Raw genomic sequence first — 115,343 nt, 5'->3', positions numbered from 1 at the left:
CCCTTTCTTCCCGGCGCACACGCTCAAGCCGTTGCACCCGCGCCACCTGCTGGACAGAGCGTTCGTATTGGCCGTGCTTGCGCTGCAAAACACGCAGGTGTTGTTGTTGCTCGCACAACAATTCATCGATTTGCCGGCACTGCCGGGCCACGCGGTCACGCTCCAGCTGCAACAGGTGTATCTGCCGCCGGATGACCGCCTGGCGTCGCAGCAACGCCAGCAATTGCTCATGATCCAAAACGCAATCCTGCGCGCGGTGGCTGGCCAGCAGACTGAGCAACGAAGCTTCCTGTTCAACGAAACCCGCCAGCTCCTGACGCAGTGGCCGCAATTGCTGTTGCGTGCGCAAAAGGGCCTGCTCACCGCGTCGCTGACGGGTATCACTGAACGCCAGCAACCGACGCCAGTCAGGCAATGAGTTCATTGAGACTCCGCAGGGTTTCTTCAGGCTGAGAACAGTCGTTCGTCGGCTGCCGCAGCCACTCGGTCAACGCATCACGCCGCTGCATGGCGTGGTCATTGCCGGCGTTTGCACCCGGGGTGTATTCCCCCAGGTCGAGGAATATCTGCAACTGCTCAAGACGCGCGAGGACTTCCCGGGTTGACGACGCCAGTTGCTGGACCTGCGCACTCGTCACCTGTGTCGCCACACGACTGACGCTGCGCAACACATCGATCGCCGGAAAATGGCCCTTGGCAGCCAGGTCGCGGCTGAGATAAATATGCCCGTCGAGAATCGACCGGATCTCCTCGGCCATCGGGTCCGGCTCATCGTCACTTTCCAGCAGCACCGTGTACCAGGCCGTAATGCTGCCTTTAGCCGTCACACCGGGGCGTTCGAGCAAGCGCGGCAAGGCATCGAACACCGACGCCGGGTAACCGCGGCGCGCCGGTGCTTCGCCGGCCGCCAACGCCAGGTCGCGACGCGCCCGGGCGTAACGTGTCAACGAGTCCAGCAACAGCACCACGCGCTGCCCCTGGTCACGGAAATACTCAGCGATAGCCGTGGCCTGCAGGGCCGAATTGCAACGATCCACCGACGAGAAATCGGAAGTGGCGAACACCACCACGCAACGCGAGCGCTTTTCCGATTGGCGCAGATGCTCGACAAACTCGGTCACTTCACGGCCACGCTCACCGATCAGGCCAATCACAAAAACGTCGGCCTCGGTGTGCTGGATCAGCATGTTGATCAACGAGGTCTTGCCCGACCCGGCCGCCGCAAAAATGCCGATGCGCTGGCCGATGCCACAGGTCAACAAACCATCAATCGCGCGAATGCCGGTCATCAATGGCGCTGCCACTGGCCGACGCTGGTGGTACGCCGGCGGGTCGGCGTCCACCGGATAGTCCTGCTCAAGAAAGGCCGGCGACGGCGCCAGGCGCTCGACGATATTGCCGTGTGGGTCAACCACACTGCCGAGCAGGGCATCGCTGCACGTCAGACGCAACACCGAGCCCGTCGGCACGATCAGCGACTCCCGGGAAAGCCCGCGGGCATCCCCCAGCAAACTGAGCAGCACCACGCCGGGCTTGAACCCGATGACTTGCGCCCTGGCCGCCAACTGCGGCGAACGCCAGTGCTGACGCACCTCGCACACCTCACCGATGACCACATCGACCAGTGCCGCCTCGAGCAATGGCCCACTCAGGCGCAACGGATGCGCGGCACGTCGCTCCAGCCGCATATTCATAGCCGTAGAATGCCGCACAGCGCTTCCATCGCGACCACGAAGGCGTCGAGGGCTTGTGCAAAATGGCTGGCATCGCACAGGGCTTGCTCATTGCACATCAGGCGCAATTCGAGCTGGCCTTGAACCTCGCACAGGTGCAACTGCCCACTGCGGGACCAGGGGTTGCCCTGCAACAAAAACTGCCAGAGATCGACGGCGCAATGGTCGAAGGCATGAGGCCTGGCTTCAGTGATCGACGCCCAGACCCACACCTCACCGTCCACGTCACCCACGTTGACATTGGGCACATCCCTCATGTGCAGTTCAATGGTGCTGTGGCTATCGAAATGCCCCAGTTGCCCGTCTGTGCAACCGCTGTGCAACAGCGCTTCGCGCAGTAACGGGGCAATGTCCATCTGTCTCATTTACCGGTTTCCTTAAAGCGTCTTGATGACATTGACCGAAATCGTCTCGGAGATTTCGCCGAACGACATCACGTCCAGTTCGCGGAATCGTCCCTCGATCAGTTTTTTGATGTAGCGCCGGACATCGACCGAACACAGCACCACCATGTCCTTGTGCGGGATGTGCACGCTGTCCAGGCCGACACTCAGCCGGTCCATCAACTCTTCCGATTCAGCCGGGTCCAGGTTGATGAAACTGCCGCCCGACGTCTGCCGGATACCCTTGCGCACAACGTCTTCGAACTCCGCCGACAACAGCAATACCCGCAGGTCATTACCGTGGGCGAACTTGTTGCTGATGTAGCGGGCCATCGCACCACGAACATGTTCGACCAGGGCCAACACGTCCTTTTCCCGCGACGCCCAATGGGCCAGCGACTCCAGGATCAATTTCATGTTGCGCACTGAAATCCGCTCGCCGATCAGCCGTTGCAGGACCTCGGCGATTTTCTGCACCGTGACGTGCCGGTACACTTCCTTCAGCAGATCGGGGTAGCGACTTTCCATCTCGTCGAGCAACTGCTTGGTTTCCTGCACCCCGAAGAATTCCTGGATGTTGCGCGCGAGCAACGTCACCAGGCAGCGATAGCACTCGTCATACGCCGGGCGCAGTTGATACCCCAACTGCTGCACCCGGTCCTTGTCGTCGGCATTGACCCAGACGCCCCCCAACCGGTTGCTGTCGGTGCCGCGCACCAGTGCAAACCCCAGGGGTTCCAGGTCTGGCGAATAGTTGAGCAGGCGCCAGTGGTCGAAATGGATATCGAACTGATCGGCACGCACTTCGTTGATCAAGACGGCGACCTGATGGGCCGGCAAGGCGTCGCTGGCGCGCAACTGCGGTTCGGGGATCCGCAACCCGTAATCGACAAAGAACTGACTGCGAAAGCGCGCCACCAGGCGGGCGTTGTTCAACTCGTTCAGCCGTGCCGTGGGCACCAGCAGCATCAGGGCAATTGTCTCTGTAGCGATGTTGTCGACGTCTTCCAGTAACCCCAGTTCGGTGGGCGCCTCGTCGGGTGCTGGCGACGCCGGCCGCGTTTCGCCGGGCTGACCAGCCACTCGGGAGGCCTTGCGATGCCGGGAAAAAACCACCAGCCCCAGTACAGCGGCAATCGGCAGAAAGGTCATCAACGGAAAACCCGGCAGAAAACCGACCCCCACCGCCAGCAATGCGGTCACGCCCAGTACGAATGGATTGCCCAGCATTTGGGCGAGCATGTTGCGCCCCAGGTTGCTGTCATCGCCGTTGACACGGGTGACGATGAAACCGGCGCCGATGGCAATCAGCAACGCCGGGATCTGTGCCACCAGACCATCGCCGATGGTCAGCAAGGTGTAGGTCGATAACGCGGTGGACATGTCCATGCCCATTTGCCCGACACCAATGGCCATGCCACCGATGAAGTTGACGAAGATGATGATGATGCCGGCGATGGCATCACCCTTGATGAACTTCATCGCACCGTCGAAAGAGCCATACAACTGGCTTTCTCGCTCCAGCACGCTGCGTTTTTCCTTGGCCTCTTCGGCGGTGATCGCGCCGGCCTTGAGGTCGCCGTCGATACTCATTTGCTTGCCCGGCATCCCGTCCAGGGAAAAGCGCGCCGCAACTTCGGCAACCCGCTCCGACCCCTTGGTGATGACGATGAATTGAACAATGGTGACGATGGAGAAAATCACGAAACCCACCACCAGGCTTTCACCGATCACGAACTCGCCGAAGGACGCAATGATGTCCCCGGCATCGGCCTGACTCAGGATCAGTCGACTGGTACTGATCGACAGCGCCAGGCGAAACAGCGTGGTCAACAACAGCAAGGCCGGGAACGTCGAATAACTGAGGATGCGTTCGATGTAGAACGAACCCATGAATATCAGCAGCGAAATGACGATGTTCAAGCCGATGAGAAAATCCACCAGCACCGTCGGCAAGGGAATGATCAGCATGGCGATGATCATCACCATCAGCGTCAGGATCAGCAGTTCCGGACGTGCGCTGACGTTGCGCAAAAATAGATTAAGCATGGCGTGCTCGCCTTTCGATGCATTCATGAGCGAAGGCGATGTCCGCCAGTTGACTGAACTGTTGCGCCAGGCGTTGCGGCGCTTCTTCATCGCAAAACAACTCGCAAGGCAGTTGCAGACTGACCCGACGCACCACCTGCAGCAGCGCCGAGCGCTCACGGTGCAGGCTCAGCAACACGCTTTCACCCAGCGCGCCGAGCAACAACTGATTGAGTTCATCGGGGTACGTCAACAACCCCAGGAGAAACACCAGCCAATCAGCCTCCTGAGCGTTGTGCCGGACGATCAGCTCATCGCTGAGCAAGCGCTCGATGAACAGGTTTTCCGCGGATCGCAGGCGCTTGAGCTCGGTTAATCGGGCCAGCAACTGGCCAAACTCGCGGCGTGAACAACTGGGGTCCTGGGCACTGATGTCGGTCAGCAACGCGGCCTCGATGAAGGCCAATACGTTCATGCGCTGTGACGCGCCGAACAGGGCAATCCAGTCCTGATAGCAGCTGACCGGGCCGTCGTCGGACTCGAGGAAATCACGGTAGGTTTCCCGCAGCAGTCCCGCCCGCACCGCGATCGCCGAGCCAAACAACCGCGCTTTCAAAGCGGTGTTGATCCCGGCTTTCAGGCGCTTGGGGGCGCTTTGCGCGACCACTGTTTCCAATAAGGTTTCGAGCCGTTGACGCGTACCGACATCGAGCTTTTTACGGCGCAGCAATTCTCGCAGCACCAGCGCCAGGTCACTGTCATCGGGAAACAGACTGCGAGCCATTTGCAGCAACCAGGTCACGGGCTTGTCTGCAAGGCGCGCCAGGCTCAGCACTTGCCGAGCCTTGGGGACGGTATCGTCTTCAAGCACCCTTTCGAAGTTTTCAGTCATGGCGTCAGACTTGAGTTCGAAATGCCGCCGCCCCCGAAACTGAGCCAGTGCCGCTGACATTTCATCGCTGATCTGAACAAAGCGCTGCACGGCGGCAGCCGTACCACTTTCATCCACATCAACGTCCGCACCGACCTGCGGTTGCGGGTGCTCGGCGGCCTTCTCTGCGTTCAGTCGCGCTTGTGCTGCGCGACCACCGGTAGAAATCGTCGGCAGGATCAATTGTTCACCGCGCGAAAGTAGGCACGTCGCACGCGCTCATGTTGCTCGGGCGTCATCAAGCGTGCTCCAGGCTCGACGGTATCGGGCAGCATGGCGCTGATAATTTCCTGGGGCTGGATCAAGAACACTCGCACCGTATTCGCCGAGCGCGATTGACGGTAGCTGAACAGTCGACCGATCCAGGGAATCGAACCCAGCACCGGCACCCGCCCGATCTGCTCGCTGTGGTCATCACGGGTAAAACCGCCGACCAACAGACTCTTGCCCTGAGGCACTCGCGCCACCGTGCTGATCCGTGTGCGGCCCACCGTCGGTAGCGCGTTCGGGCGCTCGCCACCAGGGCTTTCGACTTCGTTGCCGTCCTCGATATTGAGCGACATCTCGATCTCGTCCGCCTGGGCGAAGCGCGGCAACACATTCACCAGCGTGCCATAGGTCACGTGTTGTAGATCGACACTGCGCTCCCCGACCAAGGGCGCGTAAAACGTCCGGTTGTTGTCGAAGATCGCCGGCACATTTTCCTGGGTCAGTATCACCGGCCGCGCAACGACGTTCGCTCGACTGGTACGCTCCAACGCCATGATTCGTGCGACAAACGAGGCGCCATCCAGCGTGGTGGCAGAGCCACCATTGAGCGACGCTTGCGCCTGCCCACCGATTTTCACCGAGCCTTGCCACTCGATGCCCAGTTGATTGAGTTCGTCCTTGTGCAAATCAATGATCCACAACGACAACTCCACATGCCGTTTTGGCGTGTCCAGCGCACCCACCAGGTTTTCGATAAAACGCACCTGTTCCGGCAGACCCTTGACCAGCAGGCTGTTGGTGTCGGGATATGCCACCACCCGAATATTGCCGGCGGCCACTTCCCGCGCCAGTACTCTCGGGGCTGTCGGGTCCTGAGTTGAAGGCTCGGTGGCCAGACCTTCCAGGGGAAACGCCGGCATCATGCCCTGGGGCTTCTGTGCAGTGGTCTGCGTCACCCGGGGTTCGACTTCGCTCTTCTCGCCCCGCAGCAACTGCTCGATCACTGTCGCCATTCCGGGGATGGTCACTTTGTCATCGCGCAACTCGTAGTTGCGATCACCCACAAAGGTGTTCTGCACCTGAATCACGCCAATCTGCTGCTTGCCCAATAGCAAGTCCGAGCGCTGGTTATCCATCAATTGGGCCGCTTGCAGCACCAGGTCGACATAAATCGGCGGCCCGGCAATATGAAAGGTACGCAGGCCGTCGTTGCGCAATGGATAACGGCCGTCGTGCAGCCCGGACTGCTGCAGAAATGCCTTGAGTTTCGCCACGGAAAGCGTCTGTAGCGTGGCCATTGAGCTTTTGATTTCAGAGGCGTCATACAGATAAATCGCCTGGCCATCGCTGTACCAAATCAGGCCCATCTGGGCGCTGATCCGCTCAAAGGTCTTTTGCGCCGAGCTCAGGTCGAACTCACCGGAAATCCGTTTGGCCGCTGCGGCTTTGCTGACAATTACCGGCTTACCCAGTGGCCCCGACAGCTCGGTGAAAAACGTGCGCACACTCTGCTCGCGTGCCACATAAGCATCGACTTGCGCCTGCACGGAAAAAGCTGCAAAGGCCAACACGCTGCTCATCAGCATCGGTACACAACGCCGCGCAAAAAAATGAAAACTCATCGACTCACTTGCCTGAGAGGTAGGTGATATCCGCGAGCCTGCTGGGTGAGAAACCCATCAATTCACGAATTTCCTTGGAGAAATGCGAAGAAGAGGCGAAGCCGAACTCCAGCGCCACGTCCGTCAGCGAGCCGTCTTCCAGGCTCATGTTCAATAGCGCCTGCGCTGTCCGCCAGCCGCGCAACGCAGGCTTGGCCGCGCTGCCCAGCGCCTGATGACACAACCGCCGAAAGTGCGACACCGAGACGCCATAGCGCTGCGCCAATGCCGACAATTTTTCGCTGCGGGTGCCCTGCTCCACCAGAAATCGCACCAGTCCGTAACTCTCGCTGTGGCGCAGCTGGCTGGCGAAGGCGCGATAAGACACATCGCCGCCCAATGCCTGCTCGATGTACCAGCGCTCGAGCGCCTTGCCGGACTGGAGGGTTTCGTAAGCCACGGGCAACGTGGCCCAAGGCACGAGGCATGGCTTTTCGTCGTTCAGCGCCTCACTCATATCGAAGAAGACCTGCAATTTGATCAGCGGCGCTTCGCACATCGCCTGTGCCTGCACGCGACCACCGCTCACTTCAAGCACACCCTCCATCGCGATCAGCCCTTCCCACCCGCCAGGCAGCCAACGACACGACGCAGATTGCCCGGAGGTAAGACGCACGGGGTGCTCGGCAACACGCAGGTGCAGCACGCGCTCGTCGAGACGAACATCAGGAAATGTCATGGCGCAACGTGGTTCGGTCTGCACACCGGCCTCCTTATGCAACCTGGCGTTGGAATGGACGACAGGATGAAAGAGGCGGCGCATTGAATCCTGATGGAAAGCTGATGGGCCCCCGCGCTGGCATATGCCTTGCACCTGCTTTGTCATCAGCGCTCATGCCAACGACGGGATGAGTGGAAGGACAATGGCGTCGTCACCTGACCTTGCTCATGCAAGAACACCGGGACGACGCTTTTTTTTTGAAGGTGCAGAATCGATGAATGAACCATCCTCCGGCGCACTGGCCTGGGTCAACGGCAGCGACGCGCCGGAAAAGTCCGCGATCGATGTAGGCTTCATGGCGCTCAGCGACTGTGCCTCGGTGGTGGTCGCTGCCACTCAAGGCTTCGCCCAGCCCCATGGCCTGACGCTGAACCTCAAGCGTCAGTCGTCCTGGGCCAACCTGCGGGACAAACTGGTCAGCGGCGAGCTCGATGCCGCGCATAGCCTGTACGGCCTGATCTATGCCGTGCACCTGGGCATCGGCGGCGTGGCCCCGACCGACATGGCCGTGCTCATGGGGTTGAACCAGAACGGCCAGAGCATCAACCTTTCCCACGGATTACAAGCCTTGGGCGTGACCAGTCCTGAAGCGCTGGACCGGCATGTGCACCAAAGTCGACCAAAACTTACCTTCGCCCAGACATTTCCGACCGGCACCCACGCCATGTGGCTGTATTACTGGCTCGCCAGTCAGGGCATTCATCCGTTGCAGGACGTCGACAGCGTGGTGGTGCCGCCGCCGCAAATGGTCGCGCACCTGCAAGCCGGGCGCATTGACGGTTTCTGCGTCGGTGAACCCTGGTCCGCCAGCGCGGTGAAACAGAACCTCGGCTTCACGATGGCGACGACCCAGACGATCTGGCCCGACCATCCGGAAAAAGTCCTCGGCTGCACCCGTGCTTTCGTTGAGCAATACCCCAACACCGCCCGGGCGTTGGTGATGGCGATTCTGCAAGCCAGCCGCTTTATCGAAGACAGCACCGACAATCGCCGCAGTACCGCGCAGTTGTTGAGCGCACCGGAGTACCTCGATGCGCCGCTTGATTGCATCGAACCGCGCTTATTGGGCGACTATGCCGATGGTCTCGGTAATCGCTGGCAAGACCCGCACGCGTTACGTTTTCATGGCGACGGCGAGGTCAATCTGCCGTACTTGTCCGATGGCATGTGGTTTATGACCCAGTTCCGCCGCTGGGGCTTGTTGCGCGACGACCCCGACTATCTCGCCGTGGCCCGGCAGGTTCAGCAACTCGAGTTGTACCGTGAGGCCGCCACCGCCGTGGGTGTAGACGCGCTTGGCCAGGAAATGCGCAGCAGTCAGTTGATCGACGGCAAAGTCTGGGACGGATCGGACCCGGCCGGCTATGCGCACAGTTTCAAACTGCACGCCATGAGCGACAGCTCGCACCGATTCGCCAATCGCTGACAGGAGCCTGCCACTATGTTGCGTATCCTGCTGATCAACGACACCGCGAAGAAAGTCGGGCGCCTGAAAGCGGCGCTGACCGAAGCCGGGTTCGAGGTGATCGACGAATCCGGGCTGACCATCGACCTGCCTGCGCGCGTCGAAACGGTGCGTCCGGACGTGATCCTGATCGATACCGAGTCACCGAGCCGCGATGTCATGGAGCAAGTGGTGCTGGTGACGCGCGACCAGCCACGGCCGATCGTGATGTTTACCGACGAGCATGACCCCGGCGTGATGCGCCAGGCGATCAAGTCCGGAGTCAGTGCCTACATCGTCGAAGGCATTCACGCACAACGCTTGCAGCCGATTCTCGACGTGGCCATGGCGCGCTTCGAAAGCGACCAGGCCCTGCGCGCCCAACTGCATGCCCGCGACCAGCAACTGGCCGAGCGCAAGCGTATTGAGCTGGCCAAGGGGTTGTTGATGAAGATGAAGGACTGCAACGAAGAAGAGGCCTACACGCTGATGCGCAGACAGGCCATGAGCCGGCAGCAGAAGCTGATTCAGGTGGCGGAGCAGATCATTGCCATGAGTGAGTTGTTGGGTTGAACAGCAAAAGATCGCAGCCTGCGGCAGCTCCTACAGTTGGAATGCGTAGCCCTGTAGAAGCTGCCGCAGGCTGCGATCTTTTCGATGTGGCACAGATCTCGCTATGTAATCGCTACAGGTAACCAACGGCGGTTGCCCCACCTACGACAAAGACGTCGCTCACCTCATTTGCCCATGGCGAATCGGGTGGCGGCGTTTTTTTGTTTTGGCCCCACAGCCCGGGGCCGGTGGTGCGGCCGTTGCGGCGCCCCACCCGCTAGCTCATGACTCCTTCTCGAGACGACTAACAGCTGAGGTGCGCGATGAATTCAAGCTTCTGGAAATCCGGCCATACCCCGACATTGTTCGCGGCCTTCCTCTATTTCGACCTGAGCTTCATGGTCTGGTACCTGCTCGGCCCCCTGGCGGTGCAGATCGCCGCCGACCTGCACCTGACCACCCAACAACGCGGGCTGGTGGTGGCGACGCCGATTCTGGCCGGGGCCGTGCTGCGATTTATCATGGGCATGCTGGCGGATCGTCTGTCACCGAAAACCGCCGGGCTGATGGGCCAGGTGATCGTCATCTGCGCCTTGTTCGGCGCCTGGAAGCTCGGCATTCACAGCTACGAACAAGCCCTGCTGCTGGGCTTGTTCCTCGGCATGGCCGGCGCGTCGTTCGCCGTCGCCCTGCCCCTGGCCTCGCAATGGTATCCGCCGCAACACCAGGGCAAAGCCATGGGCATCGCCGGGGCCGGGAACTCGGGCACCGTGCTGGCAGCGCTGATCGCCCCGGTGCTGGCCGCCGCTTTTGGTTGGAGCAACGTGTTCGGCTTCGCCCTTATCCCGCTGATCCTGACCCTGATCGTGTTCGCCTGGCTGGCCAAAAACGCCCCGGAGCGGCCGAAAGCCAAGTCCGTGGCCGACTACTTCAAAGCCTTGGGCGACCGCGACAGTTGGTGGTTCATGTTCTTCTACAGCGTGACGTTTGGCGGCTTCATCGGCCTGGCCAGCGCACTGCCCGGTTACTTCAACGATCAATATGGCCTGAGCCCGGTAACCGCGGGTTACTACACCGCTGCCTGCGTTTTCGGCGGCAGCTTGATGCGTCCATTGGGCGGCGCGCTGGCCGACCGTTTCGGCGGTATCCGCACCTTGCTGGGGATGTATACCGTGGCGGCGATCTGCATCGCCGCGGTCGGTTTCAACCTGCCTAGTTCCTACGCGGCACTGGCACTTTTCGTCTGCACCATGCTCGGTTTGGGGGCCGGCAATGGCGCGGTTTTCCAACTGGTTCCGCAGCGTTTCCGCCGCGAGATCGGCGTGATGACCGGTTTGATCGGCATGGCCGGCGGCATCGGTGGTTTCGTCCTGGCCGCGGGCATGGGTGCGATCAAGCAGAGCACCGGCAGCTATCAACTGGCCTTGTGGTTGTTCGCCAGCCTTGGCGTCCTTGCGTGGTTCGGTCTGCACGGGGTGAAACGTCGCTGGAGAACCACCTGGGGCTCGGCGGCCGTGACCGCCGCACGGGTCTGACGTCTCGATGAGCTTACAACTGAGTTTCGCCGAAGCCAGCGCCACCGGCCCCCGAGAGGAGAATCAGGACGCCCTGCGCCTGGTCACCCCGGCCCCGGCGCTGGCGGCGAGCAAGGGTTATCTGTTCGCCATCGCCGACGGCGTCAGTCAATGCGCGGACGGCGGTCTCGCCGCGCGCTCGACCTTGCAAGCCCTGGCCCTGGACTATTACGCCACGCCGCAAACCTGGGGCGTGGCCCAGGCACTGGATCGCCTGTTGCTCGCGCAAAATCGCTGGTTGCAGGCCAATGGCGGTGGCCAGCCGCTACTCACCACCGTCAGCGCATTGGTCCTGCGCGGCAGGCGTTTCACCTTGGCCCATGTCGGTGATTGTCGGGTATATCGCTGGCATGCCGGGCAGTTGCAGCGGATCAGCGAGGACCACGTCTGGGACCAGCCGGGCATGCAACATGTGCTCAAGCGTGCGCTGGGGCTCGATCAACATCTGGTGCTGGATTTTCTCGATGGCGAATTACGCCTCGATGAGAGTTTCGTGCTGCTCAGCGATGGCATCTGGGCGGTGTTGGGCGATACCGCGATCGCGGCGATTCTGCGTGATCAACCGGATCTGCACCGCGCCGCGCACACACTGGTGAATGCCGCGCATCTGGCCGGCAGCCAGGATAACGCCAGTGCCTTGCTGGTGCGGGTCGATGCCTTGGGTGAAACCAGCATCGGCGATGCGTTGAGTCACTTGCAGCAATGGCCGCTACCACCAGCGCTGAAACCGGGTCAGGTGTTTGAGGGATGGCAGGTCGAAGGGATTCTCGCCCAGAGCCGGCAATCGCTGCTTTATCGGGTGCGCGACGCTCAGCAACAACCGTTTCTGCTGAAGACCTTACCTGGCGTCCTGCGCGACGATCACTTGGCCGGGCAAGCCTTGCTGTCGGAAGAATGGTTTCTCAAGCGCGTGACCGGGCGCCATTTCCCTGAAGTCCATGCCGCCAGCCAGCGTCAGCATTTGTACTACGTGATGCGCGAATATTCTGGGTCGACGCTGGCGGACCTGCACACAACTATGGGGCCGCTGCCTGTAGCGCAATGGCAGGATTTGGCCGAGCGCCTGCTTCGGGCGGTCGGCATGCTGCATCGGCGACAGATTTTCCATCGCGACATCAAACCGGAGAACCTGCTGCTGGGGGTCGACGGTGAGTTGCGCCTGCTGGATTTCGGACTCGCGTACTGCCCTGGCCTGTCCGAAGACCTGGCGTCTACCCTGCCCGGCACGCCCAGCTACATTGCCCCGGAAGCCTTTCGCGGCGAAGCGCCGACACCGCAACAGGATTTGTATGCGGTCGGTGTGACCTTGTATTTCCTGCTCACCGGGCATTATCCCTACGGCGAAATCGAAGCCTTTCAGCGGCCACGGTTTGGTGCGCCGGTCAGTGCCAGCCGCTACCGGCCCGACCTGCCGGAATGGCTCACGCAAAGTCTGGAGCGCGCGGTTGCGGTGGATCCGCTTAATCGCTTTGAAACAGCGGAAGAATGGTTGCTGCTGCTGGAACACGGCGAGCGCCGAAGTTTGAGCGTGCGGCCCAGGCCGTTGCTGGAGCGGGAACCACTGAGAGTTTGGCGGACGATGGCGTTGGTGTCGCTGGTGGTGAATCTAGTGCTGTTGTTTCTGATATTCCATGGCTGACATCGACCCGTGTAGCAGCTGGCGAAGCCTGCGTCCGGCTGCGCAGCAGTCGTTATTTAAATCGCTGCGTAGTCTCTGATACACCGCGCACGCAGGGTTTACGACTGCTTCGCAGCCGGACGCAGGCTTCGCCAGCTGCTACAGGGGTCGCGCCATTTTTGTGCGAGGCGCCTTGCATCGGTGCAGGAATATTCAATGCGATCTCGGTGTCTGCAACCAGAATCCAGCAAACCCACGCTCCTGAAGAGTTGGCACAACCACTGCATTACCTTTTTCACCACACATAAAGCCCGGCCTTCAACGACGAAGGACGAGCTTCCCGACAGAACGGGACAAGGACAAAGGCGTCCTCGCTAGGCAACTAGCGGGACGCCTTTTTTTGTTTGCGCAAAATTTGTCGAGCACGACCTGAACGCCCTGATGAGGCGGGTCCGAGCTCCCGGAGAACCTGATGAAAAAACTAAAACTGGTGATGATCGGCAACGGCATGGCCGGGGTTCGCACCCTGGAAGAACTGCTCAAGCTGAGCAACGAGCTGTACGACATCACGGTCTTCGGTGCCGAACCTCATACCAACTACAACCGCATCCTGCTGTCGCCCGTGCTGGCCGGTGAACAGACCTTCGAAGAGATCGTGCTCAACGATCTCGACTGGTACCTGGACAACAACATCAAGCTGTTGCTCAACCGAAAAGTGATGGAGATCGACCGAATCAAACGCCGGGTCATCGCCGAAGACGGCACCGAGGCCGAGTACGATCGGCTACTGATCGCCACCGGCTCGACCCCCTTCATTTTGCCGATCCCCGGCAACGCCTTGCAGGGCGTGATCGGCTACCGCGACATCGCCGACACCCAGGCCATGATCAACACCGCGAAAACCCACAAACATGCAGTGGTCATCGGCGGCGGACTGCTGGGCCTGGAAGCGGCCAACGGCCTGATGCTGCGCGGCATGCACGTCACCGTGGTGCACATCGGCGAATGGTTGCTGGAGCGGCAACTGGACAAAACCAGTGGCCAATTGTTGCAAACCGCCCTCGAAACCCGTGGCCTGCACTTTCGTCTTTGCGAACAGACCCAGGCGCTGCACGATGCCGGCAATGGTCGTGTCGGCTCGGTCGAGTTCAAGAATGGCGACATCATCCCCGCCGACCTGGTGGTGATGGCCGCCGGTATTCGGCCGAATACCGAACTCGCGGAAAAATCCGGCATACCCTGCAACCGCGGGATTCTGGTCAACGACACGATGCAAACCTACGACCCGCGGATTTATGCCATCGGCGAATGCGCCAGTCACCGTGGTATCGCCTACGGTCTGGTCGCGCCGCTGTTCGAGCAAGCCAAGGTCTGTGCCAATCACCTCGCCCAGCTTGGCTTCGCCACCTACAAAGGTTCGGTGACGTCGACCAAATTAAAAGTCACCGGCATCGATCTGTTCTCCGCCGGCGACTTCATGGGCGGTGAAGGCACCGAAACCATCACCCTTTCCGACCCCATCGGCGGGGTCTACAAAAAACTGGTAATCAAGGATGACGTGCTGGTCGGCGCCTGCCTGTACGGCGATACGGCAGACGGTGGCTGGTATTTCCGGCAGATTCGTGAGAATCACGCCATCGGCGAGATCCGCGACCACCTCATGTTTGGGGAAAACGCACTGGGCGATGTAGGACATCAAGGCCAGGACAAAGCCATGAGCATGGCCGATACCGCCGAGGTCTGCGGTTGCAACGGCGTCTGCAAAGGCACCATCGTCAGGGCGATTCAGGAACACGGGTTGTTCAGTGTCGACGAGGTGAAAAAACACACCAAGGCCGCCAGCTCCTGCGGCTCCTGCGCCGGGCTGGTGGAGCAGATCCTGATCAACACCGTCGGCGGCGCCGCAGACGTTAAACCGAAAAGCGAAAAAGCCATCTGCGGTTGCAGCGATCTCAACCACGGGCAAATTCGCCAGGCCATTCGCGAGCAACATTTACTGACCATCGCCGGCACCCTGAGCTACCTGAACTGGCGCACCCCGAACGGCTGCGCCACGTGCCGCCCGGCACTCAACTACTACCTGATTTCCACCTGGCCAGGCGAAGCGAAAGACGATCCGCAATCGCGCCTGATCAACGAACGTGCCCACGCCAACATTCAGAAAGACGGCACTTACTCTGTCGTCCCGCGAATGTGGGGCGGCGTGACCAATCCTTCGGAACTGCGGCGTATTGCCGACGTGGCCGACAAATACAACGTGCCGATGGTCAAGGTCACCGGCGGCCAACGCATCGACTTGCTGGGCATCAAGAAACAGGATCTGCCGGGGGTCTGGAAAGACCTGGACATGCCGTCCGGCCACGCCTACGGCAAATCCATTCGCACTGTAAAAACCTGCGTCGGCAGCGAGTTCTGTCGCTTCGGTACCCAGAATTCCACGCAACTGGGCATCGAACTGGAGCACGACCTGTTCAACATGTGGTCGCCGCACAAAGTGAAACTGGCGGTCTCCGGTTGCCCACGCAATTGTTCGGAAGCGGGGATCAAGGACGTAGGAATCATCGGCGTGGATTCCGGCTGGGAGATGTACATCGGCGGTAACGGCGGGATTAAAACCGAAGTCGCCGAGTTCTTCGTCAAGCTGAAAACCGCCGATGAAGTCCGCGAATACAACGGCGCGTTCCTGCAGCTTTATCGCGAAGAGGCTTTTTACCTCGAGCGTACCGTGCACTACCTGCAACGGGTCGGCATGGAACACATCAAGAAAGCCGTATTGGAAGACCCGGATCGGCGCAAGGCGCTCAATGATCGCTTGCAGTTTTCCCTGTCGTTCGAACAGGACCCATGGAAAGAACGCCTGGAGCAGCCGCTACTGAAGAAAGAATTCGATGTCATTCCCGTGAAAAACCTGGAGGTGCTGGCATGAACTGGCTGGATATCTGCGCACTGGAAGAAATCAACGCCCTCGGCTCGCGGATCATCGCCGGCCCGAAAGGCGACATCGCGATTTTTCGTACAAGCGACGATGAGGTGTTCGCCCTCGATGACCGCTGCCCGCACAAGGGTGGCCCTTTGTCCCAAGGCTTGATCTACGGCAAACGCGTGGCCTGCCCACTGCACAACTGGCAGATCGACCTGGCGTCCGGCGAAGCCCAGGCCCCGGACATCGGCTGCGCCCATCATCATCCGGCGCGGGTCGAGAACGGCCGAGTACTGCTGGCGTTACGGGACGCAGGTTGATGAACCGCCAGATCACCGCGTCCACCTGCTGCTATTGCGGGGTGGGCTGCGGCGTGCTGATCGAGCATGACGGCGAGCGCATCCTCGGCGTCAGCGGCGATCCAGCCCACCCGGCCAACTTCGGAAAACTGTGCAGCAAGGGATCAAGCCTGCACCTGACGGGTGACCTCGCCGCCCGGGCGCTGTACCCGGAGCTGCGCCTCGGCAAAGGCCTGGTCCGCAGCCGCACGGATTGGGACACCGCCCTGGATCATGCCGTCGGCGTATTCGCCAGCACCATCGCCGAACACGGCCCGGACAGCGTGGCGTTCTACATCTCCGGGCAATTGCTGACCGAGGATTACTACACCTTCAACAAACTGGCGCGAGCGCTGGTGGGCACCAACAATATCGACAGCAATTCGCGGCTGTGCATGTCGTCAGCGGTGGTCGGCTACAAGCGCAGCCTGGGCGCCGACGCTCCGCCCTGCAGCTACGAAGACCTGGAATTGAGCGATTGTGTGATGATCGTCGGCAGCAACATGGCCTACGCCCACCCCGTACTTTTTCGTCGTCTGGAAGAGGCCAAATCCCGTCGTCCGCAGATGAAAGTCATCGTCATCGACCCGCGTCGTACCGACACTTGCGATTTGGCTGACTTGCATCTGGCGATTTTACCGGGCACTGACGTCGCGTTGTTTCATGGGATCTTGCACCTGCTGCTGTGGGAAGAATGGGTCGACCGCGATTTCATCAAGGCACACACCGAAGGCCTGGCCGAGCTGAAAAAACTGGCGCGCGACTACACACCGTCAATCGTGTCCCAGCTCTGCGGGATCAGTGTCGAGCAACTGCAGCAGTGCGCCGAATGGGTTGGCACGTCACCCAGTTTCCTGTCGTTGTGGTGCATGGGGCTGAACCAGTCCACCGCCGGCAGCGCGAAAAACAGTGCGCTGATCAACCTGCACCTGGCCACCGGGCAAATTGGCCGACCCGGCGCAGGACCTTTCTCGCTGACGGGTCAGCCAAATGCCATGGGCGGACGGGAAACCGGTAGTTTGTCGAACCTGCTGCCAGGTCATCGCGAAGCTGCCAGTGCCGAACACCGCGCTGAAGTAGCGTCTTACTGGGGCGTCGAGCAACTCCCCCAGACTACCGGCCTCACCGCCATCGAGCTGTTCGAGCAAGTGCGCAGCGGCAAGGTCAAGGCTTTGTGGATCGCCTGCACCAACCCCGCGCAATCGCTGCCGGACCAGAACGCTGTGCGCGCCGCCCTCGAGGCTTGCCCCTTCGTGGTGTTGCAAGAGGCCTTCCGCACCACTGAAACCGCGGCGTTTGCCGACCTGCTGCTGCCTGCCGCGAGCTGGGGTGAAAAGGAAGGCACGGTGACCAACTCCGAACGGCGTATTTCCCACGTCCGCCGGGCAATCGTCGCACCCGGTGAAGCACGCCCTGACTGGGCGATCACAGTGGATTTCGCACAGCGTCTGGAAAAACGCCTGCGTCCTGGGCAGACCAGCCTGTTTTCCTTTGAAAACCCGGCACAGGTGTTCGATGAGTACAAGCTGCTGACGCGCGGGCGAGACCTGGATGTGTCCGGTATCAGTCATGAGCTGATCGATCGCCTCGGCCCACAGCAATGGCCCTTCCCCGAGGGCGCCCGTGAAGGAACCGCCCGGCTCTATCTGGACGGCGTTTTCCCGACGGCCAGCGGTCGAGCGCAATTCGTGGCCGAGCCCTATCGCGCGGCCAAGGAACAACGTGATGCACGTTTCCCGCTGACGCTGATCACGGGTCGCCTGCGCGACCAGTGGCATGGCATGAGCCGGACCGGTACTGCCGCGCAACTCTTCGGTCATGTCAGCGAAGCGGTGTTGAGCCTGCACCCGGACGAACTGCGCCGGCACCGGCTGCAAGCGGGCGACCTGGTCAACCTGAAAAGCCGCCGCGGCGCACTGATTGTCGTGGTAGGCAGCGATGACGGCGTGCGCCCGGGCCAGGCATTTCTGCCCATGCACTGGGGTGACCGTTTCCTCAAGGGCGGTGTGAATGCGATCACCCAACCGGCGTTCGACCCCTTGTCGAAACAACCGGAACTCAAACACAGCGGTGTGCGCATCGAGCCTGTTCAACTCCCATGGCACCTCTTTGCGCTGGTCGAGGGCAATGTTCAACAGCATTTTGAGACGCTACGACCGCTTTGCGAGGCGTTTTCCTACGTAAGCCTGAGCCTGGCAGGCCGTGAACGCCCCGCGCTGCTCATACGCGCTGCCAGCGCCACAGCTCCGCCGGCGCAACTGCTGCGTGATATCGATGAGTGTCTGGGGCTCAACGAAGGGCCGGTATTGGCGTACGACGATCCGCGGCGCTCTGTGGGTAAACGGGTGCGGATCGAGCACGGCCGGATCACTGCGATTCGCCTCGCTGGAGAGACCCTCGCCCAGCACTGGCTGCAAAACCTCTGGCTCGAAGGCCGCGCCGACGAACAACTGCGGCGCTGGCTGCTCGCACCACTGAGCGCGCCACCGGGCAACAGCGACACGCCGGTTGGCGGCAACAAAACGCTGTGCAACTGCAAGAACGTCAGCCAAAACGCTGTCTGCGCCGGCATCAGTCGTGGCCTGGACTTGCAGGGTTTGAAACAGGAATTGGGCTGCGGCACGCAATGCGGTTCCTGCGTCCCGGAAATCAAGCGCTTGCTGGCCGCCCACGCGCAGCCGGTCGCCATCATCTCGTGAGGAAAAACACTATGATCGCAAAAGTCTGGTTGGTGGGTGCGGGCCCTGGTGATCCCGAATTGCTGACGCTCAAGGCCGTACGGGCGCTGCGGGAGGCAGACGTGGTGCTGATTGACGATCTGGTGAATGACGCGGTGCTGGAGCATTGCCCGCAGGCGCGGATCATTGCGGTGGGCAAGCGCGGCGGCTGTCGTTCCACGCCTCAGGCATTCATTCACCGACTGATGTTGCGTTACGCCCGTCACGGTAAATGCGTGGTGCGGCTTAAGGGTGGCGACCCGTGCATTTTTGGACGAGGCGGTGAAGAGGCGCAATGGTTGCGTGAGCACGGGGTGGAGGTTGAGCTGGTGAATGGCATCACTGCCGGGCTCGCTGGCGCCACGCACTGCGGTATTCCGCTGACCTTGCGGGGAGTGGCACGCGGCGTGACGCTGGTGACCGCCCACACTCAGGATGACTGCAGCCTGAACTGGCAGGCCCTGGCCCAAGGTGGCACGACGCTGGTGGTTTATATGGGAGTGGCGAAGCTGAGTGAGATTCGCGAGCAACTGCTGGCGGGTGGGATGGCGGCGGATACGCCGGTGGCGATGATTGAAAACGCTTCCTTGCCACATCAGCGGGAATGCCGGAGCGATCTGACAGCGATGGAAGAAGATGCCTACGCCTTTGAGTTGAAAAGTCCGGCGATCCTGGTGATAGGCGCGGTAGCGGCCGACTCTCGCCATTGTAGGAGCGAGCTTGCTCGCGAGGGTGGTGAACGAAAACACGCCGCACCTGACAGCCCGCGGCGCTCTGGCGGTCTTCGCGAGCAAGCTCGCTCCTACACGTAACGCCTAAACCCAAATCGCAGACAAAGAAAAGCCCGGCCTAAGCCGGGCTTTTCTCAGAGCTGCGATCTAATTACTTAGATTGAGCTTCAACCTGCGCTTCTACGCGACGGTTAACAGCGCGACCAGCTTCAGTTTTGTTGTCAGCAACTGGGCGGGATTCGCCGTAGCCAACAGACTGAACGCGGGAAGGAGAAACACCGTACTGGTTGGTCAGAACTTGTTTAACGGCGCTAGCGCGACGCTCGGACAGTTTCTGGTTGTAAGCGTCAGGACCGACGGAGTCAGTGTGACCTTCAACAGTAGTGGTGGTGGATGGGTACTGCTTCATGAAGTCAGCGAGGTTTTTGATGTCGCCGTAGCTGTTAGGCTTGACTACCGACTTGTCGAAGTCGAACTTCACGTCCAGCTCAACACGAACAACTTCAGCAACTGCTGGGCAGCCATCAGCGTCAACAGTTACGTTGGCTGGGGTGTCCGGGCACTTGTCAACGTTGTCGCACACGCCATCGTTGTCGCTGTCGGAGCAGACTTCAGCTGGTGCTGGAACTGGAGCAGCAGCAGGCTTGGAGCCGCCACCGAAGTTCACACCGATACCGACGCTTGGAGCCCACTCGGTGTCGCCCTGGTCGATGTTGTATTGAGCTTCAACGCCAGCACGGGCGTAGAAGTTCTCGGTGAAGTACAGCTTGGCACCGCCGCCAACGTTGGCGAAGGTGGAACGGTTACGACCGCTCGAGCCGTTCTGACCGATGCTTTGATCGGAGAAACCAGCCGAGACGTATGGACGAACCATGTCACCTGGGTTGTTGAAGTGGTACAGGGCGTCCAGAGCGGTATCAGCGCCCTTGATGTTACGACCGTCGTCGGAACGAACGTTGTGCACTTCGTCGTAGCCCAGACGCAGTTCAACGTCGTCGGTCAGGAAGTAACCTACGGAACCGCCGAACAGGTTGCCGTTGTTCTTGAAGTTACGAGCGCTGTCGTACATCTCTTTTTTGGCGAAGCCTTCGATTTCAACTGCGCCTTGGCCTTGTGCCAGCGCGCCGAACGAAGTAGCGGCAATAAGAGAACCAATGGCCAAGCCCAAGGTGTTTTTCAGTTTCATCCGTTAAATCCCCATCTGGTGATTGTGAAGCAGTCCCGCAAACCGGGGGACAACTCGGCGGCAAGTCTATCAGAACTTGCCTACACGTAAGAGATATTTGCGCTGAACTAAGTTTCAGCAATGCCTGCAAATTTCTCACGTAATTTATCTAGAGCGCGTTTGTACCGCATTTTTGTTGCACTCAAGCCCATGTGCATGATGTCTGCGATCTCCTGAAATTCCAGCTCTGCGACAAATCGTAGCACCAGAATTTCACGGTCAATCGGGTTCACAAACACCAGCCAGCGATCGAGTCCACCCTTGTCCTCGGGTTTCGGCGTCTTTTCTTCAGACGCTTCCTCAAGGGGGTCAAGACTCAAAGCATCCATCAAGCGACGCTTTCGCCGTTCCTTCCGATACTGCGTGATGCACTCGTTGTACGTGATGCTATATAGCCATGTCTTGAACTTCGATTTACCTTCGAAGTTCTTCAGCCCATACAGCACCTTCAACATCACTTCCTGACAGACATCGTCTGCATCGCGATCGTTCCCAAGATATCGCGCACAGACGTTAAATAATGTTCGCTGGTAACGCCGCATCAGTTCTTCATAGGCGCGCGTTACGTGAAACAGCTCGGTATGCGAGCGCGCGACCAACTCCTCATCAGAGAGCTCGCGGGGGTCGTAGCGCGTGGAGAGCGATTGAGCTTTATTCAAAACAAGTCGGGCCGACAGTCAGGTCAATGTCCGCCGCAGCCCTACAGGGCATTTTGCGGCGGCATACATTAGCAGGGTTTGCCGGGTTAGCGGCTACTCACATGCTGTTCCAGCAGGATCCGATTGGAAAGTGAGACTAGCTCACCCTCGTCGGTCAGCAATGTGGTTTTAACCGTGCCGATCTCTTCGATCTGACCTTCGACCTCGCCAACACGTACTTGTTGCCCAACCTGGTACAGCTCACGCACATAGATCCCCGCAAGAATCTGACCGGCAATTTCCCGGCTTCCCAAACCCATGGCCAGCGCTACGGCCAGACCAACGGTTATCAAAACGATCACGATCACATGGTTGAGCAGGTCAGTCTTGACCTCCAACTGGCTGATCGCGACCGAAATGCTGATGATAATCACCAGGCCCTGGGCAATTCGCCCCAGGCCCGCCGCGTAATCCAGCCCTACGCCCTCTGCCGCGCCACGCACCAGCCCATTGGCCAGTTGGGCGAGCAAAACCCCTACCAGCAGCACCAGCGCGGCGCCGAATACTTTCGGCAAATACAGCGCAAGCATATCTAGCGTAGCTGAGACTCGCTCAAGTCCAAGAGATTCCGCGGCAGAAACCAGAAAAATCAGCAGAACGAACCAATAGACAATTTTTCCGATCAGGGTCGAGATCGGTACTTGAAGGCCGGCCCGGGACAGTAATTTTGTCAAACCGGTGCCGCCCATCAGGCGATCGAGGCCCAGCTTGGCGAGCAACTTGGACAGCAAAGTATCCAAAAGTTTCGCCACGACGAAACCCAGCAGCAGCACCACCAGTGCGCCGAACAGGTTCGGAATGAAGTTCGCAACCTTGGTCCATAACGCAGTCATTGCAGTGACGAGGCTCTGTGTCCAGAGATCAAGTTCCATATTCAATCAGCCTTATCAGCAGTGCGAACGGTAGGTTTACGGTGACGGGAAACCGGCGCGACATGGGCCGATCCGTTATTCAGGGCGATCATCAGCGCGGGCAGCCAGCGGCCCAGCAGGCTGAACAGATCACCGGCGCCAACCTGGCGGTTGGCGGTTTTCAGCACACGCCCAAGGCACGCATCGTCGTCCCGGGTGGACGGGGACGCCTTGAGCATGTCACGCAAAGACTGTTCAAACGGATCGTGCATACGCACCTCTCGTGATGTCTGTGAAAGACGCGGCCAATTTTGCCCGGGTCACATGACGCAAAGTCAAACCCAGCGCAAACGTCGGAATAACCACCACTGCCCGAGCGCCACCGAGACCATCATCAGGCACGCAATCAGGAAGCCATAAGGGCTGGCAGAGAATGGAATCCCCCCGACGTTTATCCCCAAAAGACCGGTCAGGAAACTCATCGGCAAAAAGATCCCGGTGATGATCCCGAAGCGGTACATCGTGCGGTTCATGCGCACGCTCAAACGCCTGTCTTCGGCCTCGAGGACCAACCCCACCCGCTCCCGAGTCAACTCAAGCTCCTCGAGATAGCGGGTCAGGCTGTTGTTCAATTCATTCCAGTAATCGCCATCATCCTCGACAAACCACGGCAGTTTTGTCCGCGTCAGCTGACCAAAAATTTCCCGTTGCGGAGCAAGAAAGCGCTTCAACGCAGCAGCCCGGCGACGGATCTGCAGAATGGCCCCGTGCTCGGGCGTATACCGTTCGTCGGCATCCAGCTTTTCTTCTTCCTCATCGACCACTTCCGAGAGGCAACTAACCAAATCCTGCACCTTGTTGGTGAGGTACTGCGCCATATAGAGGACAAGTTCGGAGGCGGTTTTCGGTCCTTTCCCGTCCGTGAGCTGCACCAGCAATTCATCGGTGGCGCGCAAGGGACGCAAACGCAAGGAAATAACCCGCTGCGCCGACGCGAAGATCCGCACCGACACCATGTCTTCCGGTTCAGCACCTGGATTGAGATTTACCCCACGCAAAAATAGCAGCAGTTCGCTGTCAGTCAGCTGTAAAAGACGCGGACGAGTGTTCTCTTCAAGCAGGAGGTCACAGCTGAATTCACTCAAGCCGCTGGATTTACGTAACCAGGTCTGGGTTTGGGGATGACTGCGATCCCAGTGCAGCCACAGGCTTTCATGCGCCTGCAGCTGCAAGTCATCAAGTTCAGTCCGGGCTATCGAACGCGCACCGCCTTTACCGTCCAGCACAAGGGCATGCACCAGCCCCCACTGCGCGTTTTCTTCCTCGAACATCCTCACCCCTTTGTTGGTCGCAGCGCTTTATTCAGGCATTTTCAGCGGGCTAGGCGAGATGATCACGCCATTATTGTCCGCGTAAATGAAATGACCTGGATGGAACGTCACGCCTGCAAAAGTCACGGCGACGTTAAGGTCGCCGATGCCGCGCTTGTCGGTTTTCATAGGGTGGCTAGCCAGGGCCTGAACCCCGAGATCGGTTTGCGCGATAACGTCGACGTCACGGATGCAGCCGTAGATTATCAATCCTTCCCAACCGTTTTTCGCAGCTTTCTCGGCGATCATGTCGCCCAATAGCGCACGGCGCAGGGAACCGCCACCGTCGACCACCAACACCTTGCCATTACCCTTGAGCTCGGCTTGCTCCTTGACCAGCGAGTTGTCTTCGAAGCACTTGATGGTCACGATTTCGCCGCCGAAAGAATCACGGCCGCCAAAGTTGCTGAACATCGGTTCCAGCACCTGCACCAGTTCCGGATAGGCGTCGCACAGGTCAGGCGTGAGGTAATGGTTCATCGAGAAACTCCTGTAAAGAGGAAGACAATCGAGGATGTCGCAAAGTGACCGAAAAAGCTCAATGCGTCATATCTTAGCCGCTAGCCGATCAGAGCGAAATGCCCTTGATAGAGCATTGGAATCAGATTGCCGTGGCCAAATCCGGTTTTTCACCGAGCAATGGCGTGTGCTGATTGACCAGCCAGCGGGCCACCAACGGCCAGACTTCAGCCTGTGCCGCTTTGCTGACGAGCATTTCCACGTGACCGAAATTATCGCCAAAGCCCTGCTCGCGACCCAGGTTGATGAATTGCTTGTGCTCGGAACCCACTTGATCGAACAGTTTGCGACAGGCCCAGGTTGGGTCCTGATGGTCGCCGGCGGCACTCACGGCCAACACCGGCACCTGAGCCTCAGCCAATCCCGCCCACCAGTCCTTGTCGGCATCGCCAAAGCGCCCGAACAGACCGTACCAGCGCATGCTTTCCAGGGCCAGGCCAATCGGCTCGTCCTCCGGGCCGCGCTTGAGCCGTGAACCGGACAGTTGGGCGAAACGCTTGAGAATGAAGCGCCCGCTCCATTCCACCGGTGGAATTTTCAACGGCCAATAGGTGCGGCTGACTTGCGTACCAAAAAATGCCGCGGAAGCCACGACTGGCTCGCCGATGTACTCGCCGCCCAGTGCCGCTGCCAAGGTAATGCCACCCAGCGAGTGACCGATCCAGTGCGGGACCTGGCCACTTTGCTCTCGCACGAACGCGCCAATGGCCGGCAGATCGTAACGAGCGTAATCGGCGACGCGGTTCTTGCGGTAGTTCTGGTTGCGTTGGGACAAGCCATGGCCGCGCATTTCCGGGATCCACACATCGAATCCCAAGCGCGTCAGATAAGCGCCCAACCCCAGGCCCTTTGGCGAAAACCAGAACCGGCGATTGGAAAAGCTGCCGTGCAACAGAATGACCGGCACGCCGCGCACTGAGGATTCATCGGCCATGCCCAGACGGGTAACGGCCAACTCCACGGTGCCGTCAGGGCTGTTGCCGGGTTTCAAACGATAGACGTCTTCGCTCAGATCGCCGCGCCGCTCGGCGCTGATCAGGGCGACAGGAAATAGGTTGCTGCTGCTTTGCATAATGCTCTTGCACAAAAAAAGGCGGCGTCCAGAGGAGCCCGCCCTGCTTGAAATCAGGTCAAAGACCGCGATAACTGTAGGAGCGAGCTTGCTCGCGATGGACTTCAGGACACCGTGTTTACTCAGGATAAACGCGTCATCGTTAGCGACCATCGCGAGCAAGCTCGCTCCTACATATTTACATTGCCGGCATTTTCACACCATCAAGCCGAGGCTTGACCTTCAGCCAGGAAGAACCAGGTTTCCAGTACGGAATCGGGGTTCAACGAAACGCTTTCGATGCCCTGCTCCATCAGCCATTTGGCCAGATCAGGGTGGTCCGAAGGGCCCTGACCGCAGATGCCGATGTACTTGCCAGCCTTGTTGCACGCCTGAATCGCATTGGCCAACAGTTTCTTGACCGCCGGATTACGCTCGTCGAACAAGTGAGCGATGATCCCGGAGTCACGGTCCAGGCCCAGCGTCAGCTGAGTCAGGTCGTTGGAACCGATGGAGAAGCCGTCGAAGAACTCGAGGAACTCTTCCGCCAGAATCGCGTTGGACGGCAGTTCACACATCATGATGATGCGCAGGCCGTTTTCGCCGCGTTTCAGACCGTTCTCCGCCAACAGGTCGATGACCTGGCTCGCTTCGCCCAGAGTACGGACGAACGGCACCATGATTTCGACGTTGGTCAGGCCCATCTCATTGCGCACGCGCTTGAGGGCACGGCATTCGAGTTCGAAGCAGTCACGGAACGATTCGCTGATGTAACGCGAGGCGCCACGGAAGCCCAGCATCGGGTTTTCTTCTTCCGGCTCGTAGAGCTTGCCGCCGATCAGGTTGGCGTATTCGTTGGACTTGAAGTCCGACAGGCGCACGATGACTTTTTTCGGCGTGAACGCAGCGGCCAGGGTGCTGATGCCTTCGACCAGTTTCTCGACATAGAAACCGACCGGGTCGTCGTAACCGGCGATGCGTTTGTCGACGCTGTCCTTGATTTCCTGCGGAAGCCCGGCGTAGTTCAACAGCGCCTTAGGGTGCACGCCGATCATGCGGTTGATGATGAATTCCAGTCGGGCCAGGCCCACACCGGCGTTCGGCAGTTGCGCGAAGTCGAAGGCGCGGTCCGGGTTGCCGACGTTCATCATGATCTTGAACGGCAGATCAGGCATGGCATCCACGGAGTTTTTCTTGATGTCGAAGCCCAGTTCGCCTTCGAAGATGTAACCGGTGTCGCCTTCAGCGCAGGAAACGGTCACGCCCTGGCCTTCTTTCAACAGCTGGGTGGCGTTGCCGCAACCGACCACGGCCGGGATGCCCAGCTCGCGAGCGATGATCGCTGCGTGGCAGGTACGGCCGCCACGGTTGGTGACGATGGCGCTGGCGCGCTTCATGACCGGTTCCCAGTCCGGATCGGTCATGTCGGAAACCAGCACATCGCCTGGCTGGACCCGGTCCATTTCCGATACGTCCTTGATGATTCGCACTTTGCCGGCGCCGATGCGCTGGCCAATGGCGCGACCTTCAACCAGCACGGTGCCGGTTTCTTTCAAAAGGTAACGTTCCATGACGTTGGCCTGGGTGCGGCTCTTCACGGTTTCAGGACGGGCCTGAACGATGTAGAGCTTGCCGTCGTCGCCGTCTTTGGCCCATTCGATGTCCATCGGGCACTTGTAGTGCTTCTCGATGATCATCGCTTGCTTGGCCAGTTCGCTGACTTCGGCGTCGCTCAGGCAGAAACGTGCACGATCAGCCTTGTCGACGTCGATGGTCTTGACCGACTTGCCGGCCGTGGCGACTTCGCCGTAGATCATCTTGATGGCTTTGCTGCCCAGGTTGCGACGCAGGATGGCTGGGCGACCGGCGGCCAGCGTGCCTTTGTGAACGTAGAACTCGTCCGGGTTGACCGCGCCTTGTACGACGGTTTCACCCAGGCCGTAGGCGCCGGTGATGAACACCACGTCACGGAAGCCCGATTCGGTATCGAGGGTGAACATCACGCCGGCGGTGCCGGTTTCGGAGCGGACCATGCGTTGTACACCGGCCGACAGGGCAACCAGCTTGTGGTCGAAGCCCTGGTGCACGCGGTAGGAAATCGCACGGTCGTTGAAAAGGGAGGCGAACACTTCTTTGGCGGCGCGAATGACGTTTTCGACACCACGGATGTTCAGGAAGGTTTCCTGCTGACCGGCGAAGGAAGCGTCCGGCAGGTCTTCGGCGGTAGCGGAAGAGCGCACGGCCACGGCCATGTCAGGGTTGCCGGCCGACAGCGTGGCGAACGCGGTGCGGATCTCGGCGTTGAGCTTCTCGGGGAACTGGGCTTCCATGATCCATTGACGGATCTGGGCGCCGGTCTTGGCCAGGGCGTTGACATCATCGACGTCCAAGGCGTCGAGGGCGGCGTGGATCTGATCGTTCAGGCCGCTCAGTTCCAGAAAATCACGATAAGCCTGAGCTGTCGTGGCAAAGCCACCGGGTACCGATACACCGGCACCTGCAAGGTTACTGATCATCTCGCCCAGGGATGCGTTCTTGCCCCCTACGTGCTCTACATCATGGACGCCGAGCTTATCGAGGGAAACTACGTACTCTACCAAGGTGATCTCTCCACTAACTGTGTTGGAAAAGCTCAGAAGCCGGCTGCTCTATGGAGCGTTTGCCAGCTGTATGGCCTGGACCTGGAAAATAAGTGAGAATGCGGGCCATTGGCGGCCAGCAAATCGCGCCTATCATATCCAAGAATGATCATTAGCTTAAGGCCCAAGGTGCAAATGAAACGATCTGCTTTCTTTATTTCCGACGGCACCGGCATCACAGCCGAAACCCTGGGTCAAAGCCTCTTGGCGCAGTTCGAAAACATTACCTTCAGCAAATTCACGCGACCGTACATCGACAACGTGGATAAAGCGCAGGCCATGGTACAACAAATCAACAAAGCCGCCGAAACCGACGGCTTTCGGCCGATCATCTTCGACACCATCGTCAATCAGGACATTCGTGAGATCCTCGCAACGTCCAATGGTTTCATGATCGACATTTTCTCGACCTTCCTGGCGCCGCTTGAACAGGAACTGACCGAGCATTCTTCCTACACCGTGGGCAAGTCCCACTCGATCGGCACCAACTCCAATTACATGGAACGCATCGAGGCGGTGAACTTCGCCCTCGACAACGACGACGGCGCCCGCACGCATTACTACGACAAGGCCGACCTGATCCTGGTCGGCGTGTCGCGCTGCGGCAAAACCCCGACTTGTTTGTACATGGCCATGCAATTCGGTATTCGCGCGGCCAACTACCCGTTGACCGAAGACGACATGGAACGCCTGACCCTGCCTAACGCCCTGCGCGCGCACCAGCACAAGCTGTTCGGCCTGACCATCGACCCGGACCGCCTCACGGCGATCCGCAATGAACGCAAGCCCAACAGCCGCTATTCGAGCTATGCGCAGTGCGAGTTTGAAGTGCGTGAAGTGGAGAACCTGTTCCGCCGCGAGAACATTCCGCATATCAATTCCACGCATTTCTCGGTGGAAGAGATTTCGGCGAAAATCCTCGTTGAAAAAGGCGTGGAACGACGGTTCAAGTAGGAGCTGCCGCAGGCTGCGATCTTTTGATCTTGCTTTGCAAGGCAACATCAGGGTGCCTGATCTACCGCTTTCGCGAGCAAGCCCGCTCCCACATTGACCGTGTACTTCGTGAGCGACACGGTCTCCTGTGGGAGCGGGCTTGCTCGCGAAGAACGATTACGCGGTCTCTGTTAGTGCCCCCGCCAATATTTCAAAACCCTGCAGCAACAACCCATCATCCCCCGCCGAATTACACACACTCGCCCTGATGAACTGCGGCACCGCCCCATGCCCAACCGCAAACATCTCGGCAGTCGCCACCAAAAAATTCTTCTCCTTGAGCTCCGCCGCAATCTGCGACGCCCGCCAAGGCTCCGGCACTTCGATCCAGAAGTGCGGGCTGTGAGGATGGGTTTTGTAGGTCAAACCCTCCAGCAGCCCACGGACCAAGGCCTTGCGCCGACCGATCTCGATAATTTGCTGACCCAGCAATTGCTCCGCCGTGCCGTTCTCTATCCAGTGGCTCGCCACTTCCAGCGTCAACAGACTGGCCATCCAGCACGTCCCGCGCACCGCCGCGCTCAAGCGTCCGATCAACGGTAGCGGCGCGTGCAGGTAACCGACCCGCAAACCGGCTGAAACCGCTTTGCTCACGCTGCCGATCAGCACCGAACGCTCCGCAGCGAAATAACTCAAGGGCAGCGGCCGTTGTTGAGCCAACACCGCGTGGGCTTCGTCCTCAAAAATCAGCAGATTGTGCTGTCGACAGACCTCAGCAATCGCCTTGCGCCGTGGGACAGACATCACCGCCGCCGTAGGATTCTGGATCGTCGGTGTGCAATACAGCGCTGATACGCGGTGATGACGGCAGATTTCCTCCAGGGCATCAGGCATCAGTCCTTCATCATCCATGCCGACGCCGATCAGCTTTATCCCCAGCATGCGTGCGACGCTGATCAAACCCGGGTAGGTCAGGTGCTCCGTCACCAAGGTATCGCCCGCCTTAAGCAGCGCCATCAAGGCACACAACAGACCGTGCTGCCCGCCGTTCACGCAGACGATCTGCTCAGCACTCGGAACAAATGCCTGATGCCGAAGCCAGTGCGCGCCTGCCGCACGATAACGCTGCAATCCGGCCTCGGCGGTGTAACCGCTGATGTACTGCAGCGCCTCAGGATCAAGGGCCAACGCTTGCAAGGCCTGACTCAAAAACAGCGCTTCCTGTCCCGGAATCGGTTGATTGCGGCTCATGTCAAAAAACGGCTGCGGTTCATCGCTGACATTGCGAAAGCCAACATCCCGCGGCCGCTCCATTCCGCGCTGACGCACGTAGGTACCGTCTCCTACGCGCGCGACGACCCGTCCCACACGTTCGAGCTCACCGTAAGCGCGGCTGATGGTGCCGATGGTGACGCCCAGGCTGTCGGCCAACAGTCGATGCGGCGGCAACTTGCAGCCGGGCTCGATCAGACCTTCAGCAATCCCTTTCTCGACGGCATCGGCCAGGCGTTTGTATTTCACGCCAAGCCCGTTGGCGAGGCCGTCACGCAGGATTGACACCATGGCAATACTTACTTTGACAGTCATTCGAGCCCCGAATAGCGTGTTTGAAACAGGTGCAATCAGGGATAGACCTTTTGCAGATCAAGGTCAATTCCGACGACAAACAGGAACTCGATCATGTCCATCGCCATCAGCACGCCCTCAAGCACTGCAAAACCGTGGTTGGCTGCTCTTGTCACCAGCGGGTTGTTTCTGATCGTCTGCCTGAGTTGGGGCACGACCTGGCTGGGTATCAAGATCGCGGTCGAAACCGTGCCGCCGCTGACGGCTGCCGGCCTGCGGTTCCTGATCGCCTTTCCGTTGTTCTTGAGCTTTGCGCTTTTACGCCGCGAACCGCTGCTGTTTCCACGGCAGAGTCGCTGGTTTTTCGTGTTCGTCACGCTGACGTATTTCAGCGTGCCCTACTACTTGCTCAACTACGGCGAAATGCACGTTTCGTCCGGCCTGACCGCGCTGCTGTTCAGCTGCATGCCGGTGTTCATCCTGATTTTTTCCGCTCTGTTTCTGCGGGAAAAAATCTACCCGTCACAAGTGCTCGGCATCGCCATCGGCTTTGGCAGTCTGTTCATGATTATCCGCAGCCAAGGACTGCATCTGGACCATGCCGAATTATTCGGCGTGCTGGCAATCCTCTGCGCCGCCGTCATGCACGCATTGTGTTACGTGGTCACCAAAAAACACGGCAGCGAGATCAGCGTAATCACCTACAACACCCTGCCGATCGGGATCGCCGGGCTGATGTTGTTTGTCGCCGGATTGAACGTCGAAGCGCCGGTGTTCGATACGATCAGCCTGCGCTCGTGGAGCGCCCTGCTCTATCTGGGGCTGGTGGCATCGGTGGGCGGGTTTATTGTTTATTTCCTGCTGCTCAAAAGGTTGAGCCCGATCATTTTGTCGTTTGTGTTCATCATTTTTCCGGTGTTCGCGGTGATCATCGGCGCGTGGTACGAAGGGCAAAGCGTTTCGCGGGAGTTGATGCTGTATTCGGCGATCCTGCTGACGGGGTTTGCCATCACCAAGTTGCCCATCGAGAAATGGCTTAAACGCTGCCCCCTGTAGGAGCTGCCGAAGGCTGCGATCTTTTGATCTTAAAAAATCAAGATCAAAAGATCGCAGCCTTCGGCAGCTCCTACAGTGGATTTTGCGTCATCCGACCAGATTGCGTGTGTCCCGGTCAGATCACGAATAAATCGACAAACCGGTTCACCGGCGTGGCTTCAAGCTTTGCCTGATCCTTGCACAACGCAAAGATCTCGGCGCTGCGCTGGGCGGTGAAACGGGTCGCCAGGTTGGCTTTGAACTTGTCCTCCAGCAACGGGATGCCGTCGGTGCGGCGACGGCGATGGCCGATCGGATACTCCACCACCACCTTCTGCGTGCTGGAGCCGTCCTTGAAAAACACCTGGATCGCATTGGCGATGGAGCGTTTGTCGGCCTCCAGGTATTCGCGGGTGTATTGCGGGTCTTCGACGATGACCATTTTGTCGCGCAGCACATCGATAATCGGATGCGCGGCGTGGAAGTCGTCTTCGTACTGCTCGGCCACCAGGTTGCCGAAGGCCAGCGGCACGGCGGTCATGTATTGAATGCAATGATCGCGATCCGCCGCGTTGGCCAACGGGCCGACCTTGGAGATGATGCGAATCGCCGACTCGTGGGTAGTGATGACGATCTTGTCGATTTCATGCAGGCGATTCCTGACGTGCGGATGCAACGTCACCGCCGCTTCGCAGGCGGTTTGCGCGTGGAACTCGGCCGGGAAGCTGATCTTGAACAACACGTTTTCCATCACATACGTACCGTACGGCCGGGAGAAGCTGAAGGCACGCTTGTGTTCCGGCTTGAGCGCCAGATCGTTGTTGGTGTGGCTGAAGAGCACGTCATACAAGCCCCACTGCTTGGCCGTCAGCACACCGGGAATGCCCATCTCGCCGCGCATCGCGATGTCGGCCAGGCGCACGCCACGGCTGGACGCATCGCCCGCCGCCCAGGATTTGCGCGACCCGGCGTTCGGCGCATGCCGGTAAGTGCGCAACGCCTGGCCATCGGCGAAGGCGTGGGACAACGCCGACAACAGCTGCTCGCGACTGGCGCCCATGAGCTTGGCGGTGACGGCGGTCGAGGCGACTTTCACCAGGATGACGTGATCGAGCCCGACACGGTTGAAGGAGTTTTCCAGCGCGATGACACCCTGAATCTCATGTGCCAGGATCATCGCTTCGAGCACCGCGCGAACGGTCAGCGGCGCGTCACCATTGGCCAGTCGCTTCTGCGACAGGTGATCGGCCACGGCGAGAATGCCGCCGAGGTTATCCGACGGATGTCCCCACTCGGCGGCGAGCCAGGTGTCGTTGTAGTCGAGCCAGCGCACGATGCAACCGATGTCCCACGCCGCTTTGACCGGGTCTAGCCGGTAGCTGGTGCCGGGCACGCGCGCGCCGAACGGGACGACAGTGCCCTCGACGACAGGGCCGAGATGTTTGGTGCATTCGGGAAAGCGCAGCGCCAGGAGGCCGCAGCCAAGGGTGTCGATCAGGCAGTTGCGGGCGGTGTCGAGTGCTTCGACAGACTGGATGTTGAAGGTGAGGACGTAGTCTGCGATGTCCTGCAGGACCGTGTCGTAGTCGGGGCGGTTGTTCAGGTCGACGTTGGCGCTCATGTTCGATTCACTCTTGAAGTGGTTCGTTGATGGGACCTCGGTTCAGGACTAATTTTTTCTTATTTTGGAACGCGATCCCTGTAGGAGCTGCCGCAGGCTGCGATCTTTTGATCTTGATCTTGATCTTGAAAAACAGGATCAAAAGATCGCAGCCTGCGGCAGCTCCTACAGGGGTTGTGTCAGTTAGAAGGAGTCGCCGGGCACGCGGACGAATCCTTCCATCAGCACCCGTGCACTGCGGCTCATGATGGCTTTGTTCACGGTCCATACGCCGTTGACCTGACTGGCCTCGGCGCCTACACGCAAGGTGCCGGACGGATGGCCAAAGCGCACGGCATTCCGCTCGATACCGCCCGCGGCGAGGTTGACCAAGGTGCCGGAAATAGCGGCGGCAGTGCCGATCGCCACGGCGGCCGTGCCCATCATTGCGTGGTGCAACTTGCCCATGGACAGCGCGCGCACCAGCAGGTCGACGTCACCCGCCGCAATGGCCTTGCCGCTGGAGGCCACGTAGTCGGCCGGTTTGGCAACGAACGCCACCTTCGGCGTGTGCTGACGCTTGGCCGCTTCGTCAAGGTTGGAGATCAACCCCATGCGCAATGCGCCGTAGGCACGAATGGTCTCGAACATCGCCAAGGCTTTCGGATCGCCGTTGATCGCGCCTTGCAGTTCAGTACCTGTGTAGCCTATGTCTGCAGCGTTAATGAAAATCGTCGGGATGCCGGCGTTGATCATGGTCGCCTTGAAGGTCCCGACGCCGGGTACTTCGAGGTCATCCACCAGATTCCCGGTAGGGAACATCGAACCGCCGCCGCCCTCTTCTTCCGCCGCCGGGTCCATGAATTCGACCTGCACTTCGGCCGCCGGAAAGGTCACGCCGTCCAGTTCGAAATCGCCGGTTTCCTGCACTTCACCGTTGGTGATCGGCACGTGGGCGATGATGGTCTTGCCAATGTTGGCTTGCCACACGCGAACCACCGCCACGCCGTCGTGCGGAATGCGGCTGGCGTCCACCAGGCCATTGCTGATGGCGAACGAACCGACCGCGGCCGAGAGGTTGCCGCAGTTGCCGCTCCAGTCGACGAAAGGCTTGTCAATGGAGACTTGGCCAAACAGGTAATCAACGTCGTGGTCGGCCTTGATGCTTTTTGACAGGATCACGGTTTTGCTGGTGCTGGAGGTTGCGCCACCCATACCGTCGATTTGCTTGTCGTACGGGTCGGGGCTGCCGATCACGCGCAGCAACAAGGCATCGCGGGCCGGGCCTGGAACCTGGGCCGCTTCGGGCAGGTCTTGCAGGCTGAAGAACACGCCTTTACTGGTGCCGCCACGCATGTAGGTGGCGGGGATCTTGATCTGAGGTGCGTGAGCCATAGTTTTCTCTATTAGGCAGACACGGGACTCAAAGTCCCGTGCCCGCACAGCGTGTATTAGACGGCGACCGCCGATTCTTCGAGGAAGTCCTGCGCGAAGCGTTGCAGCACACCGCCCGCCTCGTAGATCGACACTTCTTCGGCGGTGTCGAGGCGGCAGACCACTGGCACTTCAACGCGCTCGCCGTTTTTACGGTTGATTACCAGCGTCAACTCGGCGCGCGGCGTACGCTCGCCGATGACGTCGTAGGTTTCGCTGCCGTCGATGGCCAGGGTGTGACGGTTGGTGCCCGGCTTGAACTCCAGCGGCAACACGCCCATGCCCACCAGGTTGGTGCGGTGGATGCGCTCGAAGCCTTCGGCCGCAATCGCTTCCACACCCGCCAGGCGCACGCCTTTGGCTGCCCAGTCGCGGGACGAACCCTGACCGTAGTCGGCACCGGCGATGATGATCAGGGGCTGCTTGCGATCCATGTAGGTTTCGATGGCTTCCCACATGCGCATCACTTGACCTTCTGGCTCGACGCGAGCCAGCGAGCCCTGCTTGACCTTGCCGTTTTCCACCACCATTTCGTTGAACAGTTTCGGGTTGGCGAAGGTCGCGCGCTGCGCGGTCAAGTGGTCACCGCGGTGGGTCGCGTAAGAGTTGAAGTCCTCTTCCGGCAGGCCCATTTTCGCCAGGTACTCGCCGGCGGCGCTGTCCAGCATGATCGCGTTGGATGGCGACAGGTGATCGGTGGTGATGTTGTCCGGCAGTACCGCCAGCGGGCGCATGCCCTTGAGCGGACGCGCCCCGGCCAACGCGCCTTCCCAGTACGGCGGACGGCGGATGTAGGTACTCATCTCGCGCCAGTCGTACAGCGGCGTCACTTTCGGACCGGTGTCTTCGTGGATGGCGAACATCGGGATGTAGACCTGACGGAACTGCTCCGGCTTGACCGACGCCTTGACCACCGCGTCGATTTCTTCATCGCTCGGCCAGATGTCTTTCAGGCGGATGTCCTTGCCGTCGACCACACCCAGTACATCTTTTTCGATGTCGAAACGGATGGTGCCGGCGATGGCGTAGGCGACCACCAGTGGCGGCGAGGCGAGGAACGCGTTTTTGGCGTACGGGTGAATCCGGCCATCGAAGTTCCGGTTACCGGAGAGCACCGCGGTGGCGTACAGGTCGCGGTCGATGATCTCTTGCTGGATCACCGGATCCAGCGCGCCGGACATGCCGTTGCAGGTGGTGCAGGCGAACGCCACCACACCGAAACCGAGTTGCTCCAGCTCAGTCGTCAAGCCCGCTTCGTCCAGATACAACGCCACGGTTTTCGAGCCCGGTGCCAGGGACGATTTAACCCACGGCTTACGGGTCAAACCGAGCTTGTTGGCATTGCGCGCCAGCAGGCCGGCGGCAATCACGTTGCGCGGGTTGCTGGTGTTGGTGCAGCTGGTGATGGCGGCGATGATCACAGCGCCATCCGGCATCTGGCCCGGCACATCGTCCCACTGGCCAGAGATGCCTTTGGCGGCCAGATCCGACACCGCCACACGGGCGTGCGGGTTGCTCGGGCCGGCCATGTTGCGCACCACCGAGGACAGGTTGAAGGTCAAGCCGCGCTCGTATTGCGCGCCCTTCAGGCTGTCGGCCCACAGGCCCGTGGTCTTGGCATAATGCTCGACCAACTGCACCTGCTCGTCTTCACGGCCGGTGAGCTTGAGGTAGTCGATGGTCTGCTGGTCGATGTAGAACATCGCGGCGGTGGCACCGTATTCCGGGGCCATGTTGGAAATGGTTGCACGGTCGCCCAGGGTCAGGGCCGATGCGCCCTCGCCGAAGAACTCAAGCCACCCGCCAACGACTTTTTGCTGACGCAGGAACTCGGTCAGCGCCAGCACCATGTCCGTGGCGGTGATGCCCGGTTGCAGCTTGCCCGTCAGTTCGACGCCGATGCTTTCCGGCAGACGCATCCACGACGCACGGCCGAGCATCACGCTTTCAGCTTCCAGGCCACCGACGCCGATGGCGATCACGCCCAGCGCATCGACGTGCGGGGTGTGGCTGTCGGTGCCGACGCACGTGTCGGGGAATGCCACGCCGTCACGCACCTGGATCACCGGAGACATTTTCTCCAGGTTGATCTGGTGCATGATCCCGTTGCCCGGCGGGATCACGTCGACGTTCTTGAACGCCTTCTTGGTCCAGTTGATGAAGTGGAAACGGTCTTCGTTGCGACGGTCTTCGATGGCGCGGTTCTTCTCGAACGCCTCCGGATCGAAGCCACCGCGCTCGACGGCCAGGGAGTGGTCGACGATCAATTGCGTCGGCACCACCGGGTTCACTTGCGCCGGATCGCCACCTTGCAGGGCGATGGCATCACGCAGGCCGGCAAGGTCGACCAGCGCGGTCTGGCCGAGAATGTCGTGGCACACCACACGGGCCGGGAACCATGGAAAGTCGAGGTCGCGTTTGCGCTCGATGAATTGCTTCAGGGATTCGGTGAGCGTGGCCGGATCGCAGCGACGCACCAGGTTTTCCGCCAGCACGCGGGAGGTGTATGGCAGGGTGTCATAGGCTCCAGGCTGGATGGCGTCGACAGCCGCGCGGACGTCGAAGTAATCCAGATGGCTGCCGGGCAGCGGTTTACGGAATTCAGTGTTCATCGTCAGGACTCGGTCACGGTAATTGCAAAAGGTGGGGCCAGACGCCGATGCTGAAATGCCCCCGGTCCTCTGTAGGAGCTGCCGCAGGCTGCGATCTTTTGATCTTGATTTATCTAGCGATTCAATCATCGCCGAAGATCAAAAGATCGCAGCCTGCGGCAGCTCCTACAGGTTTCTCGGTTCATTCAGCTAACGTCGCTGGCTACCCACCATTCAGCGTTGTTCGATTGGCACGAACTTGCGCTGTTCGACGCCGACGTACTCGGCGCTTGGGCGGATGATGCGGTTGTTGGCGCGTTGTTCGAACACATGCGCCGCCCAGCCAGTCAGGCGCGAGCAGACGAAAATCGGTGTGAACAACTTGGTCGGGATACCCATGAAGTGGTACGTCGACGCGTGATAGAAATCGGCATTCGGGAACAGTTTCTTCTGTTCCCACATGGTCTTGTCGATGGCTTCGGACACCGGGAACAAGACGGTGTCGCCCACTTCTTCAGCGAGTTTTTTCGACCAGCCCTTGATCACCTCGTTGCGCGGATCGTTGTCCTTATAGATCGCGTGGCCGAAGCCCATGATCTTGTCCTTGCGCTCAAGCATGCCGAGGGTGCCTTTGATCGCCTCTTCCGGCGAGCTGAAGCGCTCGATCATTTCCATCGCCGCTTCGTTGGCGCCGCCGTGCAGCGGACCCCGCAGGGAACCGATGGCGGCGGTGATGCAGGAGAACATGTCCGACAGGGTCGAAGCGCACACCCGTGCGGTGAAGGTCGAGGCGTTGAACTCGTGTTCCGCGTAGAGGATCAGCGACACGTTCATCACTTTGACGTGCAGCTCGCTTGGCTTCTTGCCGTGCAGCAGGTGCAGGAAGTGCCCGCCGATCGACTGCTCGTCACTCACGCATTCGATGCGCTTGCCTTCGTGGCTGAAGCGATACCAGTAGGTCATGATCGCCGGGAACGCGGCCAGCAGGCGGTCAGTCACGTCGTGCTGCTCGGAGAAGTCTTTCTCCGGCTCGAGGTTGCCCAGGAACGAGCAACCAGTGCGCATCACGTCCATCGGGTGGGCGTCGGCGGGGATGCGTTCCAGCACTTCCTTCAGCGCTTGCGGCAGGTCGCGCAGCTTGCTCAGCTTGCTCACGTAAGCGGCGAGTTGTGCCTTGGTCGGCAGGTCGCCGTACAGCAGCAGGTAAGCCACTTCTTCGAACTGTGCGTCAGCCGCCAGTTCACGAACGTCGTAGCCGCGATAAGTCAGACCGGCGCCCGACTGGCCCACGGTGGACAGTGCGGTTTGCCCGGCAACCTGGCCACGGAGCCCGGCGCCACTGAGTACTTTTGCTTCGGCCATTGCTGTCTCCAATTTTTGAATTTGTTAGGGAATCGGCAAATTGTGATTCATCAGGTTATTCGGGTGATGCCGAAAAGATCGCAGCCTCGTTGCACTCGACAGCTCCTACAGAAAGGAATGCCGTCCCTGTAGGAGCTGCCGAAGGCTGCGATCTTTTGATCCTCATTTCTTCGTAGCAAACAACGCATCGAGCTTCTGCTCGAAGGTGTGGTAGTCGATGCGATCGTAAAGCTCCATGCGGGTCTGCATGGTGTCGATGACGTTCTGTTGCGTGCCGTCGCGGCGGATCGCGGTGTAGACGTTTTCCGCGGCCTTGTTCATCGCGCGAAAGGCCGACAATGGGTACAGCACCAGCGACACATCCGCTCCTGCAAGCTGCTCGGTGGTGTACAGCGGTGTTGCGCCGAACTCGGTGATGTTGGCCAGGATCGGCGCTTTCACGCGGTTGGCGAACAATTTGTACATGTCCAGTTCGGTAATGGCTTCCGGGAAAATCATGTCGGCGCCGGCCTCGATGCACGCCGCGGCGCGATCCAGGGCGGATTCCAGGCCTTCCACCGCCAGGGCGTCGGTGCGGGCCATGATCACGAAGCTGTCATCGGTGCGCGCATCGACGGCGGCCTTGATGCGGTCGACCATTTCCTGCAGCGACACGATCTCTTTATTAGGACGGTGACCGCAGCGCTTGGCGCCCACCTGGTCTTCGATGTGAATCGCCGCCGCGCCGAACTTGATCATCGACTTGACGGTGCGCGCGACGTTGAACGCCGAGGAACCGAAACCGGTGTCCACGTCCACCAGCAGCGGCAGGTCGCAGACGTCGGTGATGCGGCGCACGTCGGTCAGCACGTCATCCAGGCCGGTGATGCCCAGGTCCGGCACGCCGAGGGAGCCGGCAGCCACCCCGCCACCCGACAGGTAAATCGCCTTGAAACCGGCGCGCTTGGCCAGCAGTGCGTGGTTGGCGTTGATCGCGCCGACCACTTGCAGCGGATGTTCGCTGGCGACCGCATCGCGGAAACGCTGGCCTGGAGTGCTCTTGTTGGAACTCATGACTCACCTCGTTCAGTGGCTGTCGGTTTAGCGCCGTCCTGATAGTGACGGGCGATATTGCGTTTGGAGGCGCCGATGTGGCGGCGCATCAACAACTCGGCCAGTTCACCGTCACGGTCGGCGATGGCATCGAGAATTCGGTGGTGCTCGGCAAAGGCCTGATGCGGGCGATTGGGCACGCTGGAGAACTGGATGCGGTACATGCGCACCAGTTGATACAGCTCGCCGCACAGCATCTGCGTCAGGGTGCGGTTGCCGCTGCCCTGGATGATTCGGTAATGGAAATCGAAGTCGCCTTCCTGCTGGTAGTAACCGACGCCCGCCTGGAACGCCTCATCGCGCTCGTGGGTTTCGAGGACGCGACGCAGTTCGTCGATTTCTTCGAGGGTCATGCGTTCGGCGGCCAGGCGACAGGCCATGCCTTCCAGGGATTCGCGGATTTCGTAGAGTTCCAGCAGCTCGGCGTGATTGAGCGACACCACCCGTGCGCCGACGTGCGGCACGCGGACCAGCAGGCGCTGGCCCTCCAAGCGGTGGATCGCCTCACGCAGCGGCCCGCGGCTGATGCCATACGTGCGCGCCAGTTCTGGCTCGGAGATTTTGCTGCCCGGAGCGATCTCACCCTTGACGATGGCTGCCTGAATGCGCCGAAAGACGTTTTCGGAAAGTGTCTCCGAATCGTCCTGGGCTATAACCGGGGGATCGAGTTGATCCAGCATATTGTCGACACCTTGAAAGCTGATGCCGGAAAAACTAGCGAAAACAGCAGTAACAGTCAAAGGATAATTAGATATTGTCGACAATCGTCTAATAACCGCTTGCACCATAACGAAGCAGCCCCTCTGTTTATAGCCGCCCGCCGACGCTGGCGCCATAAAATCACCGTGCTAGAATGCCGCCCGCATTTGTTTGTGACATCTGCACTGCCTGTCATAAATAGCTGATAGGCATACGAAGGAGCTTGCGCAGCGATGCCAGGGCCTTGAATCGAAACACGGACCGCTGCGCACCAGGATTTATGAGACTCAAGCCCTTCCCCACCTTCCTTTATCTCCTTTGCCTTCCCGGTGTCGCCGCGGCGGGGGAAAAGACCGTGTATGGCCTCAATGAGTACGCTTCTCTGGATGGCATCGACCTGGAAGTCGCCGCCAAACTCGACACCGGGGCAAAAACCGCCTCCCTGAGTGCCCGCGACATCAAACGCTTCAAACGCAACGGCGAATCCTGGGTGCGCTTCTATCTGGCCATTGACACCGCGCACTCGCACCCGATTGAACGGCCATTGGCCCGGGTCAGCAAGATCAAGCGCCGCGCCGGTGACTACGACCCGGAAGAAGGCAAGAAGTACACCGCCCGTCCGGTGATCGAGTTGGATATCTGCATGGGCTCGGCTTTACGCAGCATCGAAGTGAACCTGACTGACCGCAGCGCCTTCCAATATCCGCTCCTGATTGGCTCCGAAGCCCTCAAACGTTTCGACGCGCTGGTCGACCCCAGTCTTAAATACGCTGCTGGCAAACCCGCCTGCGCCACCGACGCACATACCGCAGAGTAATTCCAATGCGCTCTCTTACCCTCCATCTGAAAGTCCTGATCGCCATCCTGGTGGTGCTGGGCATTTCAGTTACGGCCTATCAGATCTTCGTACTCGGAATTCCCGTGACCGAAGACGCCACGGACGACTTGTGGAACATCGACGCCAAGGTCGAGTTCGTCGCCAGTGCCAAGGACCCGGTCAAGATCCAGATGTTCGTGCCGCCGCTGAGCCGCGATTACGTCAGCCTCAACGAGAGCTTCATCTCCAACAACTACGGCGTGGCCGTGAACCGCGTCGACGGCAACCGCAAGGTCACCTGGTCGGCGCGTCGGGCCAAGGGCAACCAGACCCTTTATTACCGCCTGGTGCTGACCAAGCGTTACACCGGTGAAAAATCCAAGGTCAAGGGCCCGACCTTCCGCGACAGCATTGCCGTCGAAGGCCCTGAGAAAATCGCCGCCGAAGCCCTGCTCGCGCCGATCCGGCAGCACTCGGCCGACGTCGAAACCTTCATCGGCGAAGCCATCAAGCGCGTCAACAACCTCAACGACGACAATGTGAAACTGTTGCTGGGCGGCGATCCGGCCACCGCGAACAAAGCCCGAATCGTCGAGCTGGTACTGTCCATTGCCCACGTGCCTGTGGAGAAGGTCCACACCATCCGCCTGGTGGCCGACCAGCCGCAATTGCCTGAACTCTGGCTGCGCAGCTTCAACGGCACCGACTGGCTGTACTTCAACCCGGAAACCGGTGAACAAGGCCTGCCGACTGACCGCCTGCTATGGTGGACCGGCGACGAAAACCTGATCACTGTCGATGGCGGCAAAAAAGCCAACGTGACGTTCAGCCTGAACAACAGCGAGATGAACGCGATTCGCCTGGCCAAGCTGACCGACGAAAATACCGACGCCAACTTCCTCGAATACTCGTTGTACGGTTTGCCACTGCAAACCCAGCAGACGTTCATGATCATGGTGATGATTCCGATTGGCGTGCTGGTGATCCTGATCCTGCGCAACCTGATCGGCATCCAGACCCTCGGCACCTTTACCCCGGTGCTGATAGCCCTGGCCTTCCGCGAAACCCAGCTCGGCTTCGGTATTGTGCTGTTTACGATCATCACGGCGCTGGGGCTGTCGCTGCGTTCCTACCTTGAGCACTTGAAGCTGCAAATGCTGCCGAGGCTGTCGGTGGTGCTGACGTTCGTGGTGGTGCTGATTGCGACGATCAGCCTGCTCAGCCATAAACTCGGGCTGGAACGCGGGTTGTCGGTCGCGCTGTTCCCGATGGTGATTCTGACCATGACCATCGAACGCCTGTCGATCACCTGGGAAGAACGCGGATCGGGGCATGCCATGAAAGTGGCGATCGGCACGCTGTTCGCCGCGTCCCTGGCGCACTTGATCATGACCGTGCCGGAACTGGTGTACTTCGTGTTTACCTTCCCGGCGATCCTGTTGATCCTGGTGGGCTTCATGCTGGCGATGGGTCGCTATCGCGGCTACCGCCTGACCGAACTGGTGCGTTTCAAGGCGTTCCTGAAGAAGGCTGACGCCTGATGTTCGGCTTCTGGAAGACCTGGAAGGCCCTGGAAGCCCGGGGCATCATGGGCATCAATCGGCGCAACGCGGACTACGTGCTCAAGTACAACAAGCGCAGCCTGTACCCGATCGTCGACGACAAGATCATCACCAAGGAACGCGCCATCGCCGCCGGCATCCATGTGCCGGAATTGTATGGGGTGATTTCCACCGAGAAGGAAATCGACAACCTCGACGAGATTGTCGGCGGGCGCAGCGACTTCGTGATCAAACCGGCCCAGGGTGCGGGCGGTGACGGCATCATCGTGATTGCCGACCGATTCGAGGGCCGCTATCGCACAGTGTCCGGAAAGATCATCAGCCATGAGGAAATCGAGCACCATGTCTCCAGCATCCTCACCGGCCTTTACTCCTTGGGTGGTCACCGTGACCGCGCGCTGATCGAATACCGCGTGATCCCGGACCAGATCTTCAAGAGCATCAGCTACGAAGGCGTGCCGGACATTCGCATCATCGTGTTGATGGGGTATCCGGTAATGGCCATGCTGCGCTTGCCGACCCGCCAGTCCGGCGGCAAGGCCAACCTGCACCAGGGCGCCATCGGCGTCGGTGTCGACCTCGCCACCGGCCTGACCCTGCGCGGCACCTGGCTGAACAACATCATCACCAAGCACCCGGACACCACCAACGCGGTGGATGGCGTGCAACTGCCCTACTGGGACGGCTTCATGAAACTCGCCGCCGGCTGCTATGAGCTGTGCGGGCTGGGTTACATCGGGGTCGATATGGTGCTGGACCAGGAGAAAGGCCCGCTGATTCTTGAGCTCAATGCCCGGCCGGGGTTGAACATTCAGATTGCCAATGACTGCGGGCTGACGTTGCGTACGCATGCCGTTGAAGCGCGGCTGGAAGAGCTCAAGGCTCGCGGTGTGACTGAGACGATTGAAGAGCGTGTGGCGTTTGTGCAGGAGATGTTTGGGCATATTCCTGCGGTTGAGGGCTGACCTGTGGCGAGGGGATTTATCCCCGTTGGGCTGCGCAGCGGCCCCGAAATCAGGCCTGCTACGCAGCCCAACGGGGATAAATCCCGTCGCCACATGCTCTCGCCTGCAGCCCCCCATCTGCCAATCCCCGACATCCCCTCTAGGAGCAATTCCCCGAGGGGACTACAATCGCCACCCCGCCTCGATGGCTGACCTGCCCCGCCCATGTTGACCTGTTCCGTACACCCGCTCCCCTACCGCGCCAACCCTGCCGAGTACTTCGCGGCGATTCGCCATGCCCCCGGCGCCGTGCTGCTCGACAGCGGCCGACCCACTGCCGACCGCGGTCGCTATGACGTGCTCAGCGCCTGGCCGCTGGAACAGCTGGCGGTATTGCCTGACGAAAGTGGCGCCGATTTCCTGCAACGGCTTCGCGACAATCTGACCCGCCTCGGCGAAGCGTCTGTTCCTTTTGACCTGCCCTTCGCCGGGGGCCTGATCGGTTACCTGAGCTACGACTTCGGTCGGCATCTGGAGAACCTGCCAAGCCAGGCGCAGGACGATCTGCACTTGCCCGATGCACGTTTCGGCTTGTTCGACTGGGCGTTGATCAGCGATCACCATGTAGCGACAAGCCAACTGGTGTTCCACCCGTCACTGATCGACAGCGAGCGGCAGCGCCTGATCGGATTGTTCAGTCAGCCTGCGGTTGAACCTGTCGAGCCGTTCAAACTGACAGCGCCAATGCGCGCCGACCTGAGCGCTGACGAGTATCGCCAGGCGCTGGAACGCATTCAGCATTACATCCAGGCTGGCGATTGCTACCAGGTCAACTTTGCCCAGCGCTTCCGCGCCGAGTGCCAAGGCGATCCATGGACCGCGTATGTGGCGCTAAGGGCCGCGTGCCCGACACCCTTTTCCGGTTTCCAGAGCCTGCCCGACGGCGGTGCTGTGCTCAGCCTGTCTCCAGAGCGCTTCGTCAAAGTCAGCGAGCGCCATGTGGAAACCCGCCCGATCAAAGGCACTCGTCCTCGTGGACTGACCGCCAGCGAAGATGCGGCGAACGCCGCCGATCTGCTGGCAAGCCCCAAGGATCGCGCAGAAAACCTGATGATCGTTGACTTGCTGCGCAACGATCTCGGCCGTACCTGCCGCATCGGTTCGGTCCAGGTGCCAGAGTTGTTCAGCCTGGAAAGCTATCCGAATGTGCATCACTTGGTGAGTAGTGTGACGGGCGAACTGGCGGATGACCGCGATGCGCTGGACTTGATCGCCGGCAGTTTCCCGGGCGGTTCGATTACCGGTGCACCGAAGATTCGGGCGATGCAGATCATCGACGAACTGGAACCGACCCGACGCGGGTTGTACTGCGGTTCGTTGCTGTACCTGGACGTGCGCGGCGAGATGGACAGTTCCATCGCGATTCGCAGTTTGCTGGTGAAGGACGGGCAGGTGTGTTGCTGGGGCGGTGGTGGGATTGTTGCTGATTCGGAGTGGCAAGCCGAGTATCAGGAGTCGATTACCAAGGTGAAAGTGCTGCTCGATACCCTGCAAGACCTGTAACCCTTCAACTGACCAACACCCTCTCCTGTAGGAGCTGCCGCAGGCTGCGATCTTTTGATCTTGCTTCTTAAAATCAAAAGATCGCAGCCTGCGGCAGCTCCTACAAGGTATGTGTTTACAAGGTCAGGGCGCGGTTGGACGCCTTTATGAATTCCTGCTTCAAGTCTTCGAAGGTGTGCACGGCCGGGAACTGCGGGAACTCGCGGATCACGTTGTCCGGCGCATGGAACAGGATCCCTGCATCCGCTTCGCCCAGCATCGTGGTGTCGTTGTAGGAATCACCCGCCGCAATCACTCGATAGTAGAGGCTCTTGAAGGCCAATACCGACTGACGTTTCGGATCTTTCTGACGCAATTGATAGCTCGTCACCCGACCGGAGTCGTCGGTGATCAATCGATGACAAAGCAAGGTCGGGAAACCCAGCTGACGCATCAGCGGTTGGGAGAACTCGTAGAACGTGTCCGACAGAATCACCACCTGAAACCGCTCACGCAGCCAGTTGACGAACTCGATGGCGCCATCCAGCGGTTTCAGCGTGGCGATCACTTCCTGGATGTCTGTCAGTTTCAAGCCGTGCTCGTCGAGAATCCGCAGGCGCTGTTTCATCAACACGTCGTAGTCGGGAATATCCCGGGTGGTAGCCCTGAGGGATTCGATCCCGGTTTTTTCGGCGAAGGCGATCCAGATTTCCGGGACCAGTACACCTTCAAGATCCAGACAGGCAATTTCCACAAGACACTCCCATTTGTAGTGATTATTGAGTCGATCGAGCAAAAAGATTGCCGAACTCTAGCGACTCGTACGGACCTGCGCAACGCAGAGGGCGCGCCAGGCGTTGCAGGATTTTGTTACCATCAGCCCCATATAGAGCGCCCAGCGCCACCGACCTGTAGGAAGCCGCCCTGATGAGCCCATCGTTCGATGTCGTGGAACTCGCCACGACCTATGCCAACAAATCCGCCCAGGACATCCTGAAACTCGCGTTCGCCGAGTTTGGCGATGACCTGTGGATATCTTTCAGCGGCGCCGAGGACGTGGTGCTGGTGGACATGGCCTGGAAGCTGAACAAAAACGTCAAGGTGTTCAGCCTCGACACCGGCCGCTTGCACCCCGAGACCTACCGCTTCATCGATCAGGTGCGCGAGCATTACAAGATCGAGATCGAACTGGTGTCGCCGGACTACACGAAACTTGAACCGTTCGTGAAGGAAAAAGGCCTGTTCAGCTTCTACAAGGACGGTCATGGCGAATGCTGTGGTATCCGCAAGATCGAACCGCTGCGCCGCAAACTGTCCGGGGTAACCGCCTGGGCCACCGGCCAGCGTCGGGACCAGAGCCCTGGCACCCGCAGCGCAGTCGCGGTGCTGGAAATCGACACCGCGTTTTCCACCCCGGAACGCACCCTTTACAAATTCAATCCGTTGGCGCAAATGACCAGCGAAGAGATCTGGGGCTACATCCGCATGCTCGAGTTGCCATACAACAGCCTGCATGAACGCGGCTTCATCAGTATTGGCTGCGAGCCCTGCACCCGCCCGGTGTTGCCGAACCAGCACGAGCGCGAAGGTCGCTGGTGGTGGGAGGAAGCCACGCAGAAAGAATGCGGGTTGCATGCGGGGAATATCATCAGTAAATCCAAAGCTTAAAAGATCGCAGCCTGCGGCAGCTCCTACAGTTGCACGCATTCCCCTGTAGGAGCTGGCGAAGCCTGCGATCTTTTGATCTTAAAAAATGTGTACACACGAATGTCACCATAGGTTTAATTTGTGTGTGCACTTTTTGTTTATTCGCCCTGAAAAGTTACATCCTCCTTTCCTGACTTCCTCAGTCAAAAATTCCTACAACACCAACTGAAAAATAAATACCTGTTCAATCGGTCAATTTATATCGCCTTTTTTTCAGAGACTTAACACTTTCAAATAACAAAACGAAATTAATGCTGAAATCAATCGATCGTGGACTGGCATAGATCTGGCTTAGGTGCATAGATGTTTTGTATACAATAAATTCAAAACATACACACACTTTAGATCCGCAAGCCTGAAGCGCCCTATCCCGTACAGGCTGCAGATGCCCCGTAACCCATGATGCTGATAGCCCGCGACGAAGATTTGTCGAGCCCACGCTCAAGCACAGTCATCGCGACGCCAAGCTCGGAGCCTGCCGGAATGCGTACTAGCCTCTCCAATAATAATATCGCGCTGGATCTGCCCTCCTTTCCACCCACCGCTCACGATCAAACCTTTCAAGAGCCCGTGGTGCTGAGCCCCCGGCTGCACAACAAAGACCTGGCGCCCACCAAAGCCGAAGGCCGACGCTCGGGCCGCTACAGCATCTTTGCCCTGTGGACCAACGACGTTCACAACATCGCCAACTACTCCTTCGCCATCGGCCTGTACGCACTCGGCCTGGGCGGCTGGCAAATTCTGCTGTCCCTGGGGATCGGCGCGGCGCTGGTGTATTGCTTCATGAACCTGTCGGGATACATGGGCCAGAAGACCGGCGTGCCATTTCCCGTCATCAGCCGGATCAGTTTCGGCATTCACGGTGCGCAAATTCCTGCACTGATCCGCGCCGTAATCGCCATCGCCTGGTTCGGCATTCAGACGTATCTCGCCTCGGTGGTCTTTCGCGTATTGCTGACGGCGGTGCATCCCGGCTTCGCCGACTACGATCACAATTCAATGTTTGGCCTGTCGAGCCTGGGCTGGGTGTGCTTCGTGGCGATCTGGTTCGTGCAGCTGGCGATCCTTGCCTATGGCATGGAAATGGTGCGCCGCTACGAAGCGTTTGCCGGGCCGGTGATTCTGCTGACCGTCTCCGCCCTCGCCGCATGGATGTACACCCAAGCCAACGCGACCATCGCCTGGTCGATTCGCGAACCGCTGAGCGGCGGTGAGATGTGGCGCAACATCTTTGCCGGCGGTGCGTTGTGGCTGTCGATCTACGGCACGCTGATTCTTAACTTCTGCGATTTCGCTCGTTCTTCGCCATGCCGCAAGAGCTCAGCAACCTCGCGCCGAAATACCTGACGTTCCGCCGTGCCGGCCTGATCAGCGCGACCATCGCTGTGCTGATCCTGCCGTGGAACCTCTACAACCGCCCGCTGGTGATCGTGTATTTCCTGTCCGGCCTCGGCGCCCTGCTCGGCCCGCTGTATGGGGTGATCATGGTTTACTACTGGCTCGTACGAAAAGCACAGGTCAATGTGCCGCAGTTGTATAGCGAAGATCCGAGCGGCGCTTATTACTACAGCCGCGGGGTCAATTTGCGTGCCGTAGCGGCGTTCATTCCGGCGGCACTGATCGCCATTGTCATGGCGCTGGTACCGGGTTTCCACCTCGTATCGCCGTTCTCCTGGCTGATTGGTGCCGGGATCGCCGGGATGCTTTACCTGATCATCGCCAAACGGCAGCCGCACTACGCAGACATCAGTGGTGAAGCCATCGCGGTCGATAACGCCAGCCACTAAACCCTTGGCGGCCCGGCATCGTCGGGCCGCAGAACCACCCTGCTAAGGACTTCCCATGCGAATTCTCGTGGTCAATGTGAACACCACCGAATCCATCACCCAGGCCATCGCCCGTTCGGCTCAATCCGTCGCCGCGCCCGGCACGGAAATCATTGGCCTGACGCCCTGGTTCGGTGCCGACTCCATCGAAGGCAATTTCGAAAGCTATTTGGCGGCGATTGCGGTCATGGACCGGGTGATGGCCTACGACCAGCCCTTCGACGCCGTGATCCAGGCCGGGTACGGCGAGCATGGTCGCGAAGGTTTGCAGGAACTGCTCAACGTGCCGGTGGTGGACATCACCGATGCGGCGGCCAGCACCGCGATGTTCCTCGGTCATGCCTATTCGGTGGTCACCACCCTGGACCGCACCGTGCCGCTGATTGAGGATCGACTGAAACTGTCCGGGTTGTGGGACCGCTGCACATCGGTTCGGGCCAGCGGTTTAGCGGTGCTGGAGCTGGAGTCCGATCCCGAGCGTGCGCTGGAGGCGATTGTGCGCCAGGCGGAATTGGCCGTGATCGAAGACAAGGCCGAAGTGATTTGCCTGGGGTGCGGTGGCATGGCCGGGCTGGATGAGCAGATTCGTCAGCGCATCGGCGTGCCGGTGGTGGATGGCGTGACGGCTGCGGTGACGATTGCCGAATCGTTGGTGCGGTTGGGGTTGTCGACGTCGAAGGTGCGTACGTATGCGACACCGCGACCGAAGAAAATAGTTGGCTGGCCGGGGCGGTTTGGCAGGTAGACCGCGTTATCGTTCTTCGCGAGCAGGCTCGCGATGGCCGCACCTCGATCCAAGGCCTGGCTCAAAGCGCACTAAACCGCTGCCCCAACCCCCGCTCCGCAAACTGCTCGATGATGAAATCCACAAACGCCCGGGTCTTGCCCGGCAACAATTTGTGCTCGGCGTAGTAAATGGAAATGTTGCCATCGTCGACATACCAGTCCGGCAACACCCGCTGCAACGTCCCCGCCAGCAGATACCCCGAAGCAAACGGCATGCTCACCAGCGCGATGCCAAGCCCTTGGGTCGCCGTGGCGCAAGCCGCTTCCGAATCGCTCATGGTCATCCGCGCCTTCAGCGTCAACGGGCTGTGTTGCTGAGTGCGACTGGTCAATTGCCAGGATCGCACGCGGCCGGTTTGCGGTGACCGAATCAGAATCCCGTCGTGATGCTTGAGATCATCAGGTTCAACGATTGCCTGACGCCCCGCCAGATACTCAGCTGACGCCACCAACACCCGATGTGCCGGCGTCAGCTTGCGCGCGACCACGCCCTGGGGCAATTCGAAGCCGCCGCCAATCGCCGCGTCAAACCCTTGGGCAATCAGATCAACCTGGCGGTTATCGAAATGCCAGTCCGGGTTGATCGCCGGAAACCGTCGCAGAAACTCCCCGAGCAACGGCACGATATACAAGCGCCCGAACACCGTGCCCATGCTGACTTTCAGCGTGCCGGCCGGACGGCCTTCGGCACTCGCCAAATTAGCGACGGCATTCTGGATCGTGTGCAGGCTGGTGCTGACTTCGCCAAGAAACAGCTGGCCCGCCTCTGTCAGCGTCAGGCTGCGGGTACTGCGCTGGAACAAGCGCACGCCAAGCCGCGCCTCAAGTTTGGCGACGCTCTTGCCCACCGCCGCCGGGGTCAGACTGAGGCGCCGAGCGGCTTCAGCGAAGCTGCCGACCTCGGCACTGCGCACGAAGCATTCGATACTGCTGAAGGTTTCCATAGGCGCCACTATAAACTTCTGGTTTACACAGACTATCGCAATGACTGGCTACACAGCGTGTAATCCTGAATCAATACTAGGCTCCATCAACCGGGGCATCTCGCCTCGGGACTTTGGAGATCGTTATGACTACTCAGAACCTCAGTGGCAAAGTGGCTTTGATTCAAGGCGGGTCTCGCGGCATCGGCGCCGCCATCGTCAAACGCCTGGCCGCTGAAGGCGCGACCGTTGCCTTCACCTACGTCAGCTCCACGGCCAAAGCCGAAGCATTGCAGAACAGCATCACCGAAAAGGGTGGCAAAGCGCTTGCGATCAAGGCTGACAGTGCCAACGCCGAGGCCATCCGCAGCGCCGTGACCGCGACTGTCGAAGCCTTCGGTCGCCTCGACATCCTGGTCAACAACGCGGGTGTGCTGGCCGTTGCACCGCTGGAAGATTTCAAATTGGAAGACTTCGATCAGACCCTGGCCATCAACGTCCGTAGCGTGTTCATCGCCACCCAGGCCGCCGCCAAACACATGACCGAAGGCGGCCGCATTATCAACATCGGCAGCACCAACGCCGACCGCATGCCCTTCGCCGGTGGTGGCCCGTACGCCATGAGCAAATCAGCGCTGGTCGGCCTGACCAAAGGCCTGGCACGCGACCTCGGCCCACGCGGTATCACCATCAACAATGTGCAACCGGGCCCGGTCGACACCGACATGAACCCGGCCGACGGTGACTTCGCCGACAGCTTGATCCCGTTGATGGCCGTGGGCCGGTACGGTAAAGCGGAAGAGATCGCCAGTTTCGTGGCCTATTTGGTCAGCCCGGAAGCCGGTTACATCACTGGCGCCAGCCTGACCATCGACGGTGGTTTCGGCGCTTGATGAATTAAACGCAGCAAAAAACACCTGTAGGAGCGAGCTTGCTCGCGATGGACTTCAACGATAACGCGTGTTGTCTGAACAAACGCGCCGCTTTTGAATCCATCGCGAGCAAGCTCGCTCCTACAGGGTAACTTGCGACTTTTTTTGTGGCTGTTGCATTAGGCCCAATCGAGCGCAGGCAACCCGCAGGCGCTCGGTTTGAACGCTTTCAGCGTACGAAGAATGCCATCGGCGTGTGCGTATTTCTCATCAGCCATTGCCGCGTCCGGGATCGCAATCGCCGTCATCCCCGCCGCCTTCGCCGCCGTGACACCGAACGGCGAATCTTCGAACACCAGACAATCTTTAGGCGCAACGCCCAAGCGGCGCGCAGCGGTAAGGAAGATATCCGGGGCCGGTTTGGCCGCACCGACTTCCGGATCATCCGCCGTCACCACAAAATCGAACAGCGCAAACCAGTCACGGTGCAACGTGGTTTTCTGACCGAACGACTGGCGCGAAGAGCTGGTGCCCACCGCAATCGGAACATTGTTGGCTTTCAAATGCCGAACCAGCTCCTCGGCACCGGGCATCGCCAGCGCTGCAGGAAAACGCTCGCGCATCAGTGGCTCGCGGATGACCAGAAATTCTTCCGCGGTAATCGGCAGGTCCAGCGCTTCGACCACGTAACGCGCCAGATCACCCGCGCCGCGACCGATGATGTTCTGTTTGACGCTCCAGTCGAAGATACGGCCATAACGCTGGGCGATGATGGACGTGACCTCGGTGTAAATGCCCTCGGTGTCCAGCAGCAAGCCATCCATATCGAAAATCACGGCCTTGATCGGGCCAAATTCTTTCAGCGGTGCATTCATCGCATCTGATCCGTTTTTCAAGACATCCCAGGCGGCTCAAGTACGGCCGGGTCCGTGTCGGATTAAAGGATTCAGCAGCATAACGAGCGCGGCAGGCATAGGGCAACGACCAATGTCCAAGGCTGAACATGATTTAGCGATTCGTCCTACACCAAACACCTCTTTTCCCGACTTCTTTCCTCGCTGATCCCCCGCACAGTCCCGCGTTCCAAATTGATCCGCGCGAGGGGCTGCGAATGTTCGATCCTGACAAGGTCCTGGCCTTGAACAATGCCATCGGGCTCCTGGTGGTCGCTGCCATGAACCCCGAGCAGCCGAACGTTGAAGCGCTGCTCAGCGATTTTCGGCTGAGCCTCAATGACTATGACGCCTGGGCGGAAAGTTTCTGGACCGGCACGGCGCTGGACATCGACCAGGTGTTCAAGGTTGGCAATGAAGTCCGGCTTGTCGCGCCCAAACATTCCACCACACCCGTCAGTTCTACGGTTACCGCATGCCCGGCCAACGGTCCGCTGACGCTGGTGCACATGTTCGAAGCGGCGCGTTTTGTACCGATCGGCAACACGCCGGTGAAGCTCGAACCCTTGATGTCCGACGTGGCGGGAGAACAGACCTTTGGCGAGCCGATTTTTCACGAGATCGGCCCCAGCGGCATCCTGGAAATCCCCGATTGCGACCGTAACCTGCGTTATCGCATTACTTTTTTTCCCGATGTTTCCAGCGATCACATCAAAGCGCTCTACGCCTCTTACCAAGGCGTCATCAGTCACCTGGAAGGCTGGTTGCGTGACGAGTGGACGACCGGGTTCCAGCCATTGTGGGCGGAGTTCAAAGAGGCAGGATTCACTCAGCGCTACGGCATGCTGCAACGGGCCGACTGGCGCGGCTTCGAGAAATCGCTGACCGGTGTGTGGGATGACGTGAAGCAGGTTTACGCCCTGGTCTCGGATCTTCAAGCCAACAGCGAAAAACTCCTTGAGTACCTGACCGAGGCAGAACTTGAGTCATTACTGAACGCTTCCGCCGAAGCCATCGCCAATGTGTTGCTGATGTTGAGTGACGAGCCATTGATGTTCATTCATCTCGCGGCCTTCACCAGCTGGCTGAGGATGTTGCCACCGCAATACATCGCCGAAGTCGTCGCGGAGATTCGTACAGAAATTCTGATCGGTTTCCTGTTGGTATGCCTCACCGGGCCTGCGGGGCTGAAGCTCGGCATAAGCGCCAAGGTGCTGGCCAAGATTAAATCCGTGCGCGCCCGCAAATGGCTCGCGGGCGCGGGATTGCGCCTGGCCGAACTCACCGCCAGGACTGACCTGACCGATCATGCCGGCGCGCTCAAGCCGTTGATGGTCAACACCCGGCCTGCACCGCTGAGGCCTGCCCCGGTCGTTCCGTTGCAGATCAGCGTCGGTGAATCGCCAGCGGTGATCGTGAAGAATCCGGTCGCCATAGCTCGCAACAAGTCCGGCCCCCAGACCCGCCTGAGCCGGCAGGAGCATCGCGACGACGCTTCGGATCAGGCGAAAAACCCCAACGGCGACAGCGCCGATTGCGCAGCGTTGACCTGTACGAACGGCTGCCCGGTATCGATGGTTACGGGCGAAGAACTGCTGACGCTGACCGATGGTTCGCTGGACGGGATTCTGCCCTTCGACTTCACCCGGCTCTATCGCACCAGTGCCGTGGAGATCGATTGCGGCCTCGGGTTCGGCTGGAGTCACTCCCTCGCGCATCGGCTGGAAATCAGCGGTGACACCGTCATCTGGATTGATCACGAGAACCGCCGTACGACCTTTCCACTGCCGAACGCCGAGCGCCCGGCGATTCACAACAGCCTGTCACGGGCCGCGATTTATCTGGGGGATGCGCCTGAGGAACTGATCCTCGCCATGGCGGGCGAGACCGCGCGGTTTTATCACTTTCGTACAGGAAGACTGACGGCAATCAGCGATGCCTATGGCAATCGACTGACGGTGCAGAGGGATAACACTGACAGGATTCAGCGCCTCGACAACGGGACCGGGCGTTCGCTGCGTTTGCGCTATGCGCGCCGGCAGATTGTTGCCGTCGAGTATCAAAGCTTTCAGCCGGCCGACACGCTGGAAACGTCCTGGCGAACCGAGCAAACACTGGTTACCTACCGCTATGACGCCTGTCATCGCCTGATCGAAGCGACCAACGCCGTCGGCGAAAGTGAACGCTACGACTACGACCATCAGCACGTCATTCTTCAACGGCAGCTGGCCGGTGGGGCAAGTTTCTACTGGGAGTGGGAACGGTCCGGCAAGGCGGCGCGATGCATCCGGCACTGGGCGTCGTTCTCACAGATGGACACTTCCTGCGTCTGGGATGACAAGGGCAGCGTTGTTGTAAAAAACGCCAATGGCAGCGAAGAGGTTTACCAGCACGACGATCAGGCACGGTTGGTACGCCGGGTCGAACCCAACGGCGCAGAACACCTCAAGGCCTACGACGACAAGGGTCGGCTGAGTGCTGAACAGAATCCACTCGGGGCGATCACTCGATACCGCTACGACGAAGTCGGACGGCTTGTTGCCCTGATTCCATCGGAGGGCGAGCCGACGTCCTACGAGTATCGCGACGGTTTTCTGCTGGCGCGGTATCGCGGCAAAGCGGTCTGGAAATATCAACGAAATGCCCAAGGGGACGTTACCGAAGCGATTGATCCCGACGGGCATGTCACCCATTACCACCACGATCCCCAAGGACGATTACTGTCGGTCCGATACCCGGACAACAGCCGGCATACCTTCGCCTGGAATGGGTTGGGTCAACTGCTCGAAGAAACGTTGCCGGATGGCAGTCAATGGCGTTTTTCCTACGATGTTCTGGGACGACAGACTACCCGCCAAGACCCGCACGGCGCCGTAACCCAGTATCAATGGGACGCCGTTGGACGCCTGGTCCAGACGATTCTGCCGACAGGTGCAAGCCGTGCATTCAGTTACAACGCCTACGGCAAGATCACCGCCGAGCGCGATGAACTGGGGCGCGTCACCCGCTTCGAGTATGCAGATGAACTGCATCGGGTCAGCCGTCGGATCAATCCGGACGGCACGCAACTGCGTTATCGCTACGACAATGCTCAGTTGTTGCTGACCGAGATCGAAAACGAATCCGGCGAAAAATACCTGCTGGACTACACGCCCAATGGATTAATCCGACAGGAAACCGGTTTCGACGGTCGACGCACCGTCTATCTCTACGACCTCGTGGGTCATCTGCTGGAGAAAACCGAGTTCGGCGATGACGGCTCGCAACACGTAACGGGTTACGAGCGCGACTCGGCCGGACGTCTATTGATCAAGACGCTGCCCGACGGCATCAAGGTCCAGTACTGCTACGACAGCCTTGGCCGGCTGGTGAACGTCGATGATGGCCACGACCACCCACTGGAATTCGAATACGACGCCCAGGATCGCCTGATCACCGAACACCAGGGCTGGGGCACGTTGCGTTACCGCTACGATGCGTGTGGCCGGCTCAATCATGTGCGCCTGCCGGACAACAGCAAACTCGATTACCAGCACGCCAAGGGCGGCGCACTCATCGCCATCGACCTCAACGGCGCCCGACTGACGTCACATGATTTTCTCGCCGGCCGCGAACAGAACCGCCAACAAGGGCTGTTGCTCAGCGACTTCCAGTACGACGAACAGGGCCGCCTGAAAGCCCACACCGTCAGACAACAGCGACAATCGCTGTATCGACGCGACTATGCCTACAGCCCCAACGGCAACCTCGAGCACATTGCCGACACGCGACTCGGACAACGAAACTACCAATACGACCCTCTCGGACGTCTGATCCGCGTCCGCCATTCCCGCGACCATCAACCAGAAACCTTCGCCCACGACCCGACCGGCAACTTGCTGATGCAGGATCGTCCCGGCCCGGCGACCGTCAAAGGCAACCGCCTGCTGATGCAAGGCGACCGGCACTACGATTACGACGCCTTCGGCAACCTGATTCGCGAGCGACGCGGCACCGCGCAAAAACTTGTCACCGAGTACCGCTACGACTGCCAACACCGATTAACTGGCGTTACGTTGCCGGACGGGCGTTGTGCAACTTACCGCTACGACGCCTTTGGCCGCCGCATCGCCAAGACCGTCGACGGCAAAACCACCGAATTCTTCTGGCAGGGTGACCGCCTCGTCGCCGAAAGCAGCCGCGAGCACTACCGCAGCTACGTCTACGAACCCGGCACCTTCCGCCCACTGGCGATGCTCGACGGCAAAGGCCCGCGCAGGGCCTGCCCTTTCTATTACCAACTCGACCACCTCGGCACACCCCAGGAACTCACCGACTACAGCGGCGACATCGTCTGGGCCGCGCAATACACCGCCTACGGCCGCCTCACCCGCCTAAACCGCGACACCCATCAGGTACTTGATCAACCGCTGCGCTTTCAAGGGCAATACTTTGATGCGGAGACTGGGCTGCATTACAACCGGCATCGTTACTACAATCCTGAGGTTGGGCGGTATCTGACGCAAGACCCGATCAAACTTGCGGGGGGGTTGAATGGGTATCGGTATGCGCTGAACCCGACGGGGTGGGTTGATCCGTTGGGGTTGAGTGATTGCCCGGGGGTGGGTGGGTGTAAGGGGGCGTTGGATGGGGGTGAGGATCCGGCGAGGAAGGTTGGGGTTGATGAGGGAGAGCCAAAACTTCCATCCTCGAAACCAAAAAATCGATACTTGTATCGCGGGGACTCTCGAGAAGACTGGGAGATTTTTGAGACAGGATTTGAGCCATTGGGAGATAGCATGGATCTTTACCTACATGCATTGGACAACCGAAGTCCTCCCAGCTTTTTTGTCAGCACCTCGACCTCAGAAAAGGAAGCCATAAAGTTCGCAACCGGCTATGGATTTGATGATGGTTTTGTCTATGTAATAAAAGAAATTCGCGGAATAGATGTGAATAAAAAACTTGGCATGATTTCGCCTCACAGGAAGGAGGTTGAAATCGCTTTCCCAGGAGGAATTGACAGTCGCGACATACTCGGCGTTACACCCGTCAACGCCGATGGTAGCTATGTCGGTTATTCAACCCCAAACCCGAACCGGAAGCTCCCATGAAAACAGTAGAAATATCTATACATACCGATGGATTAACCGAGATCGCTTCGATCGAATGTGATCGAAAAAATCCTACGTTAATTTACACAACGAAAAACGGATTAAGAAAAACTTATACCGCCCAGGACCTTTACGTTTGCCTTGGGCTGTTGCGAGCAGAGTTTCCAGAAACAAAATTTCTTTGCAAAGGCGCAAAACTCAACGTTCACCCATCGCGAATGTCATCACAAATGTCTGGTGGCGTGGTGGCGTATGAACTGCAGATGGGGAAACCAACCGAAGATGATGACGTCGTGAACATCTTCGACTACGAAGAGATAGACATCACAAATGATATTCAGCAACAGAGGGAATTCTACAAATGCTGGATCGACTCGTTGACTAAATAACTCAGCGCATGCCATTTAGCCCCACATTCTGCGATTACAAACACAGCCATAAACTGAACTGATCGGCAACACACTCGCCCAGATAATACGGTTAAGTCAGTAAGTGACGAGGCGTAGAACGTTAACTCGGCTCACCCGAGCCGTCATTCCCGGCAATGTCTGGATCGTCAGGATCAGCCTCAACATCCCCACGTTTCACATCATCATCCGGCACCTGCTCCACCCCTGCATCATCAGGCGGACGTTGATCCCGGCTCAATGAATCGGTAGGTGAAGGCAGCGGGTATTCAGGCGTGTCGTCGATGTCGGAGTCTTTCGGGTCAGCGTTCATAGAGCACCTCTCGAAGGGCCTGAAAGCAGGCCCTGATATTTCGAGCGCCAGGCGATGCGTGGGTTCGGTCAAAGAGACGATCGGTCGAACAGCCACAAGCCCGATCAATCTTCGTCCTCGTCCTCTTCTTCATATTCCAGGTTCCCCACGTCGCCGGCATCATCTGAATCATTGAGCGGCACAGTGGCGTCATCCATCAGGGAACCCGGGTCTTCGTTGCCCGGATCGTTGATGAACGGAAGCCCGCTCGGGCCTTTTTCTTCCTTGCCTTCGGTTTCAGGAGTCATGGCATACCTCACAGAATTCAGGGAGTGTATGAAGTTCGAGGCGGCCTACGGCCAAACGTTCCGATCTCCTACGAGTAGATGCGAGAAACCCGGCGTTCGTCTAATGCCATTCAATAAAGCAAATGTCGTCGTAACGCACACTTTGTAGCAGCTGGCGAAGCCTGCGTCCGGCTCCGCAGCAGTCGTAAATTCACCCACCGTGTACTATCCGATAGATCGCATCCACAGGTTTTACGACTGCTGCGCAGCCGGACGCAGGCTTCGCCAGCTGCTACAGGGGATTGTCACAGAATGTCGAATCAGCGATGTTTATTTCTGTGCTTGTTCTTGTGTTTGTGCCCGCTGCCGGAGTGAGAACTGCCGCTGTCGCTGCCCAGGTTGTTACCGACCGCACCACCTGCTGCCCCACCCAGGCCTGCGCCAATGGTTGAACCGGTCGAGCCGCCCAGTTTGTTGCCAACCACAGAGCCACCCGCCGAGCCTAATCCACCGCCAACCGCGGCTTCTGTGCGACTACCTTTTTTCGCCCCCACGGCGCTCCCGGCCGCGCCGCCTACGCCGGCACCAATCGCGGCGCCTGTGCTGCCGCCCATTTGTCCGCCCACTACGTTACCGAGCGCGCCACCAAGACCGCCGCCGACTGCGGCAGTACCGTCGCCGGCCGCCATTGCGCCTTGAGCGACCATCAAGCCAAAAACAAATGCGGACAACGTCAAACGTCGAGCAGTAAAGCGTCTACCCTTCTTGCCGTTGGTTTCCGGTGTCATGGCAGGCCTCGCATTCTTCAGGGGTATATGGCTTTCGAGGCGCGGGCGAGGGAAACGTTCATAAACCAAAAAGCCCGGCATCAAGCCGGGCTTTTTAAACTGATCGAACGGGCTCAGTGACGCTTGTGACCCTTGGCCAGGTTGCTGCCGACGCCACCGCCCAATGCGCCGCCCAAGCCGGCGCCGATGGTGGAACCGGTCTTGCCACCCAGGCTGTTGCCGATGACCGAACCACCGGCCGCGCCGACACCACCACCAATGGCTGCTTTTGTGCGGCTACCTTTTCGTGCTGCAACTGCGCTGCCCGCCGCGCCCGCTACGCCGGCGCCGATCGCTGCGCCGGTGCTGCCGCCCATATTCTGGCCGACCACATTACCCAACGCGCCACCCAGACCGCCACCCAGCGCGGCAGTGCCGTCGCCAGCAGCCATTGCACCCTGAGCAACCAAAAGCCCCAGAACCAGAGCGGGCAGTGTTAAACGCATGACGTAAACCTCAAAAAATAAAGAAACCGAAAGGCCGGGGATTAAATGCTTTAGAGGAGGCAACGTCCACACAAAATCCGCCGCCACCTCGTTAATGGCGTCGGTTGGACAGCTTTTATGGAAAAGGTTTTATGACAGGCAAAAAAAAGCCCGCTGGGGAACGGGCCAGGTGTTGCTTTCTAACGGATGAGTTGAGATTACGTAGGGCGTTGTGAAAACTTTGTGAAAACTGCCCCGCCAAACATTCGATGTCACACAATCCTTCACTTATGAAAAACCCCGCTCGATGACGGGGTCTGTCCGGTGAGTTATTACTTCCTGGCGGGTGTCGCCACCTTGGGCAAGAATTTTGCCTTCGGCCCCAGTCGCACCATGGATTTCATCTTGCCAAGCTTGGCCTGATCGTCACCAAAGCCCACCACATACTCCGTCTGGCCGCACTGCACGCAATTGTTGATCGGAAATTCTGCGCCGTCGTCTTCGATATACGGATCAGCCATATTTCACCCCTCTCAAAAGCGGGATCGATACCGGCAAGCCCTATTTGCCTGAAAATATCGACCACCAAGCTTTTGAGACTAGCCGGTCACTACCGGACTTGTAATTCAGTTTTCCGTATGCCCGACGAATGGACCGCCTCCTGAATGACCTCAAGCGACCTTAAGGCAACTCGGATAAATACTGGGCCACCGCATCAAACGCCGGCAACGTAACGGGATCATTGGCTGAATTACTGGCGACGGGATGGGAGGCATAGCGAGCAATCACCATCTCGGCTTTAGGATCGACATAGATGCGTTGCTCATGGACCCCGCGCGCCATGAAGGCCCCGCCGTCCTTGTTTGTCACCCACCACATCGAACGGTAGCTCCAGCCTTTGAGCAACTCATAACCGGCTTGGGCAAAGGCCTGTTTTTCGCCGCCACGGCGAATATCGTCCACCACCGTTTTCGGCACGATTTGCTGACCGTTGAACGTGCCTTCATTGCGCAGCATCTCGCCAAACCGCGCCAGATCGCGCAATCCTGTATTCAAACCACCACCCGCGAACGGGGTGCCGATGGAATCCACCGTGAAATAGGCATCCTGCTCAGCCCCCAGCCGACTCCAGATACGCTCCGACAACAACTGCGCAACGTTGCGCCCGGTGACGCGGGCAATCACCCAGCCCAGCACATCAGTGTTCACAGTCTTGTAGCCGAACGTGCTGCCGTGTTTGCCATGCAACTGCACCGTCTGCAAAAACTCGTAGTAAGTTCGTGGCCCGGTGTAGTCCTTGGGTTTGGGCAGCGGACTGCCGGCCTTCGCATGAGCCCAGACTTCTGCGTTCGGATCGGCGTAATCCTCGCTGTACTTGAGCGCAGTCGTCATATCGAGGACCTGACGCACCGTTGCCCTACCGAAGGCAGAATTCGTGAGTTCCGGGACATAATCGGAAACGCGTTTACTCGCGTCGATGCGTCCTTCCGCCACAAGCATCGCCCCCAACGTACCGACCACTGACTTGGTCACCGACATCGCCGCGTGCTGGCCCTCGGGTTTCAGTACGCCGAAGTAACGCTCGTAGACGATTTTCCCACGGTGCATCACCACAATCCCATCGGTGTAAGTGGCCGCGAGGGACTGTTCCCAGGTCATCGGGGTCTTCGCGCCGAGGGGCACAAAACTGATAGCGTCGATACCTTCAAGTCGTGCCGATTTCAATGGAATCGGCGCATCGATTCCTCGAGAAACGTTGATCGTTGGCATCAGCTGTCGAAAATTCGAGACACTCCAGCGCATCGCCGGGAACTGGAAATAGCTGCCATCCTCGAAGCGCACTGTGCGATCGGCTGGCGGCGGAGAGCCGACCATCCACCCTAGTTTTGCCGGATCGCTGGCTGCAGCGTCGGGGAAAGTTGTGGCTGCAGAGGCGAGTGAGGAAATGAAGCCTATCAACAGCGCTGTCACGCGCTGGGCAATAAGGAGAGAAGTGGCTCGGAGTTTGGTCATCAAGATCGATTCCATTCGAGGGGCGTCGGTAGACCAACAACGGCGCGGCAACAAGCCTTAGGATCGGGTGATCATAGAAGCTTGATTAATAAGGATAGTGAAGTTCAGACCACAGAAACCACAAAACCCCTGATTTCTCTCGAAATCAGGGGTTTTGGTTACATCGAATTTGGCGGTGAAGGAGAGATTCGAACTCTCGATACAATTTCTTGTATACACACTTTCCAGGCGTGCTCCTTAAGCCACTCGGACACTTCACCGTATCTCGTCAAACATATTCAGTCTGTCGAGGCGCGCTAATGTAGTCGAAAGCTTTTCCGATGGCAAACTTTTTTTGCAGAATTTTCATGTGCTTAGCGTTTTAGCCGTTCGGGCGGGTTCCGGGGCATGGCAAAGCTGCCAATCTCCGGCTTCGCGTCCCCTTCTATATAGAGGGGAATGCCCGATGGACTTGGCGGGCTGCGCCCGATGTGCGGAGAAAGGGTGACCGGTGGGTCAGTCACGGCGCTTTACCTGGCCTGCGGCGGTGGGTAACGTCTGCCCAACTTTCATACAAGGAATAGCGTCATGAGTGAGTTGATTTCCTACCATCTCGAAGACGGTATCGCGACCCTGACCTTGAGTAATGGCAAGGTTAATGCGATCTCCCCGGACGTGATTGCTGCGTTTAACGCCGCGCTGGACCAGGCGGTGACTGATCGCGCAGTGGTGATTATTACTGGTCAGCCGGGCATTCTCTCGGGCGGTTATGATTTGAAGGTGATGACCGCTGGTCCCAAGGAAGCGGTGTCCCTGGTGACTGCCGGTTCAACCCTGGCCCGTCGTCTGTTGTCGCACCCGTTCCCGGTGATTGTGGCGTGCCCTGGGCATGCCGTGGCCAAGGGTGCATTCCTGCTGCTGTCGGCGGATTACCGCATTGGGGTCGAAGGCCCGTTCAGCATTGGCCTGAACGAAGTGCAAATCGGCATGACCATGCACCATGCCGGTATCGAGATCGCGCGCGATCGTCTGCGCAAGTCGGCCTTCCATCGCTCGGTGATCAACGGTGAGATGTTCGATCCGCTGAGCGCGGTGGATGCCGGTTTCCTCGACAAAGTGGTGCCGGCCGAGGAGTTGCAAGGTGCGGCGCTGGCAGCGGCACGTCAATTGAAGAAGATCAATATGACGGCTCACAAGAACACCAAGCTGAAAGTACGCAAGGCACTGCTGGAAACCCTGGATAACGCGATTATCCTGGATCAGGAACACTTGGGTTAATCCAGATACGCTGCGCCGAAAAGCCCGACCGTCGTGTCGGGCTTTTTCTTACGCGCTTTGTTGAAAAGACTACAACCGCTCTAGAACGCATCTGACCCACAAGTCGGAAACATGCGCTCAAACATCGGCTAACTCCTACCTCTATAGCGGCAATTGCCGAAAACAGTGCACATCCGTACACTGCGCCACCTTTTGTCCCGGTGGGGCCTGTAAATGCTGTTTGTGCTGCGTATGTTATTGATGGGCCTTCACTTTATTGTGGCAGGTGTGCTCGGGGTGATTCTCGGCGTGTGCCGCCCCTTCAACCCGGATAACAGTCGTCTGTGCGCACGTCTCTACGCGTGGCCGGCGATGTGCATTTTGCGTCTGCGGGTGAAAGCCGAGGTCGGGCCGTTGACGGATAAACCGGACAGCTGCGTGATCATCGCCAATCACCAGTCCAACTACGATCTGTTTGTATTCGGCAATGTGGTGCCCCGGCGTACGGTGTGCATCGGCAAGAAGAGCCTGAAGTGGGTGCCTTTGTTCGGACAGTTGTTCTGGCTGGCGGGCAATGTGTTGATTGATCGCGGCAATGCGCACAAGGCGCGTCAGTCGATGCTGACCACGACCCATACCCTGCAAAATGAAGACACCTCGATCTGGGTGTTCCCCGAAGGTACACGCAACCTCGGCGAAGAATTACTGCCGTTCAAGAAAGGCGCGTTCCAGATGGCCATCGCTGCTGGCGTACCGATCGTGCCAGTGTGTGTCAGTAGTTACGTCAAACACATGCGATTAAATCGCTGGCGCAGTGGGAAGATTCTGATTCGTTCATTACCGGCCATTCCTACCGCCGGATTGAGCCTGGATGACATGCCACTGTTAATTGCACAGTGCCGCGAGCAGATGCGCGAGTGCATCGACTCCATGGATCGGCAACTGCAAGCCGCCTGATAGAAAAACCCGCCCTGTGCGGGTTTTCTTTTGCCTGCGCGCTTTCGCCGGCGAACTCCGCAGATTTCACTGACTCTGAAGCAACAGACAAGGCTAAGCTGAACACTGCCTGCCACTGCTTTTTTGTTAAGCGCCTAATAAGAAGTGAATCACCATCATGGGTAGAGTTGTTGCTGCTGCGGTTTATAGCGCCGGTAAGAAAGTCACTAATATAACCCTGGACGAAGGCGCTGCATGGGCCGCCAAACCTGACCACTTTGTCTGGATTGGCCTCGAAGAGCCAGATGCCCAAGAGTTGGCCAACCTGCAACGCCAGTTCAACCTGCACGAACTGGCTATCGAAGACGCCTTGGAAAAACACAGCCGACCGAAGCTGGAAACCTTCGGTGATGCGTTGTTTATCGTCACGTACTCGCCGATTCGACATGAGGGCAAGCTTGAGTTCATCGAGACGCATATCTTTGCCGGCAACGGTTACATCATTACCGCTCGCAATGGCCATTCCGCGTCCTACGCCCATGTCCGACAACGGTGTGAGGCGCGTCCGCTATTGCTCGATCACGGCGAAGATTTCGTGCTCTATGCGATCCTCGACTTCGTCATCGAAAACTACCAGCCCGTGGGCGAAGCGATCCATGCCGAGATCGATGAGCTGGAGCGTAACGTGCTGTGCAGCTCGCTGAATGAGCGAGACATCCAGAACCTCCACAGCCTGCGTCGCGATGTACTGCGTTTACGTCGATATGCGGCGCCGATGGTGGAGATCGGCGAGGAGTTGCAGAGGCTGAGCTTTCCGTTCATCGACAAGAACATGCGCCCGTACTTTCGTGATGTGCAGATCCACGTGACGCGGCAGATGGAAGACCTGACAACGTTGGCCGATATCGCCAGCCAGACCATTGAAGTGGGGGTATTGCTGGAGGCGTCACGCCAAAGCGTGGTGCAACGCAAGTTTGCGGCGTGGGCGGCGATTCTGGCGTTCCCGACGGCAGTGGCCGGGATTTACGGGATGAACTTCCAGAACATGCCTGAGTTGACGTGGCACTACGGGTATTTTGCGGTATTGGGGTTTATTGCGGTTGGGTGTGTGAGTTTGTGGGCGAGTTTCAAGAAATCGGGTTGGTTGTAGGAGCGAGCTTGCTCCGGGCGGCGTTCCGACGAAAAAACCAATGGCACCGATCAGCAACGGGTTCAACGCGTTACCGTTCACGACTTTCGCGAGCAAGCTCGCTCCCACAGGGGATCTGTGAACGCTTGCTCGCGATGCTTTTAGCGTCAAACAGCTTCTGGCTTGTGCGCCACAAACCGCATCATCCACTCCGCAACCGTGGCGCCGTGATGTTCGTGTTCAAGGCTGGCCATACCTGTTGAATAAACCTGCTCGCCCAGCGCCTGCTGGCGAATATCCAGTAACGCCCGGGAATAATCGTGAATGAATTCCGGGTGGCCCTGGAAGCACAGCACTTGATCGTTGATGTGGTACGCGGCGAACGGGCAGAAATCGCTGGAGGCGATAACCGTGGCGTTTTCCGGCAGCGACGTCACTTGATCCTGGTGACTGATCAACAACGTCAGCTCTTCGCGAACCGGGCTCATCCACGGCGCCTTGGCCGCCAGTTTGTAGTTGTGGGTGCCGACGCCCCAGCCCTGGGTCGCCCGCTCGCTTTTGCCACCCAGCAACAGCGCCAGCAACTGATGGCCGAAACACACGCCCAGCAGCTTGTCGCCACGCTCGTAGCGCGTCAGCAGATAAGCCCTGAGTGTTTCGATCCACGGGTCGGTGCCAAAGGAATCGGCCTTGCTGCCAGTGATCAGGTAAGCATCGAACGTCAGCTCATCGCCTGGGTATTCGCCCTGCATCACGTTGTAGACGGTGAACTCGGCAGCGATGGGTTGCTGCGAAAACAGACGCTGGAACATCTGCCCGTAACCCTGATATTGATCGACCAGTTCCGGACGCAGGATGTCGGTTTCCAGAATGCAGATGCGTAACGACATAAAAAATACCTGACACGTGATGGGAATAATGCACACCCCAGAGCCTGCCTTGAAACAGGGGGGCAAGGCAAGCCCTGGAATGCGTCACCGGTCCCTTAAAAGACCTCCCCTTTGGCCGCTTTCTCCAGCAGCAGCGCGGGCGGGGCGAACCGCTCGCCATACTGCTCGGCCAGATACTGGGCGCGGGCAACAAAGTCTTTCACGCCGTACTGGTTGATGAATTGCAGCGCACCGCCGGTCCAGGCGGCAAAGCCAATACCGAAGATCGAGCCGATGTTGGCGTCCGCTGTCGAGGTCAGCACGCCCTCCTCCACGCAACGCACGGTTTCGAGGGCTTGCACGAACAACAAACGGTCGCGCACATCCTTCGGCGAAATCTGCCCGTCGGCCTTCTCGAACCGGGTTTTCAGCTCCGGCCACAGATGTTTCTGGCCACCGACCGGATACTCATAGAAACCGCCTCCAGCCGCTTTTCCCGGGCGCTTGTATTCGTTGAGCAGCAAGTCAATCACAGCGAATGCCGGGTGTTCAATCAGCGGTTTCCCTTCTGCTTGCAGGTCTTTGGCCGTTTGCTGGCGGATATGGCTCATGAGGCTGAGGGAAACTTCGTCGGAGATCGCCAGAGGCCCAATCGGCATGCCGGCCTTGCGCGCTTCGGTCTCGATCATCGGCGCGCTCACGCCCTCGCCAAGCATGGCGATGCCTTCGTTGGTGAAGGTGCCAAACACCCGTGAGGTGAAGAAGCCGCGACTGTCGTTGACCACAATCGGGGTTTTCTTGATTTGCAGTACGAAATCAAACCCGCGAGCCAGGGTTTCTTCGCTGGTATTGGCGCCGTTGATGATTTCCACCAACGGCATTTTCTCCACGGGGCTGAAGAAATGCAGACCGATGAACTTCGTCTGGTCGGGTACCGCCGTGGCCAAACCGCTGATCGGCAAGGTGGAGGTGTTGGAAGCGATCACCGCTTGCGGGCCGACGATTTTTTGCGCAGCCGACGAGACTTTGGCCTTGAGCTCGCGATCTTCAAACACCGCCTCAATAATCAGGTCGCAACCGGCCAGATCCGCATCATTTTCTGTGGGTCGTATCCGCGCCAGAACCGCCTCACGTTGTTCCGCATTCATTTGGCCGCGAGCCACTTTTTTGTCCAGCAGCGCCGCCGAATGAGCCTTGCCTTTCTGCGCCGCCGCGAGGTTGATGTCCTTGAGCACCACCTCAATGCCGGCCGAGGCACTGACAAAAGCGATCCCGGCGCCCATCATCCCGGCGCCGAGCACGCCGACCTTCTGCGTCACATAAGGTGAAAAACCTTGCGGGCGTGAGCCGCCGGCATTGATCTCGTTGAGCTGGAACCAGAATGTGCCAATCAGGTTTTTCGAGATTTGCCCGGTGGTCAATTCCGTGAAGTAACGGGTTTCGATCAGGTGCGCGGTGTCGAAATCGACTTGGGCGCCTTCAACCGCTGCACATAGAATCTTCTCTGGCGCGGGCATGCAGCCTTGGGTTTTGCTGCGCAGAATAGATGGCGCGATGGCCAGCATCTGCGCGACTTTCGGGTTTGACGGCGTGCCACCAGGAATCTGGTAACCCTTCACGTCCCAACGCTGCACCGCCGTGGGATTGGCCAGAATCCAGGCCCGCGCTTTGCTCAGCAGCTCATCGTGATCATTTGCCAACTCGTCGATCAAACCGGCCTGCAGCGCTTGTTGCGGCCGGACTTTCTTGCCTTCGAGCAGATACGGCAGGGCTTTTTCCAACCCGAGCATGCGCACCATGCGCACCACGCCGCCACCGCCCGGCAACAAGCCGAGGGTCACTTCGGGCAGGCCGAGTTGCACGGACGAATTGTCCAGTGCCACGCGGTGATGGCAAGCGAGGCAGATTTCCCAACCACCGCCCAGCGCCGCGCCGTTGATCGCGGCAACCACCGGTTTGCCGAGGGTTTCCAGGGTGCGCAACTGGCCCTTGAGCGTCAGCACCATGTCGTAGAAGGCTTTGGCTTCTGGCTTGCCGACCTTGATCAGTTCATTGAGGTCGCCGCCGGCGAAAAAAGTGTGCTTGGCCGAGGTGATGATGACCCCGGCAATCGAGTCTTTGTCGGCAACCAGGCGGGCGACGCACGCAGCCATGGCCTCGCGATAAACCGCGTTCATGGTGTTGGCGCTCTGGCCTGGCATGTCGATGGTCAGGACGACGATCTGGTCCTGACCTTTTTCGTAACGAATGGCTTGGGTCATGAAAGGCTTCCTTGAAGTCGGGGCTCAGAGGCGTTCGATGATGGTGGCAATGCCCATGCCGCCGCCGACGCACAGCGTCGCGAGGCCATAGCGCAGGTGCCGGGTCTCCAGTTCATCAAGCAGCGTGCCGAGAATCGCGCAGCCGGTAGCGCCCAGCGGGTGGCCCATGGCGATGGAGCCGCCATTGACGTTGACCTTGTCCGGATCGATGGCCATGTCCTTGATGAATTTCAGCACGACCGACGCAAACGCCTCGTTGACCTCGAACAGGTCGATGTCTTCAACCCGCAGCCCGGCCTTGGCCAACGCCTTGCGGGTGGCCGGCGCGGGACCGGTGAGCATGATGGTCGGGTCGGTGCTGGTCACCGCCGTGGCGACGATTCGCGCCCGTGGCTGCAAACCCAGCGCACGGCCCTTGGCCTCGGAACCGATCAACATCAACGCCGCGCCATCGACGATGCCGGAACTGTTGCCTGGCGTGTGCACGTGGTTGATCCGCTCGACATGGCTATAGACCCTTAACGCCGTTGCGTCGAAACCCATTTGCCCCATCATTTCGAAGCTCGGCTTGAGCTTGCCCAGGCCTTCGAGGGTGGAGTCGGCGCGAATGAACTCATCGTGATCGAGCAGGAGGATGCCGTTCTGGTCCTGCACCGGCACCAGTGATTTGCTGAACGAACCATCGGCCCGGGCCCGCGCGGCTTTCTGCTGGGAATACAGCGCGTAGGCGTCGACGTCCTGCCGGCTGAAACCTTCGAGGGTGGCGATCAGGTCGGCGCCCACGCCTTGCGGTGTGAAATGGCTGTGCAGATTAGTTTCCGGGTCCATCGCCCACGCCCCGCCGTCACTGCCCATCGATACCCGGGACATCGACTCGACCCCACCAACCACCACCAGGTCTTCGAAGCCGGAGCGTACTTTCATCGCCCCGAGATTCACCGCCTCCAGCCCCGACGCACAGAAGCGGTTGATTTGCACGCCTGCCACGCTGACGTCCCAATCCGCCACTTGGGTCGCGGTTTTCGCGATGTCGGCGCCTTGATCGCCGACCGGCGTCACACAGCCCAGCACCACGTCATCGACCTGACTGGTGTCCAGCGAGGTGCGCTGCTGTAGTGCCCTGAGCAGTCCGGCCACCAGGTTCACCGGTTTGACGCTGTGCAAGGCGCCATCGGATTTGCCTTTACCACGGGGCGTGCGTAACGCGTCGAAAATCAAAGCTTGGGTCATGACGTCCTCGTACCTGATGTGGATGAAGATCAAAAGATCGCAGCCTTCGGCAGCTCCTACAGGGGATCGCGATTCTGTAGGAGCTGCCGAAGGCTGCGATCTTTTGATCTTTTAAGGAGCCTCCACCTTATTCCGGACCGCTGCCAATTCAATGACCGCAGCGCTCACGAGCATTGACGCACACGCTCAGACGGACGGTAGTGCCCTACCGGATTAACCAATTCATGACACCAAGCTGTCTAGCAAACGGGCGCCAAAGAAGCTGGCCATAGGCCTCATGCCTTTTTTAAAGCGATAACTTAGATGTCCATACGAAAGGGATCTAAGCCACGGGTGACGCGGGCCCTAAGGTGAACATGTACGAAGTTGTCGTCGGGTTTTGCCGAGGCGCTCGTCCTACAGGAAGTGCAACGCTCTGCCGTCATGGAGATATGCAGGCAGGCATCGGAAAATAACAAAAAAGGCGGTCAAGCCATGTTCAAGCATTCGAAAGTACGTCAAGCCGGGCTCATTCTTTTCGCCACGACGCTGTTGTTGATTTTGCCGAACCTGACCAAGGTGATCGGCTAATCGGCCATTAAAAATACGGCCGTGGGTTTTTAATCGCCTCTTAAAAATGTGACTGGTTCGCTACCCGGGCCAGCGTGGGTGTGCCAACCTTTGCGGCACTTCCACGACATGGACGGCGATCACCTTGAAAACGCTCATTCTGCTCGGGGCCTTGCTGCTCAGCACGCCCCTCTCTGCCGCACAGCTGAACCTGGAGCTGGGCGCGAACAGCCGCACCTGGCAGACCGAGGAATTGCTCAAGCATCCTCAAGTCCAGACCCTCACGATCACCAACGACGTTTCCTACAAACGGGACATGAGCTATCGCGTCGTGCCCTTGGCGGCGTTGTTGACGGGCATCACACCTGACGATCATCTGCAGGCCGTGGCGCTGGATGGATTTGCCGCCGAACTGGCTGCCGCGCCGTTACTCAATGCCAAGGGTGCACGGGCGTGGCTGGCGATTGAGGACCCGGCCAAACCCTGGCCGGCGTTGTCTGAGGGTAAGCCGAGTGCCGGGCCGTTTTACCTGGTCTGGACTGATCCGCAGGCGGGTAACATCAGCCCCGAGCAATGGCCGTTCCAAGTGGCGAGCATCAAGCGCATGGCGCCAGTGGCCGAACGTTTCCCGGCGTTATTGCCCGACCCTGCATTGAAGGCGGACGATCCGGTGAATCAGGGGTTTGCGCTGTTTCAGAAGAATTGCCTGGCGTGTCATCGGCTGAATGGCGCCGGGGATGCGCAGTTTGGGCCGGATCTGAATATTCCGTTCAACCCGACGGAATATTTTGGGGCGGACTTTTTGAAGCGCTATATCCGTGATCCACAGAGTTTGCGTCAGTGGCCGCAGGCGAAGATGCCCGGCTTTTCAGAGCAGGTATTACCGGACGGGGATCTGGAGATGTTGGTGGGGTATTTGAAGCATATGGCGGGGCGCAAAGTTAAACCTTGATCGCGCCCCCCCTGTAGGAGCGAGCTTGCTCGCGATGGTGTGTCAGTAACATTGATGTCGACTGACACACCATCGCGAGCAAGCTCGCTCCTACAGGGGTTGTGCGGTGTCGCTGATTACTGCTGTTGCACTGAGATGACTGGAGCAGGCAACGGCGTCGGCGATACAAACACCTTCGCATGCATTTGTTCGCACCCACCGCCCCGGCGCATGCCGCGGACCGGGCAGGCATCGAGGTAGTCCAGGCCCACCGCCAGTTTCAAGTGCCGTTCCGGCCGCGCCAGCTCGTTGGTCACGTCAAAGCTGTACCACGCGTCATCGAGCCAGGCTTCCGCCCACGCGTGGCTGGCCAGGTGCTCGCTGTTCTCGCTGTACAAATACCCCGACACATAACGCGACGGGATGCCCAGGCTGCGGGCGCAGGCGAGGAAGGCGTGGGCGTGGTCCTGGCACACGCCCGAACGTCCGGCGAAAGCCTGGGCCGCGCTGGTGTCCACTTCGGTGGAACCCGGCGTGTAGGTCATGTGCGAGTTCAAGCCATGCATCAAGTCGATCAGGGCCGTGCGATCCCGACGTTTTTTGCATTCCTTCTCGGCAAAAGCGCGCAGGGCTTCGTCGGGCTCGGTCAGGCGAGTGAACCGCAGGAACGGCAGCGCCGACTGGCTCTCATGCTCGGCTTCGCGCAGCTCGTCGATGTCCACCTGGCCACGAGCACCGATGATGATCGCTTCGTGCGGCTCGTCCATGGTCAACACGTGCAGGATGTTGCCGAACGGATCCAGTTGCGCGCGCACCGGACGCGGCAGGTCGAGCTGCCAGCTGAGCACATGCTGGCGCTCACTGTCGTGGGGAGTCAGTCGCAAATACTGGATGCTCGCCCGCACCTGATCTTCGTAGTGATAGGTGGTCTCGTGGCTAATGGAAAGTCTCATGCAGCCTCCAGATAGGAACTGTGAATGGCGTTGCCCAACTGGCGCACCAGCGGGATGAACTCGGTCAGCCAGGCATGCAGGCCTTCGTCGAGAATTTCATTGATGCCGGTGTAGCGCAGGCGCGCGTCGATCTCTGCCGCCAAACGTTGCGCCGGACGACCGTTGGCCCCAGGCAACTGGGCGAGGATCTGGTCGATTTCTTCCGTGCAGGCGCGCAGCGATCGCGGCACATCGGCCCGCAGCAGCAACAATTCGGCCACATGCCGGGCACCGGGCGCGTCGCGGTAAATCTCGGTGTACGCCTCGAACGACGACAGCGCTCGCAACAAAGCGCTCCACTGGTAGTAAGCGTGAGCCGTGCCGTCGCTGACCGCTTCGGCTTGATCGCCGGCCATTTCGTAGCGGGCATCGAGCAGGCGGAGCGTGTTGTCCGCCCGTTCGATAAACGTCCCCAGACGGATGAAACGGAACGCATCGTTACGCATGATCGTGCCGTAGGACGCGCCACGAAACAGGTGGGAACGTTCCTTGATCCACTCGCAAAAACGGCTCATGCCGTAGCGACTCAATCCCTGATCGGCGATCCCGCGAATTTCCAGCCAGGTGGCGTTGATGTTTTCCCACATGTCGGCGGTAATTCGCCCACGCACCGCATGGGCACTGGCCCGCGCGGCACCGAGGCAGCTGTAGATGCTCGCCGGGTTGGCCGCATCCAGGGCGAAGAAATGCAGCAGCCGTTCCGCATGCAACTCGCCGTGGCGCTCCAGGTAATCGTCCAGGGTGCCGGTAATCAGCAAGGGCATGGCGAGTTCGTGGAGGCCGTCACCGCGACCATCCTGTGGCATCAGCGACAGCGAATAACTGATGTCGAGCATCCGTGCGAGGTTTTCCGCCCGCTCCAGGTAACGCGACATCCAATACAAATCCGAGGCAGTTCTACTTAACATGACAGGCTTCCTTCAATCCTCGACCACCCAGGTGTCCTTGGTTCCGCCGCCCTGGGAAGAATTCACCACCAGGGAGCCTTCGCGCAGGGCAACACGGGTCAGGCCGCCCGGCACAACCCGGGTCTCGCGGCCAGACAATACAAACGGACGCAGGTCGATATGGCGCGGCGCGATGCCGTTTTCGACAAAGGTCGGACAGGTCGACAGCGACAACGTCGGTTGCGCGATGTACGCGTGGGGCTTGGCCTTGATGCGGGCGCGGAACGACTCGATTTCTGCCGCCGTCGCCGCCGGTCCCACCAACATTCCGTAACCGCCGGAGCCCTGGGTTTCCTTGACCACCAAGTCTGGAAGATTCGCCAGCACGTGGGAAAGTTCAGAAGGGTTACGGCACTGGAACGTGGGGACGTTCTTCAGGATCGGTTCTTCGTCGAGGTAGAAACGGATCATGTCCGTGACAAACGGATAGACCGACTTGTCGTCCGCGACCCCGGTGCCAATGGCATTCGCCAGCACCACGTTGCCAGTGCGGTACGACGACAGCAGCCCCGGGACGCCGAGCATCGAGTCCGGATTGAACGCCAGCGGGTCGAGGAAGGCATCGTCGAGGCGCCGGTAGATCACATCGACGGCTTTCGGCCCATCCGTGGTACGCATGAAGACTTTGTCGTCACGCACGAACAAGTCCGCGCCCTCCACCAGCTCGACGCCCATTTCCCGGGCCAGAAACGCATGCTCGAAAAATGCACTGTTGAAACGACCCGGTGTCAGCACGACCACGCTGGGGTTATCGATCGGGCTGGAGCTTTTCAGGGTGTCGAGCAACAGGTTCGGATAATGGTCGATCGGCGCGATGCGCTGGGCCGCGAACAGCTCGGGGAACAGCCGCATCATCATCTTGCGGTCTTCGAGCATGTAGCTCACGCCGCTCGGGGTTCGCAGATTGTCTTCAAGCACGTAGTAAGTGCCGTCGCCATCACGCACCAGATCGACGCCCGAGATATGCGAATAGATATCCCGGTGCAGATCCAGCCCTTGCATCGCCAATTGGTATTGCTCGTTGGCCAGCACTTGCTCGGCCGGGATGATGCCGGCCTTGATGATGCGTTGCTCGTGGTAGAGGTCGGCGAGGAACATGTTCAACGCCTTGACCCGCTGGATGCAGCCGCGTTCGACGATCCGCCATTCACTGGCTGGGATACTGCGCGGAATGGTGTCGAAGGGAATCAGCCGCTCTGTGCCTTGCTCGTCCCCGTACAGCGTGAAGGTAATCCCGGCGCGATGAAACAACAGATCGGCCTCACGTCGCCGTTGTGCCAGCAGCTCGTCAGGCGTGTCGGCCAGCCAACGGGCAAATTCCCGATAGTGCGGGCGGACTTGGCCGCCGGCATCGTACATCTCATCAAAATAGGTGCGGATCATGCCGTACTCCTTGTCACCCGGACATCTAGGCTTCGCAAGGCCCGTGCCATCGGCAGAAACGCTTTGATATCAATCGGTTGGATAAATACGCCGTTAACACTGCACCAACCTTGTGCAGCAAACGCCCCAACCTGATCGCCCCCGCTTCATTGCAAGGCGAAGTCATCGCCTATCACCAGCATAGTCAGAGTTGATTTCACTGCCCGGCTGGCGACGAGGATAATCCACGCATTCGCTGGAAAAACTGACCGAACTTCCCTTTTGCCGCCTGCTCAGGCGGTTTTTTTTTGCGTTTTTGAAACGTTATGAATCAAAAACGAGATCAAAAGATCGCAGCCTACGGCAGCTCCTACAACAAACGAAAACGGCCAACCCAAAGGTTAGCCGTTACTGGAAGTTGTCACTGTTCATAAAGTTATGCGAGTAGCCCTCGTACCTCCTGCTTGACGCCCCACCCTTCGATGATGCCACCCAGAGGCTCGACTATCGCCTCGAAGTCCTGCTCAAAGTCGCCAATGCCGTCATAGGTGGCGTACATCACTTTGCTCAGTTCCAGGTACCACGCGCCGTCATCGCGCACACTGATTTGTGCATTTAAGGATTCACCACAGTAATGCCCTGCCGCCCTGCGTGCCCGCTCCTCGTCCGGGAAAATGGCGTAGAACTCGATGGGATGGAACCGTGAAAAGTCGAAACCGCCTTCTTTCATGCGGCGCAGCACACTGCTGCTGATGTCTTCTTGATAGGCTGTGCTCATGAAACGTCCTCCTCAAACTGATGGATAGACTTTCCGTACTCCCGACGCCCGCAACCGAATGGTGAAGGCTATGCGACAAACACGTTGCCGATGGGAAACAAGCATGTAGCTGACAAGACCAGACCTTAGCGATCCATTCGCTGATCTCGCTTGCAGAGTAGCCTCAAGAGAGAGCCGCTGCCAAGGCCTGGTTAAGAATGTGACAGGAGATGTTCAGACTGGCGTGATGCCGAGGATTTGTATGCTGTTCTGGGTCTTGAGACTTTTAACGCTGGCATCAGCGGTTCGCCCTTCCAGATCGTTCAGATCCAGTTCGGCGGCGACAGGAAGTAGCCGGGCCTTGATAAGTTTGGCGGCGTGCTCGTTATCCGGGCACTCGTCGCACTCAAAAACTTCGTCGACTGTTTCACCGTGATCATCCACGAAAGTGATTTTCCACTTTTGCATCAGTGCCTCCTCGAACAACCCGCAAATGGGCTTACACCTATCTGGACTTTTGCCCTGACTGATCGTTCAAATGGATTACACCTATTACCTGTAGGAGCTGCCGCAGGCTGCGATCTTTTGATCTTTGATGTTTTGCAAGCAAGATCAAAAGATCGCAGCCTGCGGCAGCTCCTACGGGGGGGATTTTAGTCGTTGCTGGGCTTGTTGATCGCCTGCAGTACGTATTGCGGCAAGGCGAAGGCGCCGATGTGGATTTCCGGGTTGTAATAGCGGGTGATGATGCCGCTGCCGGCGAAGCGCTGTTGCAGGGTTTCGCGGGACAACTTGCGATAGGCGGTATGGGTCGCGCCCCAGGCAAACGTCATCGAGCCGCCGATGTAGGTCGGCACCGCTGCCTGATAGAAGTGCCAGTCCGGGAACAGGCTGCGCAGGCGGCCGGCGGTGGTTTTGACTTCTTCGATCTGCATGAACGGCGTGCCGTTCTGGGTGACCAGGATGCCGCCTTCGTTCAGGCAGCGACGGCAGGCCTGATAGAAATTTTCGGAGAACAACACTTCACCGGGACCGATCGGGTCGGTGAAGTCTGAAATGATCACGTCAAATTTTTCAGTGGTGGTGGCGACGAAGCGCATGCCGTCGTCGATCACCAGGTTCAGCCGAGGGTCTTCAAACGCGCCTTTGGAGTGGTTCGGCAGGTACGCCTTGCACATGTCGACCACGGTGCCGTCGATTTCCACCATGGTGATGTGCTCGATGCTGCCGTGCTTGGCCACTTCACGCAACATACCGCCGTCGCCACCGCCGATGATCAGCACGCGCTTGGCGCTGCCGTGGGCCAGGATCGGCACGTGGGTGAGCATTTCGTGGTAGATGAATTCGTCAGCTTCGGTGGTCTGGATCACGCCGTCCAGCGCCATCACCCGGCCCATGCGCGGGTTTTCGAAAATCACCAGGTGCTGGTGTTCGGTGCGCACTTCGTGCAGCAGTTTTTCCATGCGAAAACGCTGGCCGTAGCCTTCATAAAGGGTTTCCAGGTAGTCGCTGGTGGGTGTGTTGCTCATGGGAAGTGCTCCGAAGAATGCGGGGCGCAACGGACGGTTACCCGCCCATGATGGCCAATCGATCAGGTCGATTGACCGGCAAAGACACGCAGTCTACGTCGCGAAAGATGACAGGTAGAACCTCACTTGATGACTCGACACAACCCCCTGTAGGAGCGAGGCTTGCCCGCGAAGAACGATAATGCGGTCTGTCTGTAAAACCGTGTCATCGTTCTTCGCGGGCAAGCCTCGCTTCTACAGAGGGAAGTGTTCGACTGTCAGATTCGCACGTTGCCGCGAGGCCCGGCGATGGCCCAGATGATCAGGCCCAAAACCGGCAGCAGCAGGATCAGCAGCACCCAGATGATTTTCATCCCGGTGTCCGCGCCACTTTTCAGCACGTTGATGATTGCCCAGATGTCCAGGGCAAGAATAATCAGGCCAATCAGACCGTTGAACGTGGAACCCATGGTGACGCTCCCTAAGAGTGGTTTGCCCTCTTAGGATAGCCGGCCGTTGCGAGGGTTCCGTTTTATTAGCGCCCTTAACGCTTCAGACGTGGATAGCCACTTTCAGGGCTTCCAGGGACGGCGCGGCAGCGATGCCGGCTTCGGCGCACAATTCAAGTACCCGTGGCACGTCGTTGCCGTAGACCAACACCACTTGCAGTTCATCGTCGAGCAACTGGCTGAAGTTCATCAGCACGTAGCCGCCGTTTTCCTTGTTCATGCTGCTCATCTGCACCTGAATGCGATTAAGCGCAGTCAGGGCTTCGGTTTTGGCCAGTTGTTTGGGTTTGATATTGAAGTCAACGCCGGGGCCGAACGAGGCCACGATCCGGGCGAACAGGTCCACGTACGTGTCGGCCTGGAACAGCACCGTTTCCGGCAGACTGCCGACAACGACCCACTCGCCCAACGGAATCGGGAATGTGTCGTCGAAGTTGATGTCCGGATTGGCCGTCAGAAAAGCTTCTTGATCGGCGTAGGCCTGGGCCGCTTCGTCAGCGACTTTGAGGATTTCGTCTTCGCTCATGCACCCGGAGCTGATTTTGCTGATGAGTTCGACGAGTGCGGCTTTCATTGGGCGTAATCCTGTAGCGAGGGAATTTTGAAGCCGCGAAGGATAGCGCATTACGCCCGGCAAGGCTCAGTGGAGCGAGGCTCGCCACCTTGACCCACATCAAGAACCGATGCGCGGACTGGAGGCACAATGCTGGCACCTTGCCAAAATTGTTTCCGCTATCAGAGAAGACCTCCATGGGTGCCTGGCTTAGCAACGTCTCACTGAAATACAAATTCTGGGCGGTCAACGCTGTCGCCTTCGTCACCACGCTGATGTTGGTGTTGTACGCCGTACAACTCGAGCAACAGGTCCGCAGTCAAGCCTCTCAAGCGTTCGCGCAAGCCCAGGCGCGATTGCTCGGCGCCTGGCCCGACGGGCAAGCGCTGCCCAAGGCCGATAACCTGCTGAGTTTCCGTCGGGGACAGGTCCCGATCCTGAACGAGCAACCGGTGCTGGAACTGACGGACAGCAACGGTTGGGTCGAGATCAATTCGATGCCATTGCTCGGCGACAACCCGTTGATGGGCGCCGAGGTCATCACTCGTGCCGACGGACAACACGTCGCGGTGGTCGCTTACGGCCCGAGCCTGATGCAGGTGTTCGGCGAGCGGTTCGCCAATTATGCGGTAGCTGTCCTGATCCTGATGCTGGCGATGCTCGGCGCTTCGCAATTGTTGATCCGTTTCCTGCTCAGCCAGCTCAACACCCTGAAGGACGTGATGCTGCACGTCGAGAAAACCGGCGATCTGTCGGCGCGTGTCCCGCTGGCCTGCACGGATGAAGTCGGGCAGATGGCAAACGCGTTCAACGCCATGCAGGCCGGGTATCAACGGGTGGTCAACACCGTCGCCAGCACCGCGCGGCAACTGGATGTCGGTGCCGCACGGCTTGCCTCGAGCATGAACGAGGTGCGTCACGGCATGCTCGGCCAACAAAGCGAAACCGATCAGGCCGCCACGGCGATCAACCAAATGACCGCGACGGTCTATCACATCGCGCAGCACGCCGGCGCCACCCGCGACCTCTCGCAAACCGCCGACACGCTGGCCGGCAGCGGGCAGGCAGTGGTCAGTCGGGTGCAGCAATCGATTGCCGGGTTATCCACAGGTGTCCAGCAGACCGCCGAGATGATTCAGCGTCTGGCCAAGGACAGCCAGAAGATCAACGGCGTGGTCAGTGTGATTCACAGCATCGCCGAGCAAACCAATCTGCTGGCCTTGAACGCCGCCATCGAAGCAGCCCGCGCTGGTGAAATGGGGCGCGGCTTTGCGGTCGTCGCCGATGAAGTGCGCAACCTGGCCAAGCGCGTGCAGACGTCCACGGACGAGATCACCCTGATGGTTTCCGCGTTGCAGGCCGGGACACGTGACGCTGTGGATTTCATGCAGGAAAGCTCGTTCAAGGCCGACGATTGTGTGCAGCAGGCACAGGAGGCTGGGGCAGCTTTGGCAGACATCACCCAGGCGGTGGCGCAGATGCGCGAAAGCAATACTCAGATTGCCGTGGCGGCCGAGCAGCAGAGCCAGGTGGCAGAAGAAATGAATCGGGCGGTGGTGAGCATTCGCGACGTGACCGAGAACACCGTGCAGCAGACCGTGGACTCGGCGACGACCAGTAATGAGTTGGCGGCTTTGGCCGGGGAATTGAGTAAGGCTATCGGGCAATTGAAGCTTTAATAAAGTCAAAAGATCGCAGCCTGCGGCAGCTCCTACATGGGATCGCCATTCACCTGTGGAGCTGCCGCAGGCTGCGATCTTTTTAGCCCATCACAGCTATCACTCCGATAGCCAACCTCGATTCGCCGCCCGCACGGGCCGGGCCTATTCTTGAGTCATGTGTTCAACATGGATCGAGGATGTGCATCATGGGCAAACGTGACCCCAACCTTCCCGCCTGGCAATGGCGAGCGTACCCGCAGAATCATCAGCACCCGACCAATCTGGTGCTGCACCTGATTGCCGTGCCGCTGTTTATCCTGGCATTCCTGTTGATTGTTACCGGGGTGTTCGGCCTGAGCTTCGTCAACATCGCCATTGGCGTCGTCGGCCTGCTGGCCGCGTTGGCCCTGCAACGCCATGGTCACAGCCTGGAGGCGCAAGCCTCCGAGCCGTTCAGTGATCGCAACGATGCGCTGTCGCGCCTGCTGGTCGAACAGTTTCTGACGTTTCCAAGGTTTTTCCTGAGCGGTGGCTGGTGGCGCGCCTGGCGTGAGCGCCACCGTCGTCACTGATTCAGGCGAAAATCGTCACCGTCTGCCGACTCATGGCGATCAACTGACCCTCCGCGCTCCACAGTTTTGCGGCCGCGTGACCATAACCATCAGCGGCATATTCGATTTCAACCAGGTACTTGCACCAGTCCAGCGTACTCAAGTCCAGTAACGGCTGGACGAATTCGATGGTCCAGGTCAGCGTGCTGCCCATGGCCGGCTTCTTCAGGTGCGGCAACAGGGCCGGAGGCCAGGCATCGACCAGCGCGAGGACATGCGACTCGCTGACCGGTTCTTCTTTCACATCCCCACGCAAGCGCACCCAGCCGCCCATCTCGCGAGACGTATTGCCGGTGAACGGCAGACCGCCGACACTCCAGCGCATCGCCAGATGACGCATGAATTCCGGGGTCACACCTTTGATATACGGCAGTTCCTGGCAGTCGTCCCAGTGCTTCATCTCGGGCGCGGCAAGCGCGGCGACCGCCACTTCGGACGGACGCGAGGCGCCGAAACTGCCCTGAATCAATGTCACCACTTGCCCCTTCTGCATGGCCCGCCCCAGCACTTGGCTGACGGCTTTGCCTTCGCGCAACACGTCGACTTCAAAGCTGACCGGCACTTCAGGCTCGACCGGGCCGACAAAGGTAATCGCCAGCGAACGCACCGGCCGATCTGCCGGGACCTTGGCGCGCATGGCTTCGTATTGCAAGGCGGCGACCAGGCCACCGAAGCTGGCACGCCCCTGCGCCCATTCGGCCGGAATAGACAGTTCCAGCGGCTGGCTGCGGACGGCGTCGAGCAGATCGGAAAAGCGCATGCAAACCTCAAGGGCAGGAAAAGGATGAAGGGATCTTAACCAACCAGCAATGACAGCACAGTGCCCATTCCGGCCAAAGAGGCTGACAGATAAGCCGGATACACCCTTGTAGGAGCTGCCGCAGGCTGCGATCTTTTGATCTTCAGCGCCAAGATCAAAAGATCGCAGCCTGCGGCAGCTCCTACATGGGCCAGCAGTTCATCAGGATTTGAAGCAGGCGGCGTCAAGTTTGTCGAGGACGCGGTCGGCGCGACTTTCGGCCTCGGCCATGGTGGTTTTCCAGACGGGAACGCACGGCTGCAGATCGGCTTCGTGCTCGGCCCTGACCAGCCATTGAAAACAATCATGCCAGTCACCCAAGGCAGCTTGCGCCGACTTCAACCGCGGCAACGCTGGTTTGGGCAATCGGTCGAGTTCGGGATAGGCTTCGATGCCATAGCGCACACGCTTGATCAGCAGACGCAACAAATGACGGTCATGCGCGGGGTCGTGCAGGGTGTGCTCGAGCTTTTTCCACTGCTTGGCCAGGCGTTTTTCGATGCGCTGGCGCAATCCCTTGAGCAACCCCTGACGCTGGGAGGCCCGCAGAAAACGCGGAAAAGCGTCGAAAATCATCAGCAACTGTGCCAGTTCAGGGCTGGCCGCCACCGCCGGATAAGCCTCGGCCATCTGCGCCATGCGCCGTTGCGCCGCTTCGGGTTGATCATGCTGGAGCAGGTACGCCGCCAGCACCTCGCGATCGCGCAACGGCGTGGTCAGGTCGCCCACTCGTGACGCCGCCGCTTCCAGCTGTTCGACCCCGGGCAAACCGCGCAAGGGGCGCAGCAGACTGCGCAAACGGCGCACCGTGGTGCGCAGATCGTGCAACGCTTCCGGGTCGGTGCGGGCACTCAAGCGTGCCTGACAGGCCAGCAAACGGACTTCAAGGCTCAGGACATGAGCCACTAACCGATCAACTAACGCAGACATTCCTTGCTCCCCGAGTCGAATCCCGCTGATGACTTACATCATGCCTCAACGGCCCGCGCGCGACTCGCGAATGTAGAAGCGTGCCTTTTCGGCCTTGCTGGTGCAGCCCTCGTAAGCCTCGAATTGCTGCTGGGTCTTGGCACCGGTCAGCAGCGACAAGGCCTTGGAATAGCTGACGGTCCCGGCGAAACCTTCGGCCTTGGCCAGGTCCAGTTCATGCCACGCGGCATCGATCTGGCTACCACAGCTCTCGCGGTAAGCGGTTTTGCCGGCACAACCAGCGAGTGCCAGGGCAATCAACGGCACACAGATCCAGGCTTTCATCAATAACACCTCAAGTCAGGTCAACAGTCGTGCAGGTAAGACGGTCCGGCACGTGAAAAGTGCCGTTGATCGCCTACGGAAACTATAGCGCTCGCGAGAATAACCAAGTGCCGCCAAGGAGTATCGAAAAAACGACGTCCTCGCCCCACCAAACGACCTTAGCGATTGAAGCACGCCCCTCGAAGGGTGCATTGTTGAACCTTGTCAGACGAGGGCGATTCATGAAAAAGCGCGTCGCACTGGTGCTGGGCTCAGGTGGAGCCCGGGGCTATGCCCATATCGGTGTCATTGAAGAAATCGAACGGCGTGGCTATGACATCGCCTGCATCGCCGGTTGTTCGATGGGCGCAGTAGTCGGCGGGATTTACGCCGCCGGCAAGCTCGATGAATATCGCAACTGGATCGAGAGCCTGGATTACCTCGACGTGTTGAGACTGGTGGACGTCAGCTTTCGCCTGGGAGCGATTCGCGGGGAAAAAGTGTTCGGGCAGATCCGCAAGATTGTCGGCGAAATCAATATCGAAGACTTGCGCATACCCTACACGGCGGTGGCCACCGACCTGACGAACCAGCAGGAAATCTGGTTCCAGGAAGGTTGCCTGCATCAGGCCATGCGCGCCTCGGCCGCGATTCCCAGCCTGTTCACGCCGGTGATGCAGGGCAATCGGATGCTGGTGGACGGCGGCATTCTTAACCCGCTACCGATCGTGCCGGTAGTGTCGAGTCATTGCGACCTGATCATTGCGGTCAATCTCAACTCCACCAACCAGCGTCACTATCAACTGCCGGTGATCCAGCGCCCGGCGGCGTTCAAGACCCGTTTTGACAGCCTGATCAGCTCGCTCGGTTCAAAAATGCCCTTCCGCCGCAAACAGGCAGAACAACTGCTGCTGCTGGAGAAGGAAGCGTTGCTGGCCGAAGCGGCCGAGATCAACCCCTGGATCGAATCCGCCGAACCCGAAGCCCAGCAACCGGCGGCCGCCCCTGAGCGCGACGGCGCGCCGAAGTCCGCCACGGGTTCGTTCATCATCGACAACGTTGGGCCGGCGTCTTTGCTGGACCTGATCAACCAGAGTTTCGAGGTGATGCAGACGTCACTGGCGCAGTACAAGATTGCCGGTTATCCGCCGGATATCCTGATCAACGTGCCTAAGCGGGTTTGTCGGTTTTTCGAGTTTTATAAAGCGCCGGAGTTGATCGCGTTGGGGCGGGAGATTGCTCGGGATACGCTGGACCGGTATGAGAAAGACCGGGAATCCTGAGGTTCTCGAGTGCATGTGCGGGCCTCTTCGCGAGCAAGCCCGCTCCCACATTGGATCTGAGCTGGGCACAATATTTGTGTACACCACAAATCCCCTGTGGGAGCGGGCTTGCTCGCGAAAGGGTCAAATCAGTCAATACAAAACTAAAGGCCGCCCTCACTCAAAAGACGATACCCAACTCCCGCCTCGGTCACGATGAACCTTGGTTGAGTCGGATCATCCGCCAGCTTCTGCCGCAAATGCCCGACCACAATCCGCAAATAGTGGCTGTCTTCGGTATGGGTCGGCCCCCAGATATCCTTGAGCAGTTGCTGTTGAGTGATGACCCGCCCCGGATGCCGCGCCAGTTGCGCGAGCACCGCGTATTCCTTGCGGGTCAGCGCGACTTCGACGCCATCGAGCAGCACCCGGCGATAGGCCAGGTCCACGGTCAACGGGCCGAACACCAGGGCTGCCTGCTGCGCCTCACCCACCGGCGCCTGACGCAACAAGGCACGTACCCGTGCAAGGAATTCCTGGATGCCAAACGGTTTGGTCACGTAGTCGTTCGCACCGCCATCCAGCGCTTCGACTTTCTGCCCTTCGCCGGCACGCACCGACAGGACCAGCACCGGCACTGTCGACCATTCACGAAACTCGCGCAGCACTTGCTGGCCATCCATGTCTGGCAGCCCGAGGTCGAGCACCAACAGGTCCGGTTTGTTCAGCGCGGCTTGCGCCAGGCCTTCGGTTCCGGTGCCGGCCTCCAGCACTTTGTAGCCCTGGGAAACAAGGCTGATGCGCAGGAACTTGCGGATCTGCGGTTCGTCATCGATGACCAAAATGGTCGCGGTCTGGCTCATGAATTCACATCAACAAATAGATTTGGCGAAGAGTAACGCAGGCACGATCAAGCTTCACCTTCGTATCCCGGTTGTTCTTGCAAAGGCAAGTGGAGGGTGATGCAAGTCCCACGTCCCTCGATACCGTCGGCAACGCTGATCCGCCCGCCATGGGCACCCACCATGCCCTGACAGATCGCCAGCCCCAGCCCGGTGCCCTGCCCGCCACGATCACCGCGCGCGGCGGTGTAGAACATGTCGAAAATCTTTGCCCGCTCCTCTTCGGGAATCCCCGGTCCTTCATCGCTCACCGAGAAGAACAGTTCGTTTTCATCCGCTCCGGCGCGCAATTGCAAACGCCCATGAACCGGTGAGAACCGCGCGGCGTTTTCCAGCACGTTGACCAGTGCCTGTTCGATCAGCGCAGCGTGAACGTAGAGCAGCGGCAGCTCCGGAGGCACGTCGGTGATGACCTGCAACGGCGCCAGCACCGCGCGCAGGCGATTGAGCGAACTGCCCACGATGTCGGCCGGCGACACCCAGTCCCGCGCCAGCTTCAGTGCGCCGTGACCGAGGCGGGTCATGTCCAATAGATTCTGGATGTAGCGGTCAAGGCGTTCGGCCTCATCGCGCGTACCTTCGAGCAGTTCGCGGCGATCCTCCAGCGGGATCGCCTCGCCAAGGGCCAACAGGCTGTCGATGCTGCCGCGCATGGACGTCAGCGGCGTGCGCAGATCGTGGGACACCGAAGCCAGCAAGGCGCTGCGCAACTGCTCGGTTTCCCCGTGCAGCCGCGCCGCTTCCAGGTCTTCGGCCAGTTGCGCACGGGCCAGGGCCTGGGCCAGCGGCTGACTCAGCGCGGTCAGCAGGCGCCGACGCTGGCCGCTTAAGGTCTGCCCTTCCTTGGCACAGACGCCGAGCAGCGCCAGCGGCCCGTCTTCTACCGACAACGGCCACCACCACCAACGCCCGAACGGCAGCGTGCCGGTGCCCGCGCCCGCCGGTTGATCGTGTTGCCAGGCCCAGTCGGCGGCAGCGCGTTCAGCTTCGGAAAACTCCAGCGGGCCACCGGTTTCGACTTTCCAGCCGCTCTGGCCATCGCGATTGAGCAGACACAATTGCAGATCGCTCCAGCCCTCGAGGTGATGAGCGGCGGCATTGACCACGGCCTGACGGTCAGTGGCAGCAGTCAGTTTGCGCGACAGGTCGAGCAGTTCGGAGGTTTCCTCCTGGGTGTCGCGCAAGGCCTGCAATTGCCGCCGCTGGCGCGCCGCGAGGTTGCCGGTGAGCGCGGCCATCAGCAGGAAGAACAGCAAGGTCAGCACGTCTTCTTCGCGCTGGATGTGGAAGGAAAAATTCGGTGGAATAAACAGGAAGTCGTAAGTCAGAAACGACAGGGCGGCACAAGCCAGCGCCGGGCCGAGGCTGCTGCGCACCGCCACCAGCAACACGGCGGCGAGGAACACCAGCGAAATATTCGGCAGCGGCAAGACACTCGCCACCGCCCAGGCCAGGGCACTGGCGAGCACGGTCGCGACCAGTGCCAGCGCATAGTCGAACCACACCAGCGACTGTACGGCGCGTTGTCGTGGCGGGTCCTTTTCGTGATCGCTGTCGATGACGTTGATTTCCAGCCCGCGCGCATGGCGCAACAAACGCGCCGCCAAGCCGCCACCGAACAGCCGACGGCGCAATCGCTGCCGAGACTGGCCGACCAGTACCAGGCTGGCACGTCGTTCAGTGGCGTGCTGAATCAGGGTTTTCGCCACCTCGCCGGCGCGCAGCAACACCACTTCGCCGCCGAGGCGTTCGGCCAGTTGCTGGGCACTTTGCAGACGCAGGCGTGATTGCTCGTCGCGCACACTGCCGTTGTCCACATGCACCAGGCTCCACGGCAGATGCCGGCGCTGGGCGACGCGGCTGGCATGACGCACCAGACGCTCGGCCTGGGTATCGCCATCGACGCCGACCAGCAAACGACCGCGCACCGCCGGTGCTGCCTGGCCAAGCTGGCGATAACCCTGGGCCAGGTCGTTATCGACCTGAGCCGCAGCGGTTTGCATCGCCAATTCACGCAGGGCGGTCAGGTTTGTCTGGGAGAAGTACGCATCGATGGCCGCCCGCGCCTGCTCCGGCACATAGACCTTGCCGTCACGCAGACGCTCTAGCAACTCGCGTGGGGGCAAGTCGATCAACATCAGTTCGTAAGCTTCTTGCAGCACCCAGTCCGGCAGGGTTTCGCGGACCTGCACGCCTGTAATACCGCGCACCTGATCATTGAGGCTCTCCAGGTGCTGAACGTTGACCGTGGTGTACACGTCAAAGCCGGCGGCGAGCAGTTCCTGAATGTCTTGCCAGCGTTTGGCGTGACGACTGCCCGGTGCATTGGTGTGGGCCAGTTCGTCCACCAGCACCAGTTTCGGTTTGGCGGCGAGTACGCCGTCGAGGTCCATTTCTTCGAGGATCACGCCCCGGTATTCCGAGCGCACCAGAGGCTGCTGCGGCAAGCCGCCGAGCAGCGCTTCGGTTTCGGCGCGGCCATGGGTTTCGACCACGCCGGCGATGACTTTCACGCCTTGACGCAGTTGGGTGTGGGCCGCTTGCAGCATGGCGTAAGTCTTGCCGACACCTGGCGCGGCGCCGAGGAACACCTTGAGCCGGCCGCGGCCATCGCGGGGTAAATCTGCTAACAGTGCGTCGGCGCGGCCGGAGTCGCTCATCTTTTACTGCCTTGTTCGACTTTAGATGGGGTGTCGTTTTAAAAGATCGCAGCCTTCGGCAGCTCCTACAGGGGGTCCAGTGTAGGAGCTGGCGCAGCCTGCGATCTTTTGATCTACAGCTTTTCCAGCGCCAGATTCAACTCAAGCACATTCACCACCGGCGGCCCAACGAGCGGCTGTTCGATATGCGCATTCAACAGCTGCTGAAGCGTAGACACCGGCAGATTACGCGCCGCCGCCACTCGCGACAGTTGATAGGCAATCGCGGCCGGTGGCAAGTGTGGATCGAGGCCGCTGCCGGAAGTGGTGACCAGCGCCAATGGCACTGGCCCCTGGCCTGGCACCAGCAGTTTGTTGGCATCGTCGATCACCCGAGTGGCCAGGGCCGGGTTGCTTGGCGACAGGTTGCTGGCGCTGCTCGAAACGGTGGCAAAAGCACCGGCCGATGGGCGTGGATGGAACCAGGCGTCACCCACGAAATCCTGGGCGATCAGCGACGAACCACGGACTTTGCCGTCGGCGTCGCGTACCAGGCTGCCATTGGCCTGGTCGGGGAATGCAACCTGGGCAACGCCGGTGACCACCAAGGGGTAGGCGACGCCGGTGATCAGGGTCATCAGGACCAGCAGGCTCAGGGCCGGACGGATCATTGTGGACATTTCAAAATCCTCGAATTCGGTGAAAAAACTTCTGTAGGAGCGAGCTCGCTCGCGATGGACTTGAAAGCGCCGTGTTGTGTCAGGAAGGGCGCGTTATCGTTAACCACCATCGCGAGCAAGCTCGCTCCTACAGGGGGCACTTAAACCAGATGCAATGCGGTGAGCAGCATGTCGATCGCCTTGATGCCCACAAACGGCACCACGATCCCGCCCAGTCCATAGATCAACAGGTTGCGTCGCAGCAACGCCGCCGCACTCGCCGCCTGCACACGTACGCCGCGCAATGCCAACGGGATCAGCACCACAATGATCAAGGCGTTGAACACGATGGCCGAGAGAATCGCGCTCTGCGGACTGGTCAGGTGCATGACGTTGAGCACGCCCAGTTGCGGGTAGATCGAGGCGAACAGCGCCGGCAGGATGGCGAAGTATTTGGCCACGTCGTTGGCGATGGAAAAGGTCGTCAGCGCACCGCGGGTCACCAGCAATTCCTTGCCGATCTGCACCACGTCCAACAGCTTGGTCGGGTCGCTGTCGAGGTCGACCATGTTCGCCGCCTCGCGTGCCGCTTGTGTGCCGTCGTTCATCGCCATACCGACGTCAGCCTGGGCCAGGGCCGGGGCATCGTTGGCACCGTCGCCGCACATGGCGACCAGGCGGCCGTCGTTCTGCTCGTGGCGAATGCGCGCCAGTTTTTTCTCCGGCGTGGCTTCGGCCAGCACGTCATCGACGCCTGCCTCGGCTGCAATCGCTGCGGCGGTCAGCGGGTTGTCGCCGGTCACCATGACCGTACGAATCCCCAGTTTGCGCAGCTCGGCGAAACGTTCGCGGATACCGGGCTTGACCACGTCCTTGAGGTGGATCGCACCGAGCAATTTACCGTCGGCGCAGACCAGCAACGGTGTGCCGCCGCTCTGGGCGATTTTGTCGACTTCCCGGGACAGCGACGCTGCCAGGTCAGCGCGTTTCAGGCCGACGAAGGCCAGCAACGAATCCACCGCGCCTTTGCGATACACGCGGCCCTGATAGTCGACACCTGACAGGCGTGTTTCCGCACTGAACGGCACAGCAGTCAGCAGCTCAGCGCTCGGCTCAGGCTGCGGATGCAACCCACGCAGGTACTCGACGATGGATTTGCCTTCGGCCGTGTCATCCGCCAGCGAGGCAAACAATGCACCTTCAGCCAGTTCCTTGGCGCTGACACCCGGTGCCGCGTAAACCGCGGTGCAACGACGGTTACCGAAGGTGATGGTGCCGGTCTTGTCCAGCAGCAGGACGTGCACGTCCCCCGCCGCTTCCACGGCACGGCCAGACTTGGCGATCACGTTCAGCCGCACCAGGCGATCCATCCCGGCGATACCGATGGCTGATAACAGGCCACCAATGGTGGTTGGAATCAGCGTGACCAATAACGCCACCAGGAACACCAGCGGCAGGCTGCCGTTGGCGAAGTGGGCGAACGGTTGCAGCGTGACGACCACCAACAGAAAGATCAGGGTCAGGCCGATCAGCAAGATGTCGAGCGCGACTTCGTTCGGGGTTTTCTGGCGTTTGGCGCCTTCGACCAGCGCGATCATGCGGTCCAGCGTCGACTCGCCGGGATTGACGGTAATGCGCACCAGCAGCCAGTCGGAGACCAACCGGGTGTTGCCGGTGACGGCCGAACGGTCGCCGCCGGACTCGCGGATCACCGGCGCAGATTCACCGGTAATCGCTGCTTCGTTAACCGCCGCGATGCCTTCAATAACCTCGCCGTCACCGGGGATCATTTCCCCGGCTTCAACGCGGACCACATCGCCCTTGCGCAGGCTGGTGGCCGGCACCACTTGAAAGGCGCCGTTGCTGGTTTTACGGCGAGCACTCAAGCCTTCGCTGCCAGCCTTGAGGCTGTCGGCGCGGGCCTTGCCGCGACCTTCGGCCAAGGCTTCGGCGAAGTTGGCGAACAGCACGGTGAACCACAGCCACAACGCAATTTGCGCGGCGACGAAGGTCGGCACCGCCGAGTCGGGAATGAAGCAGAGCACGGTGGTCAGGACGGCGGTCAGTTCGACCACCAGCATCACCGGCGCACGCTGCAATTGCCGTGGGTCGAGCTTGACGAACGCTTGCACCAGCGCCGGGCGCCACAGGGCCGAGATCGCGGTTTTCGGTTGTTCCGGCGCCTTGACGACGGCGGTTTTGCTTACAGGCATATTCATGATGGATTCCTTAGAAGCCCATGCTCAGATGTTCAGCAATCGGACCCAGTGCCAATGTCGGCAGGAAGGTCAAACCACCCACCAGCAAAATGGTCACGGTCAGCAAGGTCACGAACAGCGGGCCGTGGGTCGGGAAACTGTTCTGGCCGATCGGTGCGGTTTTCTTCATCGCCAGGCTGCCGGCCAGGGCCAGTACCGGGAGGATGTAACCGAAGCGACCGATCAACATGCCAAGCCCCAGCATCAGGTTGTGAAACGGTGTGTTGGCACTGAAACCGCCAAACGCCGAGCCGTTGTTGGCACTGGCCGAGGTGTAGGCGTACAGCAACTGGCTGAAACCGTGTGCTCCGGGGTTGCTCACCGCCGCCACCGGGCCTGGCAGGCTCGCGGCAATCGCGCCGAGCACCAGCACACCCACCGGCATCACCAGCAAGGTCACCACCAGCAACTGCACTTCTTTCGCTTGCAGTTTCTTGCCCAGGTATTCCGGCGTGCGGCCGATCATCAACCCGGCGAGGAACACCGCGATCAACACGTTGAGCAACATGCCGTAGAGCCCGGCACCGACGCCGCCGAAGATCACTTCGCCGACCATCATGTTGACCATCGCGACCATGCCGGTCAGCGGGTTGAGGCTGTCGTGCATGGCGTTGACCGAACCGTTGGACGCCGCCGTGGTGGTAACCGACCACAGCACCGTGGCGGTGGTGCCAAAGCGCGCTTCCTTGCCTTCCATAGGCGCGGTCTGTTCGACGGCGACGTTGTTCAGGCTCGGGTTCGGTTGGTATTCAGCCCACAGCGAGGTCGCACCACCGATCAGGAACAGCGCCAACATGCAGGCGATGATCGCGCGGCTCTGACGCAGATCTTTCACGTAATGGCCGAAAGTGAACACCAGGGCTACGGGGATCAGGATGATCGAGGCCAGCTCGAACAGGTTCGCCCAGGCGGTCGGGTTCTCGAACGGATGCGCCGAGTTGACACCGAAGAAACCACCGCCGTTGGTGCCCAGTTGCTTGATCGCGATCTGGCTGGCAGCCGGGCCGAGCGGGATCACTTGATCGACGCCTTGCATGGTCACGGCATTCACGTACTGCGCGAAGGTTTGCGGTACACCCTGCCAGACCAGGTACAGCGCCAGCAGCAGGCACAGCGGCAGCAAGCCGTAGAGGGTGGCGCGGGTCATGTCGACCCAGAAGTTGCCGAGGGACTTGGTCGATTTGCGACCGATACCGCGACACAAGGCAACCAGCACGGCGAGGCCGGTGGCGGCGCTGACGAAGTTCTGCACGGTGAGGCCGACCATCTGACTCAGGTAGCTCAGCGACGCTTCACCGCTGTAGGCCTGCCAGTTGGTGTTGGTCATGAAACTGATGGCGGTGTTGAACGCCAGCGTCCACTCCTGGCCCGGCAGGTTTTGCGGGTTCAGCGGCAAGTGGTCCTGGAACAACAGGATCGCGAACAACAGCAAGAAGCCCGCAAGGTTGAAGGCGAGCAAGGCCAGGGTGTATTTCTGCCAGCTCTGTTCGGCCTGCGGATCGACGCCGGCCACCCGATAACATCCGCGCTCGACCGGTCCGAGGATCGGTGTCAGCCAGGTGCGCTGCCCTTCCATCACCTTGTAATAGAAACGCCCGAGGAACGGCGCCGGGACCAATACCAGCGCGAAAAACGCGAGGATCAGCCAATAGTCATAACTGTGCATAGCCGCTCCTAGTTCCGGTCCGCGCGCAACAGCGCAACCAACAGATAAATGAACAGCCCCACTGCCAGTAGCAGTGACACCCCGTCCAGAACGCTCATGGAAGTTCTCCGTGTTACGGCGTATTGCCGCGTGTGGAGTCATTGTCGGAAGGAAGGCTGTAAAGGAACGAGATCGAGGGGTGCCGCAGGGCATAAAGAAAGCGTAAAGAGTGGGTTTATGCCTTCGTTACAGCCAGATTATGCGGCGTCTGGGCGGGCCTCTTCGCGAGCAAGCCCGCTCCCACAGGAGATCGCGTTATCCGGGCGGACGCATTCCAAATGTGGGAGCGGACTTGCTCGCGAAGGCGGCATTACGGACACCAATGCCCCTAACTGACGCACAAAAAACGCATATCCAGCGCCGAACATCCCCGATACGACGTGTTTTTACACTTTACGACTGCCATCACAACACTGGCACGCCCGCTGCACACGCCCTCCCCCGAGCTTTCCAATCCGTTCAGGGAGCAAACGCATGAACACACAACTCAAACCCACGCTGGGCACTTTGCACCTGTGGGGTATTGCGGTCGGGCTGGTGATTTCCGGTGAGTACTTTGGCTGGAGCTACGGCTGGGGCGTGGCGGGTACGCTCGGGTTTCTGGTGACGTCCTTTATGGTCGCCACGATGTACACCTGCTTCATCTTCAGTTTCACCGAGCTGACCACCGCGATTCCCCATGCCGGCGGTCCCTTTGCCTACAGCCGCCGCGCCTTTGGCGAGAAAGGCGGATTGATTGCCGGGCTGGCGACCTTGATCGAATTCGTCTTCGCCCCACCCGCCATCGCCCTGGCCATCGGTGCCTACCTCAACGTGCAATTTCCCGCCCTCGACCCGAAACATGCAGCGGTCGGCGCCTACATCGTGTTCATGGGCCTGAACATTCTGGGGGTGAAACTGGCAGCGACCTTCGAGCTGATCGTCTGCGTGCTGGCGGTCGCTGAACTGCTGGTGTTCATGGGCGTGGTCGCACCGGCGTTCAGCTTCAGCAATTTTGCCCTGAATGGCTGGGCCGGCTCCGATGTGTTCGGCGCACCGGCGATTGCCGGGATGTTTGCGGCCATTCCGTTCGCCATCTGGTTCTTCCTCGCCATCGAAGGCGCGGCCATGGCGGCCGAAGAAGCCAAGGACCCGAAACGCACGATTCCGAAGGCCTACATCAGCGGCATTCTGACCTTGGTGCTGCTGGCGATGGGCGTGATGTTCTTTGCTGGCGGCGTCGGCGACTGGCGCACCCTGTCAAACATCAACGATCCGCTGCCGCAAGCCATGAAAACCGTGGTCGGCGACAGCTCCGGCTGGCTGCACATGCTGGTGTGGATCGGCCTGTTCGGCCTGGTGGCAAGTTTCCACGGGATCATCCTCGGCTACTCCCGCCAGTTCTTCGCCCTCGCCCGCGCCGGTTACTTGCCTAAATCACTGGCCAAACTGTCACGCTTCCAGACCCCGCACCGGGCGATCATCGCGGGTGGCCTCATCGGCATCGCCGCGATCTACAGCGACGGTTTGATCAACCTCGGCGGCATGACGCTGACGGCCGCGATGATCACCATGGCGGTGTTCGGCGCGATCGTAATGTACATCATGAGCATGCTCAGTCTGTTCAAACTGCGTAAGTCTGAACCGAACCTGGAGCGCACCTTTCGCGCGCCCTGCTACCCGTTGGTGCCGATGATCGCGTTGGTGCTGGCGGTGGTGTGCCTGGTGGCGATGGCATGGTTCAACGCCTTGATCGGGTTGATCTTCCTCGGTTTCATGGCCGTGGGTTTCGTGTACTTCATGCTCACGGCGCAACTGCGCGCGGATGCGCCAGCCGATGCGATGCTGACCGGCCTCTAAAAACAACGACCCGTGGCAATACAATCCTGTAGGAGCTGCCGCAGGCTGCGATCTTTTGATCTTTAGCGTTTGAAATGATGCCAAAGTCAAAGGATCGCAGCCTGCGGCAGCTCCTACAGGGAATGTGTGGGTTCGATGAGGCGGCACAGGTGAACGGGGCATAACAGGCATAGAATGGAACCACTGCGAAATCTCATCGCTCAAAGTGGTATGCACGATCGGTTGGCGAAACCCTCGCCAATCGCCTGCCCTCAAGGAGAGCCCTATGCCCTGGTATGCCTGGTTGATTCTGGTCGTTGCAATCGGCTCGATCGTTGGCGGTTTGATGATGTTGCGTGACACCGCCACCAAGGTCGATCTGACCGAAGAGCAACGTAAACGCGTCGCCGAACGTAATGCGGAAATGGACGCCAAGGAAGCGCAGGACCGCTGACTGAAACATCGTCCGAAGGCCCGAACGGCTTTCGGACGATTTTTCGTTACTGCGCCGGGTCAGGCCAGCGAACACCGATCAAAAAACCGCTCACGCCCCAGCGCCATCAAGGCCGCGCGCTTATGCGGAAAATCGAACTCCTTTTCACGGTAGAAACCCTGGTTCTGCATGTGCCCGATCATCTTCGCGTTGTCGGCGCGAGGCTCGGCGACCACCTGTTGTGTGCGTGGATCATCCAGGAACAGGTAATGCACCAGCGCCGATAACCAGCTCGCGACCTTGCGCGGGCCACGATGATTTTCTTCCCCCACCAGCATGTGAATGCCTCGATCGTAATTACCCGCCTCGTAGAACGGCGCGATGCGATCTTCCTTGGCCCAGTAGGCTTCGAAATAGGCAAACGGCTGATCGTCGAAACAACCGATGAGTGTCAGGGTATGAGGATCGGCATCGAGCTTGCCAAGGTACTCGCGATGCTGTTCGAGACTGCCCTCCTCCTGCCAGAAGCTGGCCACCCTCGGGCTGTTCTGCCAGCGATTGAAACGTACCAGGTCTGCATCGATGTCCAGCGTACGCAGGGAAATCCATGCACCGAGGCGGGCATCGAAACGCCGATACACCTCCCCCTGCGGTTTCACCGGCCGCAATGGATGCCGCTTGCCACCACTGATCACCATTTGCTGTGGATAACACGCGGTCAGTGACGCCCCCAGCCAGGGTTGAGGCAACTGCCAGAACAGCGTTCGCTCGCAGCGAAACTGGCCGACGATCTCGGTGGCAACCAGCAACCCGCTGAACAACGCTTCGGCAGGAGCTTCATCGAGTTGCCAGGTCAGGCGCTGGCAGGCAGCGTCCCGGGCGAACAACCAATAACACGCAGCCCAGATGGCGCGACTGTCATGGCGGCCAAAGCGAGCTTCCACTTGCACCTGCAACTCGGGCTCGCGGGTCAGGCGCAGGTGAATCAGCGGCTGCCCGTCCAGGCTCAGGCTCAATCGGCTTTCAGTTTCATCAGCTACAAGACGGCTGCCTGTCGGTAAGGCCAGGGCAGTCAGGTCATTCAGATTGGACATGGGTCGGGCTCACGGTAATCGTCGACGGTTCAACGAGGTGACGTGAGCCAGCGCGGGAAATTTAAGAGAAGTTGGAGGCGACGCGACCTGCGGCGCACTCTCAGTTGCCCGGTACCGGCACCACGGCGATTTTGTAGGGATCGAAAATCTTCAGCATCTGGCCATTGTCGCGCAACCCTTGCAGCAGTTTCCCGAAGGCCTCGCCGCTGATCGGTGCGCTGGGGCGCAGGATCGCGTAGTGGTGATAAATCTGATCGACACGCTCGGACACCAGCAGTTGATCGGCGACCTTCTCGTTGCGCAAAAAGTAATCGCTCAGATAGGAACGCGTCACCAACGCAATATCTGCACGCCCGCGCAGCACCATCAGCAGGTTACTGTCATGGGAGTACGTCAGCGTGGCGTTGTAGTTTTGCGCGAGAAATCTCGGGTCGGCGTTGAAGTTGGCGAATTCGTAGTGATAGCCACTGAACAGCGCCAGACGCTTGCCGGCAATGTCGGAAAAATAACTCTGCTGGCGATCCGGTACGCGTTGCGCGACAAAAATCTCGGCGTCTTCCAGGCCCATGTCGACGTTGGTGTGGGGAATGTCCTTCCAGCCCCAGTCCGGGTTCTCGAAAATGGCCATGTCGACCCGGCCCTGCTTGAAGTCACCGAAGCGTCGGGGAATTGAAGTGGGCACCAGCACGAACTGATAGGTGGTTTGTGAGGCATTGAGTGCCTCGACCAGCTGCGGCAGCAAACCCGTGTCGGCGCCGGACTCCGGGCGCACGGTATAAGGCGGAAAATGGGCGGCACCGATCCGCACCAGTTGTGCGGCCTGGGAGGGCATTACCCATAACGCTGCAAGTGCTGCCAGCAAAAGCCGAGAAGCCGTCCGAATTGGCGAAGACATCAAAACAACCCACTCCCCGAAAAATACGCGTCAATGCAATCAAGCTAGGCGGTTTCGCCTACTTAGCCAGTTCCTGCCGGCCAAGACAACCTTATTACCGCTCTTCCAGCACCAGAATCAATGCCTCATCAGCCAATTGATCAAGGCTCATGCTGCCATCGGCGCGAAACCAGGTCGTGGTCCAGGACAATGCCCCCAACAGAAAACGGCGGGTGACGAACGCGTCGCCGCGGATAAAACCGGCGTCCTTGGCCTCGCCCAGCACCTGCAACCAGAGGTCTTCATAAATCTCGCGCAGTGCCAACACCTGTGCCTGCCCTTCTTTGGACAGCGAACGCCATTCATAGACCAATACCGCCATGGCCTCGCCACTGCCCCCCATGATCGACTGCAACTCACACCGAATCAGCGCCAGCACCCGCTCGCGCACGGTGGAGGACTCGGCCAGGGAGGCGCGCATCAACGCGGTGTTGTAGCGAATGGTTTCCTCCATCACCGCCCGCAGGATTTCGTCCTTGCTTTTGAAGTGATGAAAAATACTGCCCGACTGAATGCCTACAGCGCCGGCCAGATCGCGCACGGTGGTGCGTTCATAGCCTTTGTTGCGAAACAGGTGAGCCGCCACTTGCAGCAATTTGCCACGGGCACTGTCCGGGTCGGTCAACTGGCCTTTGGCGACCAGCTCGCGCATGACGTTCAGGGCTTTTTGCTCGTCCACCCGTTCTCTCCTACAGTCGTTCAGTCGAATGCGCCTTTCGCCGCTAAAACAGCGGGGTTTCGCGGGCAATTTAAGCTGGCAACGACAACCAAGCAAGCGCTTGGGCAGAAGATATTTCAGCCGTTTACAAACCAAGCGCTTGCTTGGTAGTCTCGAGGCACTTCTGTTGGAGGTGGTTATGAAGAGGACTGTGCCTGAAACAATCCGAATCGGTTGCGCCAGCGCGTTCTGGGGCGACACTTCGACCGCCGCCGCGCAACTGGTGGAAGGCGGCCGGCTGGACTATCTGGTGTTCGACTATCTGGCCGAAATCACCATGTCGATCATGGCCGGCGCGCGGCTGAAAGATCCTCAGGCCGGCTATGCGGGGGACTTCATCGAAGTCCTCAGCCCGTTGCTGGGGCAACTCGCCGAACAGAAAATTCGTGTGATCAGCAACGCCGGCGGGATCAACCCGCAAGCCTGCGCCGCCGCTTTGCAAGCGGCCTGCGACCAGGCCGGGGTGGAGATGAAAATCGCGGTGCTGCTGGGCGATGACCTGCAGCCGCAGTTCAAACAGCTGAGCAGCCTTGGCGTCCATGAAATGTTCAGCGGTGCGCCGCTTCCGCCGCTGTGCGCCTCCACCAACGCCTACCTCGGCGCGCCGGGCATTGTCGAAGCCCTGCGACTGGGCGCGGACATTGTGATTACCGGGCGCGTCGTCGATAGCGCCGTGGTCAGCGCCGCGCTGGTGCACGAGTTCGGCTGGTCGTGGCACGCCTACGACAAGCTCGCGCAAGCTGCGCTCGCCGGCCACATCATCGAATGCGGTGCCCAGTGCACGGGGGGCAACTTCACCGATTGGCGCGACGTGCCCGATTACGAACACATCGGTTTCCCCATCGTTGAAGTCAGCGCCGACGGCCAGTTCGTCGTCAGCAAGCCCGAAGGTTCCGGCGGACTGGTCACGCCACTGACGGTCGGCGAGCAGATGCTCTATGAAATCGGCGACCCGCGGGCCTATCTGCTGCCCGATGTGGTCTGTGACTTCACTCAAGTCAAACTCGTGCAACAAGGCAAGAATGCCGTTCAGGTGCATGGCGCAAAAGGCTTGCCGCCAACCGATCAGTACAAGGTCAGCGCCACGTACCCGGATGGATTCCGATGCACCGCCAGTTGCCTGATCGCCGGCATCGATGCCGTCGACAAGGCCCGGCGAGTCAGCGAAGCCATCATCAACAAGACGTCGGAGATTTTCAGCCAACGCGGCTGGGCGCCGTACAGCGAGGTGAACATCGAATTGCTGGGCAGCGAGGCCACTTACGGCCCCCACGGCCAGCGCCAGGACAGCCGCGAAGTGGTGATCAAGCTCGCCGTGCGTCATTCGTCTAAACAGGCATTGATTGTGTTCTCCCGGGAAATCGCCCAGGCCGCCACAGGCATGGCGCCGGGGCTGACGGGTATCGTCGGTGGGCGGCCGTCGGTCTATCCGCTGATCCGGCTGTTCTCGTTCCTGATCGACAAAACCGCCTGCACGCTGGAAATTGAGCTGATGGGCCAGCGCCACCCCTGCGCCCTGCCCGCCCTCGACGTGCTCGACACCGCCGATTTGCCCGTGCCGTTCGAGCCACCCAAACCCACTGGCCTGGCCGACGCCAGCGTGGCCCTGGTCAAACTCGCGGTGGCGCGTTCCGGCGACAAGGGCAACCACAGCAACATCGGCGTCATCGCCCGCGATCCCGAGTACCTGCCGTGGATCGCCGAAGCACTGACGCCGGCGGTGATCGTCGACTGGATGAGCCATGTGCTCGACCCGATTCACGGACGTGTCGAACGCTGGTATCTGCCCGCCAGCCACAGCCTGAATTTTCTGCTGGAAAACGCCCTCGGTGGCGGTGGCGTGGCGAGCCTGCGCATTGATCCGCAAGGCAAGGCCTTCGCCCAGCAACTGTTGGACATACAGATTCCGGTGCCTCAGCGCATCGCCGACCAGGTCAACTAGAGGACTGCCGCCGTGGCCTACGATTCGATTTTCAAAGCCGATTTGTTTGCAGGTTTTACCGTCATCGTCACCGGTGGCGGCAGCGGTATCGGCCGTTGCACCGCCCACGAACTGGCCGCCCTCGGCGCCCATGTGCTGCTGGTGGGACGCAACGCCGACAAACTGAAAACCGTCACCGCCGAGATTACCGAGGATGGCGGCAAGGCTGACTGGAAGACCTGCGATATTCGCGAAGAAGAAGCGGTCAAGCATCTGGTCAGCGAGTTAATTCGCACGCACGGGCCGATCCACGGACTGGTCAACAATGCCGGCGGACAGTTTCCGTCCGCATTGGCGTCGATCAATCAGAAAGGTTTCGAAACCGTGATGCGCACTAACCTGGTGGGCGGCTTCCTGATGGCCCGGGAAGTGTTCAATCAATCCATGAGCAAGCACGGCGGCGCCATCGTCAACATGCTCGCCGACATGTGGGGCGGCATGCCCGGCATGGGCCACTCGGGCGCAGCACGCTCGGGCATGGATAACCTGACCAAAACCGCGGCGTTTGAGTGGGGCTACGCTGGCGTGCGGGTCAACGCCGTGGCACCGGGCTGGATCGCATCCAGTGGCATGGACACTTACGAAGGCGCATTCAAGGCAGTCATTCCAACCTTGCGCGAGCATGTACCGCTCAAACGCATCGGCACCGAGTCGGAGGTCAGCGCGGCGATTGTCTTCCTGCTGAGCCCGGCCGCGACGTTTGTCAGCGGCAGCACCCTGCGCATTGATGGTGCCGCGAGCCTGGGAGGTCGGGCGTGGCCGATTCACAAGGCGACGAACAGTGAGTCGTATAACGGCTTCCACCGCGCCTACTTGCCAGAAGTGCTCCAGCCGGACGCCCCCAAGGACAAGGAATAAGCCATGCCGGTGATCCCGTCGCAAGTCGACCCGTTCAGCGAACAGTTCGCCCAGAATCGAGCGGCGATGCTGGCCGTTATCGAGCACGTCCGTCAGCTGGAACAAAACCTGCTGAACAAGGCTGCCGAAGCCAAGCCCAGGTTCGAAAAACGCGGCCAATTGCTGCCCCGCGAAAGGCTCAATCTTCTGCTCGACCCCGGCGCACCGTTCCTCGAACTGGCAAGCCTGGCCGGCTACAAACTGCACGATGACAAGGACGGCAGCGCAGCCGGTGGTGGGCTGATTGCCGGGATCGGCTACGTCTGCGGCGTGCGGGCGCTGGTGGTAGCGAACAACAGCGCGATCAAGGGCGGGACCATTTCCCCCAGCGGCCTGAAGAAATCCCTGCGCCTGCAACAGATCGCCATGGAGAACAAACTGCCGGTGATCACCCTCGCTGAAAGCGGTGGCGCCAACCTCAACTACGCCGCAGAAATTTTCGTCGAAGGCGCGCGCAGTTTTGCCAATCAGGCGCGCATGTCGGCCATGGGTTTGCCGCAGATTACCGTGGTCCACGGCTCTGCCACGGCGGGCGGCGCTTATCAGCCGGGGCTGTCGGATTACGTGGTGGTGGTGCGTGGCAAGGCCAAACTGTTTCTCGCCGGACCGCCGTTACTCAAAGCCGCGACCGGCGAAGTCGCCACCGACGAAGAACTGGGCGGCGCCGAGATGCACGCGCAAACCGCTGGCACTGCCGAGTACCTGGCCGAGAACGATGCCGATGGCGTGCGCCAGGCTCGCGAAATCGTCAGCATGCTGCCGTGGAACGATCAGCTGCAGTGGTTACCGGAACGTCACTGGGAGGAACCGCTCTACCCCATCGACGAACTGCTGGGCCTGATCCCGGACGACCCGAAAAAACCGTACGACGTGCGCGAAATCATCGCGCGGATTGCCGACGGTTCGAACTTCCTCGAATTCAAGGGCGAGTTCGATCAGCAAACCCTCTGCGGTCATCTGCAGATTCAGGGCCGGGCCTGTGGTTTCATCGGCAACAATGGCCCGATCACGCCCAAGGGTGCGAGTAAAGCCGCGCAGTTCATCCAGCTCTGCGACCAGAGCCAGACCCCGCTGCTGTTCTTCCACAACACCACCGGGTTTATGGTGGGCACCGAGTCCGAGCAGCAAGGCGTGATCAAGCACGGCGCCAAGATGATTCAAGCCGTGGCCAACGCCCGCGTGCCCAAATTGACCATCGTCGTCGGCGGCTCCTATGGCGCCGGCAACTACGCGATGTGTGGCCGCGGCCTCGACCCGCGCTTCATCTTCGCCTGGCCCAACAGCCGCACCGCAGTGATGGGCGGCGCACAGGCGGGCAAGGTCTTGCGAATCGTCACCGAAGCCAAACAGCTCAAGGACGGCCTGGTGCCAGACCCGAAAATGCTCGACATGCTGGAACAGGTCACCGCGCAGAAACTCGACAGCCAGTCCACCGCGCTCTATGGCAGTGCCAATCTATGGGATGACGGGCTGATCGACCCCCGCGATACACGGACCTTGCTCGGCTACTTGCTGGATATCTGTCATGAGGCCGACGTGCGGCCGCTGCAAACCAACAGTTTTGGTGTCGCGCGTTGATCGGACGCAGAGCGTCCCCAGAGGCCTTACCACGCGGAGCGTGGGAACGATCACGGATCACAGGAGAACAATAAAAATGATCTTCACCCAGGAACACGAAGCACTGCGTCGCACCGTCCGCCAGTTCGTCGATCACGAGATCAATCCGCACGTCGATGAATGGGAAAAAGCCGGGCGCTTTCCGATCCACGAGATCTTCCGCAAGGCCGGCGAACTTGGCCTGCTGGGGATTTCAAAACCGGAAAAATTCGGTGGCATGGGGCTGGACTACAGCTATTCGATTGTCGCCGCCGAAGAGTTCGGCACCATCCACTGCGGTGGTATTCCGATGTCGATCGGCGTGCAAACCGACATGTGCACCCCGGCGCTGGCGCGCTTCGGTTCCGATGAGTTGCGCGAAGAGTTCCTGCGCCCCGCAATCACCGGCGAGCAGGTCGGGTGCATAGGTGTCTCCGAGGTCGGTGCCGGTTCCGACGTCGCCGGGTTGAAAACCTCCGCCCGCAAGGAGGGCGATGACTACGTGATCAACGGCAGCAAGATGTGGATAACCAACTCGCCGAGCGCCGATTTCATCTGCCTGTTGGCCAACACGTCGGACGACAAACCGCACATCAACAAGTCGCTGATCATGGTGCCGATGAACACACCCGGGATCAGCCTCAGCTCTCACCTCGACAAGCTCGGCATGCGCAGCTCGGAAACCGCCCAAGTGTTTTTCGATAACGTGCGCGTGCCGCAACGCAACCGCATCGGCCATGAAGGCGCGGGTTTCATGATGCAGATGCTGCAGTTCCAGGAGGAGCGCTTGTTCGGTGCGGCGAACATGATCAAGGGCCTGGAATATTGCATCGACAGCACCATCGAGTACTGCAAGGAGCGCAAAACCTTCGGCAACGCACTGATCGACAACCAGGTCATTCACTTTCGCCTGGCCGAACTGCAAACCGAAATCGAATGCCTGCGCGCGCTGGTCTATCAGGCCACCGAGCAGTACATCAAAGGCCAGGATGTGACTCGCCTGGCCTCCATGGCCAAACTCAAGGCCGGGCGCCTCGGTCGCGAAGTCAGCGACAGTTGCCTGCAATATTGGGGCGGCATGGGCTTCATGTGGGACAACCCGGTGGCCCGGGCTTATCGCGATGTGCGCCTGGTGTCGATCGGCGGCGGCGCGGATGAAATCATGCTGGGGATCATCTGCAAACTCATGGGCATCCTTCCGGGGAAAAACAAATGAGCGCCCTCCCGGTTTGCCAGACCTTGCTGCTCGAACCGCACAACGGCGTACTGCACATCACCCTCAATCGTCCGCAAAGCCGTAACGCCATGAGCCTGCTGATGGTCGCCGAACTGCGTGCGGTGTTTTTGGCCGTGCGCGACGACCGTGAGATTCGCGCGCTGGTGATTGGCGGTGCCGGCGGGCATTTTTGCGCCGGTGGCGACATCAAGGACATGGCCAACGCCCGCGCTCAAGGTGCGTCGGCGTACCGCGATTTGAATCGAGCATTCGGCGCGCTGCTGCAAGAGGTGCAACATGCACCGCAAGTGGTGATAACGGTGTTGCAAGGCGCGGTGCTCGGCGGTGGCCTGGGCCTGGCCTGCGTCAGCGATGTCGCCCTGGCGGATCATCAGGCGCAATTCGGTTTGCCGGAAACCAGCCTCGGCGTGCTGCCGGCGCAGATCGCGCCGTTCGTGGTGCAGCGCATCGGCCTGACCCAGGCCCGACGACTGGCCCTGACAGCGGCTCGGTTCGATGGCACCCAGGCGCGACGTATGGGGCTGGTGCATTTTGTCGAGCACGACGCGCAAGCGTTGGCCGAGCGTCTCGATGAAATTTTGGCCCATGTACTGTGTTGCGCACCGGGGGCGAATGCGACGACTAAAAAACTGTTGCTGGCGAGCGCCGGGCAGCCTTCGGGAGCGTTGCTCGATGAGGCCGCCGAGTGGTTCAGTGAGGCGGTGACCGGGGCGGAAGGCGTCGAGGGGACCATGGCCTTCGTGCAAAAGCGTAAACCGGGGTGGGCCACTTAAAAGCTTCGCGGGCAAGCCTCGCTCCTACGGATCACCCAAACCTGTGGGAGCGGGCTTGCTCGCGAAGAGGCCCTCAAATTCACCGCACAACGTGAGAAAAAAACGCCATGCCCACCCTCAAAAAAATCCTGATCGCCAATCGCGGTGAAATCGCCTGTCGCATCCAGCGCACCGCCCAGGCACTGGGCTACCGCACCGTTGCCATCTTCAGCGAAGCCGATGCCGATGCCCTGCACGTGCGCATGGCCGACGAAGCCGTAAACATCGGCCCGGCCCCGGTGCAACAGTCTTACCTGAACATCCAGGCCATCATCGACGCGGCCCGGCGTACCGGCGCCGACGCGATCCATCCGGGGTATGGTTTTCTCTCGGAAAACGCTGGATTTGCCCTGGCCTGCCAGCTCGCCGGCATCACCTTCATCGGTCCCAGCCCCGAAGCCATCGAGTTGATGGGCAGCAAACGCTTGTCGAAACTCGCCATGATCAAAGCGGGCGTACCGTGCATCGAAGGTTATCAAGGCGCTGAGCAGGACGACGCGACCCTGAGCCGTGAAGCCGAGCGCATCGGTTACCCGCTGATGATCAAGGCCAGTGCCGGCGGTGGTGGACGCGGCATGCGCCTGGTGCACGACGCCAACGATCTGCTGGCGCAGATTCGCACCGCTCGTTCCGAAGCCCTGCACGGATTTGGCAGCGGTGAACTGATCCTCGAACAGGCGTTGGTCAATCCGCGTCATGTTGAAATCCAGTTGTTCGGCGACCAGCACGGTAACCTGATCTACCTCGGCGAACGCGATTGCTCGATTCAACGCCGTCATCAGAAAGTCATCGAGGAAGCCCCCTGCCCGGTAATGACCGGCGAACTGCGCCAGGCCATGGGCGAAGCGGCGCTGCAGGCCGGGCGAGCGGTGAGCTACGTCGGCGCCGGCACGGTTGAATTTTTGCTGGACGCGCGCGGGCGGTTCTACTTTCTGGAGATGAACACCCGGTTGCAAGTGGAGCACCCGGTGACTGAACTGATCACCGGGCTCGATCTGGTGGCTTGGCAACTGCTCGTCGCCGAGGGACTACCGCTACCGCTGCAACAGGAGCAGGTGCGCTTGAACGGGCATGCAATGGAAGTGCGCCTGTACGCCGAAGACCCGGCCCAGGGCTTTCTGCCCCAGACCGGGCGCATCAGCGCGTGGGAGCCCGCGCTGCAGGCAGGCGTACGCATCGACCATGGCCTGGTCGAAGGCCAGGACATCAACCCGTTTTATGACCCGCTGCTGGGCAAGCTCATCGCTTATGGCGCGACCCGCGAAGAAGCCCGGCGCAAGTTGCTGCGGGCAGTACAGGACAGCGTGCTGCTGGGCCTGCAGAGCAATCAGCACTTGCTCGCCAGTTTGCTGGAACACCCACAGTTCATCAGCGGCGAGTTCAGTACCGGGTTCATCCCGACCTATTTCGCTGACCATCCGTGCCTCCATCCTCATGTGCCCAGCGCAGAAGAACTGGCCGTCGCGGCGGCACTGTTCTATCAAGCCTCGGCGCAGACTCATCGCGCCCCCTTGGCCGGTTGGCGCAACAACGCCAGCGTGCCGTTGACCTATCGCATCGGCCTCGAGGATCAGGATTGGCCGGTGGAACTGCACGCGGTACCCGGCGAGCCGTATCGGATTCAAGTCGGTGGGCGCACACTTGAACTGCAGATCATTCAGAGCGATGGACGTCGGGCGACCCTGACGATCGATGGCATCCGCCGATGCCATGCCTATCGCCTGCAAGCCGGGCAACTCTGGCTGTTCATCCGCCCCGGCAGCCTGCGGCTGGTGGATCGCACACAAGCGTTGGTCAGCACTCAGGCCAGCGTCAGCTCCGGCACCCTTAAAGCGCCGATGGACGGGGCCATCGTCGACGTGCTGGTCAGTGAGGGCAGCCCGGTCACCAAGGGCCAGCTATTGGTGGTGCTGGAAGCCATGAAAATGGAGCATCCCCTCAAGTCAGGTATCGACGGAGTGCTCAAGCGCTTGCAGGTGCAGGTGGGTGATCAGGTAAAAAATCGTCAGATTTTGTTGGAGGTCGAATAAGCCCCTAGGCGGATCCATCGGGTTTGGCTACGCTCAAGCCCTATCAGGACGCGGATACCAGGAACCCTGCGATGCCTCATTGGCTGGTCATTGATCTGGAAGCCACCACCGATGAGGGTGGCTGGCCAGTAACGGAAATGGAAATCATCGAAATCGGCGCCACCCTGGTGGACCGCAAGGGTCGGGAACTGGATCATTTCCAGCGCTTCGTCCGTCCGTTGCGCCGGCCTGTGCTGACGCCGTTTTGCCGGGAGCTGACTCACATCACCCAAGCCAATATCGATGCCGCGCAGCCGCTGATCGAGATCTGGGCGATATTCGAACGCTGGCTCGGCCACCATCATTCGCGCCTGGAAGGCTGGGCCAGTTGGGGCGATTACGATCGTCAACAACTGCTTCAGGAATGGCAGCGCCTGCACCTCGACAGCCAGCTCAGCCGAGTGCCCCACATGAACCTCAAACAGCGCTTTGCCAAGGCTCGACGGCTGGAACGCCCGCTGGGGCTCAACGGCGCCCTGCAACTGGCGGGCATGCAATTCACCGGGCAGCAACACCGGGCGCTGGAAGATGCGCGCAATACTGCGCGCTTATTGCCGCTGATTCTCCCCCCTCTAGACAGGTGACGACACGGAGGGCCTTGTGCATACTGGCCAGCCCTTTTCAGCCCTTTTCGAGGAATCGCCCATGTTTAAAGTCAACGAGTACTTCGACGGCACCGTCAAGTCGATCGCCTTTGGCACCGCTGAAGGTCCTGCGACTATCGGCGTCATGGCTCCGGGCGAATACGAATTCGGCACCAGCCAGCGTGAAATCATGCACGTGGTGACCGGCGCCCTGACCGTCAAGCTGCCAGACAGCACCGACTGGGAAACCTTCGCCGCCGGCAGCCAGTTCAACGTGCCTGCCAACAGCAAGTTCCAGCTGAAAGTGGCCGTCGACACGGCTTACCTGTGCGAATACCGCGGCTAAAACCTCGAGTTTCGCAGCGTAAAAAAAATGCCCGTGTCCAGCGACACGGGCATTTTTCATTTCGGGGCGGTTATTCGAGGATCGTGACGGGCATGCCGACTTCAAGTTGGCCATAGCCGTCGTTAACCAGATTCTGGCCAAACATCGCGCCATCCGCCTCGGCACGGTACTTCTGCAAGGTCGCCAACGGTTCGCGATCCTCGCTACGCTCACCGGTGTGCGGGTCGATGGTGGTCAGAATGCAGCGTGAGCACGGCTTGACCACGCGGAACTCGACATCGCCGATGCGGATGCGCTTCCAGCCATCTTCGGCATACGCTTCACTGCCCTCGATCACCAGGTTCGGCCGGAAGCGCAACATTTCCAGCGAACGGCCAACCTTCTGCGACAAGTCTTCCAGCGACGCCTGCCCGATCAGCAACAGCGGGAAGCCATCGGCGAAGGCCACCTTATCGTCGTCCTTGCCATAACCGGCCTGCGTGGTTCGCGCGCGATCAACCGGTACTTGCACCAAGCGAGTCGGCTTGCCAATGAATTCACTGACCCACGCCCCCGCCTCATCGCCTGCATCGGGAACGCGCAAGGTGTCGCGCCAGATCGTCACGCCACGCAGTTCGGCGTCGCTGGCTGGCAAGGCAATTTCGATCGGCGAGTGGCCGGGAGCATTGAGGGTCAAACCGCCGTCGGCATCCCACAACGCCGACAACTGACTCATCTGCGCCACCGCACGTTGGGTCAGGAAGCGCCCACTCGCCTCATCCACCAGCATCCAGCGTCGGTCACCGTCCAGGCCCAGTTTGTCGAGCCCAACCTGTTGCAAGGTCTCACCCTTGCCGGATTTCAATGGATAACGATAAAGCGCGCTCAGACGCAGCATGGCCAGCTCCCTGGTACAAAAACGCCACCCTATACGAGCTTGATCGCCGAATCAAAGCCTGATGACTGGGGTTGATCGCTCGTGTCGGAATCAGGCGGGCACTTCGTCGAGCATCAAGCGCTGGCGCACCACGTCTACGAGTTTGTCCGGCTGGAATTTGGAGAGGAAGTTGTCGCAGCCGACCTTCTTCACCATCGAGTCGTTGAAGCTACCGGACAACGACGTGTGCAGCACTACGTATAGGCCACGCAGGCGTGGGTCGTTACGGATTTCGGTGGTCAGACGATAGCCATCCATCTCCGGCATTTCCGCGTCGGTGAACACCATCAGCAGTTTGTCGGTCATGGAAACACCGCTATCAGCCCAGGCCTTGAGCATGTTCAGCGCCTTCAACCCATCGCTGGCAATGTGCATCTTCACGCCCAGTTGGCCCAGCGTGTCGCGCAATTGCGCCAGGGCTACGTTCGAGTCGTCCACCAACAGCACTTCGCGGCCACGGGCGCGTTCGAGCACCGGGTCTTCGAGTTTTTCACGAGACACCTTGGCGTTGTACGGGACAATTTCGGCCAGTACTTTCTCAACGTCGATGATTTCCACCAACTGGTCGTCGACCTTGCTGATGGCGGTCAGGTAATGCTGACGGCCAGCGCTGGTCGGCGGTGGCAAAATGGCTTCCCAGTTCATGTTGACGATACGGTCGACGCCACCGACCAGGAACGCCTGCACCGACCGGTTGTACTCGGTGACAATGATCGTACTGGTGGGGCTTGGCACCAACGGACGCATGCCGATGGCCTGGGACAGGTCAATCACCGGCAGGGTCTGGCCACGCAGGTTAACCACGCCGCACACAAACGGATGGCGCTGTGGCATCAGTGTCAGCTTCGGCAGTTGCAGTACTTCTTGCACTTTGAACACGTTGATGGCGAACAACTGGCGCCCGGCCAACCGGAACATGAGAATTTCCAGGCGATTCTCACCCACTAATTGCGTGCGTTGGTCTACCGTGTCGAGAATGCCGGCCATCAATGACTCCTGGTCTTGTTCTGATGAATTTACTAAAGAGGGTTATCGGCTGTTGTCGCCGGACCTTGACCCCCGTACAAAATGCCACGCACAGGCATTGATGTCACATTAACATCATGTTTTACTGACCCTGTGAATTCATCCGCATCATTTCCGGCGACACGACCTCGGTTCGTTCGTTTGGTTCCCCTGTGTAAGGGATTCCCCTAGTAACAATCAGGAACATCCTGATATTCGCAATATCCAATAGCCATTAATGTGACGCCATTCTCATTGCATGAACGGAGTCAGGCTTTTGTGTGCGATCGCAGGTAAGTGGCCATCCGCCCTCTCGTGTTCCTCAGCCTGTCGCCAGGCCGATCGAATCGCGATCTCACGACGAAACGGCTTTGCCGGGACATTTCTTGTCTTCGTCGACACACACGGCGTTCCCTCATTTGACATGACGTTGTGGAGATAAGCATGCCGAACGACCATAAAGAGTGGGCTCAACGGCTCCCGGAATTTCTCGTCGAGGCTGAAACTCTCCTGGCCAAAACCGAGGAATGCCTGAGTCATTTGCAACTGATCAGCAATGACAAGGACGCCATCGACTGCATGCTTAGCACCCTCCTGAAACTGGCCAGCAAGGCTGATGCGCTGGCTCTGGCGGCCGTCTCGGACTTTTCCCTACACATTCACGGCTTGTTGAACCATGCCCAGCACCACATGGATCTGCACGACCAGGCCCTGGACGCGCTGAAAGACTGCCTGACGCTGATCGCCTGGCAACTCGAGCTCATTGATCAGACCACGGGTCAGCTAAGCCTCGACGACAGTGAACAGACATCACTGATCGAAGCCTTCGCTTTTCAGGTGGGACAAAGCCAGTTTCAGCCACCGGCTAATTCCAAACCGTTCACACTCGTTTCCTACTCGGGGCGACAAGCTTAAAGGCATCAGGCAACTATGCCGTGCCCGATATTTTTATTGCGATGACAGCGCAATAACTTTGCGCATGTCGCTATTGAATAATTCATACCTGATAACGACAAACCCAGGCCATTAACTATTTTTGCCGACAACTGACTGTAAGCCCTGTCTAGGGTTTTGCCTGGTAATAAACATCAGGAATAATAGACATCCTTAAACGATAACAACCCTACTTTTTCCATTGTGGAACTCTCGTCTATAACCCCGTGTTTGCGGAAGCACGAACTCATATGGCGAGCGCGACCAACGGTATCTTAAGTGGTATTATGCCGACCATTAGTTGACGCCAAATAATGGCAGAGTGATTCCAGGCGTGCATCCCGACGACGTTCAATACAGGATGAACTCTGACGTACGCGCCGCCGGAGTGGACGCCTAAAACAACAAGACAGAGATCCGTCAGCCAACATGACCGGTCTGCCCGCAGCAAACATCCATTGGCTTCCCATCCGCTATGTACGCCAGCCTCAAGTCAATCACTCAGTGGCCACCCTCCCGAGAAAACGCGCGACGGTTCACGCTGTTGCTATGCACCGCTTCGGTACTTGGCAGCCTGCTGGTTTATGCCTTGTCCACTCGCCTGCCGCTGGCTTTGCTGATGCTCAATATGGCGGCTGTGGCGTGTGTCTGGGTGCAGCATCGCCTGTCGCGCAAATCGATCAAGTTTCAGCCTCAAGAACTGGCCGACCGACTGTTGGAGGTTCAGGAAAACGAACGCCACCGCCTCAGTCGAGAATTGCATGATGACATTGGCCAGTTGCTGACAGCGGCAAAACTTCAAAGTGAATGGCTCAAACGCCGAATGCCTGACGAACTTCAAGAGCAGTGCTCGGTGCTCTGCGACACGCTGGAAGAGACTTTGACCAAAGTTCGTGATGTCTCGGCCATTCTCAATCCTCGGCAACTGACCAGCCTTGGACTGGAAGCCAGCCTGCGTGAGCATTTGCTCAAGACCCTGGCCAATACGCCGGTGCACTGGAGCCTGGAATGTCATCAGCGATTGACCGGTATTCCAGAGGAAATGGCGGTGGCCGCCTTTCGCATCACTCAGGAAGCCGTGACCAATATTTTGCGCCATGCCGAAGCGAAAAACCTGCTGGTTCGCCTGCAACGCCTGCCTAAAGGCCTGACGCTGTTGATCAGCGATGACGGTCTGGGCTTCGCGCCTGCGACCGATCCCGGTCGTGAGGGGCAACGCGGGATGGCGGGAATGTCAGAACGGATTGATCAACTGGGTGGCACACTGAGTGTTACCAGCGAGCCGGGCAAAGGCACTCAAATTGAAGCTCTCTTTCCTTGGGCGCCTCGTGCGCTCGAACGGGCCAGTACGAATAAGGTTTTGCATTGACTTGTAACTTACTTCTGGTGGATGACCACTCGCTGATCAGGGCTGGCGTACGCGCTCTGGTGCTGGATATTCCTGGTTACGCCGTCATTGGTGAAGCCAATGACGGTTCGCAGCTACTGGAAATGGTCGAGCAGCTGTCTCCGGACATTGTGCTGCTGGATATTTCCATGAAGGAAACCAGCGGCCTTGACGCATTGCAGCGACTCAAGCGCGTTCGTCCACAAAGCAAAGTGCTGATCCTGTCGATGCACACCGATCCCACCCTAATCATGCAGGCACTGGAATCCGGCGCCCATGGCTACTTGCTCAAGGACACGACGGCCACCGAGCTCGAACACGCCCTGGATGCCTTGCGCAACAACGAACGCTACCTGAGCCCGGCTATCGCCCATACGGTGATCAATCAGGCGCTGACCCGAACCCAGAAACACCAGGCAGAAACGAGCGACTCACACAATCTGACGACACGTCAGCTGGAGATCCTGCGGTTGATCGTTCGCGGAAAATCCACCCGGGAAATCGCCAATGGACTGGGCCTGAGCATCAAGACTGTCGAAACCCATCGCTCGCAGATCATGAAACGCTTGCAGATCTACGACGTGGCTGGCCTGGTGCTGTTTGCCGTGCGTGAGCAGATTATCAGCCTGGACGATTAGCCGTTCCGGAAACACTCAGCAGCGGCGAGTGATCGGGCAAATGCACCCGCAATGCGGCCGGGCGTGCCGAGAAACGCAGGCTGTCGCCCTCCAGGGGTTCACCATCGAGGTTGATATAAAGACCTTCCGAGACCTTGATCTCGACCCATGGCAAGCGCGCCCGTACAAACAGGTTGTCGATACCGAAGCCATCGGTCAGCAGGCTTTTCAACGTGCCGACCACTTCCTGTGGCGCAGGCAGAATGCTGATATCCAGCAGACCATCGTCAGCCAGTGCCTGCGGGCACAACACATGCCCGCCGCCCGCTTGCCGGCCGTTGCCGATGCCCAACGCCAGCAGCTCGCCACTCCACTGAAAATCCGGACCATGCAATTCGCCATAAGCCGCGTGCAATTCACTGAATCGCGATAACCCGGTGAACAGGTAAGCGGCGCCGCCGAGGACTTTTTTCAGATCCTCCGAGGTGTTTGCCGTGACCTGGCTGCCAAAACCGCCCGTGGCCATATTCAGAAACAGCTGTCCGCCGACTTCTCCCAGGTCAATGGCACTCGGGGCAACATCGAGAAGCTCCAGTGCCTGTGCAGGCTCCAGAGGCACGCCGGCGGCGCGCGCGAAATCATTGGCAGTCCCCAGCGGCAAGAGCACCAGGCTGGCCTGCGTAGAATGTTCAGCCATAGCCTCGGCGATTTCACGCAAGGTGCCGTCGCCGCCGCCAGCGATGATCTGCCGATAACCGGCTGCCACCGCTTCGTTCACCAATCGCCGCGCGTCACCTGCCTCCCAAGTCAGTCGAACGGCCAATTCCCAACCTTGTTCGCGCTTGCCTTCGACGGCCGCACGAACCGCCTCGTTGAGCGCCTGCTTGCCATGCAAAATCAACATCGCCTTGTGTTCGCTCATTGTGCTCACTCCCATGATTGAATCCATATGGCAGATGTTGACCTCGGTACACCCCATAAAAGTCGCAAAAAATTGATTTATTTACAGTCGATCAGCCTGTTGTCCTACACGCCAGGATTTTTCCTACAAAACGTGAGGAATCGGCTCAATTGACCGCCGCGTGTGATTGGTACACCTTGGTGTGGCGGTTATCAGTCATCCAGCAGGAAATACACAGGGACGTGAGATGCAAAGCCATGACATCCGGTCACCGGCCATTCCGGTCGAACCGTTCGCAGAAAAACGCGCCAATCATCAGGCCGAATTAAAGAACAGCGCAAAACCCATGGGAGAAGTTGATATGGAACCTCGCGTCATCGAACTGGAGACACACCTCAAATACATCCGACGGGACATGGATGAAGTCCGTGGTGACGTCAAATCCATCAAACACCGGCTCGCGTACTCAGCAGGGGGAACCGCTGTAGTCCTCGCGGTTCTGGCCTGGATCGCCAACAGTCGTTTCGACCAGGTCGTGACACTGTTGGCTCAATAGGCAGCGCCATGAACGCAAAACCCGGTTCGATCAACCGGGTTTGCAGGATGCAGCCTGGCACTAATCAGCCGAGAACTTCGCTGAGCGGTATGAAGTTTACGCTGTCGCCTTCTATCAACGTGCGACCTTCCAGCACCTCTACCAAACCGTCGGCCCAGGCGGCGCTGCGCAGCACACCCGAACTCTGATTCTTGTAGATGATTGCCCGACCGTTCTCCAGACGCCCACGCAAATACTCGCGGCGATTGCCGGGCTTGGGCCAGTCAAACCCTGTCGGCACCTGAAACTTCAGGGGTTCAACCTCTTTGACGCCCTGACGACGCAACAGATAAGGCCTTGCCAACAACGCAAAAGTCACCAGCGTCGACGCCGGGTTGCCGGGTAAACCAATCACCGGCACGCCGCGAAAATGCCCGAACGTCAGCGGCTTGCCAGGTTTGATGGCGAGCTTCCACAACGTCAACTCGCCCTCTTCTCGCAAGGCAATGCCCAGGAAGTCGGCCTCGCCCACTGATACGCCACCTGTCGAGAGGATCAGGTCGACATTCTTCAATTCGCCAAGACGAGCACGAGTGGTCTCCAGATTATCCGGCAGAATGCCGGCATCGATCACTTCATAGCCCAGGCGCTGCAACCAGCTGCAGAGCAACACCCGATTACTGTTGTAGATCTGTCCCGGCCCCAGTGGCTGACCCGGCTCAATCAATTCGTCCCCGGTGGACAGAACCGCAACGCGCACCTTGCGAATAACCTCCAGATCTGCGCGCCCCAGCGATGCCGCCAGGCCCTGTTCGATCGGCCCCAGACGCGTGCCGGCGGACAGGATCAGTTCACCAATGGTTGTTTCCTGTCCTTGTGGACGGATGTTTTGGCCGACGGTCATGGCTTCGGTGAAACGAACGCGTTCATCCGCCTGCACTTCGGCGTTTTCTTGCATCTCAACGCAATCGGCGCCGGCGGGAACTGGCGCACCGGTGAAGATTCGTGCGCAGGTTCCTGGTTTCAAAGGCTCAGGGGCCTGGCCAGCAAAAATCTTTTGACTGACCACCAACGGCTCTCCTGTCCCGTCGGACAGGCGCAAGGCATAACCGTCCATGGCGCTGTTGGGCCATGGCGGCAGATCAAGTGTCGAAATCAGGTCATCGGCCAGCACACGACCCTCAACCTGCGCCAACGGCAAGCGTTCACGCTCGCGAATCGGTGCGGCCTCGGCCATGTCGAGCAAGCGTGCCAGCGCCATCTCGACAGCCATGAGGCTGCCTGCCTTGCCTGGCTTACCCGCGGGATTCACAGGGTGCCGCCTGCTTTAGATGAGGAACGAAATTGCACGGGCGGTGCCGTGAATCCAGCTGCTCGGCAAGGATTCCATCCCAACCGGTGCGCACGGCATTTGTCGAACCCGGCAAGCAGCAGACCAGTGTGCCATTGGCCAGACCCGCCAATGCTCGGGACTGGACAGTCGAGGTGCCAATGTCCGCTACTGAAATTTGCCGGAACAGCTCACCAAAACCATCGACCTGCTTGTCCAGCAGGCAGCTCACCGCTTCCGGCGTGCTGTCGCGTCCGGTGAACCCGGTGCCGCCAGTGATCAAGACCACTTGCACGACATCGTCGGCAATCCAGTTCGCGACTTGCGCGCGGATTTTGTAGAGGTCATCTTTGAGCAAAACCCGCGCAGCCAGGTGATGGCCGGCAGCGCTCAAGCGGTCGACGAAGACTTGTCCTGACGTGTCGGTTTCCAGGGTACGGGTATCGCTGACAGTCAGCACCGCGATGTTGAGCGGGGCGAAAGGTACATCAGCCTTGGCTTTCATAGGCTCGTCCAGTTGTAGGAGAAACAGCCCGGTGTTATATCACAGCGCCCTATTTTTTCGCCGCCTCCATGGAGATCTGCCATGACTTCGACTACGCATTTGCCGCCCTGCTCGATTCTGCTCCTGGCGGGTGGCCGCGGCCAGCGCATGGGCGGTCAGGACAAAGGACTGCTGGAATGGCACGGCGAGCCACTGATTGCGCACCTGCACGGCAAGACCCGGTCGCTGAGCGATGACCTGATCATCTCCTGCAACAGAAACCTGGAAAAGTACGCGCCCTATGCGGATCACTTGGTCCATGACGATGAAGGTGATTTTCCTGGCCCACTGGCGGGTATTCGCGCCGGCCTGAGGGCGGCCCGCCATACGCATCTGCTGGTGCTGCCGTGTGACGTCCCGCGCATCGATGCCGAATTGCTCCAGAACATGCGGGAAACCGCCAGCCAGTACCCGGACCAACCGCTGATGCTGCGCCATGGCGAACACTGGGAACCTTTACTGTGCGTCATCCCGGTGGCGCTCCTGGCAGATTTCGAAAGTGCCTGGAACGACGGTGAACGCAGCCCGGGTCGCCTCATGCGTAAGTTGGGCGCTATCGCTCTGCAATGCCCGGACAACGACCCTCGATTGGCCAACCTCAATACGCCTGAGCTTTTAAGCATCCACTACACTGTGTCAGACTGACACGAGAAGGAACTTGCACGTGCTGCACACGTCTCAAGCTCAGTAACCAAAAGAATTCATATTCGGAGACACACCCATGACTCAACGGACCCTCGCCACTTTCATGCTCGCGCTGGGCCTTGCGACCCTCGCAGGTTGCGCATCGCCTACAGTGATCACGTTGAATGACGGTCGAGAAATCCAGGCTGTCGATGCGCCCAAGTTTGATAAGGATTCGGGTTTCTACGAATTCGAACAACTGGATGGCAAACAAACCCGTATCAACAAGGATCAGGTCCGTACCGTTAAAGAGCTGTAATCTTTGCGGTGACCACCGGATAGACAAAAGCCCGCTTCATGCGGGCTTTTTCGTGGCTGAAGTTCAGCAAATCCGCTGAACCCCATGATCACCATTGCAGGGTAATGGAGCTTTCGAATGCTCTTTGTTGACCCGTGACCGGATCCACAAACTTCAGCCCCTGAGCAAGTAGTTTCAGAGGATTGGCATAATCATCTTCAACATCCTTGAGTACCTGTGGATAGAACGGGTCATTGCAGATGCTTGCGCCCAGGGCGGTCATGTGAACGCGCAACTGATGCTTCTTGCCCGTCACCGGGTAAAGCGCATAACGCCATAGATCGCCATTCTTTTCCCTGACCTCGATGGCCGTCTCGGTATTGCTGACGCCCGGACCTTCCTGCATACGGAAGAACGGCTCGCCATCGACCAGCCTGCTTTTGTGAACCAATGGAAAGGTCAGATCAGGCAATGCCCGGGCGATTGCTTCGTAGCGTTTTTCAATCTGCCGCGTAGGAAACAACGACTGATACGCCGAGCGGCTTTGAGGGTTGGCCGAAAAAAGCACCAGCCCCGCCGTATGCCGGTCGATGCGGTGCAAAGGCACCAGATGCGGGTTATCCAGCCGACGGATCAGCCGCCGCAACAGGGTCTGTTCGACATATTCACCTGCCGGAGTCACTGGCAGGAAATGCGGTTTGTCCGCCACCACCAGATGCTCATCCGCGTACAGGATCGACTCGGTCACAGGGATCGGTTTTTCATCCGGCACTTCCCGAAAATAGTGAATCCGC

General features: G+C 59.5%; 101 protein-coding genes, 1 tRNA gene and 2 pseudogenes (2 of these 104 only partly in view). 43 read left to right on the top strand and 61 right to left on the bottom strand.

Annotated features, from left to right (window positions below; translation table 11 throughout):
- The 7 genes in view from ACA052_RS08380 to ACA052_RS08350 are tightly spaced (at most 40 nt apart) and all read right to left on the bottom strand, a layout consistent with a single transcriptional unit that may run on beyond the window.
- Positions 1 to 424, bottom strand: the 5' portion of a protein-coding gene (locus ACA052_RS08380) for a SpaM family type III secretion system protein (RefSeq protein WP_497649228.1). The gene continues 32 nt to the left of window position 1, outside the view; 424 of the gene's 456 nt are visible here — the first part of the coding sequence; its start codon is at positions 422 to 424; the stop codon falls past the left edge of the window.
- Positions 408 to 1,694, bottom strand: coding sequence for a type III secretion system ATPase SctN (gene sctN, locus ACA052_RS08375; RefSeq protein ID WP_497649227.1), 1,287 nt, complete (start codon positions 1,692 to 1,694; stop codon positions 408 to 410). Before sctN ends, ACA052_RS08380 begins: the two co-directional genes overlap by 17 nt.
- On the bottom strand, positions 1,691 to 2,098 hold the full coding sequence (locus ACA052_RS08370) for an InvB/SpaK family type III secretion system chaperone (RefSeq protein ID WP_497649226.1): 408 nt from the start codon (positions 2,096 to 2,098) through the stop codon (positions 1,691 to 1,693). The genes sctN and ACA052_RS08370 overlap by 4 nt, the downstream gene beginning before the upstream one ends.
- Positions 2,099 to 2,110: 12 nt before the next feature.
- On the bottom strand, positions 2,111 to 4,165 hold the full coding sequence (locus ACA052_RS08365) for an EscV/YscV/HrcV family type III secretion system export apparatus protein (protein ID WP_497649225.1): 2,055 nt from the start codon (positions 4,163 to 4,165) through the stop codon (positions 2,111 to 2,113).
- The gene (gene sctW / locus ACA052_RS08360) at positions 4,158 to 5,258 is read right to left on the bottom strand and encodes a type III secretion system gatekeeper subunit SctW (RefSeq protein ID WP_497649224.1); all 1,101 of its coding nucleotides are present in this window, start codon (positions 5,256 to 5,258) and stop codon (positions 4,158 to 4,160) included. Before sctW ends, ACA052_RS08365 begins: the two co-directional genes overlap by 8 nt.
- Positions 5,255 to 6,871 carry a type III secretion system outer membrane ring subunit SctC gene (gene sctC / locus ACA052_RS08355; RefSeq protein WP_497650284.1) on the bottom strand — a complete coding sequence of 539 codons (1,617 nt, stop codon included), beginning with the start codon at positions 6,869 to 6,871 and terminating at the stop codon, positions 5,255 to 5,257. Before sctC ends, sctW begins: the two co-directional genes overlap by 4 nt.
- Before the next feature lie 40 nt (positions 6,872 to 6,911).
- A complete protein-coding gene (locus tag ACA052_RS08350; protein ID WP_497649223.1) occupies positions 6,912 to 7,649 on the bottom strand; it encodes a helix-turn-helix domain-containing protein in 738 nt (245 codons plus the stop codon).
- 232 nt (positions 7,650 to 7,881) lie between these two features.
- On the opposite strand from ACA052_RS08350, the gene ACA052_RS08345 reads away from it, so the two are divergent.
- The 8 genes from ACA052_RS08345 (at position 7,882) to cobA (ending at position 19,642) form a co-directional block, all read left to right on the top strand.
- Positions 7,882 to 9,093 (top strand): CmpA/NrtA family ABC transporter substrate-binding protein, encoded by a 1,212-nt coding sequence (locus ACA052_RS08345; protein WP_497649222.1) that lies wholly within the window; start codon positions 7,882 to 7,884, stop codon positions 9,091 to 9,093.
- 15 nt (positions 9,094 to 9,108) lie between these two features.
- Positions 9,109 to 9,684, top strand: a complete 576-nt coding sequence (locus ACA052_RS08340) for an ANTAR domain-containing response regulator (protein ID WP_018925269.1) — start codon at positions 9,109 to 9,111, stop codon at positions 9,682 to 9,684.
- A 302-nt stretch (positions 9,685 to 9,986) separates the two neighbouring features.
- Positions 9,987 to 11,198, top strand: coding sequence for a nitrate/nitrite transporter (locus tag ACA052_RS08335; protein WP_497649221.1), 1,212 nt, complete (start codon positions 9,987 to 9,989; stop codon positions 11,196 to 11,198).
- 7 nt (positions 11,199 to 11,205) lie between these two features.
- Entirely contained in the window at positions 11,206 to 12,876 is a 1,671-nt protein-coding gene (locus ACA052_RS08330; RefSeq protein WP_497649220.1) for a bifunctional protein-serine/threonine kinase/phosphatase, read from the top strand.
- 451 nt (positions 12,877 to 13,327) lie between these two features.
- Positions 13,328 to 15,781: a nitrite reductase large subunit NirB gene (gene nirB, locus ACA052_RS08325; RefSeq protein WP_497649219.1), complete on the top strand. Its 2,454-nt coding sequence runs from the start codon at positions 13,328 to 13,330 to the stop codon at positions 15,779 to 15,781.
- Positions 15,778 to 16,095 carry a nitrite reductase small subunit NirD gene (nirD, locus tag ACA052_RS08320; protein ID WP_497649218.1) on the top strand — a complete coding sequence of 106 codons (318 nt, stop codon included), beginning with the start codon at positions 15,778 to 15,780 and terminating at the stop codon, positions 16,093 to 16,095. Before nirB ends, nirD begins: the two co-directional genes overlap by 4 nt.
- Entirely contained in the window at positions 16,095 to 18,812 is a 2,718-nt protein-coding gene (locus tag ACA052_RS08315) for a nitrate reductase (protein WP_497649217.1), read from the top strand. The genes nirD and ACA052_RS08315 overlap by 1 nt, the downstream gene beginning before the upstream one ends.
- 11 nt (positions 18,813 to 18,823) lie before the next feature.
- On the top strand, positions 18,824 to 19,642 hold the full coding sequence (cobA, locus tag ACA052_RS08310) for a uroporphyrinogen-III C-methyltransferase (RefSeq protein WP_497649216.1): 819 nt from the start codon (positions 18,824 to 18,826) through the stop codon (positions 19,640 to 19,642).
- A gap of 70 nt (positions 19,643 to 19,712) precedes the next feature.
- Here the strand turns inward: cobA and ACA052_RS08305 are convergent, their stop codons facing one another.
- The 8 genes from ACA052_RS08305 to ppsA all read right to left on the bottom strand — a co-directional run bounded on the left by ACA052_RS08305 (position 19,713) and on the right by ppsA (position 27,875).
- Positions 19,713 to 20,747: an OmpA family protein gene (locus ACA052_RS08305; RefSeq protein WP_497649215.1), complete on the bottom strand. Its 1,035-nt coding sequence runs from the start codon at positions 20,745 to 20,747 to the stop codon at positions 19,713 to 19,715.
- 107 nt (positions 20,748 to 20,854) lie between these two features.
- Positions 20,855 to 21,445 carry an RNA polymerase sigma factor SigX gene (gene sigX, locus ACA052_RS08300; RefSeq protein WP_497649214.1) on the bottom strand — a complete coding sequence of 197 codons (591 nt, stop codon included), beginning with the start codon at positions 21,443 to 21,445 and terminating at the stop codon, positions 20,855 to 20,857.
- A gap of 86 nt (positions 21,446 to 21,531) precedes the next feature.
- Positions 21,532 to 22,356, bottom strand: a complete 825-nt coding sequence (locus tag ACA052_RS08295; protein WP_008027407.1) for a mechanosensitive ion channel family protein — start codon at positions 22,354 to 22,356, stop codon at positions 21,532 to 21,534.
- Positions 22,357 to 22,358: 2 nt separating this feature from the next.
- The gene (locus ACA052_RS08290; protein ID WP_008146303.1) at positions 22,359 to 22,607 is read right to left on the bottom strand and encodes a hypothetical protein; all 249 of its coding nucleotides are present in this window, start codon (positions 22,605 to 22,607) and stop codon (positions 22,359 to 22,361) included.
- A gap of 63 nt (positions 22,608 to 22,670) precedes the next feature.
- Entirely contained in the window at positions 22,671 to 23,666 is a 996-nt protein-coding gene (gene cmaX / locus ACA052_RS08285) for a divalent cation transporter CmaX (RefSeq protein WP_497649213.1), read from the bottom strand.
- 27 nt (positions 23,667 to 23,693) lie between these two features.
- A complete protein-coding gene (rraA, locus tag ACA052_RS08280) occupies positions 23,694 to 24,185 on the bottom strand; it encodes a ribonuclease E activity regulator RraA (RefSeq protein ID WP_497649212.1) in 492 nt (163 codons plus the stop codon).
- A 121-nt stretch (positions 24,186 to 24,306) separates the two neighbouring features.
- On the bottom strand, positions 24,307 to 25,296 hold the full coding sequence (locus tag ACA052_RS08275; protein WP_497649211.1) for an alpha/beta fold hydrolase: 990 nt from the start codon (positions 25,294 to 25,296) through the stop codon (positions 24,307 to 24,309).
- A 203-nt stretch (positions 25,297 to 25,499) separates the two neighbouring features.
- Positions 25,500 to 27,875, bottom strand: a complete 2,376-nt coding sequence (ppsA, locus tag ACA052_RS08270; RefSeq protein WP_497649210.1) for a phosphoenolpyruvate synthase — start codon at positions 27,873 to 27,875, stop codon at positions 25,500 to 25,502.
- A 174-nt stretch (positions 27,876 to 28,049) separates the two neighbouring features.
- On the opposite strand from ppsA, the gene ppsR reads away from it, so the two are divergent.
- Positions 28,050 to 28,868 (top strand): posphoenolpyruvate synthetase regulatory kinase/phosphorylase PpsR, encoded by an 819-nt coding sequence (gene ppsR, locus ACA052_RS08265; protein WP_497649209.1) that lies wholly within the window; start codon positions 28,050 to 28,052, stop codon positions 28,866 to 28,868.
- Between the two features lie 156 nt (positions 28,869 to 29,024).
- On the opposite strand, the gene ACA052_RS08260 is transcribed toward ppsR, so the two are convergent.
- Positions 29,025 to 30,434 (bottom strand): aminotransferase-like domain-containing protein, encoded by a 1,410-nt coding sequence (locus tag ACA052_RS08260; protein ID WP_497649208.1) that lies wholly within the window; start codon positions 30,432 to 30,434, stop codon positions 29,025 to 29,027.
- 138 nt (positions 30,435 to 30,572) lie between these two features.
- On the opposite strand from ACA052_RS08260, the gene ACA052_RS08255 reads away from it, so the two are divergent.
- Positions 30,573 to 31,469 (top strand): DMT family transporter, encoded by an 897-nt coding sequence (locus tag ACA052_RS08255; protein WP_497650283.1) that lies wholly within the window; start codon positions 30,573 to 30,575, stop codon positions 31,467 to 31,469.
- A 115-nt stretch (positions 31,470 to 31,584) separates the two neighbouring features.
- Here ACA052_RS08255 and prpD read toward each other — a convergent pair whose 3' ends face one another.
- From prpD to ACA052_RS08225, 6 genes are all read right to left on the bottom strand, one after another.
- Positions 31,585 to 33,069, bottom strand: coding sequence for a 2-methylcitrate dehydratase (gene prpD / locus ACA052_RS08250; protein WP_497649207.1), 1,485 nt, complete (start codon positions 33,067 to 33,069; stop codon positions 31,585 to 31,587).
- A 183-nt stretch (positions 33,070 to 33,252) separates the two neighbouring features.
- Positions 33,253 to 34,443 (bottom strand): 2-methylaconitate cis-trans isomerase PrpF, encoded by a 1,191-nt coding sequence (gene prpF, locus ACA052_RS08245; protein ID WP_497649206.1) that lies wholly within the window; start codon positions 34,441 to 34,443, stop codon positions 33,253 to 33,255.
- Positions 34,444 to 34,499: 56 nt separating this feature from the next.
- On the bottom strand, positions 34,500 to 37,094 hold the full coding sequence (gene acnD, locus ACA052_RS08240; RefSeq protein ID WP_497649205.1) for a Fe/S-dependent 2-methylisocitrate dehydratase AcnD: 2,595 nt from the start codon (positions 37,092 to 37,094) through the stop codon (positions 34,500 to 34,502).
- 213 nt (positions 37,095 to 37,307) lie between these two features.
- A complete protein-coding gene (gene prpC / locus ACA052_RS08235; protein ID WP_497649204.1) occupies positions 37,308 to 38,435 on the bottom strand; it encodes a bifunctional 2-methylcitrate synthase/citrate synthase in 1,128 nt (375 codons plus the stop codon).
- Between the two features lie 162 nt (positions 38,436 to 38,597).
- Complete coding sequence (gene prpB / locus ACA052_RS08230) at positions 38,598 to 39,488, bottom strand: methylisocitrate lyase (protein ID WP_497649203.1); 891 nt, start codon at positions 39,486 to 39,488, stop codon at positions 38,598 to 38,600.
- Complete coding sequence (locus tag ACA052_RS08225; protein ID WP_497650282.1) at positions 39,485 to 40,204, bottom strand: GntR family transcriptional regulator; 720 nt, start codon at positions 40,202 to 40,204, stop codon at positions 39,485 to 39,487. Before ACA052_RS08225 ends, prpB begins: the two co-directional genes overlap by 4 nt.
- Positions 40,205 to 40,506: 302 nt before the next feature.
- Between ACA052_RS08225 and rloA the strand changes: the two genes are divergently transcribed.
- The 4 genes from rloA to pabB all read left to right on the top strand — a co-directional run bounded on the left by rloA (position 40,507) and on the right by pabB (position 45,112).
- Positions 40,507 to 41,043: a retropepsin-like aspartic peptidase RloA gene (gene rloA, locus ACA052_RS08220; RefSeq protein WP_497649202.1), complete on the top strand. Its 537-nt coding sequence runs from the start codon at positions 40,507 to 40,509 to the stop codon at positions 41,041 to 41,043.
- 5 nt (positions 41,044 to 41,048) lie between these two features.
- Positions 41,049 to 42,584 (top strand): osmotic stress tolerance membrane protein RloB, encoded by a 1,536-nt coding sequence (rloB, locus tag ACA052_RS08215; RefSeq protein WP_497649201.1) that lies wholly within the window; start codon positions 41,049 to 41,051, stop codon positions 42,582 to 42,584.
- Positions 42,584 to 43,570, top strand: a complete 987-nt coding sequence (locus ACA052_RS08210; RefSeq protein ID WP_497649200.1) for an alpha-L-glutamate ligase-like protein — start codon at positions 42,584 to 42,586, stop codon at positions 43,568 to 43,570. Before rloB ends, ACA052_RS08210 begins: the two co-directional genes overlap by 1 nt.
- 204 nt (positions 43,571 to 43,774) lie before the next feature.
- Positions 43,775 to 45,112, top strand: a complete 1,338-nt coding sequence (pabB, locus tag ACA052_RS08205; RefSeq protein ID WP_497649199.1) for an aminodeoxychorismate synthase component I — start codon at positions 43,775 to 43,777, stop codon at positions 45,110 to 45,112.
- A 115-nt stretch (positions 45,113 to 45,227) separates the two neighbouring features.
- Here the strand turns inward: pabB and thrH are convergent, their stop codons facing one another.
- Positions 45,228 to 45,845: a bifunctional phosphoserine phosphatase/homoserine phosphotransferase ThrH gene (gene thrH / locus ACA052_RS08200; RefSeq protein WP_497649198.1), complete on the bottom strand. Its 618-nt coding sequence runs from the start codon at positions 45,843 to 45,845 to the stop codon at positions 45,228 to 45,230.
- A 173-nt stretch (positions 45,846 to 46,018) separates the two neighbouring features.
- Here thrH and ACA052_RS08195 point away from each other — a divergent pair, with 173 nt between their 5' ends.
- The 3 genes and pseudogenes from ACA052_RS08195 (at position 46,019) to ACA052_RS08185 (ending at position 49,369) form a co-directional block, all read left to right on the top strand.
- Positions 46,019 to 46,759, top strand: coding sequence for a phosphoadenylyl-sulfate reductase (locus ACA052_RS08195; protein WP_253438840.1), 741 nt, complete (start codon positions 46,019 to 46,021; stop codon positions 46,757 to 46,759).
- Positions 46,760 to 47,281: 522 nt separating this feature from the next.
- Positions 47,282 to 48,585, top strand: a pseudogene (locus ACA052_RS08190) (NCS1 family nucleobase:cation symporter-1).
- 55 nt (positions 48,586 to 48,640) lie between these two features.
- Positions 48,641 to 49,369, top strand: coding sequence for an aspartate/glutamate racemase family protein (locus ACA052_RS08185; RefSeq protein WP_497649197.1), 729 nt, complete (start codon positions 48,641 to 48,643; stop codon positions 49,367 to 49,369).
- Between the two features lie 61 nt (positions 49,370 to 49,430).
- On the opposite strand, the gene ACA052_RS08180 is transcribed toward ACA052_RS08185, so the two are convergent.
- Positions 49,431 to 50,354: a LysR family transcriptional regulator gene (locus ACA052_RS08180; protein ID WP_497649196.1), complete on the bottom strand. Its 924-nt coding sequence runs from the start codon at positions 50,352 to 50,354 to the stop codon at positions 49,431 to 49,433.
- A gap of 125 nt (positions 50,355 to 50,479) precedes the next feature.
- Here ACA052_RS08180 and ACA052_RS08175 point away from each other — a divergent pair, with 125 nt between their 5' ends.
- Positions 50,480 to 51,226 carry a 3-oxoacyl-ACP reductase family protein gene (locus ACA052_RS08175; protein ID WP_497649195.1) on the top strand — a complete coding sequence of 249 codons (747 nt, stop codon included), beginning with the start codon at positions 50,480 to 50,482 and terminating at the stop codon, positions 51,224 to 51,226.
- Between the two features lie 158 nt (positions 51,227 to 51,384).
- Here the strand turns inward: ACA052_RS08175 and ACA052_RS08170 are convergent, their stop codons facing one another.
- Positions 51,385 to 52,080 (bottom strand): HAD-IA family hydrolase, encoded by a 696-nt coding sequence (locus tag ACA052_RS08170; RefSeq protein WP_497649194.1) that lies wholly within the window; start codon positions 52,078 to 52,080, stop codon positions 51,385 to 51,387.
- Positions 52,081 to 52,316: 236 nt separating this feature from the next.
- On the opposite strand from ACA052_RS08170, the gene ACA052_RS08165 reads away from it, so the two are divergent.
- Together ACA052_RS08165 and ACA052_RS08160 are read left to right on the top strand one after the other, a co-directional pair.
- Positions 52,317 to 57,191 (top strand): RHS repeat-associated core domain-containing protein, encoded by a 4,875-nt coding sequence (locus ACA052_RS08165; protein WP_497649193.1) that lies wholly within the window; start codon positions 52,317 to 52,319, stop codon positions 57,189 to 57,191.
- A complete protein-coding gene (locus ACA052_RS08160) occupies positions 57,188 to 57,580 on the top strand; it encodes a hypothetical protein (protein ID WP_497649192.1) in 393 nt (130 codons plus the stop codon). Before ACA052_RS08165 ends, ACA052_RS08160 begins: the two co-directional genes overlap by 4 nt.
- Positions 57,581 to 57,701: 121 nt before the next feature.
- On the opposite strand, the gene ACA052_RS08155 is transcribed toward ACA052_RS08160, so the two are convergent.
- The 7 genes from ACA052_RS08155 to ACA052_RS08125 all read right to left on the bottom strand — a co-directional run bounded on the left by ACA052_RS08155 (position 57,702) and on the right by ACA052_RS08125 (position 61,702).
- A complete protein-coding gene (locus ACA052_RS08155) occupies positions 57,702 to 57,911 on the bottom strand; it encodes a hypothetical protein (RefSeq protein WP_497649191.1) in 210 nt (69 codons plus the stop codon).
- A 104-nt stretch (positions 57,912 to 58,015) separates the two neighbouring features.
- Positions 58,016 to 58,198 carry a hypothetical protein gene (locus ACA052_RS08150; RefSeq protein WP_497649190.1) on the bottom strand — a complete coding sequence of 61 codons (183 nt, stop codon included), beginning with the start codon at positions 58,196 to 58,198 and terminating at the stop codon, positions 58,016 to 58,018.
- A gap of 299 nt (positions 58,199 to 58,497) precedes the next feature.
- Positions 58,498 to 58,965 carry a hypothetical protein gene (locus ACA052_RS08145; RefSeq protein ID WP_497649189.1) on the bottom strand — a complete coding sequence of 156 codons (468 nt, stop codon included), beginning with the start codon at positions 58,963 to 58,965 and terminating at the stop codon, positions 58,498 to 58,500.
- Positions 58,966 to 59,078: 113 nt separating this feature from the next.
- Complete coding sequence (locus tag ACA052_RS08140) at positions 59,079 to 59,450, bottom strand: bacteriocin (protein ID WP_128873396.1); 372 nt, start codon at positions 59,448 to 59,450, stop codon at positions 59,079 to 59,081.
- 311 nt (positions 59,451 to 59,761) lie between these two features.
- Complete coding sequence (locus ACA052_RS08135) at positions 59,762 to 59,950, bottom strand: hypothetical protein (protein ID WP_497649188.1); 189 nt, start codon at positions 59,948 to 59,950, stop codon at positions 59,762 to 59,764.
- A gap of 160 nt (positions 59,951 to 60,110) precedes the next feature.
- Positions 60,111 to 61,442, bottom strand: coding sequence for a serine hydrolase domain-containing protein (locus ACA052_RS08130; protein ID WP_497649187.1), 1,332 nt, complete (start codon positions 61,440 to 61,442; stop codon positions 60,111 to 60,113).
- A gap of 170 nt (positions 61,443 to 61,612) precedes the next feature.
- A tRNA-Ser gene (locus ACA052_RS08125) sits at positions 61,613 to 61,702 on the bottom strand.
- 307 nt (positions 61,703 to 62,009) lie between these two features.
- Between ACA052_RS08125 and ACA052_RS08120 the strand changes: the two genes are divergently transcribed.
- The 3 genes from ACA052_RS08120 to ACA052_RS08110 all read left to right on the top strand — a co-directional run bounded on the left by ACA052_RS08120 (position 62,010) and on the right by ACA052_RS08110 (position 64,764).
- Positions 62,010 to 62,699 (top strand): crotonase/enoyl-CoA hydratase family protein, encoded by a 690-nt coding sequence (locus ACA052_RS08120; RefSeq protein ID WP_497649186.1) that lies wholly within the window; start codon positions 62,010 to 62,012, stop codon positions 62,697 to 62,699.
- A gap of 213 nt (positions 62,700 to 62,912) precedes the next feature.
- Positions 62,913 to 63,635: a lysophospholipid acyltransferase family protein gene (locus ACA052_RS08115; RefSeq protein WP_497649185.1), complete on the top strand. Its 723-nt coding sequence runs from the start codon at positions 62,913 to 62,915 to the stop codon at positions 63,633 to 63,635.
- Positions 63,636 to 63,792: 157 nt separating this feature from the next.
- Complete coding sequence (locus ACA052_RS08110) at positions 63,793 to 64,764, top strand: magnesium and cobalt transport protein CorA (protein WP_497649184.1); 972 nt, start codon at positions 63,793 to 63,795, stop codon at positions 64,762 to 64,764.
- Positions 64,765 to 64,910: 146 nt separating this feature from the next.
- Here the strand turns inward: ACA052_RS08110 and ACA052_RS08105 are convergent, their stop codons facing one another.
- The 3 genes from ACA052_RS08105 to ACA052_RS08095 form a co-directional block, all read right to left on the bottom strand.
- A complete protein-coding gene (locus ACA052_RS08105) occupies positions 64,911 to 65,633 on the bottom strand; it encodes an amidotransferase (protein WP_497649183.1) in 723 nt (240 codons plus the stop codon).
- A 95-nt stretch (positions 65,634 to 65,728) separates the two neighbouring features.
- Positions 65,729 to 67,873, bottom strand: coding sequence for a 3-hydroxyacyl-CoA dehydrogenase NAD-binding domain-containing protein (locus ACA052_RS08100; RefSeq protein ID WP_497649182.1), 2,145 nt, complete (start codon positions 67,871 to 67,873; stop codon positions 65,729 to 65,731).
- A gap of 24 nt (positions 67,874 to 67,897) precedes the next feature.
- The gene (locus ACA052_RS08095) at positions 67,898 to 69,103 is read right to left on the bottom strand and encodes an acetyl-CoA C-acetyltransferase (RefSeq protein WP_497649181.1); all 1,206 of its coding nucleotides are present in this window, start codon (positions 69,101 to 69,103) and stop codon (positions 67,898 to 67,900) included.
- Positions 69,104 to 69,781: 678 nt separating this feature from the next.
- Here ACA052_RS08095 and ACA052_RS08090 point away from each other — a divergent pair.
- Positions 69,782 to 70,604 (top strand): annotated as a pseudogene (locus ACA052_RS08090) (c-type cytochrome).
- A 116-nt stretch (positions 70,605 to 70,720) separates the two neighbouring features.
- Here ACA052_RS08090 and ACA052_RS08085 read toward each other — a convergent pair.
- The 8 genes from ACA052_RS08085 to ACA052_RS08050 all read right to left on the bottom strand — a co-directional run bounded on the left by ACA052_RS08085 (position 70,721) and on the right by ACA052_RS08050 (position 77,232).
- Positions 70,721 to 71,536 (bottom strand): transglutaminase family protein, encoded by an 816-nt coding sequence (locus tag ACA052_RS08085; RefSeq protein WP_497649180.1) that lies wholly within the window; start codon positions 71,534 to 71,536, stop codon positions 70,721 to 70,723.
- Entirely contained in the window at positions 71,533 to 72,483 is a 951-nt protein-coding gene (locus ACA052_RS08080) for an alpha-E domain-containing protein (RefSeq protein ID WP_497649179.1), read from the bottom strand. Before ACA052_RS08080 ends, ACA052_RS08085 begins: the two co-directional genes overlap by 4 nt.
- A gap of 12 nt (positions 72,484 to 72,495) precedes the next feature.
- Positions 72,496 to 73,905: a circularly permuted type 2 ATP-grasp protein gene (locus tag ACA052_RS08075; protein ID WP_497649178.1), complete on the bottom strand. Its 1,410-nt coding sequence runs from the start codon at positions 73,903 to 73,905 to the stop codon at positions 72,496 to 72,498.
- A gap of 415 nt (positions 73,906 to 74,320) precedes the next feature.
- A complete protein-coding gene (locus ACA052_RS08070; protein WP_497649177.1) occupies positions 74,321 to 74,662 on the bottom strand; it encodes a ribonuclease E inhibitor RraB in 342 nt (113 codons plus the stop codon).
- Positions 74,663 to 74,875: 213 nt separating this feature from the next.
- Complete coding sequence (locus tag ACA052_RS08065) at positions 74,876 to 75,109, bottom strand: hypothetical protein (protein ID WP_128873369.1); 234 nt, start codon at positions 75,107 to 75,109, stop codon at positions 74,876 to 74,878.
- A 185-nt stretch (positions 75,110 to 75,294) separates the two neighbouring features.
- The gene (speE, locus tag ACA052_RS08060; RefSeq protein ID WP_497649176.1) at positions 75,295 to 76,170 is read right to left on the bottom strand and encodes a polyamine aminopropyltransferase; all 876 of its coding nucleotides are present in this window, start codon (positions 76,168 to 76,170) and stop codon (positions 75,295 to 75,297) included.
- 257 nt (positions 76,171 to 76,427) lie between these two features.
- Positions 76,428 to 76,619 (bottom strand): PLDc N-terminal domain-containing protein, encoded by a 192-nt coding sequence (locus ACA052_RS08055; protein ID WP_008148797.1) that lies wholly within the window; start codon positions 76,617 to 76,619, stop codon positions 76,428 to 76,430.
- 82 nt (positions 76,620 to 76,701) lie between these two features.
- Complete coding sequence (locus tag ACA052_RS08050; RefSeq protein WP_497649175.1) at positions 76,702 to 77,232, bottom strand: hypothetical protein; 531 nt, start codon at positions 77,230 to 77,232, stop codon at positions 76,702 to 76,704.
- Between the two features lie 176 nt (positions 77,233 to 77,408).
- On the opposite strand from ACA052_RS08050, the gene ACA052_RS08045 reads away from it, so the two are divergent.
- Together ACA052_RS08045 and ACA052_RS08040 are read left to right on the top strand one after the other, a co-directional pair.
- Positions 77,409 to 78,890 (top strand): methyl-accepting chemotaxis protein, encoded by a 1,482-nt coding sequence (locus ACA052_RS08045; RefSeq protein WP_497649174.1) that lies wholly within the window; start codon positions 77,409 to 77,411, stop codon positions 78,888 to 78,890.
- Between the two features lie 188 nt (positions 78,891 to 79,078).
- Positions 79,079 to 79,444, top strand: a complete 366-nt coding sequence (locus ACA052_RS08040; protein ID WP_497649173.1) for a terminase — start codon at positions 79,079 to 79,081, stop codon at positions 79,442 to 79,444.
- Between the two features lies 1 nt (position 79,445).
- On the opposite strand, the gene ACA052_RS08035 is transcribed toward ACA052_RS08040, so the two are convergent.
- From ACA052_RS08035 to ACA052_RS08025, 3 genes are all read right to left on the bottom strand, one after another.
- Positions 79,446 to 80,243 carry an acyl-CoA thioesterase gene (locus tag ACA052_RS08035; RefSeq protein ID WP_497649172.1) on the bottom strand — a complete coding sequence of 266 codons (798 nt, stop codon included), beginning with the start codon at positions 80,241 to 80,243 and terminating at the stop codon, positions 79,446 to 79,448.
- Positions 80,244 to 80,444: 201 nt separating this feature from the next.
- On the bottom strand, positions 80,445 to 81,212 hold the full coding sequence (locus tag ACA052_RS08030; RefSeq protein WP_497649171.1) for a CHAD domain-containing protein: 768 nt from the start codon (positions 81,210 to 81,212) through the stop codon (positions 80,445 to 80,447).
- 45 nt (positions 81,213 to 81,257) lie between these two features.
- Positions 81,258 to 81,536: a hypothetical protein gene (locus tag ACA052_RS08025; protein WP_027925691.1), complete on the bottom strand. Its 279-nt coding sequence runs from the start codon at positions 81,534 to 81,536 to the stop codon at positions 81,258 to 81,260.
- Between the two features lie 221 nt (positions 81,537 to 81,757).
- Between ACA052_RS08025 and ACA052_RS08020 the strand changes: the two genes are divergently transcribed.
- A complete protein-coding gene (locus ACA052_RS08020; RefSeq protein WP_497649170.1) occupies positions 81,758 to 82,798 on the top strand; it encodes a patatin-like phospholipase family protein in 1,041 nt (346 codons plus the stop codon).
- Positions 82,799 to 82,941: 143 nt separating this feature from the next.
- Here the strand turns inward: ACA052_RS08020 and ACA052_RS08015 are convergent, their stop codons facing one another.
- From ACA052_RS08015 to kdpF, 6 genes are all read right to left on the bottom strand, one after another.
- The gene (locus tag ACA052_RS08015; protein ID WP_497649169.1) at positions 82,942 to 83,640 is read right to left on the bottom strand and encodes a response regulator; all 699 of its coding nucleotides are present in this window, start codon (positions 83,638 to 83,640) and stop codon (positions 82,942 to 82,944) included.
- Between the two features lie 47 nt (positions 83,641 to 83,687).
- A complete protein-coding gene (locus ACA052_RS08010; protein ID WP_497649168.1) occupies positions 83,688 to 86,339 on the bottom strand; it encodes a DUF4118 domain-containing protein in 2,652 nt (883 codons plus the stop codon).
- A gap of 113 nt (positions 86,340 to 86,452) precedes the next feature.
- Complete coding sequence (gene kdpC, locus ACA052_RS08005) at positions 86,453 to 86,998, bottom strand: potassium-transporting ATPase subunit KdpC (protein WP_497649167.1); 546 nt, start codon at positions 86,996 to 86,998, stop codon at positions 86,453 to 86,455.
- 140 nt (positions 86,999 to 87,138) lie between these two features.
- Entirely contained in the window at positions 87,139 to 89,196 is a 2,058-nt protein-coding gene (gene kdpB / locus ACA052_RS08000) for a potassium-transporting ATPase subunit KdpB (protein WP_497649166.1), read from the bottom strand.
- 10 nt (positions 89,197 to 89,206) lie between these two features.
- Positions 89,207 to 90,901: a potassium-transporting ATPase subunit KdpA gene (gene kdpA / locus ACA052_RS07995; protein WP_497649165.1), complete on the bottom strand. Its 1,695-nt coding sequence runs from the start codon at positions 90,899 to 90,901 to the stop codon at positions 89,207 to 89,209.
- 8 nt (positions 90,902 to 90,909) lie between these two features.
- A complete protein-coding gene (gene kdpF, locus ACA052_RS07990; protein WP_007899818.1) occupies positions 90,910 to 90,999 on the bottom strand; it encodes a K(+)-transporting ATPase subunit F in 90 nt (29 codons plus the stop codon).
- Positions 91,000 to 91,414: 415 nt separating this feature from the next.
- Between kdpF and eat the strand changes: the two genes are divergently transcribed.
- Positions 91,415 to 92,779, top strand: coding sequence for an ethanolamine permease (gene eat, locus ACA052_RS07985; RefSeq protein ID WP_497649164.1), 1,365 nt, complete (start codon positions 91,415 to 91,417; stop codon positions 92,777 to 92,779).
- Positions 92,780 to 93,044: 265 nt separating this feature from the next.
- Positions 93,045 to 93,212 carry a DUF2897 family protein gene (locus ACA052_RS07980; RefSeq protein ID WP_081744012.1) on the top strand — a complete coding sequence of 56 codons (168 nt, stop codon included), beginning with the start codon at positions 93,045 to 93,047 and terminating at the stop codon, positions 93,210 to 93,212.
- 59 nt (positions 93,213 to 93,271) lie between these two features.
- Here ACA052_RS07980 and ACA052_RS07975 read toward each other — a convergent pair whose 3' ends face one another.
- The 3 genes from ACA052_RS07975 to ACA052_RS07965 all read right to left on the bottom strand — a co-directional run bounded on the left by ACA052_RS07975 (position 93,272) and on the right by ACA052_RS07965 (position 95,898).
- The gene (locus ACA052_RS07975) at positions 93,272 to 94,285 is read right to left on the bottom strand and encodes a GNAT family N-acetyltransferase (protein ID WP_497649163.1); all 1,014 of its coding nucleotides are present in this window, start codon (positions 94,283 to 94,285) and stop codon (positions 93,272 to 93,274) included.
- A gap of 100 nt (positions 94,286 to 94,385) precedes the next feature.
- Positions 94,386 to 95,180, bottom strand: a complete 795-nt coding sequence (locus ACA052_RS07970) for a substrate-binding periplasmic protein (RefSeq protein WP_497649162.1) — start codon at positions 95,178 to 95,180, stop codon at positions 94,386 to 94,388.
- Between the two features lie 94 nt (positions 95,181 to 95,274).
- Positions 95,275 to 95,898, bottom strand: a complete 624-nt coding sequence (locus ACA052_RS07965; RefSeq protein ID WP_497649161.1) for a TetR/AcrR family transcriptional regulator — start codon at positions 95,896 to 95,898, stop codon at positions 95,275 to 95,277.
- Positions 95,899 to 96,088: 190 nt separating this feature from the next.
- Between ACA052_RS07965 and ACA052_RS07960 the strand changes: the two genes are divergently transcribed.
- The 8 genes from ACA052_RS07960 (at position 96,089) to ppnP (ending at position 105,459) form a co-directional block, all read left to right on the top strand.
- Positions 96,089 to 97,879 carry an acyclic terpene utilization AtuA family protein gene (locus tag ACA052_RS07960; protein ID WP_497649160.1) on the top strand — a complete coding sequence of 597 codons (1,791 nt, stop codon included), beginning with the start codon at positions 96,089 to 96,091 and terminating at the stop codon, positions 97,877 to 97,879.
- A gap of 12 nt (positions 97,880 to 97,891) precedes the next feature.
- Positions 97,892 to 98,776, top strand: coding sequence for an SDR family oxidoreductase (locus tag ACA052_RS07955; protein ID WP_497649159.1), 885 nt, complete (start codon positions 97,892 to 97,894; stop codon positions 98,774 to 98,776).
- 3 nt (positions 98,777 to 98,779) lie between these two features.
- On the top strand, positions 98,780 to 100,393 hold the full coding sequence (atuC, locus tag ACA052_RS07950; RefSeq protein WP_497649158.1) for a geranyl-CoA carboxylase subunit beta: 1,614 nt from the start codon (positions 98,780 to 98,782) through the stop codon (positions 100,391 to 100,393).
- 76 nt (positions 100,394 to 100,469) lie between these two features.
- Entirely contained in the window at positions 100,470 to 101,627 is a 1,158-nt protein-coding gene (atuD, locus tag ACA052_RS07945) for a citronellyl-CoA dehydrogenase (protein ID WP_497649157.1), read from the top strand.
- On the top strand, positions 101,624 to 102,421 hold the full coding sequence (locus ACA052_RS07940) for an enoyl-CoA hydratase/isomerase family protein (RefSeq protein WP_497649156.1): 798 nt from the start codon (positions 101,624 to 101,626) through the stop codon (positions 102,419 to 102,421). Before atuD ends, ACA052_RS07940 begins: the two co-directional genes overlap by 4 nt.
- Positions 102,422 to 102,528: 107 nt before the next feature.
- Positions 102,529 to 104,490 carry an acetyl/propionyl/methylcrotonyl-CoA carboxylase subunit alpha gene (locus ACA052_RS07935; protein ID WP_497649155.1) on the top strand — a complete coding sequence of 654 codons (1,962 nt, stop codon included), beginning with the start codon at positions 102,529 to 102,531 and terminating at the stop codon, positions 104,488 to 104,490.
- A gap of 71 nt (positions 104,491 to 104,561) precedes the next feature.
- On the top strand, positions 104,562 to 105,113 hold the full coding sequence (locus ACA052_RS07930) for a 3'-5' exonuclease (protein ID WP_497649154.1): 552 nt from the start codon (positions 104,562 to 104,564) through the stop codon (positions 105,111 to 105,113).
- A gap of 61 nt (positions 105,114 to 105,174) precedes the next feature.
- Positions 105,175 to 105,459, top strand: a complete 285-nt coding sequence (ppnP, locus tag ACA052_RS07925; protein ID WP_010461229.1) for a pyrimidine/purine nucleoside phosphorylase — start codon at positions 105,175 to 105,177, stop codon at positions 105,457 to 105,459.
- A 70-nt stretch (positions 105,460 to 105,529) separates the two neighbouring features.
- On the opposite strand, the gene ACA052_RS07920 is transcribed toward ppnP, so the two are convergent.
- Together ACA052_RS07920 and ACA052_RS07915 are read right to left on the bottom strand one after the other, a co-directional pair.
- On the bottom strand, positions 105,530 to 106,336 hold the full coding sequence (locus ACA052_RS07920) for an MOSC domain-containing protein (RefSeq protein ID WP_497649153.1): 807 nt from the start codon (positions 106,334 to 106,336) through the stop codon (positions 105,530 to 105,532).
- A gap of 90 nt (positions 106,337 to 106,426) precedes the next feature.
- Positions 106,427 to 107,362 (bottom strand): chemotaxis protein CheV, encoded by a 936-nt coding sequence (locus tag ACA052_RS07915; RefSeq protein ID WP_497649152.1) that lies wholly within the window; start codon positions 107,360 to 107,362, stop codon positions 106,427 to 106,429.
- 462 nt (positions 107,363 to 107,824) lie between these two features.
- On the opposite strand from ACA052_RS07915, the gene ACA052_RS07910 reads away from it, so the two are divergent.
- The 3 genes from ACA052_RS07910 (at position 107,825) to ACA052_RS07900 (ending at position 110,338) form a co-directional block, all read left to right on the top strand.
- The gene (locus ACA052_RS07910; RefSeq protein ID WP_497649151.1) at positions 107,825 to 108,295 is read left to right on the top strand and encodes a hypothetical protein; all 471 of its coding nucleotides are present in this window, start codon (positions 107,825 to 107,827) and stop codon (positions 108,293 to 108,295) included.
- 493 nt (positions 108,296 to 108,788) lie between these two features.
- A complete protein-coding gene (locus ACA052_RS07905; RefSeq protein ID WP_497649150.1) occupies positions 108,789 to 109,682 on the top strand; it encodes a sensor histidine kinase in 894 nt (297 codons plus the stop codon).
- Positions 109,679 to 110,338 (top strand): response regulator, encoded by a 660-nt coding sequence (locus ACA052_RS07900; RefSeq protein ID WP_497649149.1) that lies wholly within the window; start codon positions 109,679 to 109,681, stop codon positions 110,336 to 110,338. Before ACA052_RS07905 ends, ACA052_RS07900 begins: the two co-directional genes overlap by 4 nt.
- Here ACA052_RS07900 and yegS read toward each other — a convergent pair.
- On the bottom strand, positions 110,322 to 111,239 hold the full coding sequence (yegS, locus tag ACA052_RS07895; RefSeq protein WP_497649148.1) for a lipid kinase YegS: 918 nt from the start codon (positions 111,237 to 111,239) through the stop codon (positions 110,322 to 110,324). The genes ACA052_RS07900 and yegS overlap by 17 nt on opposite strands.
- Positions 111,240 to 111,465: 226 nt before the next feature.
- Between yegS and ACA052_RS07890 the strand changes: the two genes are divergently transcribed.
- Entirely contained in the window at positions 111,466 to 111,774 is a 309-nt protein-coding gene (locus ACA052_RS07890) for a hypothetical protein (RefSeq protein WP_497649147.1), read from the top strand.
- Between the two features lie 64 nt (positions 111,775 to 111,838).
- On the opposite strand, the gene ACA052_RS07885 is transcribed toward ACA052_RS07890, so the two are convergent.
- Both ACA052_RS07885 and moaB read right to left on the bottom strand, forming a co-directional pair.
- Complete coding sequence (locus tag ACA052_RS07885) at positions 111,839 to 113,065, bottom strand: molybdopterin molybdotransferase MoeA (RefSeq protein WP_497649146.1); 1,227 nt, start codon at positions 113,063 to 113,065, stop codon at positions 111,839 to 111,841.
- Entirely contained in the window at positions 113,049 to 113,588 is a 540-nt protein-coding gene (gene moaB, locus ACA052_RS07880) for a molybdenum cofactor biosynthesis protein B (RefSeq protein WP_497649145.1), read from the bottom strand. The genes ACA052_RS07885 and moaB overlap by 17 nt, the downstream gene beginning before the upstream one ends.
- An 81-nt stretch (positions 113,589 to 113,669) precedes the next feature.
- Between moaB and mobA the strand changes: the two genes are divergently transcribed.
- Complete coding sequence (gene mobA, locus ACA052_RS07875; RefSeq protein WP_497649144.1) at positions 113,670 to 114,272, top strand: molybdenum cofactor guanylyltransferase MobA; 603 nt, start codon at positions 113,670 to 113,672, stop codon at positions 114,270 to 114,272.
- A 76-nt stretch (positions 114,273 to 114,348) separates the two neighbouring features.
- Entirely contained in the window at positions 114,349 to 114,570 is a 222-nt protein-coding gene (locus ACA052_RS07870) for a YgdI/YgdR family lipoprotein (RefSeq protein ID WP_033059146.1), read from the top strand.
- 88 nt (positions 114,571 to 114,658) lie between these two features.
- On the opposite strand, the gene ACA052_RS07865 is transcribed toward ACA052_RS07870, so the two are convergent.
- Positions 114,659 to 115,343, bottom strand: the 3' portion of a protein-coding gene (locus tag ACA052_RS07865; protein WP_497649143.1) for a pseudouridine synthase. 206 nt of this gene lie beyond the right edge of the window; only the last 685 of its 891 coding nucleotides appear in the window; its start codon lies off the right edge, out of view — the gene reads right to left on this strand; the stop codon is at positions 114,659 to 114,661.

It is taken from the genome of Pseudomonas sp. LBUM1644 (genome assembly GCF_059716195.1).
The sequence above is the reverse complement of the archived record's forward strand: the minus strand, read 5'-3'. Positions and strand labels throughout refer to the sequence as shown.

Bases quoted from the DNA above. Each gene is read 5' to 3' on its own strand.
- sctN (WP_497649227.1), bottom strand. From the start codon at position 1,694: ATGAATATGCGGCTGGAGCGACGTGCCGCGCATCCGTTGCGCCTGAGT.
- ACA052_RS08370 (WP_497649226.1), bottom strand. From the start codon at position 2,098: ATGAGACAGATGGACATTGCCCCGTTACTGCGCGAAGCGCTGTTGCAC.
- ACA052_RS08365 (WP_497649225.1), bottom strand. From the start codon at position 4,165: ATGCTTAATCTATTTTTGCGCAACGTCAGCGCACGTCCGGAACTGCTG.
- sctC (WP_497650284.1), bottom strand. From the start codon at position 6,871: ATGCTGATGAGCAGCGTGTTGGCCTTTGCAGCTTTTTCCGTGCAGGCG.
- ACA052_RS08345 (WP_497649222.1), top strand. From the start codon at position 7,882: ATGAATGAACCATCCTCCGGCGCACTGGCCTGGGTCAACGGCAGCGAC.
- ACA052_RS08340 (WP_018925269.1), top strand. From the start codon at position 9,109: ATGTTGCGTATCCTGCTGATCAACGACACCGCGAAGAAAGTCGGGCGC.
- ACA052_RS08335 (WP_497649221.1), top strand. From the start codon at position 9,987: ATGAATTCAAGCTTCTGGAAATCCGGCCATACCCCGACATTGTTCGCG.
- ACA052_RS08330 (WP_497649220.1), top strand. From the start codon at position 11,206: ATGAGCTTACAACTGAGTTTCGCCGAAGCCAGCGCCACCGGCCCCCGA.
- nirB (WP_497649219.1), top strand. From the start codon at position 13,328: ATGAAAAAACTAAAACTGGTGATGATCGGCAACGGCATGGCCGGGGTT.
- nirD (WP_497649218.1), top strand. From the start codon at position 15,778: ATGAACTGGCTGGATATCTGCGCACTGGAAGAAATCAACGCCCTCGGC.
- ACA052_RS08315 (WP_497649217.1), top strand. From the start codon at position 16,095: ATGAACCGCCAGATCACCGCGTCCACCTGCTGCTATTGCGGGGTGGGC.
- cobA (WP_497649216.1), top strand. From the start codon at position 18,824: ATGATCGCAAAAGTCTGGTTGGTGGGTGCGGGCCCTGGTGATCCCGAA.
- ACA052_RS08305 (WP_497649215.1), bottom strand. From the start codon at position 20,747: ATGAAACTGAAAAACACCTTGGGCTTGGCCATTGGTTCTCTTATTGCC.
- ACA052_RS08295 (WP_008027407.1), bottom strand. From the start codon at position 22,356: ATGGAACTTGATCTCTGGACACAGAGCCTCGTCACTGCAATGACTGCG.
- ACA052_RS08290 (WP_008146303.1), bottom strand. From the start codon at position 22,607: ATGCACGATCCGTTTGAACAGTCTTTGCGTGACATGCTCAAGGCGTCC.
- cmaX (WP_497649213.1), bottom strand. From the start codon at position 23,666: ATGTTCGAGGAAGAAAACGCGCAGTGGGGGCTGGTGCATGCCCTTGTG.
- rraA (WP_497649212.1), bottom strand. From the start codon at position 24,185: ATGAACCATTACCTCACGCCTGACCTGTGCGACGCCTATCCGGAACTG.
- ACA052_RS08275 (WP_497649211.1), bottom strand. From the start codon at position 25,296: ATGCAAAGCAGCAGCAACCTATTTCCTGTCGCCCTGATCAGCGCCGAG.
- ppsR (WP_497649209.1), top strand. From the start codon at position 28,050: ATGAAACGATCTGCTTTCTTTATTTCCGACGGCACCGGCATCACAGCC.
- ACA052_RS08260 (WP_497649208.1), bottom strand. From the start codon at position 30,434: ATGACTGTCAAAGTAAGTATTGCCATGGTGTCAATCCTGCGTGACGGC.
- prpD (WP_497649207.1), bottom strand. From the start codon at position 33,069: ATGAGCGCCAACGTCGACCTGAACAACCGCCCCGACTACGACACGGTC.
- prpF (WP_497649206.1), bottom strand. From the start codon at position 34,443: ATGGCTCACGCACCTCAGATCAAGATCCCCGCCACCTACATGCGTGGC.
- acnD (WP_497649205.1), bottom strand. From the start codon at position 37,094: ATGAACACTGAATTCCGTAAACCGCTGCCCGGCAGCCATCTGGATTAC.
- prpC (WP_497649204.1), bottom strand. From the start codon at position 38,435: ATGGCCGAAGCAAAAGTACTCAGTGGCGCCGGGCTCCGTGGCCAGGTT.
- prpB (WP_497649203.1), bottom strand. From the start codon at position 39,488: ATGAGTTCCAACAAGAGCACTCCAGGCCAGCGTTTCCGCGATGCGGTC.
- rloA (WP_497649202.1), top strand. From the start codon at position 40,507: ATGAGACTCAAGCCCTTCCCCACCTTCCTTTATCTCCTTTGCCTTCCC.
- rloB (WP_497649201.1), top strand. From the start codon at position 41,049: ATGCGCTCTCTTACCCTCCATCTGAAAGTCCTGATCGCCATCCTGGTG.
- ACA052_RS08210 (WP_497649200.1), top strand. From the start codon at position 42,584: ATGTTCGGCTTCTGGAAGACCTGGAAGGCCCTGGAAGCCCGGGGCATC.
- pabB (WP_497649199.1), top strand. From the start codon at position 43,775: ATGTTGACCTGTTCCGTACACCCGCTCCCCTACCGCGCCAACCCTGCC.
- ACA052_RS08195 (WP_253438840.1), top strand. From the start codon at position 46,019: ATGAGCCCATCGTTCGATGTCGTGGAACTCGCCACGACCTATGCCAAC.
- ACA052_RS08185 (WP_497649197.1), top strand. From the start codon at position 48,641: ATGCGAATTCTCGTGGTCAATGTGAACACCACCGAATCCATCACCCAG.
- ACA052_RS08180 (WP_497649196.1), bottom strand. From the start codon at position 50,354: ATGGAAACCTTCAGCAGTATCGAATGCTTCGTGCGCAGTGCCGAGGTC.
- ACA052_RS08175 (WP_497649195.1), top strand. From the start codon at position 50,480: ATGACTACTCAGAACCTCAGTGGCAAAGTGGCTTTGATTCAAGGCGGG.
- ACA052_RS08170 (WP_497649194.1), bottom strand. From the start codon at position 52,080: ATGAATGCACCGCTGAAAGAATTTGGCCCGATCAAGGCCGTGATTTTC.
- ACA052_RS08165 (WP_497649193.1), top strand. From the start codon at position 52,317: ATGTTCGATCCTGACAAGGTCCTGGCCTTGAACAATGCCATCGGGCTC.
- ACA052_RS08160 (WP_497649192.1), top strand. From the start codon at position 57,188: ATGAAAACAGTAGAAATATCTATACATACCGATGGATTAACCGAGATC.
- ACA052_RS08155 (WP_497649191.1), bottom strand. From the start codon at position 57,911: ATGAACGCTGACCCGAAAGACTCCGACATCGACGACACGCCTGAATAC.
- ACA052_RS08150 (WP_497649190.1), bottom strand. From the start codon at position 58,198: ATGACTCCTGAAACCGAAGGCAAGGAAGAAAAAGGCCCGAGCGGGCTT.
- ACA052_RS08145 (WP_497649189.1), bottom strand. From the start codon at position 58,965: ATGACACCGGAAACCAACGGCAAGAAGGGTAGACGCTTTACTGCTCGA.
- ACA052_RS08140 (WP_128873396.1), bottom strand. From the start codon at position 59,450: ATGCGTTTAACACTGCCCGCTCTGGTTCTGGGGCTTTTGGTTGCTCAG.
- ACA052_RS08135 (WP_497649188.1), bottom strand. From the start codon at position 59,950: ATGGCTGATCCGTATATCGAAGACGACGGCGCAGAATTTCCGATCAAC.
- ACA052_RS08130 (WP_497649187.1), bottom strand. From the start codon at position 61,442: ATGACCAAACTCCGAGCCACTTCTCTCCTTATTGCCCAGCGCGTGACA.
- ACA052_RS08120 (WP_497649186.1), top strand. From the start codon at position 62,010: ATGAGTGAGTTGATTTCCTACCATCTCGAAGACGGTATCGCGACCCTG.
- ACA052_RS08115 (WP_497649185.1), top strand. From the start codon at position 62,913: ATGCTGTTTGTGCTGCGTATGTTATTGATGGGCCTTCACTTTATTGTG.
- ACA052_RS08110 (WP_497649184.1), top strand. From the start codon at position 63,793: ATGGGTAGAGTTGTTGCTGCTGCGGTTTATAGCGCCGGTAAGAAAGTC.
- ACA052_RS08105 (WP_497649183.1), bottom strand. From the start codon at position 65,633: ATGTCGTTACGCATCTGCATTCTGGAAACCGACATCCTGCGTCCGGAA.
- ACA052_RS08100 (WP_497649182.1), bottom strand. From the start codon at position 67,873: ATGACCCAAGCCATTCGTTACGAAAAAGGTCAGGACCAGATCGTCGTC.
- ACA052_RS08095 (WP_497649181.1), bottom strand. From the start codon at position 69,103: ATGACCCAAGCTTTGATTTTCGACGCGTTACGCACGCCCCGTGGTAAA.
- ACA052_RS08085 (WP_497649180.1), bottom strand. From the start codon at position 71,536: ATGAGACTTTCCATTAGCCACGAGACCACCTATCACTACGAAGATCAG.
- ACA052_RS08080 (WP_497649179.1), bottom strand. From the start codon at position 72,483: ATGTTAAGTAGAACTGCCTCGGATTTGTATTGGATGTCGCGTTACCTG.
- ACA052_RS08075 (WP_497649178.1), bottom strand. From the start codon at position 73,905: ATGATCCGCACCTATTTTGATGAGATGTACGATGCCGGCGGCCAAGTC.
- ACA052_RS08070 (WP_497649177.1), bottom strand. From the start codon at position 74,662: ATGAGCACAGCCTATCAAGAAGACATCAGCAGCAGTGTGCTGCGCCGC.
- ACA052_RS08065 (WP_128873369.1), bottom strand. From the start codon at position 75,109: ATGCAAAAGTGGAAAATCACTTTCGTGGATGATCACGGTGAAACAGTC.
- speE (WP_497649176.1), bottom strand. From the start codon at position 76,170: ATGAGCAACACACCCACCAGCGACTACCTGGAAACCCTTTATGAAGGC.
- ACA052_RS08055 (WP_008148797.1), bottom strand. From the start codon at position 76,619: ATGGGTTCCACGTTCAACGGTCTGATTGGCCTGATTATTCTTGCCCTG.
- ACA052_RS08050 (WP_497649175.1), bottom strand. From the start codon at position 77,232: ATGAAAGCCGCACTCGTCGAACTCATCAGCAAAATCAGCTCCGGGTGC.
- ACA052_RS08045 (WP_497649174.1), top strand. From the start codon at position 77,409: ATGGGTGCCTGGCTTAGCAACGTCTCACTGAAATACAAATTCTGGGCG.
- ACA052_RS08040 (WP_497649173.1), top strand. From the start codon at position 79,079: ATGGGCAAACGTGACCCCAACCTTCCCGCCTGGCAATGGCGAGCGTAC.
- ACA052_RS08035 (WP_497649172.1), bottom strand. From the start codon at position 80,243: ATGCGCTTTTCCGATCTGCTCGACGCCGTCCGCAGCCAGCCGCTGGAA.
- ACA052_RS08030 (WP_497649171.1), bottom strand. From the start codon at position 81,212: ATGTCTGCGTTAGTTGATCGGTTAGTGGCTCATGTCCTGAGCCTTGAA.
- ACA052_RS08025 (WP_027925691.1), bottom strand. From the start codon at position 81,536: ATGAAAGCCTGGATCTGTGTGCCGTTGATTGCCCTGGCACTCGCTGGT.
- ACA052_RS08020 (WP_497649170.1), top strand. From the start codon at position 81,758: ATGAAAAAGCGCGTCGCACTGGTGCTGGGCTCAGGTGGAGCCCGGGGC.
- ACA052_RS08015 (WP_497649169.1), bottom strand. From the start codon at position 83,640: ATGAGCCAGACCGCGACCATTTTGGTCATCGATGACGAACCGCAGATC.
- ACA052_RS08010 (WP_497649168.1), bottom strand. From the start codon at position 86,339: ATGAGCGACTCCGGCCGCGCCGACGCACTGTTAGCAGATTTACCCCGC.
- kdpC (WP_497649167.1), bottom strand. From the start codon at position 86,998: ATGTCCACAATGATCCGTCCGGCCCTGAGCCTGCTGGTCCTGATGACC.
- kdpB (WP_497649166.1), bottom strand. From the start codon at position 89,196: ATGAATATGCCTGTAAGCAAAACCGCCGTCGTCAAGGCGCCGGAACAA.
- kdpA (WP_497649165.1), bottom strand. From the start codon at position 90,901: ATGCACAGTTATGACTATTGGCTGATCCTCGCGTTTTTCGCGCTGGTA.
- kdpF (WP_007899818.1), bottom strand. From the start codon at position 90,999: ATGAGCGTTCTGGACGGGGTGTCACTGCTACTGGCAGTGGGGCTGTTC.
- eat (WP_497649164.1), top strand. From the start codon at position 91,415: ATGAACACACAACTCAAACCCACGCTGGGCACTTTGCACCTGTGGGGT.
- ACA052_RS07980 (WP_081744012.1), top strand. From the start codon at position 93,045: ATGCCCTGGTATGCCTGGTTGATTCTGGTCGTTGCAATCGGCTCGATC.
- ACA052_RS07975 (WP_497649163.1), bottom strand. From the start codon at position 94,285: ATGTCCAATCTGAATGACCTGACTGCCCTGGCCTTACCGACAGGCAGC.
- ACA052_RS07970 (WP_497649162.1), bottom strand. From the start codon at position 95,180: ATGTCTTCGCCAATTCGGACGGCTTCTCGGCTTTTGCTGGCAGCACTT.
- atuC (WP_497649158.1), top strand. From the start codon at position 98,780: ATGCCGGTGATCCCGTCGCAAGTCGACCCGTTCAGCGAACAGTTCGCC.
- atuD (WP_497649157.1), top strand. From the start codon at position 100,470: ATGATCTTCACCCAGGAACACGAAGCACTGCGTCGCACCGTCCGCCAG.
- ACA052_RS07940 (WP_497649156.1), top strand. From the start codon at position 101,624: ATGAGCGCCCTCCCGGTTTGCCAGACCTTGCTGCTCGAACCGCACAAC.
- ACA052_RS07935 (WP_497649155.1), top strand. From the start codon at position 102,529: ATGCCCACCCTCAAAAAAATCCTGATCGCCAATCGCGGTGAAATCGCC.
- ACA052_RS07930 (WP_497649154.1), top strand. From the start codon at position 104,562: ATGCCTCATTGGCTGGTCATTGATCTGGAAGCCACCACCGATGAGGGT.
- ppnP (WP_010461229.1), top strand. From the start codon at position 105,175: ATGTTTAAAGTCAACGAGTACTTCGACGGCACCGTCAAGTCGATCGCC.
- ACA052_RS07920 (WP_497649153.1), bottom strand. From the start codon at position 106,336: ATGCTGCGTCTGAGCGCGCTTTATCGTTATCCATTGAAATCCGGCAAG.
- ACA052_RS07915 (WP_497649152.1), bottom strand. From the start codon at position 107,362: ATGGCCGGCATTCTCGACACGGTAGACCAACGCACGCAATTAGTGGGT.
- ACA052_RS07910 (WP_497649151.1), top strand. From the start codon at position 107,825: ATGCCGAACGACCATAAAGAGTGGGCTCAACGGCTCCCGGAATTTCTC.
- ACA052_RS07905 (WP_497649150.1), top strand. From the start codon at position 108,789: ATGTACGCCAGCCTCAAGTCAATCACTCAGTGGCCACCCTCCCGAGAA.
- yegS (WP_497649148.1), bottom strand. From the start codon at position 111,239: ATGAGCGAACACAAGGCGATGTTGATTTTGCATGGCAAGCAGGCGCTC.
- ACA052_RS07890 (WP_497649147.1), top strand. From the start codon at position 111,466: ATGCAAAGCCATGACATCCGGTCACCGGCCATTCCGGTCGAACCGTTC.
- moaB (WP_497649145.1), bottom strand. From the start codon at position 113,588: ATGAAAGCCAAGGCTGATGTACCTTTCGCCCCGCTCAACATCGCGGTG.
- mobA (WP_497649144.1), top strand. From the start codon at position 113,670: ATGACTTCGACTACGCATTTGCCGCCCTGCTCGATTCTGCTCCTGGCG.
- ACA052_RS07870 (WP_033059146.1), top strand. From the start codon at position 114,349: ATGACTCAACGGACCCTCGCCACTTTCATGCTCGCGCTGGGCCTTGCG.